We start from the raw sequence: 115,343 nt of genomic DNA, 5'->3' as shown, positions 1-115,343 counted from the left end.
CACATCTTCGTCACCCCGCAACCGCATCCGATCACGGCCGGGGTCGCCCCGTTCCACATCGTCGACGAGACGTACGGGCGGATGTATGTCTCCCCGAAGATCACCCCGCTCTTGACCACCGACAACCCGAACAGCACGAGCGTCGTCGGGTGGGTTGGCCCGGATCCCAAGAACAAGGTCGTGGCGATCCAACTCGGACATGGCCACACGGCCTTCGCCCACCCGTCGTATCGTAGCCTGGTCCACAACGCCATCCTTTGGGCTGCCGGTCGGATCAAGTGACGGACTGCCCGATTTCCAAGCCTGTCCTTCGGTTTTCAGAAAGGAAACGAGATGAAACTCGGTCTTTATAGCATCACGTATCTTGGCCTCTGGTATCGCGGCGAGGCCCTGACCCTGCCGGAGATGATCAAGAAGGCCAAGGAGTACGGCTACGACGGCATCGAGATCGACGGCAAGCGTCCCCACGGCAACCCGCTCGACTGGGATGCGGCCAAGTGCAAGGAGCTCCGTGCCCAGGCCGATGGCGAGGGGATCGACATCTACGCCATCGCCGCGAACAACGACTTCAGCAACCCCGTCCCCGAGGTCCGCGAGGCGCAGATCTGCTACGCTCGCGAGCTGATCAAGATGACCGCCGACTTCGGCGCCCCGACCCTTCGCGTCTTCCTCGCCTGGTGGGGCATCACCCGGCACCCGAAGTTGGCCACCTACGACATTGCCGAAGGCTACTGGCCGATCGTCCATGAGAAGTTCTCGCACGACGAGATCTGGGGTTGGTGCCGCGACTCGCTCGTCGAGTGCGCCAAGTACGCCGGCGACCACGGGGTCACCCTCGCCCTGCAAAACCACAAGCCGCTCATCAACGACCACAACGACGTGATCCGGATGGTCGAGGAAGTCGGCTCGCCGCACGTTCAGATCTGCCTCGACGCCCCGCTCATGCCCGACCGCAGCACCGCCGGTATCCACCAGGGCGCTCAGGCCGTCGGCTCCCGGCAAGTCCTCACGCACTTCGGCGGCGAGTTCGAGGAGAATCCCGACGGGACGATCCACGGCTTCGAGCGGAACGACGGAGTCGTCGGCGAGGACACCAACCAGTACTACCGCGACTTCGTCCGCGCCATGAACGAGATCGACTACAACGGCTACATCGGCTACGAGCTCTGCCACCAGCTCCCCGTCATCGATGGCCAGACCGTCGACATCAGCTACGCACACCACAACGCGAAGCTCGCCGCCCGGTTCATGCGCGACCTGATCGAATCGGAGCAGCCCGTCGCGGCCGGCAGCCGTTCGGGACGCTGAGTTGATGAATAGTCAACAAGCGTAGAGGTTGATCCGCAGATGACGCAGATTTCCGCAGATGATGAACTTTTATTTCTGATCTCATCTGCGTCTATCTGCGACATCTGCGGATAGACGTCCTCCGGGCTTAGGCACAGCCGTCAAGTCACGCCTGGCGAACTCTCTCCGATGTTTCAGGAGGCTTGATATGAGTCGACTTCGTGGAATCCTCATCCTGACCGCCGCGGTCGCCGTCGGGTTGACGGGGCCGGCCTCGGCCCAGGAAAAGAAGCGGAAGCTCTTGGTGATCGGCCAGAGCAAGGGCTATCAGCACGACGCGGTCTCGACCGCGATGGTCACCCTCTACAACCTCGGCAAGAGCTCCGGGAAGTGGGACACCACATTCCGGACCGACTGCACCGCGATCACGAAGAAGCCCCTGAAATACGAGGCGAAGAACCTCGACGCCTTCGACGCCATCGTATTCTTCACCGACGGCAACCTCGACATGGACGACTCCCAGAAAGCCGACTTCCTGTCCTTCATCCGCGACGACGGGAAAGGCTTCATCGGGATCCACAGCGCGACGATCACGTTCATGGGCTGGCCGGAGTACGGCAAGCTCATCGGCGGCTATTTCGACGGTCACCCTTGGGGCCAGTTCAACGCCCCGCTCGTCGTCGAGGACAGTCACTTCCCGGGCTTCGGCCACCTCCCGAGCAACTTCGTCTTACGAGACGAGATCTACCAAATCAAGGATTTCACGTCGGACGACGTCCGGGTCCTCCTCCGCCTCGACCCCGACAAGCTCGACCTCACCAAGAAGGGCGTCCACCGCAAAGACTGGGGCTTCCCCGTCGCCTGGGCCCGCAACTACGGCAAGGGCCGCGTGGCCTACAACGGCCTCGGTCACTGCATGGACGCCTGGGAACGGCCCGAGATGCAGAAGATGTGGCTCGAGATGGTCGAATGGTCCCTCGGCCTCCGCCCTGGCGACGCGGCTCCTGTCCCCGCCAAGAAGCCCGAAAAGACGGCCAACGCCTCGGACTAATCAACGACGCCTGGCTGGGCTCATCCCGGTCGACGTAGTCTGAGTTTCGCCACAAAGTCACGAAGGCACAAAGGAACCCGGGAGAAGGTCCGAGTGAGGGCCAGTCTCTCGGGTTTTTCTGCGCTCCTGAAACCGCGGAACAAGTATTGACCCGGTCATTCTGGTATGACTTATTGAAGGGCCGGACGGCCTAGCCCGCCGACAACTCCTCGACTAAATGGAACCATGGCGTGGATGCCCGACGACCCCAAAATAATACCTTGATACGGTGATCCGCGATGGAATTGATCTTTTCTCTCTTTCAAGCGTATTTCGCGGCAAAAGACGTCGTCCAGGCCTATGGGAACGTCTCGAATTGGGTCGTGGAGATCGTGAACAAATGGAGCACCAAGGCCGCGAATGAAACGATCGAGCTCCAGGTTGAAAAGATCGCGAAGCTGAGCGAAGCCGATATTCGACTGCTTGCGGCCAAGGCCTTGTCGACGAATCCGAAATCGTCGGTTTCCGCACCTCAGCGCGAGGAGTTGATCGGCATCCTCCTCAACCTTTCCCGCAACGTCCGCTATCGGAGCTCCTACGGCACGATGGATGGCAGCGTCCTGAGGAGCGAACGGATCCTGGACATGCTGCTCAAGGATGTCGAGCCGTTGCGGCATCAGGGAGAGCCGGTGGCCCAGGGCTCGCCCTGGATCCTGCGCCGACACCTGGGCATGGGGAGCTTCGGCGAGGTCTGGCTGGCCGTGAATCCCGGCTATCCCATCCCTCGGGCCTACAAGTTCTTCACCAAGGACAGCTCGGGTGAGTGGCTCCGGCGCGAGCAGAAAAGCCTCATCGAGCTCCTGAAACGCCTCAAGAAGCACGACAACATCGTCGACTTCGAGGACGTCCAGACCGACAAGTGCCAATATCCTTATCTTGCCCTGGAATACCTCGGAGGCGGGTCGCTCGAGGAGTGGATCGTCAAGGATGTGAAGCAACGACCCACGCTCGATCCTCACGAGATCATTCGCCAGGTCGTCGCTGGTCTGGCCGCCGCCCACGCCCAAAACATTGCCCACCGGGACATCAAGCCCGCCAACATCCTCCTGACGGAAGGCCCCGAGGTCCGCGTCAAGATCGGCGACTTTGGCCTGGCCAAGGTCGTCAGCGTGAAACGCGACGCCGGTTCCCAACTCGGCTCGCTCGGCGGCATGGTCGGGACCGGCCTTTATCTGCCCCCGGAGGCCCAGCAACGGGGCGTCCGCCGGAGGCCGTTCCAGGATGATGTCTTCGCAGTGGGGGTCGTCTGGTATCAACTCGTCGTCGGCGCCATCGAAAGGCCTCCCTACGACTTCGCCGAAAGACTCCGGTCCAAGCAACTCGACTCCCATACGATCGGCCTGATCGAGCGTTGCCTGGCCCATCCTGGTCGTCGCTTCAACGACGCCCGAGAGCTAGAAGTCGAGCTGACGGACCCGATTCCCCCGATCCGCGAAGCTCCTCCCGGGCTTCCCGACGTCCAGCACCTTGCCCGGGAATATCTCTCGATCCTGTCACGTTGACGTCGCGAACGTTCCTGGATCGAGAGGTCGGATGGATCCCGATCAGGCGTGACATCGAAGAGTTTCCTCGAGCTCGGCCTGGGTCACGAACGGGCTTTGGAGCCTGAGGAGCTCTCCTCCACGCTTCCAGAAAAGATCCCCCCGGCCGAGGAGGTTCTCCGCGTCGGGTGCCCCCAGGATGAGGTCGCTGCTTGCTTTCGAGGCGACCCTCAAGGCGATGCGCCCGGGCAGGTTTTCTCGGAGAAGTGGCGTCACCACGTCTTTATCGGGACGCTGGGTCGAGAGGATGAGGTGGATCCCGGCCGCCCTGGCCATCGCCCCGATCCGTTTCAGGAGGGCCGTGACGACCTTCTTCGATTCCTTATCCTCGAGGAAACTAGCGAACTCGTCGATGATGACGACGATCCTCGGCAGCAGTTCGGGCGGCAACTCGCCGACATTCGAGAGCTTCCGCTCCTCGAGGATTTGGTAGCGCCGATCCATCTCGGCCATGCATGTCTCGATGAGGGGCAGGGCTTCGTCGAGGTCGTAGGCCACGGGGGCTCGAAGATAGGGGCTCGGGCGCTGGAGGTTGAAGGTGACGCGCTTCGGATCGATGAGGAGAAATCGGATCCGATCCGGCGTGAGCCGGGCTGCGAGCAGGGCGATCGCCGCGCGGAGGAACTCGCTCTTACCGCTGCCCGTCGTCCCGGCGACGAGCAGGTGACAATCCGAGGGGTCGGCCAGGTTCAGCCAATGACTCTTACCGGCGACATCTTGACCGACGGGGAACGCCGGCTTCCCCCCCAGACCTTCGGGAGCATCGGCCAGGACATCCCCGAGCGACACGACTGCTCGGTCCGGGCGCTGGATGTCGATGCTGATGCAACCGGCCTGGGACCCGACGATCGGGACGACCTCCAAGCCGAGCGAGATCCTCAGGTCGACGGCCTTGTTGCAAACTCCTTTGAAGTTCGTCTTGCCCACGGGTCGAACTTTCAGCCTTGCAAACGTCGGCCCCACCTCGAATCCATCCGGCTCGACCTCTTGTCCCTGGAGTTGCAGCTTCTTCACTGCCCCCACCAGCTTCTTGTTCGCCCAATCGCTCAGGTCGGGGCGGGGAGATGAGGGGGGGGTGACACGCACGGGTTGCGACGGTCGACTCGTCTCGGGTGGGGTGATTTGGGGGCTAGCGACCTTCGCGGCGGCCGGGACTTCCGGAACAATTGTCTCGATGGTGTCGGAGACCGGTGCGGTGCTGACCCTGCTCAACGATCGTCTCCATTGGCCGAGCATCTTGAACAGGTCGAGGTTATCGATCACACCGGTCTTGATCACAAGGTCGCGGCAGTCCTCGGGTGAGAGGGTGACACCATTGATGACCAATTCGCGGGCACCGGCGCGATCGAGGAGCGATACAAGGCATTCGGTCGCTTGATAGGTGAGCGGGTAGTCCTCGAGCGGCATGAGCCGGAGCTTGCCGGCTTTCTGTCGGGATTCGTAGTCGGAGCGAGTCTTCGCCCCGAGGTCGAGGTCGCGTTTCGGGTGGATGAGCAGGGCCCCGGCGATCGGGTCGGCGGACGCATCGAAGAGTGCCTTGAAATAAAAACCCAGATTTTTTGATGCCTCGATCTTCGTGAGGGCCACGACGACCGTGATCGCTTCCTGGCCGGGCCCGCCGGCCAGGACCACCCAGGCCCCCGGCCGCTTCGCGGGGGCCGTCGCCTTGATGGCACGGTCGCGGAGGTCGACGATCCTAACGCCGCCGAACTCTCGCATCCTCTGGGCCGATTGGGCCAGCTTCAAGGCCTCGAAGATGCCTCGATAGAGTCGATCCTCCTGGAGATTATCCGCCGAGCGCTCAGAAGACTGGCGGAGGAGCTCGATCTCGCGATTCCATTCTTGCAGAAATTGCGCGGTGGGTTCGGGACTGCGCTGGCGTTGGTTGCCGAGGGTGATCTCTGAACCACCCGACGTCTCGTTCCACTCATCCAGGGAACGGGCACAGAGCTGGATCAGCTCGCGAGGGGTGAGCGTCTCATCCTTGACCACCTGGACGACCGACGCGACGTTGAAGGGCCAGGTCGAGGGTTGCCCCGGAGGCCTCTCCGGCCAGGAGCCCATCCGGTTCCCGACCAATTGGATCGCATTTTCCGGTGTCATATCATCAAGTAAAAACTTCGGCTGTCTCACCCTCGACTTGAATGCCGAAAACGCGCTCTTATAGAACTTATCCCACTGATCCTGGAAGCAGCTCAGGACGATCTGAACGGGGACCGACTGGAGAAGATCCATCAAATCCGAGCTTAATTGATTGATCCGATCATCGCTCTTGCCCGCCAGGATCGCCTCGATCTGGTCGCAGCAGATCATCATCGGGCGGAGGTTGCCGAACAGGGGTGGGATGGCTCGCAAGACATCGAGCGGGCTCGGTGCGTCCTCGGGCAGGCCAAGGGCATTGCGTTCCGCATCCGGAATATCCTCGCCCTGGAGCCACCGTTTCGCCGTGGTTTGCCAGGGCGATGGAGTCCAGCCCAGGGACAGGGCGCGGACGATCCCCGCATGACTGGGAAGCACCTGGACGAACGAGTCGGCCAGTTTGAGGAACGGGTTGAGCGACTTGATCTGGCGGACGAGCTCGAGGACCGCGTCCGACGACTCGTCGAGCCTTCGCCCCATCGGTTCATGCCGGGCGGCGAGGGTCGGCGGGAGTTCGGCAAAGTATCGCGCCAGCTCTGGCCGGCAGAGGTCGGCCAGGGCCTTCTCCAACGGGGAATGCCCCCCCTCCGGGGATCGGAAAAGGCTTTCCACGACGTGCCAGACGACGTGCTCCAGGGGCGCCGACCCTTCTTCGAACGCCGGGACGAAGACGAAGAAGACTTCGTGTCCCAAAAGGTGCTCGATCCTGCCGAAGAAATGGGTCTTCCCGTAGCCCGGGGGACCCGTCAACACGGCGATCATCTGCCCTGGATCGGGTTCGGCCCTCCCGCAGAGTCGGCCGATCTCCGTGCCCAACCACTTCGTGATCTCGCGATTCAGGTCCGGGACGTCCCACTCCGGGCGGAAATTCCGACTGCTATTGAGGCGACTCTCGCGGAACGGGTTCTCGAACGACATCGATGATTTCCTAACGTGCCACGATATAGAAGAGTGTCTGATTCATCCCGGGGATCGAGTCGTCGAGTTGATCCTGGGTTGCGTCCTGGCTATTGCTGATGGCGAGCAGTCGGAGTTGGCCATCGGCACGCATCTGCTTGAGGACCGGGTCGAGGTTGGTGTGATCGGCCGCGTGAGCCCCATGGTGCTGGGCTACGATTCGACGAACCTCATAGATGGGGATCAGATCCTTGCCCGCGTATGTGCCGGCCTGCAGCGTGGCGACGTGGCGGCTAATGTCGTCCGGCGAAAGACTCGTGGGAGCAAGAGCAGGGGCAGGGGGCGTGGTCTCGACAGACTCTGCCGGGACATGGGCCGGCGTTTCGGCGCTCGTCCCTGACGATCGTGCCGCCGCGAGGAGCGAATTCAGCGTCTCGCCGCTCATGGTGAAGCTGACACCATCGTGCTGCTTGACACTCGCCAGGGCCTTGGGACCACTATCGGGGTCCAAGCTATAAACGACGGATACCCCGCGCCTCTGTTCGACGAGATTCCCTTTGTCGACGAGCATCGCGAGGTGATAGTCGACGACCGCCGGCGCCGCCTTGACGTCGAATTCAAGTTGGCCGACCGCGGCCCTGGTCTTGAGCTTGCCGTTGAGGTCGGACCGGGTGAGCCTCCCTTCCCTCGCGCGAAAGACCTGGAGCAGGATGAAGGCTTCCTGGGCCTGGAGTTGTTCATCGGCGAAATCCGGCCGAGGTGGCTTGAGCTGGTCCCTGCCTTTGTCGGTGATCCGATACGTGGCGTTGGGACGGGGATGGAGCCCCTCCTTGGCACCCCCCGCGACCGATAAGACCCCGGACTCGAGCATCTCGACGATGGTCCGGTCGGCATCCTGCAAGATCGGATCGACGTCGGCCCCCTTGCCCGACGCGAGCTTCAGCTTCTTCCTGAGCTCTCCGGCTGACAACCGACCGTCACTCTCTTTGCCGAAGTGCCGGAGCCACTGAACCCGCTGGGAATCCGTCGTCGAGGCGGTCATGGGGTGCCCTCACCAGTGTGACGTGGAAGCGTGCGTCCACTCTAACCGAGACGTCCGGCACGATCCAAGTGCTGGCGCAACTCGTGAGATCTCGCCAGAACGAAGGGACGAATCGCGACCATTAAAAGAATTAAACATGTTAAAGATTCGCCGAAAATCACGCGGGCTTCCGCCCGCGGACATCATGAAATTATACAGTAATTTTGATCGATTCGAGCCCGAGGTATGACTTCGCCGAAGTGGCGAATCCGGCCGGTCATCCCGATGAAATCGGCAACCCCTTGCAAGGGTTGCGACCGTGGGGTAAAAGGAGTTCGCCTTCATCGATTCGGTCGGTGGTGGGTCGTGGTCGAAGCGGGAGGACAGGTCTAGCTTGGTGCTCTGCACCGGGGCGGCGTTGCGCCGCCCGAGCGTTTGGCTGGTCATGCTTCACAACGAAGGCTGTTTCAGGCCCGCTGGTCCCCCGGTGACGGGGCTACCTGCTGGCGGGCCTGGTTCAACCCCGCGGGCGTGGTTCCGCCAGCAGGTAGCCCCGTCACCGGGGGGCGGGCCAGAGAGCCTTCGATGTCCCAGGTCTTGTGGTAGACGAATCTCTCGACGATCACGGAGGCGGACTGCCTGGACGCCCGACTTGCAGTCCGCCTCGTTTTTTTTCGAATCGCCCATCGGCAATGGATGGTGAGACGAAGCTCGGAAGCCACTCGGCGGCGTCAGAGGCGACGGTTCTCGTCCGTCGGCTTGAGCGGCGGTTGATGAGGTTTTCCGACGTCCCAGATCGCGAGGCGAGCCGCCAATGTCGACGCATCTCCGCATGGACGATGTCCGCCTCGCCTGGCAGGCACGCGACCCCGAGTTGAGCGAGCTCGTCGTCCAACTCGCCGGCCAGGAGGACGATGACACGTCGACGCCGCCTCCCCGAGAGGGGGCCTTGACGTTCGCGAAGCTCCTGATCGAGATCCGGAGCCGGGATTTTGCTCGCAAGCCGCTTGAGGAACAGGCGATTGTCCGGGTCGAGCGCTTCAAGGCGCTCGAGGCCCCCGGTGCCGAGGTCCCGCCTCCCGAACGGCTCAGGCTCCATGAGGTCGTCCTCGCCTTATGGGAGAACAACGGGCCCTACGCGCGGGCAGCCCTCCTTAAGATCATCGCCGAGGTGCCGCTCTCCTACGGTCCCTGGAAAGCCCTCAAGACGATCTTTAAGGAGGCCGAGGCGCGGGACGATACCGAGGTGTTCGGGGCGTTGGCGGCCCGGATCGACGGCGAAGGGTCGGGCCCCTGGGACGGGGCCGGCGCCCGGACGATCGCCTATCTCAGCCGACGCGCCTGGCGATACCTGAGAAAAGTCGGGCGGGAGCGGCCCGCCTGCTATGCCGATGTCGCCTCGGACGTCCTGGCACGGTATCGCGACGGGACAAATTGGCAGAACACCTGGGTTGCCAATCATATTTTCTACCATGGAACCGGAGCGTACAGCCGAACGCGTTTCCAATACACTGGCCGGCAGATCAACCTGAATGACCGGGCCTTTCCCGACCTCTGGAAGCGCACACCTCGGCCCCTCTTCGGCCTGCTCGAGAGAGCGGAGAGCGACCGAGTCCGGGAGTTCGCCGCCGATTGTTTGAAGGCCGACTTCCGCGCCTCGATCCGCGAGGTCGAGCCGGGGTGGGTGGCCCGGTTGGTCGACACCCGGAGCCGCCCCGTCGACGAGTTCGTGGTCTGGGTTCTGAACAACGTCCCCCGGTTCGAACAGGCCGCGTTCCGCACGCTCGGCCTGCACCAGGCCGTCCTCCGGCTGTTCCGTTCCCCGTCCGACACCGCGAGAGCTTATGCGGCCGAGTACGCCCGGACCCACGCGAGGGACCTCCCCGTCGAGGACCTCGTGGAGCTCGCGGACAACAGCCATGTCGCCGTTCGTCGACTGGCGGCCGACTTGCTCCAGGGGCGGGACGCACGCAAGGACGTCGGGCTCGAGGCCTGGGGAAAGCTGCTCGAGTCGAGGTACGGCCACGAGCTCGCGGCCGCGACGCTTCGCAAGAGCTTCGGGGCGAAGGAGCTGACCCCCGACTGGTTTCGCGAACGATTGTTCACGCGAAACTTCGAGGCGTTCAAGTTTATCTCGACCTTTTTGCTGCAAACCCACCCGGCGAACCTGCTCGGGAGCGGTTACTTCCTGGGCGTCATCGAGGCGGGCGATCATCGGGAAGAGGGCCGGTCGGCCTGGTATTCGCCGTTCGCGATGGAGCAGCTCGCCAAGTTCGATCTGGCCACGGTCGAGCAGTCGGCGCTTCGGCGGCTCATCCTTCGAGGGACGACGCGGGCGTTCACCGCGAGTTGGGTCGAGGAGGGGAGGCTGAAGGCTCAACTCCTCGGGCTCGACTTCCTCAAGAGCCTGGCCTATCACCCCGAGTGGGACGCCGATGCCTGGGTCGCCGAGCTGAAACGAAACGGCCCAACATGGGCCCGATCGCTCGAGTTCAGTGAGGAGCTGTCCGAGCGAGTCCTCGGCTGGCTCCGAGACGTCCGACGATTCACGCCGGGCGAGCTCGGCTTCGAGTGGCTCTTGCGACTCGCCGCCCGCAGCGAGCCTCGCTACCACGACTTCGCGGTCGACACGATGATCAAGGGGTTCAGCCCCGCCGACTTCGCCCCGAAGGGCGGGGTGGCGGAGACAGCCCCGTCCGCCGGGGCAATTTCCGTCGACCTCGGCGGGGCGTCCTTTCTCTTCACGGGCAAGCTCGCGACCATGCAGCGCAAGGATGCCGAGGACAAAGTGCGTGCGGCCGGCGGCTCGGTCGCGTCGAGCGTGTCTCCGAAGCTCCACTATCTGGTCATCGGCGACGAAGGATCTTCGCTCTACGGACACGGGAAGAAAGGGTCGAAGCAGGTCAAGGCCGAGGAGTTGAACGCGGCCGGTGCCAACATCAAGATCATCTCGGAAACGGCCTACCTGCGGATGCTGACCGGACACATCTCGCAGGCGACGGAGGGGGACGCCCTCGTCGGGGCGTCGCGACTCTGGGAGATGGCGTCGGCCCCCGGCGCGTCGGAAGCCCCGCTCGCCCGGTTCGCGATCCGATACATCCGACGCCACCACCCCGACATCGCCCTGGCGGAGACGGACCGCCCCGTCGATCCCGGCGCCGAGATCCCGGCGGAGTTCCTCACGCTCGACCGGGTTCGACCTCTCTTCCTCGAGAGCCGAAAGCCGCTCCGAGACCTGGCGCTCCTCCTGGCACGTTGGGAATTCGCGAGGTGGGCTCCCTCGACCGACGACCTCGTGGCCCTGGCCGAGAACCCCCACGCCGACGTCCGCACGTTCGTGGCCGAAGCCCTACTGGCCGACGATGCCCCCGAGCACCGACGCTATCGGATCGACCCCGAGGCGCTCGGACCGGCGGCGGTCTTCCGGCTCTGCGAGTCGGCCGATGAGTCGACGAGAGCTTTGGGCATCCGGATCATCGGACGTTCGGCGAAATTCCAGCTCCCTGAAGAGCTCTTCCGCCTTACCGAGAGTCCCGACCGTCGGGTCCGAGGATTCGTGGTCCGGACGCTCTGGTCGCTCTACAGGGACCGCGGGATCACCCCTGGTTGGAAACCCTACGTGCCCGCGACGACCACCGTCGGCGCCGCCGCGAAGAAAGCCGCGGTGGCCCAGTCGGAGAGTCGCGGCAACGGCCCGCCGGTGCGACCCGAGAACCTGCCCGCGGCGACCCGCGAGTTGTGGTCGTTCCTCCGCCGGACCCTCTTCGAGATCCCGCCACCCCGGCCCGAGAAGGCAAAAGAGGGGGACGATGCGAGCGATCGGCTGAAGCCGTTGGCCGCCCGGAAGGCGAAGTTGTCCCTGCTGGAAACGCTGCGCGACCTTGCGCTCGAAGACAAGGATTTCGCCCGAGGCGTCTTGCCCTTGATGGACGAGTTCATGGTCTCGCGAGGTCCGAGCGAACGCGCCGCGTGCCTCGTCGCCGCAACGAGGATCCGCCACAGACATCCCGGCCTTCGCGTTGGGGCAGGGGAGGGTGAGTCGTGAGCATCGAAAAACTCCTGACCTATCGTGGCGAGATCAAGGCCGCCGTCGGCGTTGGCAAGAGCCTGATCTTCGTGACCGCCCATCCCGAGGGGCATCCGACCGGACTTTACTTCCTCGACGCCGATGCGTTGAGCCTCGACACCGTGTCCTTGCCCCAGGGGGGAGTCGCCCTCGCCGTCGATGGCGACACACTCTTGGTCTCAGGAACAGACCAACGCCTCTATACCACGAAGATCTCGGGAGGGGCCCCGAAGCCGCTCGGCCCCTCGCTCGAGGCACCCGCGACGGCGATAGCCCCGCTGGCCGAAGCCCGGTTCGCGGTCGTGGTCGAATCGAAAGTCGTGATCCTCGCCCGAAACGACGGCAAACTGCTCCAGACCCTCGAACTGGCAGATCCCGGGAGTGCACTCGCGGTCGACCCCACCGGGAAGTGGCTCGCCGTGGGGACGTCGAAGGGGACCGTCTCCATCTTCGAAGCCGAGGGGAAACCCGAGTTCCTGCTCAGTGCGTCCGAGCGGCTCCACGAAGGCCTCGTCTCCGCCTTGCTTTTTGAACCCGACGAGTTGCGCGTCTTCTCCGCGGGCGGCGACCAAAAGCTCCTCTCCACCCACGCGCGAGGCCGGCTCGAGCCCGAGGACAAGGGGCGAGGCAACAACCACGCCGACCTGGTCACGTCGATGGTCTGGGGGCCGGGCGATCGCCTCTACTCGGGTTCGCGCGACAGCACGATCAAGTCCTGGCCGAGGGTCGGCGCGATCAAGCCGGCGACGACCAAAGACGGGCTCGGCCGCATCGTCGCGCTGGCCATTGTGGTCGTCCACGAGCGACCACGACTCGCGGCCGTCTGCGACGACAACTCGATCCGCATCTTTCCCCTGGACGCCGCCGGCAAGATCGGGGATCGGTCGCACCGCATCGACGACGCCTATTCTCTGGCGAAACAGGAGCTCGGCCAGACCGATCCGACGCGGCGGGAGGTGGCGCTCCGGCAATTGGCCGGCTACGGAGATGCACGTTCCATCGAGTTGATCGCCGAACAAGTCGGCTCGGATCCCGACCACGTCCTCCGACTCCAGGCGGCCGAGTTGCTCGGCGCATCGACGCACAAACGAGCCGTGCCGCTGCTCGGGTCGCATCTGAAGCACAACGACGAGGCCGTGCGCATTTCGGCCTTCCGGGGCTTGCGCAAGCACCAGGGCGAGGCCGACCTCCGGCCGATCGACCTGGCGCTCAAGGCCGAGAGGGCCGACGTGGGTCGACTGGCCGTCCAGGCCCTGGAGACGCTCGCGAAGCGGGACGACCAGGCGCTCGCGCGGCTCTCGGACGCCCTCGACGCCAGGTCTCTCGAGGTCCGGCAGGCCGCCGTCGTCGCCCTCGAGGCGGCCTACGACTCGGGAAGCCCGGAACCAAACCTTCTTGCCCTCGAGTCGAAGCACGCCGACGTCCGACGATTGGGCCTGCTCCGCCTCCACCGACGAGGCTTGCTCGGCGACCCGTCCGTCCAATCGGCCCTCCGACGCCGACTCGAGGACGCCCATCCCGACATCCGGCTCACGGCGTACCTTTTGACGCTCCACACTCGCGAACGTTTGCTCGAAGCGTTGAGCGCCCGCGACACCGAGCTCAAGCGACAACTCGCCGAATTGGAGACCACGCCCTCCGGTGCCGAGGTCGTGGGCAAGCTCGTCAAAAAAGCGGTGTCCAAGGTCGCATCCGCCCTCGGCAAGGGTGAGTTGGGCGAGTCGGACCTGGAACCGTTGCTCCAGGCGAGCGCGAGCCGATCGATCGACACGTGTCTCCGTGGGGCGAGCGGGCTGGCGTTGCTGGGCGACCCCCGGGCGTTCGGGCTCCTGCTCCAACTCGGCCGAGAGGAGGAGAAATGGGCCAGGGCCTGGGTCTGCCGCGCCCTAGCCTGGCTGGGCGACGCGAGGGCCGTCGACCGCATCCGGCTGCTGCTCCACGACGCGGACGGGGAGGTTCGCGATGCCGCGTACACCGCGCTCGAGACGCTCCAAAAGCGAGAGCCCCTCCAGGCCGCGGAGTCGGGCCTGAATGCTTCGCATGAAGATGTCCGCCGTCGTGCCCTCCAAACGCTCACGGGCGAGGTCCGCAAAGACCCGAGTTCGGCCCCCGCCCTGCAACTCCTGACCCGTGCCCTGAACGACGGTGCGACGAGCGTCCGGAACGAGGCCTTCAAGTCGGCGCTCCGCGTCCTCCAACCCACGCCTCTTGGCACGCCCGGGGCGCTCCGGTTCGCGGCCAGGTCGATTCACGCCGACATCCGCCGCGACGTCCTCAACGAAGTTGTGGCCCAGGTCGCCGAGCCTTGGGGATGGGACCTGCTCCTCGAGTTCTTCAACGATCCCGACCCCGCACTCCGAGAGGAGGCCTTCGGCTTCGCGGCGAAGAAGACCAAGGGGCTGGAGATCCTCGACGCCGGACTCGGCTCGCGATATGCCGACCTCCGCAAGCGGTCGGTCGATGGACTCGTCAAGCGGCACAACGCCGCGGCGCAGGCGCTCCTGATTCGGGCGCTCGACGACGAGGATCGGGAGGTCCGGCTCGCCGCGCTCGACTCGCTCATCGACGCCGATGCGAGGCCCGCCCTCGCGTCGGCGATCGACAGCCCCCACGCGGACGTCCGGCTCCGCGCCGCCAAGGCGCTGGCCCGACACGGCGACCCGATGGCGCTGGGCCCCCTCGTCGGCCTGGCGACCGCGACGGAACCGATCGACAAGGAGGAGCGAGCCCGTTGGTTGAAGCTCGCCGAGTCGGCGCTGGACGGCCTCGGTGAGCTCGGCGACTCCGCGGCCCTCCTCGACGTGATCCCGGCGCTCGACAGCCCCCACGCGGCGATCCGCAAGCAGGCCGCACGGGCCTTCGTCTGGGTCGCGCATGCGGATGCAACCGACGCCCTCCGGCAGGCCCTGCAGCACCACGACCCCGAGGTCAAGTACCACGCCGCACTCGGCCTGGCCTTCGCGGGGGACGCTTCGGTCTCGGCGCTCGTTTTTTCCGAGCCCGCGGCCAAGGTCATCGGCGTCGGCGAACGGATCGCGGCGGCCCTGGCCCTCGGGGCATCGGGCGAGGATCGGCTCGTCGTCTTCCTCGACGACACCAACGAGAAGACACGTTCACGCGCCCTGCTCCTGCTCATGATGCGGGAGTGGAAGGAGTCGCAAGGGACGGCGGCCCGCTGCCTGGCCTGCCTCTCGAGCCGGACGCCTCGTTTCCGCTTGATCGCGGCCAGGGCCCTTGAGTCGCTCGCGGACCCGTCAGGGTTCGCGCGTTTCGTCGTCGAGCTGGTGAACGACCGCGGTGACAAACCTGCCTGGACGATCCCCGCGACGACCGTGGATGGCCTGGCGGAAGTCCTTGTCCACGGCCACTCACAGCTCCAGGCCCGCGCAGCCCGGCTGCTCCGGTTGCTCGAGGAAGACGAGCCCGAGCCGTTCCTCCAGGCGTGGTCCGTCTTCGCCGGTCGGTTCGCGTCCGAGCTCGAGGCACTCCGGAAGCAGGCTTCGAAACGGAAGCCCGTCCCCCTCCAATACAACCTCGAGCGGCTCCGCGCGCTGGCGTTCGGAGCCTATGTGGGGCTCGTCCGAGAGCAAGGTAGCTCGGGAAAGTCGAAGGAAGGAGCCTCCGAAAGCGACCTCGCCCGCGTCCGGCAGTCGGCGCTCGGGCGGCTCTTGGGCCTCGCGAGATCCCAACCCACCCTGGCGGCGGCCGCACGCCCAATCTTCGTGCAGGCGATGGGGGATCCGAACCAGGTGGTCCGTCTCCAGGCGTTCGACCAGGCGCAGGCCGTCGGGAAGTCGACGACATCCCTCGCCTCCGAGGCGCTCGCGTCGGGATATACGGACCTGGGGATCAAAGGTCTCGAGTTGCTCACCGCAGGCGGGTCCGAGGCCGAGGGGCGAGCCGTCCTCGAACAGGCGATGCTGTCCCGCAAGGACGGGCTCGCATTAGAAGCGTTCAAGCTGCTGACGAGCCGGAAAGGGGCCGTTGGTTCGGCGACACGGGCCCTCGAGGCCGCGAACGAACGACTCCGGACGCAGGCCGTGTTCTGGCTGGCCGGAGAGGATGCGAAAGATCCAAGTGTTCGCGGGGTCCTCCGCCAGGCACTCGAGTCGCGGTATCGACTCGTCCGAGAGGCGGCCGCGTTCCAACTGGCGGAGAAGAAAGATCCGGCGGCGGCGAAGGCTTTGAAGAGCATCCTCCTCGACGCCGGCCTGCCGTTCCCCCAGCAGCGCGTCGCCCAGGCCTTCCTCGCGATGGGCGATTGGAACGCCAACGACGTCCTGCTCGACCGGATCGAGAACGATCCGGCGGGGACCGCCAACGCGGAGGAACTCCTGCGAGTGGTCGGACAATTCCGGCGACCCGAGATCGTCGACCGACTTCTCAAGCTCTGGGACAAGCAACCCAAGCGTCGCGACCTCATCTTCAAGACCCTCCTGACCATCAGCGGGTACGACCAGCCTATCGAGGACATGGAAGGCGATCGGCCCGATGACCGCTGGGAGGAGTCGCAGTCCCCACGCGACGACGAAGTCCTCGCCCTCCTCATGGAGCGCGTCTCTGCCCCGGCGGACTCGAAGTCTCTCGGTCTCTTGCTGTCGGGGGCGCGTTGGGCGAAGAGTCCCAAAGTCGGGAGTGTCCTCGGTGGCCTGACCAACCATCCCGACGAGAATCTCCGGCGTTTGATCACCGAGGCGGTCGGGTGGCGGCTCCGCAAGCGGGACGGCGACGCCGAGCCACTACGCAAGGCGCTCTCCCATCGGGATACGCTCACGCAATTCCTCGCCGCCGAGGGGCTGGCCAAGTCGGGACGCAAGGACGGCTTGAATGTCCTGCTGGCGAGCATCGACTTCGCGACCGACCTCAACGTCCGGCAGAGGGCCGTCATCGCGCTCGGGGAGCTTGCGGACGAGCGGTGTCTCGACGTGCTCCTGAAGCTGGCGGCCGAGGAAGGCCATGCCCTCCAGGACTCGGCGGCCGAGGCGATCGGCCACATGGGCCGATCCTCGAGGGCCGAGGAAATCTTCGCCATCCTGAAACGCCACGCCAAGAGCGACGGCAGCGTGGCACGCGCCGCACTGATCGGGCTGCGTTGGTTCAATACCCATCCGGGTTGGGACCTCGTCCGCGAACATGCCGCCGAGGTCGGTCGCCCATACCGGGAGACGGCGACCGAGCTCCTCGGTTACGACGACGAGCCCGCGACTCGCGACCTCCTGCTCAGGATGCTCTCGGGGAATTGCGACACCCCGGACCTCGATACCGCGCTCACGAGTGCTCGACGCCTCTGGGGAAAGGACGCCCTCGAGCCCGACTATGCCTTGCTCTCGAACGACGAGCCCGACTCGGTCGACGACCTCGACGCCATCGTGGAACGTGTGCGGACGCGAGGCGAACCCGGTCGCATCTTCGAGATCCTCCCCCGTTGCCAGGAGGAATTCCGAAAGCTCCTCGCCTCGGTGCTCGTGAATCGAAAGGAACTGCCGATCGTCGAGGCGAAGGCGGCGTTAGCAAGCCCCGACCCCACGTCGGCGGGCGTAGCGGCCCGGGTCCTGGGGCGAGCGGGTAAGCGAGTGCCGGAGGTCGCCATTCCGCTCGAGTCCACGCTCGCTGAATGGCGAAGGATCTGGTCGGAGAAGCGGAAGTCGTTGGAGGACGACAGACGTCAGGGCGAAACCCGACTCCAAGAACTGCGGGAATGCCTGAGGAACCTCGTCTGGGCCGCGGGCCGAATCGGAATCGCTACATCAACATTGATTGATATGGCAAAAGACGGATCAAACGACCCGGCGTTCCAACCGATCCGACTCGAAGCCGTGCTCGCCCTGGCCGAAGGCGAGCCGAACGCAGAAGCCCTGAAGGCCCTGGAGGCGGCCGCGACCACGGGCTCACCCGACGTCCGATCCGCCGCCGCGCAGGCGATCGGGCAATGGTATCCGGCGTTGGCCTCGAAGCTCGCCGGTTCGCTCCTCTCCGACCGTACGAGCTTCGAGCGACTCAGCCGGCTCGATCCCGCAGTCGTCACCGACGAGACTCTCCGTAACGCCGTCCGCCAGATCCACTACCAGGGGATCGTCCTTCCCGCCTTGATCAAACGTCGCGACGTGAAGTCGCTGGCCACGGTGGCCGAGGATCGCGGCTCTCCCGAGGCGGTCCGGTTCGGGGCAATCGAAGGGCTCGCGGCGATGGCGACCGACCCGGCCGAAGCGATCCTCAAGAGGGTCGGGACCGCGAAGGACGAGGACGAGGACCTTCGTAAGGTTGCCCTTCGGGGCCTGCGACGATCGAAGCGGCTGAGGCAGAAAGCCGTAACCGCGGCGGCGAAGGCGAAGGCTAACGCGAAGGCCAAGGCCGAGGTGAAGTCATGAGCGGCGCCGACGAGTCTCGAGACCCGGCCGAGTCTCCCCAGGCCAACAGCCCCGAAGCCACCGACGTGACCCTGGCCTACGCCGGCCTCAGCCGGCTGGTCACGACGGACGACAAGGCCGAGCTCGCCCTCGCAGGCAACCTCCGTCGCGAGCCCGTCCAGTTCGACGGCGTGGTCAAAGATCCGCTGCAGTTCCGCGAGGCGATGTCTGCGCTCTATGCCATCGTCGCCAGTGATTTCCGATACGTCCCGAAGGACCGGACGGCCCACCTGGCCTATACTCGGATGCGTCGAGAGTCTTCTCATCTGAATGCCTGGCAGGCGCAGAGGGCGTATTTCTCCTGGCTCCTACGCAACGACCCGCTGGCCTTCGTCGTGCTCGACCCGGTGATCACCGTCCATCCCGACGAGGTCCTGTTCGAAGTCTTCAGCAAGGACGAAGGGGCCTATGCCAAGCTCGGGATCGATCGCGAGGCCTTCGAGGCGATCAGCCCTCCCACCTTCGGCACCACGAACATCGACTTCAGCCAGACCCTGTTCCAGGGGTTGCAGCAGATGCGGAGCTATCGCGAAACCCGGCTGAGCATCGGGCAGGAGGGGGTGACGGTCGCCACTGAAGCGGCAGGCGAAGTCCTCGAGAAGCATATCCGGGTCCCCGACTCGTGGCTCCGGGGGTTCTTGCAGGTCCAGTCTTCGGCCGCGTTGCCGAGCGATCGTTTCTCGCTCGCGCCCTTAGACCTCTACAACGCACTCCGGCACCTTCGGCTGCACGCCGACATCAAAGGCCAGCGCCGGGGTCTGAGGATCGAGCTCGTTCCCGGCGAGGTGCCGCGATTGGTGCTCGAGCCGTGGAACACCGTGATTGCTGCGACGTCGGAACCCTTCAAGGGAAGGGCGGCCCGAGTCGTCCGGGTCTGGGGACGGCGGCGGCTCGCGTTACTCCAACGGTTCTTGCCGTATACCGAAGGGGTCGAGGTCCACGTCCTCGGGAGCGGCCTCCCCAGCTTCTGGGTGCTTCGAGGCCGGGGGATGACCCTGACCTTGGGGCTCACCGGCTTCACGGCCGCGAACTGGTCGCAGGCCCTGAACTTCGACCTCATGCTGCCGCGGAAGACCGAGACGACGAGCCGGCCCCTCGACCTCGTCTTGACGCATCTCTACGAACATTGGTCGGCCGGGGCCGGCGAGCTCGCCAAGGCCACGGGACTGGCCTGGCCGGCTCTCACCGAGGCCCTCCAACTCGGCTGCCAGCAGGGGAAGTTGATGTACGACCTCGCCTGCGACGTCTACCGCTTCCGCCCGCTGACGGACGTGCCGATCGAGCCGGGCCGCCTCGAATTCCGCGACAAACGCGAACGGATCGCGCATGACCTCCTGACGCGTCGAGGGGCGGTCTCCATCGTCTCGGAGAACCGGATCCCGGGCACGGGACTGGAGCTGACCGGCCAGGTCGTCGTCGCGGAGGATCGACGTGAGTACCGCCCGCAGATGCTCCTGGCCGACGAAGGCCAGGTGACGAAGGCCGACTGCACGTGCGCCGCTTTCCGCAAACAAGGGCTGAAGGCCGGACCGTGTATCCACCTCGTGGCCCTGCGATTGGCCTACGCAGAGCAGGAGTCGCGGCGGCTCAAGGGGATCGACTCCAAGCAGGCGATCACCGTCGAGACGCGGACCTACTCGAAGAGAATCGCGGCCGGAGAAGAGATCTACCAGGTCTCGCTCGATCGCCGACGGGTCAAGGTCCGGTGGGGCCGCGACGATCAATCGCGTCGATTGCAGACCCTCACGTTCGACAGCGTCGACGATGCTCGCGGGGCCTACCTCGCGCGTGTCGCCGAGCTGGAAGCCCGGGGCTTCCTCGACGCGACCGCAAGCTGAGCCGACCGTCTCCGCGTGGGACCGGCCCGGATGAGTCAATGGGAGAGGGAAGGGGATGTCTCGACCTCGGCAGTCCGACCCGATCGCCCTCTGGCGTGCCATCGAGCAGGCCGGTGGCGTGCAGGCCTTCGTCAACGCCCAACTCGCCGAACGCGGCTTCGTGGTCCAGCGCCGCGAGACGGACTCGATGTCCGACCGCGAACGCGAGGCCTACAAGAAGTCGCTCAAGGCCGAGGCCGAGGAGCGTCGCAAGCTGAGCCGAGAGGCCTGGGACGCCCACAAGGCGACCCACATCGTCCACCTCGGCGAGGGGGTCTTCTGGTCCGACGCGCAAGGGCCCGACAAGTGGGACCTCCCCAACGCCGAATCTCGCGCCGCCGAGAATGAGCTCCCTCCGATCGACTCCCCCAAGCAGCTCGCCGAGGCCCTGGGGATCACCGTGCCGGAGCTGCGCCACCTCGCCTATCACCGCGACGCGGCCACGAGCCTGAACTACACCCGGTTCACGATCCCCAAGCGCGACGGCTCCTCCCGGGCGATCTGGGCACCCATGCCCAGGCTCAAGGAGGCCCAGCACTGGATCCTCCGCAACATCGTCGAGAAATTGATCGTTCATGGGTCGGTGCATGGCTTCCTCCCCGGCCGGTCGACGCTCTCGAACGCCGCGGCCCACTCCAACCCGCGTCTCGTGGTCAAGGTCGACATCAAAGACTTCTTCCCCACCGTGACCCTGCCGAGGGTCAAGGGTATCTTCCGGAAGGCCGGATATCGCGAAGGCGTCGCGACCCTCCTCGCCTTGATCTGCACCGAGTCACCCCGAGAGATCGTCGAGCTCGAGGGGAAGACGTACTATGTCGCGCTAGGGCCCCGCTGCCTGCCCCAGGGGGCGCCGACGAGTCCGGCCCTGACGAACACGCTCGGTCTGCAGATGGACCGGCGGCTGAATGGGCTGGCCAGGAAGCTCGGCTGGCGCTACACCCGATATGCCGACGACCTGGCCTTCAGCCTGCCGTGCGATCACGAAGGCCCGCCCCACGTCGGGACCCTCCTCGGGTCGATTCGCCGTATCGTCGAAGGCGAAGGGTTCACGATCCACCCCGAGAAGACGACCGTGGGACGCCCCGGCGGTCGCCAGAAGATCACGGGCCTCGTCGTAAACGGAGTGTCCCCGCCTCGCGTCCCTCGAGAGTTCCGGCGCAAACTCCGCGCGGCGATCCACAACCGAAGCCTCGGCAAACCTGCTCCCGAGGGAGAGTCGCTCTCGAACCTCTACGGCATGGCGGCTTATGTCTCGATGACCGACCCCGACCTGGGGCGAGGGTATTTCGAGTCGCTCCAAAAACTCGACGCGGCGACGGTTGCTCCGGGGATTTCGACCTCGGAAGAGGGAGTTCCCCCTGGGTAGAGCGGTTCAAACCGAGGTCGCTGCCTCACCCGGTATCTCAAGAAACTCCACAGAGCCAAAAGCGATAGCAAGTGAATCTATTTTTAATAAATCCAATAAAGTTGCTTGTTAGTTTTTAAAAATTCAACAATAAACCACAATTTATTCATTCGGATCCGATTCGGGCTTATGCCGAAGAGAGGCGTCTCCGACGCGAACCGCTCCGAAGCTGACCGCGAGACGACCAAGCGAAGTCATCACATCGATTTCTCGGGTGAGGAACGATTCAATTCCACCACCGTCTCCGACCAAAGAGTTTCTTCCACGTCACCTGGAAGACATCCATGGTCCGTTCCGGGCCGGCCGCGAAACTGGCCAAGGCGCCGACTCCGGTGATGATCCCTACCCAGTGGAAGGGGATTTCAAGTTCCTGGCCTCTTCGGCCGGTCCTTCCCAAGAGAATGACCCAGAACAGACCCGCCGTGCCGAAGGTGCAGATACCCCCGACGAAGGCGGTGACGAGGCGATCGCCGATCGTCAATTCCGGGTCGTGTCGCGACCGCGATTGGGAAAACTTCGCCACATGACCTCCGTTTCAAGAATCGTCGAGCTCGACGATCAATGGATCCCTGATCTCCAATACCAGACGAACACCCAGACGGCAAGAACGCAAAGGTTCCCGAGCGAGTGGAGGAAGACGGGCGTGAGTATCGTCCCGCTTTTCAGGTAAGCCCAGGCCAGGAGGAACCCCGCGGCGAAGTTGTCGGGGCCAGGGTTGCCGTACAGCACGTGGAGGAAGGCGAAGGCGACGCCGCTGACGGCGATTGTCAGTCCAGGCTTGAGGCTGGGAGACGTCAATGTGCAGAGCACAGAACGATAGATCAACTCCTCGACGAGCGGAGCGACGACGCACATCCGGAACAAGAACTGCGGGACGAGTGGCAGAGGAACGCCAAGGATCGGGATCGCAACACCGGCCGCGACATAAACAGCCCCGACCGTCAGGGATATCAGGCCCACGACGAGACCGATGAGAAGGGTGGCCGTCGCCCAGTAGCGATAACCCTGGACGGGCCTGACGCCGAAGCCGAGGGACGTCAGGTCGCCTCGGACCAGAACCCCGTAAATCGTCAGGGCGACGATCGGCGGGATGAGCCGAGGGCCGGAATAGGAGTGGTCTCCGAGCCAGACCAGGACGAAGTCGGAGATGACGACGAATGCCGCGAGGAAGAGCGCCGCGGCGCGTCGGCGGGGCGTGGACAGCCGGTTCCCGATCGGGGTCTGCACGTCGGCAAGATCTCCGCGAGGATTGCGGTCGATCCGAGAGAGCAAGTTAAGCCGAGGGGGAAAGAAGACCTGGCGAGCCCGACGCTCGGAGAATTCGGCGTCGAGCTCGCGCGATGAAGGGTCGTTTCGCCGCGGGGGGCGGGCGTCAGAAGTTGATCGTGCGACCGTCGACCGCCAGGGCGGCTTCCTTGACGGTCTCGGAAAGGGTCGGGTGGGCGTGGCAAATCCGGGCGATGTCCTCGGCGCTGCCCGAGAATTCCATCGTCGTCACGGCCTCGGCGATCAAGTCGGAGGCGCGAGGGCCGAAGATGTGGACGCCCAGGACTCGGTCGGTCTTGGAGTCGGCGATGATCTTGACGACCCCTTCGGTTTCATCCATCGCCTTGGCGCGACCGTTGGCCATGAACGGGACCTTGCCGACGCGATACTGAAGCTGACGCTCCTTGGCCTGCTCCTCGGTGATCCCGACGCTGGCCAACTCGGGCCAGGTGTAGATCACGTTCGGCACCGTGTTGTAGTCGACATGGCCCGGCTTGCCGGCGAGCATCTCGGCGAACGCCACCCCTTCATCCTCGGCCTTGTGCGCGAGCATCGGGCCGTCGATGAGGTCGCCGATGGCCGAGATGGTGGGGACGTTGGTCCGGAAATGGGCGTCGGTCGAGACCTTGCCCGTCTTCGGGTCGACGTTCACACCGGCTTCGGCCAGTCCGAGTCCTTCGGAATAGGCCCGACGACCGACCGCAACGAGAACGCGGTCGCACGGCAAGCTCAGCGCCGTGCCGTCTTTCGTCTCAGCGCTGACGGTCACGGAGTCGCCGTCGACCTTGGCGCCGGTGACCTTGGTCTCGAGATGGAACTCGAAGCCTTGCTTGACCAGGCTCTTGTAGAGTAGGGCTCCCACCTCGACATCGGCCGACGGGGTGATCCTCGGGAGGAACTCGATGACCGTGACCTTGGCGCCGAGCCGCTTCCAAACGGAGCCGAGCTCGAGGCCGATGACGCCGCCGCCGACCACGACGAGGTGTTCGGGCACCCGGTCGAACTCGAGCGCCTCGGTCGAGCTGACGATCGTCTTGCCGTTGAACGGCATGAACGGGAGGTTGATCGGGGCACTCCCCGTGGCGAGCAGGATATGCGACGCCTCGAGTGTCGTCTCACCGTCGTCGTTCGGGTTGCGGACGATCACGGTGTTGGCCGAGCCGACCCGGGCATTGCCGAACACCGGCTCGACCTTGTTCTTCTTGAAGAGGCCGCGGACGCCCGTGGTCAGGCTCTTCACGACCTCGTCCTTGCGGGCGAGCATCGCCGGGATGTCGAGCGACAGCCCGCCCACCTTGATCCCGTGCTTGCCGAAGCGATGTTGCGCGAGGTGGTAGAGCTCGCTCGAGTCGAGGAGCGCCTTGCTCGGGATGCAGCCGATGTTGAGGCAAGTCCCGCCGAGCGTCGCCCGCTTCTCGATGCAGGCGACCTTCATCCCGAGCTGGGCCGCTCGGATCGCGGCGACGTAGCCGCCGGGGCCCGCCCCGATCACAATCAAATCATACCGATTCGACGCAGAGGACATGAACGGGAATCCTTAGCTTGGGAAGTGCTCACATGAAAGGCACAAAGACACGAGGGAACCGGACGGTCCCTCGTGCCTTTGACCTTGATGTCTGGGTTGGTTCCGCTCAAATCAGACCTCGAGCATCATCCGCTCGGGGTTCTCGATCGACTCCTTGATCTTGACCAGGAAGCTGACGGCCTCGCGGCCGTCGACGATTCGGTGGTCGTAGGAGAGGGCCAGGTACATCATCGGCCGGATCACGATCTGATCGTCGACGACGACCGGGCGCTTCTGGATCGAGTGCATCCCGAGGATGCCGCTCTGGGGCGGGTTCAGGATCGGCGTGGAGAGGAGCGACCCGAAGACGCCTCCATTGGTGATCGTGAACGTCCCCCCCTGGAGGTCGCCGACGGCGATATTGCCGTCGCGGGCCTTGACCGCGTAGCCGCCGATGGTCTTCTCGATGCCGGCGAAGGTCAGGCGATCGGCATCGCGGATGACCGGCACCATGAGCCCACGCTCGGTGCTGACGGCGACCCCGATGTCATAGGAATTGTGGAGGACGATGTCCGACCCGTCGATCCGCCCATTGACGGCGGGGTAGGCCTTGAGGGCCTCGATCGCCGCCTTGACGAAGAAGGACATGAAGCCGAGGGCCACCCCGTGCTTCGTCTTGAACGAGTCCTTGTAGCGGGCACGGAGTTCCATGACCCGCGTCATGTCGGCTTCGTTGAAGGTCGTGAGGATCGCGGCGGTCTGCTGGACTTCGACCAGGCGCTGGGCGATCTTCTGACGAATCCCGCTCATCCTCTGCCGCGTCTCGCGCTGGCGGGCCGGGGCCGGGGCCTCGTTCGCCGTCGTCGGGGCGGCGACCGGAGCCGGTGCCGGCGTGGTTTGCGGGGCAGGCGGGGCCGACTTGGCGTCGAGGTGGGCGACGACGTCGCCCTTGGTGACGCGGCCGCCTCGGCCGGTCCCCTCGACTTTGCTGACATCAACGTTTTCCTCGGCCACGATGCGACGGACCGAGGGTGCCAGGCCCGCGACGGCGACGCCGCCATTCGAGGCGGCGTCGGGGGCGGGGGCGGACGCGGGCTTGGCCGGAGACTTCTCGGCCGGGGGGGCCGCCTTCGCGGGCTCCGGCTTGGCCGATCCCGCAGCGGGCTGCGCATCGGGGTCGATCGTGCCGAGGGAGGAGCCGACCGGAACGGTCGTCCCCTCCGCGACGGCAACCTTCAACACACCCGAGGCGGGCGCGGGGAAGACGTTGCTGGCCTTGTCGGTCTCGAGCTCGAACAGCGGTTCGCCCGACTTCACGGCCGACCCATCGGGCTTGAGCCAACGTGCCAGGATGCCTTCGGAGATCGATTCTCCGACCCCGGGGACGGTGATCGCCACGGCGGGCATGTCAGCTCACTCCTTGCTTCAAGGGCATGGCCACGGCCGGGTGCACCGGGTGGGCGGTGACCAGGTGGGGGATCGCCGAGCCGATCGCGGCTTCGACCAACTCCTCCTGCTCCCGGTCGTGGACGGCGTGCGAGCCGGTCGCCGGGCTGGCGCTGGCGTCGCGGCCGACGTATTGGAACGAGACGTTCATCAGTTCCTGGAGCCTCGGCGCCACGAACGTCCATCCCCCCATATTCTGCGACTCTTCCTGCACCCAGACCCATTCTCGGGCCGAGCGGTAGCGGGAGAAGGCGGCCTTCAGGGCGTCGGCCGGCCAGGGGTAGAACTGTTCGAGGCGGACGATCGCAACCTCGCGAGACTTGCCGACAGCCTCGCGCTTCGCGATCAGGTCGTAATAGATTTTACCCGAGCAGACAACGACCCGTTGGATGTGCTTGGGATCCGCAGGGTCGTCGATGACCTCCTGGAATCGTCCCGAGACAAACTGCTCGACGGGCGAAACCGCCGCCTTGTGGCGGAGGATGCTCTTCGGCGTCATGACGATCAGCGGCTTGCGGAAGTCGCGTCGCACCTGCCGGCGGAGCATGTGGAAGTATTGCGCGGGGGACGAAGGGTAGACGACCTGGATGTTGTCTTCGGCACAGAGCTGGAGGAACCGTTCGAGCCGGGCGCTGGAGTGCTCGGGACCTTGCCCTTCGTAGCCATGCGGCAAGAGCATGACGAGGCCGCTGGCGCGGTCCCACTTCGACTCGGCCGACGCGATGAACTGGTCGATGATCACCTGGGCGCCGTTGGCGAAGTCGCCGAACTGGGCTTCCCAGAGGATCAGCATGTGGGGCTCGTCGAGCGAGTACCCGTAGTCGAACCCGAGCACGGCTGCTTCGGATAGGAAGCTATCGTAGACGCAGATCTCCGCCTGCCCCTCGGCCAGGTGGTTGAGCGGCACGTAGCGTTCACCCGTGCGGCCATCCACGAGCACGGCGTGACGCTGGCTGAACGTCCCGCGCCGGCTGTCCTGGCCGCTGAGTCGGACCGGGGTGTTCTCGAGGAGGAGCGAGCCGAAGGCGAGGGCCTCGCCGAACGCCCAGTCGACCCCACCCTTGGCCTCGACCGTCTTGACCCTCGCGGCGAGGATCCGCTCGATCTTGGGGTTGAGGGCGAAGTTCGAGGGGACGGCCGCCATCAGCTCGGTCATCGACTTGATGGTCTCGTAGGAGACCCCAGTCTCGACCGGCTTGAAGGAGTATTGCGATGTCAGGCCCGTCCAGTGTGCCGAGAAGCCGCGGGGGGCCGGGCGAGGGGCCTCATGACGCTCGTGGACCTCCTTGTAGACCTCTTCCATCTTGTCGCGGAAGGTCTCGGCGATGGTCTCGACTTCGTCGGTCGAGAGGTCGCCGGTCATGACCAGGTGCTCGGTATAGAGCTCGCGGATCGTCATCCGGTCGCGGATCTTGCCGTACATGAGCGGCTGGGTGAACGCCGGCTCGTCGCCTTCGTTGTGGCCGTGTCGCCGGTAGCAGACCATGTCGATGACGACGTCCTGCCCGAACGTCTCGCGGAAGTCGAGCGCGAGCTCGGCGACGTAGACGACGGCCTCGGGATCCTCGCCGTTGACGTGGAAGATCGGCACCTCGATCATCTTCGCGACGTCGGTGCAGTATCGGGTCGACCGCCCGTCGTTGGGGGCGGTCGTGAAGCCGATCTGGTTGTTGACGACGATGTGGATGGTGCCGCCGGTGCGATATCCGGGCAATTGAGAGAGATTCAGGGTCTCGGCCACGAGCCCCTGGCCCGCGAACGCGGCGTCGCCGTGGATCAGGATCGGCAGCCCGAGCTTGCGGTCGCGGTCCTTGAATCGGCGCTGCTTGGCCCGCATTCGCCCTTCGACGACCGGGTTGACGGCCTCGAGGTGGCTCGGGTTGGGGGTCAGCGAGAGGTGGACCGAGTGCTTGTCCGTCGTGACGTGGTCGGCCGAGAACCCGAGGTGATACTTCACGTCGCCGTCGCCGCCGACGGTCTCGGGCATGTTCCCCTCGAACTCGCCGAAGATCATCCCGTACGGCTTGTTGAGGATGTTGGCCAGGACGTTCAGACGGCCGCGGTGGGGCATCCCCATCACGATCTCGCGCACCCCATACTTCGAGGAGCGTTCGATGACCGCGTCGAGCAGGGGGATGAGCATCTCCCCCCCTTCGAGCGAGAAACGCTTCTGGCCGACGTAGTGCGTGTGGAGGAACGTCTCGAAGAGCTCGGCGGCATTGAGCTTGAGGATGATCCGCCGCTTCTGGCGGATGTCGAACCGAGGCCGGTTGCGGTTCGGCTCCATCCGTTCCTGGAGCCAACGCCGGATCTCGGTGTTCCGGATATGCATGTACTCGACGCCGATCTTCCGGCAGTACGTCTCGCGGAGGATCGCGATCAGGGCGCGGAGGGTCGAGTAGGGGGGATCGGTCAGGCGGTTGTAGTATTGCTTGTCGAGGTCGGCCGAGCTGAGGTCGAAAGCCTGGGGCTCGAGCAACTCGTGCGAGTCGCGGGACGGATTGAGCTTCAAGGGGTCGAGGTCGGCCAGGTAATGGCCGATCTCGCGGTAGCCGTCGATCAGGCGAGTGACTGAGGCTTGGGCCCTCGCGCCGTCTTGGTCGACTTCGGCGCCGGCCGTCCCGTTTCCGGAATGGCCGAGCTCATACCCTTCGAAGAAGATCTGCCAGCTCTCCTCGACCGAGGCGGGGTCGACCCGCCATCGCTGGTAGTTCTCCTCGATCAGATCGAGATTCCACCGGTTCGCGACCGTCGAGCGATTCATTGGAAAAGATCCCTAGTTGGGTTGGGCCCTCGCCCTAACCCTTTGCCGAATTGGCAATCCCAGGATGATGGCCGGGCTCGCGACGAGGCGCGAAACCACTCATGATCTCAGCATAACCCAAAAGCAATTCGACCCAAACCCCTATCCGTCCCGCTTTCTCACGCGATAACTCACGTGGAGGCGTCGTTGGAAGGGTTGTTGTCGTCCATACCGAGCGGGGGGCGGGTCGGTGAGGAGTGGACATTCGGGACGTCTCCGCCGTTGGGTCTTGACTATCCATTCGGCGCTTCGGCCGAGAAGGATTGAATAACGCGGGAAAAACCGCTACAAACGCCCGATCCATTCGGGATCCGCAAACTTGGCCGCGACCAGGTCCCGGACCATATCCTCAGGTACATCAACAGGTTCCGTGGATTCCTGGTCCACGTTCCAGGCCCTCTGGACGGCCGCGACGAGCGACGTCCGCGGAAGCCCTAAATTCATCAGAAAGTCATCATGTGATCGATCGGCTCGATACTCGGGCTGTCTCAAAGGTTGGGCCGTGTAACGTGGAATGACGTCGAGGGGAAAGTCGTAGAGGATGGTGGCGTGCACCAGGAAATGGTGTCGCAGTCGCCTCTGTGCACTTCCGGAGAACTTGCGCCGGTCGATGGTCAGGTCGCCATGCCCCAAAACCTCGACGGGAGGCCCGCACGCTCGCAGCGATTCGGCGAACCGCTCGAGGACATACCTCTGGGCGACGTCGACCGCCCAAAGCCCGGGCCCGAAGTCGGAAGGGAGTACGACCGTGACGTTCAAGGTCCCCGGGCCGATGACGACCGTCCCCCCGCCGCTGGATCGTCGAGCGATGGCGAGGCCATCCTGTCGACAACGGTCGACATGCACGTCCTGCGTCAACCGACCGGATGCGCCGAGGACGACGGCAAGATCCTGCGGCTCCCAGATCCTCAAGATCCCACCCGTGCCCCGCTCTTCCGCGGCGAGGAGGAGGGCCTCGTCGAGGGCCAGGTTCCGGTCGATCTCCGGATACGTCAGGTCGAGATAATGCATGAGGACCAAACTCGAAACCGCGGGGCGGGCGGCGACATCGGTTAGAAACTTGCCCCTCTGTTGACTACCATGCGACTCGAGTCAAGCCCGAGCCCCTGATCGGGACTCGGCCGATCCTTCTTCCAGACTTCCCCGGAGCCGGCCTTCATGACGTCAGACCTACCCGAAGTCTACCAGCACGAGCATCTGGTGGCCCAACGGCAACTGTTCAAGCTGGCGGGCGCCGCATTCTGGCTCAAGACACCGGACGGACGGGTCGTCGCCTACTCGAAACAGAAGGCATTCAAGCTCAAGGAGGATATCCGGGTCTTCGCGGATGAGGCGCAGACGGTGGAGTTGCTGTCCATCAAGGCCGACCGGATCGTCGACTTCAGCGCCGCGTACACCGTCGTCGACTCGCAGACGGGTGAAACCATTGGAGCACTCCGACGCAAGGGGCTGACCTCGCTGGTTCGCGACTCCTGGGAACTCTTCGACTCCGACGGGGTTCTCCGAGGCCGGGTGTTCGAGGAGAGTCCGTGGAAAGCCCTGGTTCGTCGCTTCGTCGAAATCGCCGCTCTTCTGCTCCCGCAAACCTTCCTGATTCAGGTCGAGGACGAGACCGTCGCGACGATGCGGCAAAACGCGTGGGGCATTCCTCCTAAGTTTACGGTCGATCTCACCCACGACGCTGGAGGAAAACTCCCGCGACCGATGGCGATTGCCACGGTGGTCCTCCTCCTGGCGGTCGAAGGACGACAGCGTTGACGTGAGCCCGAGGATTCTCCAGCTCGAAGCTGGCCGACCGTTTACAAAGGGAAAGGCCCCTGCGCCCACCCGACGGGGGGACGCTCGGGGCCTTTCTCAAACTCGGCCGACGCCCCGAGGCGTCGGAATAGTCTCCGTGACGAATTATTCGTCGACGCGGAAGACCTTATGGCACTCGGTGCAGCTCTCGTTCACCGGGCTCCAGGCCTTCTTCGCGGCGGCCTGGTCGGTGTCGGCCTTGCCGATGACCGCGGCGAACTTCTCGAGCTCCTTGGTGAAGACGTCGTTGATCTCGACCCACTTCTTCTCGGGGTCCTTCTCGCCCTTGGCCTTCTTGGCCCCGTCCTTGGCGAGGTCCTTGTTCTTCTTCGCGAGCTCGATCAGCTCTTCGGTGATCTTGGCGAGGTCCTTCTGCCCCTTCTTGTAGGCGACCGGGGTCCGGAGCGCCTTCTTGATCGCATTGCTCTTGGGGCCGACCTTCTCCATGAGCTGGTGCAGCTCCGACTCCTCGTCAGCCATCGAAATGCCGACGGCCAGCATGCTGACCGAGACCATCGCCGCGAAAAGGGTCCACCACTTACGCTGCATCTCGGAACTCCTGGATTTCGATCGTTGGGAAATCACACGACGGCGGGGGAGGGATCGACCGACACGGCCATCCGTCCTCTCAGGCGGAAGGTTTCAAAGATAGCCTGCGCTACAGCCTCGATCAAGCTCCGAGGGTTGTGGACCGCGGCGGCCAGGTCGCGTCTTCGAGCACGCGGGACAACCTGGGCGACTGCGGTCGACCCCGGGAGACTTTCCATGATCGTCAACAAACCCCGCCCCACTTGACCAACGATCCCCTCCAGATCGTCGCAGGCGTCCCCACCCGCAGAGCCTGAACACCCGGCCTGATCGCGATGTGCGGACGCGGCAAGGTTCGTGGCCGAGGCGAACCGGGGAGGGAGGGCGTCCGTCGAGGGCCGGCCGATGGTACAATCTCCGGTGCGGAACGCCTGGAGTCGTAAGACCCTCGGTCCGAAGGAGCGAGAGGCTTCGCCTCGCGACGCACCAAACCCAACCGGCTTGACGCCGTCAAGCGACACCCGACCCCGGAAGGCCACGCGGATCTTCTCCCATGTCCGAGCCGATCGATTACAAGTCCGCAGGCGTCGACCTCGACACGTATGAAGAGACGATGGCGCGACTTCCTCCGCTCTTGAAGCGGACCCACCCGCTCTCGCCTCCCAGGGTCATGGAGTGGAAGAACGGCTTCGCCGGCCTCTTCCGGCTCGACGCCAACATCGGCTTGTTGACGAGGACCTATCGCGACCCAGTCCTGGTCGCTTCGACGGACGGCGTGGGGACGAAGCTGAAGCTGGCGTTCGCTTCCGGGAAGCATTCCACGGTCGGCATCGACCTCGTCGCCATGTCCGTCAATGATTGTCTGTGTGCCGGGGCCGAGCCATTGCTCTTCCTCGACTACGTGGCGATGAGTCGCGACGACCCGTCGCTGACCGAGCAGGTTGTCAAAGGGATCAGCGACGGGTGCATCCAGGCCGAGTGCGCCTTGCTCGGCGGCGAGACCGCGATCTTGCCCGAATTCTATCACTCCGGCGAGTACGACCTGGCGGGCTTCAGCCTCGGCGTGGTCGAGCGGAAGCACGTACTGACCGGCAAAGAGGTCCGCGAGGGGGACAAGATCGTCGGGATCGCCAGCTCGGGCCTGCACTCGAACGGGTACAGCCTCGCGCGAAAGATCGCCTTCGACCACGCCGGGCTCTCGCACGACTCGTTCGTCCCCGAACTCGGCAGGACAGTCGCCGACGAGTTCCTCGAGCCGACGCGGATCTATGTCCGGGCGATGAAGACCGTCTATCGACACTACCGGGTCAAGCGAGTCGTCCACGGGATCGCCCACATCACGGGGGGCGGCCTCATCGACAATCCCCCGAGAATCCTACCCGAAGGCTGTGCGATCGAATTCCGCCGTGGCTCCTGGGAGATCCCCAAGGTCTTCCCCTGGCTCCAGTCGCTCGGAAACGTCCCCGACGAGGAGATGTTCCGGGTCTTCAACATGGGGATCGGCCTGATCCTGATCGTCGCCGACTACCACGCCGAAGCCATCGCCCGGTACCTCCAGGATGAGGCCAAGGTTTCCGCCTGGGTCATCGGCGAGGTCGTCGCGGGGGACCAGACGGTCCGGTTCGCCTGAGTTGAACGGCCCATGGCCGACGACACCGGCGGTCGATTCGCGCGATGCAGGCGCGTTCGGTCGCCCGTGATCACCCTGGGCGCCCCAATAGCCTCCACTCGACGAACGCTGGCCGCGTTCCGGCCGCAGGGAAGGGACCACGATTATGCGGATCTTGATGTCGGCATGCGTCATCATTTCGGGGTGCGTCTTGTCCCTGGACTCAAGGGGGGAGGACCCGCAGTCTTTGGCACCCGGCGTCCGCGGCCTCGTCACGCGTACCGCCGGGAAGGTGGCCATCGACGGCCACCTGAAGGAATGGGATGCCGCCTTTTGCACGCCGGTCAACTACGCCCATCCCGACCTCATGAACCGCGCGGCGCAATTCTTCTACATGTGGGATGATGAGGCGTTCTACATCGGCTTGCGCTGCCTCGACGCCAAGCAAGCGAACCCCGCGCCTCTCGCCTCGACGTACGACGGGGACGCGGTCGAGTTCTACCTGGATACCAGGGCGGGCGATGCTCTGAAAGGTAAAGATTGGTCGAAAGGTGCCATTCATTTCTTCTTCTCACCGTTTCAGGGGGAAGCGCTGAAGCCCCGTTGGGTCATCCGCGGCGGCATTGCAACCAGCGACACCATCCTGACCGGGGTCGAAATCGCCGCGACGAACGGGCCCGAAAGCTATGAGGTCGAGCTCAAGCTACCCTGGTCCAACTTTCCGGAGTTCACCCCGAAGCTCGGGGCATTGATGGCCATCGACGCCGAGCTCTGCAGTGGGGACGGGGCGAAGCGGACCGACCGGACCTTCGCCTATGGCTCGCCCCTGTCGGTCCAGCAACCGGCCTCGCTCGGCAAGGTCGAGTTGGTCAAGTCGTTCGACCCCGACTACTTCGACACGATCGGCCCTGCGGCCTTCCCGTTCTGGGTTGCAACCCCCTGGGTCCAGTCCGAGCGAGGCCAGGTCCAAGCGGTGATGGCGATCCCCCCGGAGTTCGTTCAAATCGCTGGTGACGTCGAAATCAGGATTCACGACACCGACGGCAAGATCATCAAGACCCTCCCCGCCACGCTCGAGCCATTTGGCCCCGAGAAGGCAGGCTTCGAACGCGCCGTCGCGCATTGGCCGATCGACGATTTTGCCCCAAACACCTATTTTGTCACCGCAAGGGTTTCGAGTCGTACCGAGAAGACGTTGACGACGGTGGCACCTCGACTCGTCGAAGAGGCGATCATCTCTGGAGGTCGTTGACCCAAGGGCCAGTCGGCCGCGTCCGGCCGGCCCGGAGGTCTCAACGACAAACGTCGAAATCCAGGGTCTCGTTGGCTTTTGGCCGCCCTCGGGACGTATAATAGGCGATGCTCCCCGCGTCACCTCGCGCGCACGTCTTTCGACAGGAGTCGGCTCTATGGCTTCGAGCACGCAGCCTTACGGCAAGATGCTGGACTACGAGCAGTACATCGACCACCAGCTCAGCCGGACGCGGGCACGGATCAAGATGACCGACGTCTTGACCGCGAGCCTGTTGCTCTTGGTCGCCGTCGTCTCGGGTCTCTTCCTCGAAGTCATCCTCGACCACACCATCGGCCTGCCGATCTGGGCCCGTCGCATCATCCTGGTGCTTGGACTCGCGGGCACAGGGGCATTCGGGTTCTTCCGGATCGTGCTGCCGCTACTCGGCCGCGTGAACGGCTTCTACGCGGCCAGGACGATCGAGCAGTCCGACCCCACGATCAAGAATAGCCTGATCAATTACCTCGACCTGCGCCGACGTCGCGGGGAGATGTCGAAGTCCGCCCTCGCGGCGATCGAGGCGAAGGCGGTCAACGACCTGACTCTGGTCGAGATCGACAGCGTCGTGAATCAGCGCCGGCTGATGCAGATCGCCTACACGCTCTCGGGCATCGTGGTCGCCTTTTGCCTCTATGCGGCGATGACGCCGAAGAGCATCCTCGACTCGACCCGCCGGGCGCTGTTGGCCGATGTCGTACGGCCGACCAACACGCGTTTGATGAACATCCAGCCGGGTGACGACGCGTCCAAGAATAAGGTCCCAGGTGGGACCAACGTGCAATTCAAGGTCGACGTCCAGGGGACCCGCCCCGGCAAGGTCGTGCTGCACTTCAGCGCCGACGGCGGCAAATTCTACTCGACCCAGGACTTTGCCCCGGGCGCTAATCGCTACGACCCCTGGGAGACGACCCTCAAGAACGCGCAGCAGAGCCTGGACTACTACCTCACGGGCGGTGACGCCGAGTCGCTGAAGTATCACCTCGAGGTCACTCCCGCCCCGATGGTGACCTCGGTCTCGATCGACTACGACTTCCCCGGTTATCTCAAGCTGGCGCCCAGGCCGGCCGTCGAAGGGGGCAACGTCGAGGCCATCGAGGGGACGATGGTCACGGTCCACGCGACCACGAACGAACCGGCCCGCTCGGCGAACCTCGACTTCGCCAAGGATGGGTCCGTCCCGATGGAGGTTTCCACCTCGAATCCCAAGGACCTCGTCGGACGGTTCAAGGTCGCGAAGTCGGGGACTTACACGATCAAGTTCCGGACGACCGAAGGGCAGATGAACCCCGACCCGGTCGTCTACGACATTTACGCCCACCGCGACGAACCGCCCCGCGCATCCTTCGAGAAGCCGGAGAAGCCCGAGATCGAGGTGGCCAGCAATGCCCGGGTGGCACTTCTCATGAAGGCCGCCGACGATCACGGGGTCAAAGATGTCACCCTCCACGTCCAACAGAAATCGGAGAATCTTCTCTCGAAGAATCTCCTGGAGCAGAGGGAGCCGACCGTCGACTTCCGGGCGACCGAGGTCCTCGACCTGGTGGAGTGGCGGGTCCAGCCCGGATCCGAGATCGAATATTGGCTCACGGTCCGCGACACGAAGGAGCCGCAATCTAACCGCTTCGAGACGACTCGGCAGAAGATCAAGGTCATCGCCCCGCTAGCTCCCAAAGAGAAGCAAGCCGCCGACGAGCAGGTCAAGAAAGAGAAGGAAGACGACGATCGACGAGCGGCCACGGAGCAGGCCGATAACGCCGAGAGCGAAACGCCACCCGCTGCGAAGGAGAAAGAAGAAAAACAAGGAGCCGACCAGGGGCAGGCCGACCGTGATCCTGGTGCCTCTCAGAGCAACGATCAGGCTCAGGGCCGGGACGGGGGGAGCGCCGACAAGCCGGTTGCGAAGAACGGTCAGGGGAATCAGAATCAGGATTCGGACATCTCTCCCCAGGATCTCGACAAGCTGAAGCAACTCGAAAAGGCCCTCTCCCGCAACAACAACCAAGGAGGAGCCAAAGCCGGGGACCAGGCCAACGGCCGTAACACGTCCGCTTCGCAACCGAACAACCGTCGGGCTTCGGACGGCACGAACTCGAATACGGGTTCGTCGAATCATAACGCGAGTACTTCCGAAACCCAGACTTCACAAGGCGGAAGCCCACCGCCGGATTCGGGAAACCCCAACGACAATCGTCCCAACGGCGCATCTCCGTCGGGGAATAACTCCTCCGACGTCTCGAGAGCCGAAAGGAATCCCGACGCGAATCAGGGGAATCCACCGAACCCGGCCGGCAACACCAATCCGACGCCTAACGGCACCCCTCGCAACGACAAAAACTCCACCGGTTCCCAGCCCAATCAACGTCGTCCGAACGGATCACAGCCCTCGCGGGGCGGGCAGGCGAATCCCGGCAGTCCTTCGAACGAACCGCCGTCCGGGTCACCCGAGTCGCAGCCGCCGTCGGATCAGCCCAACCCGGCAAAACCGCAGCCAACCGGGAACTCGAATTCGGCGAACACCCCGAATTCTCGAGGCGGCCAGCCCCAATCGCAACCGAAGGGGGCGGAACGATCGCAAGGATCTTCGACGTCTCCGAACCAGGCCGCGGCGGAACCACAGAAAGCCGGAAACGAGTCCCAAGCTCCCTCCGATGAATCGAGCCAGCAACCGCAGGAGCCGAACTCCCAAAAGCCGACCACGGGTCCAAACCAGAATCCCTCGGCGGGAGGGAACTCGAAGACTCGGGCTCCTCAGAACAATGCTCAGGCTGGTCAGCGGCCGAACGACACTGGGCAAGGATCGAACCAGTCGGGCTCCCAACAGGGTTCCGACCCGCAACCCGGCCAGACTGGCGGGCAGCCTCCCAACAAACCTGCTGGTGATCAACCCGAGGACAAGGGGACGGGGGAATCGCAGCCGAACACCGGCGACCAGAAAGGCTCCAGCGAGAGTGGGGAATCGAAGACGGGTCAAAACGGCGGGAAACCACAATCCGGCCGCCCAGCGACCACGAAAGGGAATCAATCCCGTTCGGGTGAATCGACCAAGCCTTCCGGCCCGGACAAGGGTAGCCGCCAAGGTGACCCGAACAGCCAGTCGGGCGCGATGAATCATGATCCGGGTTCGAACGGCGAAACTCCCAACGCGAAGCCGGGTGAGGGCGCAGGTCAAAGCAACCAGGGTGAGTCGAACGCTTCTCCCGAAGGAACCCAGAAATCGACGAACACTTCGGGTAAGCCCGGCGAGAACGGGTCGACTCCCAACCAAACCCAGCCGCAGACGAAGGGAAACACGCCACAAGGCAATCGCGGGGAGCAAGCCACAGGGAACGGCGAGACGTCGAAGGCAAACCAGAGCGGCACTGACCGCGGGGGCGAGCCGGGAGAGGGCCAGAACGCCGACGCCGACAAGCCTGGAAGCCAAAGCCAGGCGAAAGATGGCCAGGGCCAAGCCGGCAATCAAGCCGGTGGACGACCCTCGCAAACCCCGGCGAATTCCAACAAACCGACGGGCGCGAGTGGAAAGCCCAACCCTCCAGGCCAGGCCTCGAATCCCAAGGACGGCAGCCAAGGCGCCAATCCTTCGGGATCCAAGCCCGGCGCTCCGGGACAAGCGGGACAACCGGGCGCGAACCCGAAGGATCCGAACTCGTCGAGCGGCTCAAACACCGGGAAACCGGAGGATGCCGCGAGCAAGGGCTCGGAGTCGGGGACGCCCAATGCTCCCGGCACCTCGACGAATAAACCGGGTGGTCCGACAAACCAAGGCGCGAATCCCGGGACGCCGAATGCCCCGTCGAACACCGGTACGAAGCCCGATGGTTCTGCACCCAAAGGCTCCAATCCGAACCCGACGAACATGCCGGCGGATCCGAGTGCGAAAACGCAGGACTCCACGGCACCCAAGACGCCTGGGAATCAGTCCGGCCAGACACCGTCGGAGAGTGGGAAACCTACGGGCCCGAATCAGGGATCACCCTCCCAGCGCAACGGCCAGGAGAATCCCCGGACGCAACCGGGGCAACAACCACCAACAACGTCGCGTGATGGTGGGAACCCCGCGAAACCCGGCGAGATACCCGAGGGTGCGAACCCCACCTCCGAACCGAAAAACAACACGAACAGCCCCACGCAGCGGTCCCAGGATTCGGAGCAGCCCAAGGGGGCCCGGAACAACCAAGATCGGGACGCCGCCTCCAAAAACGCAACAAATCCCAATGTAAAGAACAGTCCATCCCAAGGACGGTCGGAGAAGGATCAAAGCACCGAGGGACAACCTCAATCCCCGAAGGATGGAAATCGCGACCAGGACCCGCGGGCCGAGGGTGAACCTAAGTCCGACGCGCAGGGAAATCGACAGTCCCCGAAGCCCGGCGAAGGTGCGAATCGTCGCCCGACGGATCGAACGGATCAGACCTCCCGGGACGGATCGGAAACGCGTGAGGGCTCGAAGCCGACTTCGGAGAAAGCCGGCACGAAGCCTTCCGGCACTCCAGACTCGGACCCTCAGGCGGAGGATTCGCAGACCCCCGCCACGAAGGATCAGGCCAAGGCCAAGGCGAAGGGCCAACCGAAGGCCAAGAACGAGACTAACCGACCCGAAGCAACTCGAGTCACCGACACGAGCAAGAAGGCCGCGCCCAAAGCTGCCGAGAAAGCCAAGGAGGAGGCGGCCGACAAGAAGCTCCAGTACCCGAAACCCGAGAAGAAGAAGGCGGAAGAGCACCCAAAGGCTGAAAAACAGCCGGAGGAGGAGGCTCCTCCCCAGGAACGAGACCAAGCGACTCCGGAAAACTCTCCGTCTCAAACCCCGTCCCAGTCCGGTCAACCCTCCGAGGGACAGCCCGGGCAGGGTGGTGACCCAACGCAGTCGTCCACCTCCAAGCCCCAAGGAAATCAAAACTCCCAGTCCAACAACCGCAATCCTTCGCCTTCACCTGGATCTAGCGCGAACCAAGAGCAGGCCCAGAAGGGGAATGAAGGCCGAGGGCAGGGTCAGGGACAAGGGCAGGGGCAGGGTCAGGGGCAGGGGCAGGGTCAGGGACAAGGCCAAGGTCAGGGACAAGGCCAAGGTCAGGGACAAGGCCAAGGTCAGGGACAAGGCCAAGGTCAGGGACAAGGCCAAGGTCAGGGACAAGGCCAAGGTCAGGGACAAGGCCAAGGTCAGGGACAAGGGCAGGGTCAGGGCCAAGGGCAGGGTCAGGGCCAAGGGCAGAGTCAGGGGCAGGGACAGGGTCAGGGGCAGGGACAGGGTCAGGGGCAGGGACAGGGCCAAGGTATGGGACAAGGACCTGGCCAGGGTAAGGGACAAGGACAAAGGCCAGGGCAAGGACAGCAAAAGGGATCAGGACAGGGCCAAGGTCAAGGACAGGGCCAAGAGAGCGGCAAAGGTGAGGGGCAGGCTGCTCGCGAATCCCAGAATCCTGGTTCATCCGATGGGCGTTCTCCCGGTGCGAATTCCGGTGCGGGGAATCAAGGAAATTCCTCGTCGAAGGGTTCGACGGGAACGCAACCCGGTGCGGGACAACCTTCCAATGACGGGCAGAAGGGCGAAGGAACGCCCGGGCGTGGAGATACGACGGGTGGGAACGGCCCAGAAGGGCAAGGTAAAGGCCAGGGTCAAGGGGAAAACGGCGGGCGGCCGTCGACTGGACGTGAGCCCGGCAGGTCCAGTACCGGCTCCGAAGGAGATCGCCCTGGCAACTCCAACTCGAGCCCTGGCGGCCAGCAGACGCAAGGTGGCGAACCCTCGGGCGAACAGGGGGATGCCCAGACCGACGGGGCCTCCGGACCTCCCGGCAATCAAGGCGGTGGTGGAAATGGTGGCGCCGGTTCTCGCCAAAACGGAGGGGGAATCCGGAGAACCCAAGGCGACCCCGGCCAGCCTTTCGAACCTTCCGAGGAGGACATGAAGAAGACACCTTCTCCGAGGGCGGCCAATCCCCCCGCAAATCCTGGCGATACCGTCGCGCCCGACGTGCCCCAGTCGAATCTCGTGCTGCGGAAACTTGAAGAGATGCTGAAGAACAACGAGGTCACTCCGCAGATCGAGCAAGATACGGGAATGTCTCGCGAGCAGATGGAACAGTTCGTCAAGCGATTCAAAAAGGCCCCTCAGGCCGAGCCGGGGCCTGGCCGCGAGATCAAGATCAAGCCGGGGGAAGAGCGGAAGTTCGACCCGAACCGTAAGCTCCCCGAGCTCGGCCCGAACGCTCCGGTCAGTTCGAGGACGATCCGGGGCGAGGGGAATGCGGCCGGGGACGACCTCCGTGGCAACATCGAAGGGACCCGGCTCCAGGTCCCGCCCGAGCTCAAGGCCGGTCTGGAGGCCTACAAGAGCAGCCTCTCGCGGTCGAAGGTCCTCAATCCCTCCCGAACGGGGAGCGGGCCCAGCAACTAGGAGTTCGCCCACCTCGTCGACGTGGCGTCGAATCCGTCGACCGTGACCCTGCCACGATTTGTGGTAGGGGCACGGTCCCGCCATTCGGAAGGTCCGGATGGTCCGTACCTTCTCCGACACGCGAATCCGAACGTCATGCTGTCTCCGCTCACTCTCCCCCGCCGCTATCTCGTCGGATTCGATCCCAGGGAGCTCCCCCACCACTTCGCCGACGTCCTGATCATCGGCGGAGGCCTGGCGGGGCTCCGAGCGGCCCTCGGGATCGGCGAGCCGCACCGCGTGCTCGTCGTCACCAAGGATGAGGTCCGCGAGAGCAATAGCGCGTACGCGCAAGGGGGAATCGCCGGCGTCCTCGACCCCGAGGACCATTTCGAGGATCACATCGCGGACACGATCGCTGCGGGAAAGGGGCTTTGCGATCCCGACGTCGTCGCGATGGTGATCCACGAGGCCCCGCGCCGGATCGCCGAGCTCATTGCTTGGGGTACGCACTTCGATCAGGTCGACGGGCAGGTCGCCTTGACTCGCGAAGGAGGCCACTCGCATGCCCGGATCGTCCACGCCCTCGGCGACGCCACCGGCCTTGAGGTCATGCGGGCGGTAATCCAGCAAGCCCGCGAGCGTAGGAATGTGCGGATCTGGCAGAACAGCTTCACGGTCGATCTGCTGACGCACGAGGGTCATTGTCGCGGAGCCCTCGTCTGGGATCGGAGGCGAGGTCCCGCGATTGTCTGGGCCCGGGCCGTGCTGCTGGCCACAGGAGGGGCGGGGCAGCTTTATCGCGAGTCGACGAACCCCGCGATCGCGACGGGGGATGGCCACGCTCTGGCCTATCGCGCGGGGGCCGAACTGCGTGATATGGAATTCATGCAGTTCCATCCGACCGTCCTGTACATCGCAGGCTCGGCACGCCATCTCCTGACCGAGGCCCTACGCGGCGAGGGAGCGTACCTCCGCGATCGTAACGGCCATCGCTTCATGCCCGATTACCATCCGCTCGCCGAGCTCGCCCCTCGAGATGATGTCTCGCGGGCCATCGCCGCCCAGATGGCGAAAACCCAGCATCCCAGCGTCTACCTCGACCTCTCGCATCTCGATGCCGGCTACATCCGGCGACGGTTCCCGGGCATCGACCGGCTTTGTCGGGGCTTCGACCTCGACATGACCCGCGACCCGATCCCCGTCCGTCCTGGGGCGCATTACATGATCGGCGGCGTCACCATCGACGACGACGGACGGACGACCTTGCCCGGCCTCTGGGCGGCCGGAGAGGTGACCAGTTCGGGGCTGCACGGGGCGAACCGACTCGCGTCGAACAGCCTGCTCGAGGGGCTCGTCCACGGGGCCCGGGCCGCCGAGGATATCATGCGCCTGCTCGAGGCCGAGGGACCTCGGCCGCTCGAGGTGCCCCCGATCAGCGGCGAGCCCTCCCTCGACGGCAACGAGGCCCTCGACCTCGCCGACATTCGCGACTCGTTGCGTGCCTTGATGTGGCGGTCCGTCGGAATTACTCGCGACGCCTCGAGCCTCGCGGAAGCGGCCGACCAGGTCGACTTCTGGTGCCGCTACGTCCTCGGCCACGTCTTCTCGGATCCGGCGGGCTGGACGATGCAAAACATGTTGATCGTTGCCCGCTTGATGATCGCGGCGGCCTCTGCCCGCGAAGAATCCCGAGGGGTCCACACGCGACGAGACTTCCCCGAGCCCGTCCCCTCCTGGGCCCGTCACCTCTCGCTCCACCGACCCGTGCTCGAACTCGAAGACCCGGCTTCTACCCGCCCAATAGTCCAATCCAAAGGTTCGGCGGGCTGAACCGGGCGGGGTAATTCGAGGGCCAACAACCTTGCCTTCGAGCCCCGCTCAGGAATGCTCGGACAGGGGTCGACAGACTCCATCGACGACGACCGGCGGGTCGAGCCATCGAGTCTTGGGCGTGACCCTCGCGACGTACCCCTCAACCTTGGAAGGGTCGAAGTGCAGGATGTGTTCGAGCTTCTCGGCGATGAGCGGGCTTTGGGAGGCTTCGAGCCTCGCCATGACGTGGGAATCATCGCCGAGGAGATCCTGCTTCGTCAGGGCCCCGCGTCGGAAGCCTTCGCGGAGGGCATCAGCAAACTCGTTGTAGACGTACCCTTCGGTCGAGCTTGCCCACCAGTCGCGATTCATCACCGAATACAGGGCCGTCGCCTCGCTCGCGACCGCAAGGCTCGTGAACACGATCGCCCCGTCGACGACCGAGATATTTTCCAGTAATCGCTCGACGATCTCAGGCGTGGCGACGTGGCAGGCCAGGCCATCGCGCAAGAAGTAGTCGATCCGATCGGCACAGAGCCAGGGCAGGGGGCGTTCCAAGAGCGGGTAGATGGAGTCGTCGAAGAATTCCTCGGGCGCAAACCCCATCGCGGCGAGGGCGCCGACGATGTCGGGGCGCCGGAGGAACTCGGGTTTCAAGCGTTCGTGGTGGTCCTGTTCTTCGGACGAGAATACGAAGTCGACCGCGTGCGAGAACGCGGTGTGAGAGATGTCGTGGAGGAGGCCCGCCACCTGCTCTCGAAGCCCGGCTCCGAGCTTCCGGAGCAAGACATGAACACCCAGGCTGTGTTCGAAGCGAGTGACCGTCTTGAACGGGAACGCATAAGCCGAAGGACCGGCCTGACGGACCCCGCGGAGCCGCTGAAACGTCGGGCACGCGATCAGAGCCACCAGACTGGGATCAACAATCGCGACATCGCCGTAAACCCGATCAACCCAACGCATCGAGACCGCTCCAAGGCCACCGAAAGAGGCGGCCGACCTTGTAAGGCCCCTCATCATCGATGATGGGTCGAGACGGCGAAGTTTTCAAGGGGTGTCGACCAGGAGTCCTATGGAGAAGCGCTCCCGTTCCCATCCAGCGGGCCAGTGATCCCGTCAGACCAGCGACACCGCCCGGGCCTTGGTCAGGTCAGGGCAACGTCGCATAGATCACGATATTACTGGCGATCATCTCGGCACTCTTTTGGTCGTAGCCCTTGCAATCGGGGCCTTGATGCCTCTCGAGGGCGCAACCAAGGTCGTACTTCGAGTAGATGATCGCCCAGTGGCCGTCGATTTTGACCCCCTCGAGTTGCGGGAGCTTCTGCCCGCCCCCCGCTGCGCGGGTGTACCGGACTTTCGAGAGGTCGTAACCGATCTTGTCCGTGTAGAGGTCGTCCTCGGGAGGAATCGGGACGAGCGGATGCTTGGGGAGCATCTCAGCAACCACGCGACGAAACGCGTTGTCGAACGCCGGACTCCCGCAAGCAGCGTCGGCGAAAAGGGTTCCACCCCCGGGCTCGAGGTGTTTTCGGAGCCAGTCGCGGTCCTCCGGCGAGAGCTGGAAATTGGCGCGGCCATGGACATAGATCAAGGGATAACGCGACAGATTGGGGTCGCGCGGCGGGAGTTCCTTGTGGTTGATGACGACGTCGAAACCGAGCCGGTCGCGGAGGCTCGTCGTCAGGTTGGGGATCGCCAGGGGCGCGACGTTCCAGTCGCCAGCGTGCCGGAGCTTGGCGATGTGCATCGCCCCACGCTTGGGGGAGTCCAGCTTGAAATCCTTCACCTCGCGCACGGCAAGCTTATCCGCGGGCAACTCCCGACCCGTTGCGTAGTCGATGACATTCTGCCCGACCCGTAGGGCCTTGATCACCGCCGGGTGCGTCGGGCTCGCTTCCGCCTGATTCCAGTAACAGGAGAGGTCGCTCGGGGCATAGATGACGACGGTCCGACACCCGTGCTCGATCCCCCAGAGCTCGTGGACGTCGGGCGAAAGCTGATGCTTGGCGCGCCAGACGGCATGGTCTTCGGGCAGCGGATGGAGCTTGTATTCGGGCTCGGGGAAAATCTCCTCCATCAGGGCCTGAAAGCCGCTGTGGAATTCGGGTCGCGAGCAGCAGGCCTCGGCGAAGATGAAGCCCCCTTGTTCGACGTAGTCGCGGAGATTCTTCTTCCCCTGAGGCGTGAACTCCGGCGCGGTGTGGCCGTTGAAATAGACGATCGGAGATTGGAGCATATCCTCGACCGTGGCAAAGTCGGGGTTGACGACTTGCCAGGTCAGTAGGGTCTTCCAGTCCCTGGAGACGGTGTTGACGAGGTTGCGGATATCGTCGACATCGTGATTCCAATCGTTCCGAGGCCCGTGGCGGAGCTTGTTCACGAGCACCGGCGAGCGTCCCTTCGCGAGGAAAAGCAGTGAGAAGCTGGTGGTGAGTTGCGGGAAGGCCTTCTCCATCGAGAGGCCGACCCAGGCGCCCGTGACCCGGTTCTGCTCGCGAACCAGGGCCTCGGCCCCTTCCCGATACCAGTCATGCTCGCCGAAGAACCGCTGGCCCGTCAGTCGACCCGCGCGCTCGAGGCCGTAGAGATAATAATACCTCCACTGATTCCCCTGCCCGACGTTCTGGCGGACATCGAAATTCCTCGCCATCCAGCCCACGGCGAGCTCGAGCTCTCGACTCGTGCTCCCCTTCCCGCAATCCACGATCTCGTCGCCGACGAGCCTTTCGTGCCCCTGATATTGGTTAAGGCCGGTGATCACCAGGCTCGAGATCCCCGCCGAGGTCATGCTCGCACTGGAGGGGAGCCCCGGATACGCCCAGCTCCCGTCCGGATGCTGGGCTTTCACCCAGGCCGCCCGCGCGACGGACCAAACCTGGGGAGGTACCTTCACGCCCGCCTCGCTCGCCGCGTGCAGGCCGAGTAGGGCATATTGCGTATTCGATGGGTCTCCCCGATTGAGCGACCTGGAATAGGACCAGGTCCCGGGGCTATTTCGACCCTCGTTTGGTTTGATCTGGGTCGAGATCAGCCAGTCGGCGTCCGCGGAAATCCTGACCAGGTCGCGATCGGAGTTCGCGGCCGCGAGGGCCATGGAGTGCAGCGAGACGGCATATGTGTTGTCGAGCTCGTTCGGCAGGAAGCCTCGGAGATAATCGAGGGCCTTGGAGACGGCCGGCGAGTTCGTAGGCTCGCCGGCCGTGAGGAGGGCCAGGGTGACGAGGCTCGTCGTGCCCGTTTTCGATTGCTGCTCGACTTCGGGCCAGGAACCGTCGTCCTTTTGCAAGGATTTCAGGTAACGGACCCCGTCTCGAATGGCTCGAGACACTTCCTCGGCGGTGACGGCCGCGCGGGCCGTCGTCTCCCCGAGGAGCGGCAGAACCGACGCGCAGAGCCACACGTTGACCAAGGTTCTCAGGCGCGGCACGGCGAGCATTCCTTCCGAGGCCTTGGGACGGAGAGAGCCGGACGGATCCGCCTCCGACATTGGTATTACTTTACGCGCGGACAGGCGGGCCGGGAAGCAGCACCCGTGCCTAGTTAGTTTAGCGGCAAACCCCGCGCCAGGTCTTGAGACTTCCGGGAGAGACGGGAGTCGAGCGAGAGGGAGCCGGCTCGCGGCTCGTAGTCACGGGAGATCGGGTGATGTTGCCCGCGACGAAATTGTTGACACCAACGGTTCCTATCTTCTATAGTTTGAAGTGGATCGACGCGATTGCATGCACCTCTTACTCGCGTCTCCCACGCGTTCCGCGTGTTGCAAGGATGTGCCGCAAGGGGACAACGTTCCCCCCTTCCTGAGAGTATTGTCCGATGCAGGACCCCGAGCCGTATCCTAACCCTAAACCCGCTGAAGCCACCGGCGTCTGGCCGACGCACGGTGGGTCCACGGGCTCAGAATCGGGGAGTCGTAACGACCCTCCGACCGTCCGCTCGAGCAACTCCTCGCGCCCTGTTCGCGTCCCCTCCGACATCATCCCGATCCCGCTCCCCAGGCCCGGCGATCGGATTGAGTCGTTCGAGCTCGAAGAGTCGATCGGCGTCGGCGGCATGGGGGCCGTCTTCCGTGCGCTGGACACCCGCCTCGATCGACAAGTGGCCCTCAAGATCCTCCCCCCGGAGCAGGCGCACGACCCGGAAGTGGTCCAGCGGTTCTACCAGGAGGGGAGGGCGGCGGCCCGGCTCGATCACGAGAATATCGCTCGCGTTTATACGATCGACCACGACACGAAGTATCATTTCATCGCCTTCGAATATATCGAAGGGACGACGATCCGCCAGCGGGTCGAGCGCAACGGCCCGATGTCGGCCGGCGAGGCGATCAACTTCACGCTCCAGATCGCCGGGGCGCTCGTGCACGCCGCGGAACGCGGGGTCGTCCACCGCGACATCAAACCCTCCAACATCATCGTCACCCCGCAAGGACGGGCCAAGCTCGTCGACATGGGGCTGGCACGCCGGTTCGAGCGAGGGGTCGACGACGGGCTGACCCAGAGCGGGATGACCCTGGGGACGTTCGACTACATCAGTCCCGAACAGGCCCGCGACCCCCGCGACGTCGACGTACGCAGCGACCTCTACTCGCTCGGATGCACGCTCTTCCATATGCTCACGGGCCGTCCTCCCTTCCCCGAGGGGACGGTCCTCCAGAAGCTCCTCCAACATCAGGAAGGCGCGCCGCCGGACGTCCGTGCGCTCAACCCCGCGGTGCCGCCCGACCTGGCGAGCATCCTCGTGAAATTGATGGCCAAGGATCGCGACCGGCGATACCAGACCCCCGAACTTCTCGTCCGCGACCTGTTGACGGTCGCCGGTGCGCTCGGACTGCGCTCGGTCAGCCCCGAAGGCCTGGTCTGGATGTCCGCGACCCACCCGCCGGGCTGGGAGCGCCACCTCGTCTGGGGCCTCCCCGCCCTGGCCCTCGCGGCCGTCGTTTTCGGATTAGTTTGGTGGGGCCAAGAAACCGGATCCCCGACGCCCCGGTCTTTCCCGCCCGACCCCTTCGGCGCCCCTGGACCGATCGCGAAGAGCTCCTCTACCTCGCGCACCTCGACCGGTCCGGCAGCCACCGGTGCGATCACGGCCTCGGTGACGGCGAACGGCGTCTCCCGTCCCCCGACCGACGCCCTCCCACGAGACATCTCCGTCGCGTCAGGCGAGGATCTCGCGTCGATCCTGGCATCGGCTCCGCCTCGTTCGATCGTGGTGCTCACCGACGACGGGCCCTACGAATTGAAGGGAAGAGGAGGCGATCATCCGAACGCCCGACTGCAGGACTGCGACCTGACGATCAAGGCCGAGGCGGGGGTCCGGCCGGTCCTCCGGCTCGCCCACGCCTCACCTCAAGAGCGGGGCTCGACCGCTATCCTCGACTTTTCCGGGGGGAAGATCACTCTCGAGGATCTCGCATTCGTGGTCGAACCAGGCCCTCGCGACATCGTTGCGGCCGCGGTCCGTTGCGAGAACACCGAGTTGACGCTCCATCGCTGCGTCTTTCGTTCCACGGGAGTCCCCTCGAGCGATGGACGGGTCGCCGCAGTCCAGATCCTCGAACCTCCCTCGGCCGAACGCCCTCCAGCGGTATTGGTGGACGCCTGCCACTTCGACGGGAAGCAGGCCGGGATCCTGGCCCAAGGGCCGGCCGACCTCAAGCTCCGAGATTGCACGATGGGGGGCGCCGAACCCGCCGTTTGGTTCGAGAACGCCGGCGTGGTCGGGCCCGTGCCGGCCGAGCTTCGGTTGCAGTACGTCAGTCTGATCGCCGGCGATGGGCCGATCCTCCGCTTCGACGGCGTCGCCCCTCGCGTCAGGATCGATGACTCGATCATCGCCCCGGCACGGGACGTCGACGCCACGCTCCTCGCGATCGACAATCCCGAGGGGCTCGACTGGCGAGGACGGAATAACCTTTATTCCCGAATCGGTGTCTTCCTCCAGCCGACGACCTCGAGGCCCGGGCATCATCCCGTCAGGACCTGGGAGTCATGGGTCGAGTCCTCCGGTCGTTCGCGCGAGACCGGCTCGAGTTCCACCCGGACAAAGGTCTGGAACGAGCTAGACCCGATGCAGGCCCTCGCCCAGGATGAGTGGAATCCATCTCGAGCGTTCCGCCTCGCCTCCGACCTGGCCGGCACGACGGTCCTCGGAGCGCGTCAGGGTCCCTTCGGTTTGATCGGCTACAGCAATCCCAGGATCGCCTCGATCACTCCCGAGCCTCGTCGAGACCCGGAAACGGTCAGGTCCGAGTCTGGCACGATCCCGACAGCCTCGCCGAGCGACCCGACCCCGAAGCCGATGATCGTGAGCGACGCGACGGTCGACCCATCGACGATCAAGAGCAAGATGGGTGGCGAGATTCCCGATATGCCGGTCATGCCCCCGATGGGACTGGATCCGGGCCGACAGGTGACTGAACCTCAGAGCCCGACCTCGAACAGCCCCGAAAAGGCGAACGAGACGCCCGATCGACCGGGCACCTCGACTCCCGCGGCAGGCGTGATCCGAACGTCCGATCAATTCCTCGAGGCACTCGACCGCTCCGAGCCCGCTTCGGCCCCCCTCATCATCGCATCCGACGCGGACTGGGACCTTCAAAGTATCCGCATTCGCGAGAATGCCAAGGTTTCGGTCAAGGCACAACCCGGGGCAACGCGACCCCGTATTCGATTCCGCCCCACACCGGCCGACCCCAAGACGCCGACGGCATGGTCGGTCTGGCTCGAGCTCCGTTCAGGGTCGATCGCCCTCCAGGGCATCGATGTCATCCTGGCGCAGACGGACTCACCTCGACAAGGTCGTTGGGCAGGCTTCGGCGTCTGGGCGGGCGCCGAGCTGGGCCTGATCGACTGCACCGTCAGCATCGAGGGAGACCAGCTCCTCTCGGCCGCCATCGTGGTCCCCCCGGGAGAGTCCGAGGGGGCGAAACCCGGAGCCGATGCCGACGCTTCGGCCGCGGTCGTCCACCTCCTGGATTCGCTGCTCCGCTCGGGCGGTGACCTCTTCGAAGTCTCACCGGGCCGGCGGCTCGACCTCGATCTCAGGAACGTCGTCGTCTCGACCGGTGGCAGCCTGGTCCATGCCCATGGACAACCTCGGGGCCAGGTTGCCCAACCTCTCAAGCTCACGCTCAATCAAGTCACGGCAAGGACGGCCGGCGGCCTTGTGCAACTGGAAAGCGCCCAGGATGAGCCCGACCTCCCGGTCGCCGACGTCTCCGCCCACGACTCGATCCTTGCGACCACCTCGCAAGGGGCGCCGCTGTTCCGCGTCGACGGACAGGACACCCTGACCTCTCTCAGCGACCGGATCCGTTGGGAAGGTCACGGCGTCGCCTATCACGAAATCAACGCCTACCGTCGTGATCAATCCGCGCAGCCGGGGACGGTCCCCAAGATCTACGATCAGCCCTCCTGGATGGTGGCGATCGGGACGAAGGAGGCGGCGCCGGTCCATGGGAATCTCAAGTTCCTCAAGGAATGGGAGCCGGGCCGCATGCCATGGACCCTCGGCCGCGACGACGTCCAACTCACCCCCGATAGCCCAGCAGCCCGTGCGGGCGCCGACCTCAAGCGGATTCCCGTCGCTCCCAGCAGACCGGGCTGAGCGTCTCGATCTTCTGGTGGACGAACTTCAAGCCGCGGCAAGGCCAGCGAGATCATGTCAGGCTCGTCCGACAGTCGGCGAATCAACCGACCTCGGGGGAAATCGTCGAGCCAAGATCTCCGACGAGAATCCCTTCCAGCGCCTCGCGAGCGCCAATCGGGTCTCCGGCCTTGAGACGGTGCGAGGCTAACTCGAGGCCGCGAATATGCCGGGGACGGAACGGGATCGCGGCCCCCACTTCGGGAGGATCGGGGATGCAACAGCCGGCAATCGAGCGGATGAGTGTGTCCAGCCCATCCCCTCGTTCCGCAGAAATCTCGAGGATGTCCGGTGCCGGCTGCCAGGCTGCCGGCAGGTCGGCCTTGTTCGCGATGAGCAACGAACCGCTGTGATCGGAGATGAGCCGATGATCATCGCCGGTCAACGGCTGAGATCGGTCAAGGACGACGAGGAGCAGGTCGGCGGACTCGTGCTGGGAACGGGAGAGAGCGATCCCTGATTGCTCGACTGCGTCGTCCGAGTTGCGAAGTCCGGCCGTATCGTCCAATACGATCGGCCAACCCTCGACCGCCGTGCGGACGCTCACCACGTCTCGAGTGGTGCCGGGCGTCGGGTCGACGATCGCCCGGTCGTAGCCGGCCAGGGCATTGAGTAAGCGGCTCTTCCCCACGTTGGGACGGCCGGCCAGCACCACGCGCCATCCTGATATCAGGCGTCTCCCGACTCCCGAAGCTCGGATGAGGCGGTCGACTCCTTGAACGACATCGTCGAGGTCGTTCTCGAGGCCTTCGACCAGGCGTTCGACCAGGCGTTCGAGCTCCGAGACGAGCGCCCCCTGCATCTGGTCGAGCAACACCTCGGCCGAGCGCACGGTCGGGGCTCTCGCCAGGTCGACCTCGGCCTCGGCCGAGATGACGGAGGAAGCGGTTTGCCGGATCCAGGCACTCGGTTGTCGCCGTTCTGCACCAGCGACCGTCAGTGCGTCCATGACCATCGTCACGGGAGCCGGACCGCCATGGCAATGGAACTCGACCTCGGGGTGAGGCCCTTCGACCACGACGGCCACGACCTCGTCTCCAAGTCCTGCACCCACGCGACCGAGCCGCATCCTGCCGGCGGAGGTTCGATCGAGGGACGGTTTCCGGATAGGTCGGAATACGGAGGCTGCGACCACCAACGCTCCAGGCCCCCAGACTCGAACGACGGAGACCGCGCCTCGCCCCTCGGCGGTCAGCATGGAGACTCGGGCCGCGGCCGTCATCGGTAGGGGTCCATAACATTCCGAAGCGTTCGGAGAGTCATTCCTGTCACGTAGGAACACACTTTGGATTCACTCCTCGTCCGCGAGCCGCGGTCTTGGCGAGCCCGACCAGGACGAGGTCCGCGACGACTTCCGACTTATCCCAGGCCAGCGCAGGCGCCAAGCTCGTGGCATCGCCGCCGGTCCAGACGATCCAGGGGGCAGGGGACAGGCCTTGGGATTGCCGGGTGACGAGCTCACGGACCGCCCCCACCGTCCCCCAATAGAGGCCGGCTTCGAGGGCAGGCAACGTCGACTTCCCCCAGGCGGCCGGGGCCATTCCCGGCGAAATGAGCGGGAGCTGGGCCGTAAGCAGGTGGAGGGCACGCGCGGCGAGGCCCAGACCGGGGGCGATCGCCCCCCCTTGCCAGACGCCCGACGGCGCCACCCGCTCGACCGTGATCGCCGTGCCGCAGGAGATGACCACACCCGGCCCTTGGCCTCGCAACGCGATGGCCGCGATGACGGCGAGCGCCCGATCAGCCCCCGCGGTCTCGGCGTGTTCCAGTTCATGCCGCACCGGGACCTGCGCCGCTGAGGTATACCAGGTCCTCTCGGCGATGCCTCGGACTTCGAGGAACTGCCCAAAGACCCGAGCGACCGGGGGATTCACCGACGCGATCGACCAGCACGACGGCTCACCGGCCGGGTTCCAACGCGACCAGGCTCGCGCCCAGGCCTCGGGCTCGTCGAGGGGCAGCGCATCGGTCTCCTCGAGGCGACATGAGGAGTCGAGGCGTCCCCACTTGAGGCGGGAGTTCCCCACGTCGGCGACGATATGCAACACGACGCTAACCCCCGGCGATGGGCGCGGAGGCGACCGGGGAGGCATCGGGAACGGCCGGGAGCGATTCCAGCAATTCGGCGATCCGATGGATGAGGTTGGGTATCCCCTGGCCGGTGACGGCCGAGATCGATAAAACGTCACGTCCCAGACCCTCGACGATCCGAGCCTTCGCCTCGGCGGCGTCGGTCAGATCCATCTTGGTCACCACCAGGAGCTCAGGCCTTTCGGCGAGCGCCGGGCTGTAGTGCTCGAGCTCGCGACGGATCGTCCGGTAGTTGACGATGGGATCCGAGCCGTCCATCGGGTTGCAGTCGATCAAGTGGACGAGGAGCCGGGTCCGTTCGACGTGGCGAAGGAACTCATGGCCGAGCCCTAGGCCTTCGTGGGCCCCTTCGATCAGGCCCGGGATGTCCGCGACGACGAACGCATGATCGCCGGCACGGACGGTCCCGAGATTCGGATATTTGGTGGTGAAGGGGTAATCGGCGATCTCAGGGTGGGCCCTCGAAATCCGCGACAGGACCGTCGATTTGCCGGCGTTCGGCAACCCGACGAGCCCGACGTCGGCGATGACCTTGAGCTCCAGTGTAATCCAGCGCTCCTCACCGGCCACGCCCGGCTCGTGCTGTTTCGGGGCGCGATTCGTGCTCGACTTGAAGTGGGCGTTGCCATACCCACCGCGCCCACCCTGGGCGACGATCACCGAGTCGTCCGCCGCCTGGAGGTCGCGGAGGACGTGACCGCGGTCGCGGTCGCGGATGATCGTCCCCGTCGGGACCTCGATGATCTTGTCGGGGGCACCCCTCCCCGTGCAATCGGAGCCCTGCCCGTGTTCGCCTCGTTCGGCCTTCCAGTGGCGTTGGAAAGAGAGATGCGCAAGGTTCGTGAAGCCGTCGGCCGCACGAACCACGATGCTCCCCCCGCTCCCGCCGTCTCCCCCGTTCGGGCCACCTCGGGGCGCGTATTTCTCGCGCCGGAAACTGAGGCAGCCGTTGCCACCGTCGCCTCCCCGAACGAAGATCGTCACCCTGTCCACGAACATAGTTGCCCCGTTGCACTAGAGGGTGAAGGCGTTGCGAATCAGCCTTCCACCCCGGCTGTCGCGAGCGGGATCACGTTGATCCGCCGACCGTCCCGGTCGAACTTGACCGTCCCCTCGACCAGCGAGAAGATCGTCCAGTCGCGGCCGATCGAGACATTCTTGCCCGCGTGCCACTTCGTCCCGTTCTGCCGGCAAATGATGCTGCCGGGCTTGGCGGCCTGCCCGCCGTACAGCTTGATGCCAAGCATCTTGGGATTCGAGTCGCGACCGTTTCGGCTCGAACCCTGCCCCTTCTTATGAGCCATCGCTCTGCCGTCCTTCGTCTTCGTGTCGGATGGATGTCCGGACAATCGACCGCAAGGGCGACCGCGACATTCTCGGGCCCCCCGGTCCAAACGAGCGATTCTATCGGCAGGGCCGCTCAGTCGACAAGGCCGGTCCTGATGAGGTTCGACCTCGACAACTCGATTTCTCACCCGGACGAGCGTTCGCGACCCTCGAACTCGGGGCAAGAGACGGGGCTTCGTGCGCGTTCCCCTTTCATAGAAGTAAGACCAGCCCACGTATTCACCGGCGTCATTCGATCAACGGTGCAGGAGACCGGGGACTTCGGATTTCAGCCCCAGGAGTCGAGCCACCCCCCGACTCGAACTCCGCACGACCGTCACGATCAAGACGACCGCGTCGGTCGCCATATTCCTGAACTTAAGCAAAAATTCTGTAACGAGTTAGGTCGCAGGCTCATTGTAAAAAACGGCTGTGATGTAGGTTTAACACCCCTCAATCCTGGCGAAAATGCAAGGAAGCCGAGTCGGGGTTGTCATGGCTTTCAAGACAGGGGTGGCTCGCCACGTTCCTAAGTCCCTTGAGTGAGAGAAGTTCGCCACGATTCCGAGGGTTTTCTCCGCGAGTCAAGGCCAATCTGGCACGGTGCTTGCTTTATACTCCCGACGCCACGCCGACAACGCCTCCCCGCTCCCGAGATTATTTCCTCAAGTCGGAACGGCCCAACGATCACCATCTCCACGGTGGGAGATGGTCTCCTCGAGACCAAACCCGAACGCCCCGCGTCGAATGGGGGGCGATTTTGATAGGCACGGAGGCTCGCATGTCCCGACCCAACTGCCGACGATCACTGCGTCTTGAGAGTCTGGAATCACGCGAGCTGCTCTCGAGCGGTGGCCCTACCGACCAGCAGCAGTACATGCTGTATCTGCTCAATCAGTCCCGCCAGAATCCCGCCCAGATGGCGCAGACGGTGACCTCGAACCTCGACGCCAACGTCAGTGCGACGATCGCCTACTATAATGTCGATCTGAATCAGGTGAAGCAGGAAATCGCGTCGGCCCCGGCCAAGCCGCCGCTCGCCTGGAACGACCAGCTCGCCACCGCCGCCCAGGGGCAGAGCCAGTACCAGGCCGATAACGGGGTTCAGTCCCACACAGGCGCCAATGGCTCCTCGCTCGAGCAGCGGCTCGACCAGGCGGGCTATACGAACCGGACGACCGACGGCGAGAATGCTTACGCCTATTCGAGCTCCGTCGACCAGGCCATGGAAGCGTTCCTCATCGATTGGGGCGTCGCCTCGCACGGCCACCGCGATAACATCCTCCAGCCGAACACATCGACCGGGGATGCCTACCGTGACGTCGGCATCGGCATCGTCAATGCGACCAAGTCTCAGGTCGGCCCGATGGTGATCACGCAGGACTTCGGCGCCCAACAAGGGGAGAAGGCCGAGCTCGTCGGCGTCGCGTTCAGCGACCCCAACCACTCCGGGACCTATAACCTAGGCGAGGGCGTGGGCAACGTGACCATCCAGGTCACCAACAAGTCGACCGGCGCGACGACCAGCGTCCAGACCTGGGACGCCGGCGGGTACCAGATGGCCCTCGACCCTGGTAGCTATACGGTCACCGCGATCTCGGGCGGCAAGGTCGTGCGGAGCCAGGATGTCCAGATCGGGACGTCCAACGTCGAGGTCGACTTCAACCTGAGCAACGCCTGGCAAGGGACGCCCGCACCCTCCACGACCACGCCCCCGGCCACAACTGCCGCCGCCATCTCGACCCCCACCCCCACCCCCACCCCCACCGTGACCAAAGCGGCCATGCAGCTCACGCCTCGGGTGATCTCCTCGCCGACCACTCCCAGCGTCACCCCCTCGAACTCGTCCAGCGTGACCAATCAAACGATCACGACGGTCCTCGCGAACAGCATCCCAACCACACCCACTCCCACCCCCACGCCGACGACCACTCCGACTACCCAGACCAACCCGAAGTCGACCTGGACCTCCTGGTTCTCCAAGATGTCCTGATCCATTTCGCGATCCTCACGATGTCCCCGAAGGCCTGGCCACGGTACCCGCCCGTGGCCAGGCCTTCGGCTTTATGGTCGTCGCCAAGGAGCAAAGCGCGCATCCCGAAATGTCCGGCCTCGGTCTCCTCGTCGTCGCGCCCGTTCTCGGGCAAGCGTCGAACTCGTTGGGGGCAGTGCAGTCGGGCAGGTGATCGATCGAAACCGTTCGCGATGACGCGACGGCTTGCATCCGAACGACCTTTTGGGATATTATCTTTCCTTCGGCTATCTCGGACGAGATCGGCCCTGAAGTGGTTGCGGACGCCAAGGCATGGGGCGTGGGTTCCCGGGTAAGGCGTCGGAGGAGTTTGCTGATGTCGATCGATAAGAGCTTGAAAAAGGCCGGCGGCATGAGCCGTTCTCGCAACGTCCTTACCAGGGCCGAGCGACTCGCCTTGCTCCAGGAAGACGAGCGCTGGACGCCGACGAGCGGTGTCTACAACCTGCCGAAGACCAAGTTCCGGCGGCTGGCCCCGGGGCAGTCGGGCCCGAAGCGCCCCGCCGTCTAATTTCTGCGGCCGTCCCCCGCGATGGCCTGAATCTTGAAGTCTCTTCCAACCCCCGGCCTTGTGCGTCGGGGGTTTTTCGTCGCCTCGTGCGACCTCAACGATCGTGCGGCAGGCCGTTGATTTCGGACGCGAACGAAAAGTCGAGAGGGGTCAGCCCGCCGTCCGAATGCGTGGAGAGTTCGAGCCGGACCTGGCGGTAACTCAAGACGATGTCGGGGTGATGGTCGTTCTTCTCGGCCAGGGCAGCCACCTGATTGACAAAGTCCAAGGCGCGGCGGAACGATGGGAAATGCCAGGTGCGGACGAGCATATCGCCGCGGTGTTCCCAATCTCTGGCGGTCGGCATCCTCTCGAGGATTTCCGGTTCGCTCAACTTGGGCATGACGATCCCCTCGCGGGTCGGATCGAGTTGCGGGCGCGGCCCAGGGGGCCGATAGCCTGGCTGCGGCCGACGTGAAGTCTGAACATTATTATTTCCGCGCAAGGCCTTCGGAACAAGGGGCGAGGCTCGGAGCGAGAGGGGTAGGGGCCGCGATGACGCTGACTCTCGCGCTCTTCAGCGCTGCGATCGTCGGGGTGAGCTTGCTCGGCGGGATCCTCCCGCTCGCCACTGTCCTGACGCATACTCGCCTTCAAATTTATTTAAGCTTTTCCGCCGGGGCGATGCTCGGCGCGGTCTTCTTCCACATGCTCCCCGAGGCCGTCCACCTGGGATCGGCCGGGGCGCTGCATTGGACGGCCGGCGGCCTCCTGGCAATGTTCTTCCTCGAGCGGTTCTTCGCCTTCCATCACCACGAGTCCCCCGCGGACCCGTCCGAACCTTGTCCGACGCATCCCCACGAACACGCCCATGGCCGTGGGCATTCGGCGGGGCTGATCGACGTCGAGGCGCCGGGCGGACCCGGCTCGGACGCCAAAGGGACCTCGTTGCACTGGGGGGCGGCGGCCTTCGGACTCGCCGCCCACTCGCTCGCCGGAGGGGTCGCCCTCGCGAGCGCGGCGGCGTCGGAGTGGGGAGAACGTCGAGGCCTAGGCGCGGCCGCGTGGGGCGTCTTCCTCGCGACCTTGGTTCACAAACCCGCCGACGCCCTCACGATTGTGAGCCTGATGCTCCGCGCAGGCATGCCCCGACGGACGGCCCACCTCGTCAACCTCGGCTTCGCCCTGATGATCCCCGTCGGGGTCGTCCTGTTCTTCATCGGGCTCGGCGGCCTCGGGCCCCAGTCGGCGGTGTACGGGACCGCCGCGGCCCTGGCGTTCTCGGCGGGGACGTTCCTCTGCATTGCCTTGAGCGACCTGCTCCCCGAGCTCCAGTTCCACGCCCACGACCGGCTGACCCTCTCAGCCTCACTCCTCGCCGGTTTCTTCCTCATGGCCGTGGCCTCCGCCGGCGAACACGACGAAGCTCCTTCGCCCTCAGCCCCCATTCCCGCAGTCGCCCAACCTCAGTGATCGTCTTGCTGCGAACCGGTGACGAGGAACTCATCCTCGTGATTCCGGGGATCACGCTGAGGATCTTGCCCGGCTCGCATCCCCGGCGATCGGAACCATGCGCCGTCTCGAAAGTCACTTCCCGGGACGGAGTTGCTCCCCACCTTCGGTGATCCCTGTCGGTGTTTTCACGCCCCTCTCGAAATATTCTCGAGGAAATTAGGGTGAGGAAGTCTATGATCATGGAAACGGATTGATTGGACGAAACCCCGGCGATCGCGAACTTTGGCGGCATCGCCCGAGTCTCGTAAAAGCCTCGTAGCGCTGAATAATCCCCCCCAACGATGCCACGATTGCAGATCGTCCCGAATACCTGCTGGAGCTTCTCGATGAATGGATCGGCGTCGACGCATGCCAAACCGATTGCCCTAACCATCCTTACACTCTCGGCCTGGCTCATCGCCATCCCTGGCTCAACCGCGGCCGAGTTGAAAAGCGTTCAAATTCCGAAGCTCGTCGGGACGGACGGCAAAACGGTCGAGGTCTCCGCGCCGAAGGGCGGGGCCACGGCCTTGATCTTCTACTCGTCCGAATGCCCGATTTCGAACGCCTACAGCCCGACGCTCAATCGGCTGGCCGACGAATTCCCGACGAACTCCTTGAAACTGGTAGGCATCTGCGTCGACCCCGACCTCAGCAACGCCGACGTCGCCACGCACGCCAACGACTTCGGCTTCAAGTTCCCCGTCGTCCGCGACCGCCGGGGTAAGGTGGCCGCCCACCTGGGAGCGACGGCGACTCCGGAAGCGTTCCTGATCGACGCGGAAGGACGGATCCGATACCACGGCCGGATCGACGACCAGTTCGCCGACCGCCAGAAGCGGAATGCCAACCCCAAGGGGGCCGAACTCCACGACGCCATCGCGGCCGTCCTGGGCGGGCGCGAGGTCGCCACCGCCTACGTCAAGCCCGTCGGCTGCCCGATCCCGAAGGCGGCCGAAGAAGGTCCTGTGCCGACGTACGCGAAGGAAGTCTCACGGATCCTCCAGAAGAACTGCCAGGAATGTCACCGTCCCGGCCAGGTCGGGCCTTTTCCACTCGAAACCTATGAACAGGCCAGGAAACGAGCCGATGACCTCGCGTCGGTCGTCGAAGATCGGCTGATGCCCCCTTGGAAGGCAGAAGCCGGGATTGGTCCGAAATTCAAGCACGACCGCTCGCTCTCGACGGCTGACATCGCCACCCTCGCCTCCTGGGCCGAAGCGGGTGCCCCCCAGGGCGACCTCGCGCAGCTCCCTCCTCCGATGAAATTCCCCGACGACTGGACCCTCGGCAAGCCGGACCTCGTCATCGAGCTCCCCGGACCCTTTGAAGTCCCCGCCGGGGGAAGCGACGTCTACCGCTGCTTCGTGCTGCCGACCAACCTCCCGAAAGATGTTTACATCTCCGGAATCGAATACCAGCCGGATAATCGCGCGGTCGTCCACCACCTGCTCGGATACGTCGACACGACCGGCGAGGCCCGCAAGAAGGACGCCGCCGACCCCGGCCTCGGGTATGCCTGCTTCTCGGGCCCCGGAATCGAGATCCACGGCGACCTCGGCGGATGGGCCCCGGGTAACCAGGCCAGCTATCTGGTCGACGGCATCGGGCGCGCCCTGCCCAAGGGGGCCGACATCGTCCTCCAGATCCACTACCACCCCAACGGGAAGACCGAGACCGACCGATCCAAAATCGGCCTGTACTTCTCGCGCAAGCCGATTCGGCAGATCCTCCACTGGTCGGCCGCACTCAAGTACGACCTCAAGCTCCCGCCGAACGACTCGAACATTGAAGCCAAGGCGTCCTGGCCCGTCCCCGTCGACCTCGAGGCCTGGGCGGTCACCCCGCACATGCACCTGCTCGGCAAGGACATGAGGATGTCGCTCACTTACCCGGACGGCCACAAGGAAGACCTCATCAATATCCCCGGCTGGGACTTCGGCTGGCAGTACACATACTACTTCGAGAAGCCGCTCACCCTCCCCAAGGGGACCGTGCTCAACGTCGTCGCCCACTACGACAACTCCGACAAGAACCCGCACAACCCCAACCACCCCCCGAAACTGGTCACCTGGGGCGAGGCCACGACCGATGAGATGTGCATCGGCTTCCTGGCCGTCACCAAGAAGGGGCAAGACCTGACCCAACCGGGACAGTCGGACGACCTCCGGACCATCTTCCATAAGCAGCAGGAAGAGTTCCGGAAGAAGTTCCGCGACAGCAAGCACGCCGAGAAGATCGACACGCTCGACTGATCTCAAGCGAGGTTCCGTCGCAAGACTCACGTGAACCTCCTTCACCTCAGGACCATGCTCGACGGGCAGGCTTCGGCCTGCCCGTTTGCATTTCCGGTCCTCATGCTCATTCGCTTCTGCCGTTCAGTCTCCAAAACACGACAATTGGGAACATCAATTTTCCGCGTTCCCACGGTCTCCGTGGCAACGAGAAATAGAGGCATCATAAGTCCCAAGTGATAATTCATCAAAGACTGGGAGAATGAGCTTCTCCTCGGCCGCGTGAGAGAAATCCGCGCCAAGGTGGTCACGTTAGCGAGAATTGTATTGTCGACGCCTCGCAAAGCCCCTGTTAAACTCTTGCTCGACAAGTGTGGGCGAACACGACCCGGACGAAGATCGTCCGAGCGTGGTTTTCGAGGCCGAGGACGTTGCTGATGTGGCGCACGATTCTCCTGGTCTCCGTCGCGACGTTGCTCGTCGGCCCGGTCGTGAACGCCGACTCGACCGGTGAATCGGAAGTGTTCTTCGAAACCAAAATCCGCCCCGTCCTCGCCGAAACGTGCTTCCCATGCCACGGCGGGAAGAAGGTAGGAGGGGGTCTGCGGGTCGACTCCCGCGAAGGACTCCTCAACGGGGGAGATGAAGGGCCGGCAATCGTCCCCGGGCAACCGGGAGAGAGCGTTCTTCTCCAGGCGATCCGTTATCAGCATGAGTCGATCCGCATGCCTCCCGGACGACGCTTGCCGGACGTCGTGGTCGCCGACTTCGAGCGCTGGATCAAGACTGGAGCACCCTGGCCCAAGCCCACGCCCTCGAGCAAGCGATCTTTCGAGGCCCAGCCTCACTGGGCCTTCGAGCCGGTCAAACCCGTGACGGTTCCCGACGATCCAAACGACTCGACTCACCATCCCATCGACCGGTTTATCTCCGCAAGCCGGACGGCCCATGGTCTCACCCGCGTCGAGCCCGCCGAGAAACGAACACTTCTGAGGCGGCTTAGCTTCGACCTCATCGGGCTTCCGCCAACTCCGGAAGAGCTCGACAGCTTCCTCTGGGACGGATCACCCAATGCCTATGAACGAGTCGTCGATCGACTCCTTGCTTCACCCCATTACGGTGAGCGTTGGGGACGCCATTGGATGGACGTCGTCCGGTACGCCGACACGGCCGGTGACAACGCCGACTACCCCGTCCCGGAGGCGAGACTCTACCGCGACTACATCATCGACGCATTCAACGCGGACAAGCCCTACGACGAATTCGTCCGAGAGCAACTCGCCGGTGACATCCTCGCCGTCCAAGGCCCCCGCGGACGCTATGCGGAGCAGGTGATCGCGACGGGCTTCCTCGCGCTCTCCCGTCGATACGGCACCGCACCCGAAGAACTCTGGCATCTCACCCTCGAAGACACGATCGAGACCACCGGTCGCGCCTTCCTCGGCCTGACCCTCCGTTGCGCCCGCTGTCACGACCATAAGTTCGACCCAGTCACGAACACGGATTACTATGCCCTCTACGGGATCTTCGCGAGCACGAAGTTCCCGTACGCCGGCTCCGAAGAGTTCCAGTCCAAGAAGTTCCCGAGGGCCAATTTCGCGCCTCTCACACCCCCGAATGAAGCGGCGGCCCATTGGACAACGTACCGCGAGACCCTCGCGAAGAGTCCCGCCGACGAGAACATCGACCGGGAAAAACAACGTCTCGAGGAACGTACCCTCGAGTGGGATCGGGCGATCCAGTCGCTGTCCAAGTCCATCACCGCGCTCGAAGCGAGCGGGCAAGCGACGGCGACGCTCAAGGACCAAATGGCCCAGCTCGAGCGGAACAAGCAGGTTGCAAGAGCCGCCTTCGACGCGAAGGCTCGACTCGAGCGCCAGAAGGACGCGGACCGCAAATGGGGTCTCCCGGCCGATTTGCCGGGCGCCTACGCGGTCCACGAGTCGACGCCCATCGCTGAGGCCGTCCACCTGCATGGCGAGCCGTCGACGCGCGGCGCCGTCGTCGCGAGGAATGTCCCGGCGTTCCTGGCCGGCACGAACCCGCCTCGGATGCCTGATGGGTCGAGCGGTCGACTGGAACTCGCGACCTGGCTCACAGCCCCGGAGAATCCGCTCACCGCAAGGGTCATGGTCAACCGAGTCTGGCACCACCACTTCGGCCGAGGGATCGTGGGGTCGCCTTCCAATTTCGGCATCCGAGGCGACGAGCCGACCCATCCGGAATTACTCGACTGGCTCACATCCCAATTCGTTTCGAACGGCTGGTCGATCAAGGCCCTCCACCGCCTGATCGTGACTTCGAAGACATACCAGTTGGCGAGCGGACCGGCCTCGGACGCGTCGGCGAAAGATCCCGAGAACCGTTGGTACTGGCGGTTCGATCGCCGTCGCCTCGACGCCGAAGCGATCCGGGATGCGATGCTCTCGGCTTCCGGAACGCTCGACCTCCGCGTCGCGGGTGAACATCCCTTTCCCCCCATCTCCGAGTGGCGCTGGACCCAGCATTCGCCGTTCAAGGCGGTCTACACGACCGATCGCCGCAGCGTCTATCTGATGACTCAGCGCCTCCAACGTCACCCCTATCTCGCCCTGTTCGACGGCCCCGACACGAATCACTCGACCGACCGCCGCACGAGTGCCAACGTCCCGCTCCAGGCGCTCTTCCTGATGAACAACCCGTTCGTCCAGGACCAGGCACGAGCCCTTGCGAACCGTTTGATCGCCGAGGCGCCCGATGTCACCCATCGGCTCAACCTCGCGACGACCCTCGCCTGGGGCCGCCCTCTCGTTCCTGGGGAGGTTGAGACGTTCCGTGACTATCTCCGCACGTTCGCCCGAGAGTCGGAAGCGTCGGGGCGTCCTGTCCCCGACGCCGATCTCGACGCATGGGTCAGCCTCGCCAAGGTCATTCTCACCGCGAACGAGTTCCTCTATCTCGATTGAGAGTCTGTCGCGTCACGCAGCGTGGTCGCACGGCCTGGCCCGAGGCAGATTCCTCCGGAGAGCGACTCTCATGTTTGATAGATCAATCGACCGGCGGGAATTCCTCCGACGTTCCTCGTTGGGGGCGGCATCTCTGGGTGCGTCGAACCTCCACAATACGCTCGCCCGAGCGGCCGCGATGGGCGATGGCCAGGTCCTCGGCCCGAAGCGGGCGCATTTCGCGCCGAAGGCCGAGCAGTTGATCGTCCTGTTCCTGACGGGAGGGGTGTCGCACGTCGACACCTTCGACGAGAAGCCGAAGCTTCGCAAGGATCAAGGGAAGTCGGTCTCGGCGGTCTCGCTCCGGGAGACGAGCACGCAACCGCTGCTCGGATCTCCGTTTGAGTTCCGGTCGTGCGGCGAGTCGGGCCTGAGGATCAGCGAGCTCTTTCCCCATCTCGGAGGCCTGGCCGACGAGCTTTGCGTCATCCGCACGATGCACACCGACATCGTCGAGCACTTCCAGGCCGTGCTCGCGATGCATACCGGCTCGGCCACCGTACCAATGCCCAGCCTAGGTTCATGGCTGAGCTACGGGTTGGGGACCTATAACCCGAACCTTCCCTCGTACGTCGTCCTCGCCGAGCATCTCCCTTATGCCGGGTCGCAGGTCTGGGACAGCAACTTTCTTCCGCCTTCCCATCAAGGCGTGCGTATCATCCCCGGCGACGAGCCGATCCCCGATCTGCGTCCCTCCGCGCGTTCCGCGACGCTCGGGGAGCTCGAACGGATCATGCTCCGAGACGTCAATGAGCGGCACGCCCGAGACAGGACCGACGATCTCGACCTCCGCGCCCGGATCACCAGCGCCGACGTCGCCCACGGCATGATGCGCGAGGCCCCCGAGGTCTTCGACCTTTCCCAAGAGTCCGACGCGACCCTCGAACGATACGGGATCACGCGAGGCGACCGAAAGTCGTTCGCCTACCAGTGCCTGATCGCCCGCCGCCTGATCGAGAGGGGCGTTCGCGTGGTCGAGTTGATCGACAACGGCTCGAGCGACAACTGGGACGCCCACGGCGACATGAAGGACCACCGCCCCAAGGCCTTGCGCGTCGACCGTGCCGTCGCCGCCTTGATCGCCGACCTCAAGGCCCGTGGCCTCCTCGACCGGACCCTGATCGCCGGCTGCACCGAGTTCGGTCGCACCCCCTGGACCGACACCCCGACCTCCAAGGGCCGCAACCACTACGCCGACGCCTTCTCGTCATTCCTCGTCGGGGCCGGCGTCAAAGGTGGGATGAGCTACGGCGAGACCGACGAGCATGGAATCCACATCGTCGCCGACCCGGTCCACGTCCACGATTACCACGCGACGATCCTCCACCTCATGGGCTTCGACCACACGAAACTCACCTACCGCTACGCCGGCCGCGACTTCCGTCTTACCGACGTTTCGGGGGAAGTCCTCCGCAAGATCCTCGCCTAACCCACCGTGTCGGAGGAACGATTTCGCGATCTTGACTCACCAGGATCCATCACTCGATTCGAGGTCGTCGTTCCTGATCAAGATTCAGCTGAATCGCAGTGCTCATGGCGCAAGGAGAAGGCGGTGTGTCATCCTGATAAGAGGATGCCGCACCGCCTTTGAGATCACGTTAAATCAGTTCGAGACTCAGTAAGAATCCGCGCTGATGACTTCGCCACCGTTCCGGGTCGATAGGGCCTGATAAACGGGGAAGGGAGGCGCACCGGCATTGACGGTGCAAGGGCCATAGGGGTTCTGCAAGCAGGTAATCGGGGCGGGGTTCGACCCAGTCGGGGTCGACCACGAGCTCACCGTGTCCTTGATGAATCGGACCGAGCCATCGGCGAGGCCGAAATTCGCCCCACCGGGGTGAAAGCTGCCCGCCGACGCCGGGAAGACGGAACCGTCGTCACCGCCCGGCAGCTTGGGATTGATCGGATACCTGGTGGTGAACAACGTGTCGGCGAAATTCGCCGCGGTCCACCAGTGATAGCAGATGAGATCGACCGGGCTCATCTTACCGTAAGCGAACTCGCCGGTCATGATCGTGTTGCTGGTGCCGTCGGTGATCGAGGCGATCGTCACGTTCTGGAACTTGATGATGACGCCGTTTTGTCCTGGGGCCCGGGTCTGAACGGTCCCGTCGGTGAGGCTCTGGTCGTTACGAAAATTGAACCAGGTCCCGGCGTTACCACCATATGACGTGAATCGCATGATCACGTGCTGGCCCGGGCACCAGCCGCCGAAGTCGCCCTGGCTGAAGGTGTCCAAGGAAGCCGAAACCTTCCCGTCGCTGGGGCACCACATCCAGGAAGTGCCGACGCCGTGGATCGTCGAATTCGCGCAAGCATTCACATGGATGCTTGAGTTCAAGGCGTTGTAGAGCGAACCACCTTCCACGTATTGAAGCATTGCGATAAGATAACTGTGGCTCGAGTGCAACCCCTGCGTCACGCCCTGGACGCCGTCGGCGGCCGGATTGATCATGATGGCGGTCGCACCGGGGGGATAGCAGCCGCTGCCGCTTTCGTAGTTCATCGCGGCGAGGCCGATCTGCTTCAGATTATTGACGCAAGAGGCGCGACGGGCGGCCTCACGCGCGGCTTGAACGGCGGGCAGGAGCAACGCAATCAGGACGGCGATGATCGCGATGACAACCAACAGCTCGATCAGGGTAAAACCGCGACGTTTGGCCCGCTCGACGGACAGAATCGACATTGACCAAGCCTCCTGGATCACGAGTAAAGAAGCATGAAGACCTTGATTCAACAAAGGCCCCGAGGGATCTCGAGGAGAAACGCGGAGGCTTTGGAGCACCGGAAGGTCGAGAACGAGAAATCGTGGGTGATGGAAGGAAGTCGTGAGGTAGAACCGAAGGCCGGAGGAAGGTGATTTCGTCAAGTAATGACGGGCCCTTCCCGAGCGTTATGGTCGAAGACGGTGGCTCGACCGAAAGTCGCACATCAATTGGTCTTTCGTTTCGACTTCCCTTTGACCGGCCGGCTCTCGGCTTCGAGTTCTCGTTTCGACTTTCCAAACTTGGGTACGGACGCTTCCTCAGAAGTGTTACACCCGTGGATTGCGCCCACCCCAAGAATAAAGCCGAGTCTAATCGCGTGACGGCGGGACACCAGAAAACATTTGCGATCGATCATGGACTAAGCCATCCTGAAGGAAGTCTGCACCGACTAGCGTATAGATGATCACTTCAAACAAACAATTCCAATGCAAGACATGGTGCAGTGAAATTCGAGCCGTTCGTTGAAGGGGTCCCGCAGCGTATTCGCGCACCTCTTGATCGTGAGACGTGTGACATGAAATCGCTATCCTCGATCTCGGCTCCCAAATCCAATTCACAGTAAATCGCACTTCCATCCCTCGGCGTGCGCAGCCAACTGATCACAAGCTTTTAAAATTCTAAGACTTACGGCCACGAGCACCGGTATTCACCTTCGCGCAACCTATGGTCTGAGCGAATGCGTGACATCGAAACGGATTAAAGATAGCTCAGCCAGGGATCGCGTCTCCGTTGCTTGAGCGCCGCGAACCATCGACAGGGAAAATAGAGCAGGACGACGGCCAGGGCCCACATCCCATAGACGATGGGAAGGCCGAAGCCATAGCCAGGAGGGGATTGAAACGGGGCGTCTTTGAAGAGCCAGGCCGTCGGGTCTCCCCGCAGGATAGCGAAGACGACCGCAAGTGCATGGATGATGTACCACTGGAGCAGGTAATAGAACAGAGGAACACGTCCCAGAATGATCAATTGCCGTCCGACGACACCGGCCGGCCGATCGAACCACGCGAGCAGCATCAGGGCAGGGCCGAGGGTCATCAAGAGATAGTCGAGGGAGGGAGGGTATTTCTGGCAGTTGAGGAAAGACGCCACACTCATGGACCAATGCGGCTGGGGCACCCAAGGTCTCGGGTCCCCGTAATGGTTGAATCCACGGACCAGCACGAAACCGATCGTCAGGACAGCCCCCAAAACAAGGACGGTTCGCCGACGCACCCGGTGTTTGAGGAGCATTAGCGAACCGAAGCCATAACCGCACGCCATCACCCCGGTCCAGGGAATCAGAGAGTAGGCGACGAGGATATTGACTCCCTCGGCCGGTTGGAATCCGGTCGGACGAAGCAGTGCCCCGAGAACGCCGGAAGGGGGAGCGCCATCCCATAGGTTGTGTCCGACCACGATGGCGAGGCCGACGGCAGCGACCATTGGGACCGGCAGGAAGACGAGGGCCGAAAGCACGACCATCGCACCCCCGATCGCCCAGAGGACCGTGAGGAGCACGAATGAGTAGTCGAGCCGGAAATACCAGCCCAACTTGACCGCCGTGAGCTCCAGGACGATCAGCCAAAGCCCTCGGGTCAGAAGAAAGAGAGAAAGTTGACCTCGTGACTTGCCCCTCGCGCCGGCGAGGAAGGCTCCCGTCCCCGCGAGGAAGACGAACACCGGGGCGCAGTAATGCGTGACCCATCGCGTGAAAAACAAGGGGAGCGTCGTTTTCGACAGGTCGGTCGGGTCGATCTGGGAATTCATGAAGAAATCCCGAGTGTGGTCGAGCACCATAACCACCATCACCAACCCGCGAAGATGGTCCACCGCGCTCAGCCGCAGATGACTGCCGACGAGAGGAGTTCCGGGGAGGTTGCCCCTGCCGATCGAAGGGCTCACGGCATCGTCCACGCTCATCGCCTCGGCGCTCCTGGATGGTCCCAAACCAAGCTCCCCGCCACGTTCACGATGAAGAACTCGCCGTGGTTCATGGGGCGAAATCGGTGCTCCCAATTGCGGGATGGGACATTCGCGGCGATCCGCTCGCTTTCCGTAGGATGGGCGCTGCCCACCGAGCCTTCCGGAATGCCGGTGGACAGCGCCCACCCTCCACGGATCTCAGCACCGACTTCGCTCCATAAGCCAACAAACATCAAATGGGACAACGACTCAGAAGGCGTCGGCGCTGATGACTTCGCCACCGTTCCGGGTCGATAGGGCCTGATAGACGCCCATGGTGGTTCCGGGGTTCAGAGTATAAACCCCATACGTAAATCCGTCACCCGGCGAGAACGGGTTTGCGAGCGTCAGATTCGCGGGCATGAACTGCCCGGACTGGTTGATCGGCCACGAGTTGATCGTGTTCTTGATGAACTTGACCGACCCGTCGCACATGGCGAAGTTGCAGCCGCCCGGATGGAAGCTCGAGGCGGAGAGCAAGTAGGGGCTCGCGTTGCCGTTCAGGAGGGCGCCTGAGACGGTTGGGCTCGGGTAATCCCACGAAGTCGGCGGGTTGGGTGCATACATGCAGTTTTGGAGCGTATCCCCGTAACTGCCGGCCATCCACCAATGCCAGCACACTTGATCGGATGAGGAGAGGCCGCCGTAGCTCCCTTCGCCGAACATGAAAGTGTTGCTCGTCCCGTCGGTGATCTCGTTGATCGTGGTCTTGCTGAACATGTAGAAGACCCCGAGGGCGTTGCCGACGAGGGCCGACCAGTTCGGGTTCGTGGTCAGGCCCGTGCTCCAGTTGGAGCCGCGCGGGGGGTTGTCCCAGGGGCCACAGACCCCTCGATACGAGTTGTGGCCGACGTCGAAGCCATAGGTGGTCGCCGGGGGGAGTTTCTGGGAGACCTTACCGTCGCTCGGGCACCAGAGCGCGGAGATTTGGGCCCCGAGGATCGTCCGATTCTGGTCGGTCGTGTAGCGGAGGTTGGTGTTGTAGGCGGCGTAGAGCGGGGCTTGCTCGATGAAGGGGAGCACCCCGACGAGGCAGCCGCGTTCCCAGGCCGCCCCGGCGAAGACGCCGGTCGCCGCATTCGCGTCATAGCCCCCCATGGTGAAGGAGCCGTTGGCGGAGTGATAGTTGTGCTCGCCGAGCGCGAGCTGCTTCAGGTTGTTCGTGCATTGGATGCGACGGGCCGCCTCGCGGGCCGCCTGCACGGCCGGCAACAACAATGCGATCAGGACCGCGATGATCGCGATGACAACGAGCAGCTCGATCAGGGTGAAAGCCCGCGTCGGGCGAGTGTCATGGGTCTTCCTCGGCATGGTTCACTCTCGCGATTGAGGGGGATGGGGCTCGAAATCCGACGCCAATAGATCGCGGACTTGCAAGGATGCCTTCCAACCAGCAACGACCGGACGAATTCCTGGCAGGCCGAGACTCGGCCGCGATCACCGTCGATTCTTGATTCCTTTCTTGATGCGTTTGGCAGGCTCGGGGTTGAGGTCCTGGAATTTGGCTCGTTTGTTCAGCGGTGCCGGGTTGGGGGCCGTCGAGGGGTTCTCACCGCAACCGAAGTGGAACAGCGACACCACCACTCCCGCGAGGACCCCTGATCTCAACGGCCTCGCCCTGGGGAACTCCGTTCGCGTCATCAGGCGAGGACTCCTTGTGCGTGATAAGGTACGAGCCCCGATCGTCCCGGACGCGCCGAAGTAACCTTCGATCGCTCTCGTCAATGTCGCGCCACGATGAAGCGTCCGGCGGGGAGACAATCGGTTCCACACCATTCCATCACGGACCTATCCAAGTCAAGGACCTTAATCGATTCTAGAGAAATCCTGACAATCGCATCCGACGCGTATTTTGGAACTATCAAAGAATGAATTCGCCCTCGAGGGTTCGGAATCCCGTGCGCAAACCGTCCTGCTTGACAGCCTTACGACCCGACCGATAATGGTGGGACGTAAGTTGGCGATCGTGACAGCAGCGGATTCGCCAATCCCAATCTCGCTCCGCCTCGAGGATTCATCTCGGTTTGGTGTCGTCGTATGATGGCCCCGAACACAACGACGTTCCTGGTTTTGGCACGACAAGGCGGGCGTTTGTGTTGTGTCGGGATCCTGGGCCCGTAGGCATCTCGCCGCAAGGGGACGTTGCCGGGGGATGCAGTCGGCCCCACCCGCATCGAACCGCGAGGGTCGCCGTCGGGGCGATCGTCGCCTATCCGACGATGCCCTTGTTCAGACGCTCGTGAGGAGATCTCGGACGCATGGCCGCGGAGCATCCGTCGAACGGAACGATGGGCCGGATTGTGGGAGGGGCCGTCGCCATCCTCGTCGTGGGCGTCGTCGGCGTCCTGGTGATTCGACTTGGGCGGTCACCCGACTTGCTCGCCGAGGCCCGCGCGGCCTATCAACGCAAGGACTGGGAGGACGCCGCGAGATTGGCGCGGGCCCGGATGAAGGTCGACAAGGAGGATCGAGAGGCCGTCAGGATCCTGGCAAGATCCTCCGTCCGACTCGAACGGGACGAGAGTGCGATGACACTCTACAACAATCGGCTCAGCTCGACTCCGATGGAGGTCGAGGACCTCTATCTGCGGGGCCTCGTGCTCGGCCGGTTGGGGAGCGGCCAGATGGCCCTCGACGTCTGGTCGGGGGCTTCGAAGCGCTCGCCGGAGCATCCGGAGATGCTTCACGCACTCACGCGGCTACTGACGGACCGACAGCGGCTCGACGAGGCGGCGTCCTTCGCGCTCCGAGTTTCGAAGCAGCCGGGGTGGGAGGCACGGGGCCTGCTCCAACTCGGCAACATCCGCTCCTTGATGGACGATCCGGCTGCGGCCGTCGAGGCCCTCGAACGTGGGCTCACGCTCGACCCCAAGGCGAAAGGGGCCCAGCACGCTCCGGACCACTACGCCAGACTCCTGGCCCGCTCGCTCTTGCAAGTCGGCGAGCCCTCGAGGGCGAAGCGCTATCTCGCCCCCTTGCTCAAAGCGTCGGGAGCCGGCGAGGTTGATCGTGAGGCGTACTGGCTCGAGTCCCGGGCCGATCTCCAGGAAGGGAAGCCCAAGGAGGCGCTCAGTGCCTTGGACAAGGCAGGGACGTGGCGGGCCGAGCATCCCTTGATCCCGGAGCCGAGCCCATTCGTGAGCGCGAAGCGCTGCGACCCGTGCCACTCGTCGATCGGCCACGCCTACGACCAGTCGCGACACGCGCGGACGTTCTACCGCGGCGACGAACTACTCAAGCTCCCACTCCCGGATCGTCCGTTGGTCGACCCTGACGACCCGAAGGTGACGCATCGACTCGAGCGCGTCGGGGACACGCTCCACCTCTCGACCAAGGTCAAGGACACGACCTACAAGCTTCTCGTCGACTATGCGTTCGGCACTCCCGAACGTTACTTCTCGATGGTGGGGCGTGACGACGAGGGGAACTACCGGGCTCTTCGGCTCTCCCACTACCACGACGACAAGGGCTCGGGGTGGGATCGGACGGCGGGCGACGGCGGGAACGCCGACCCGCTCGCCAACGTGCGAGGCCAGGAGGTCCCGACCCGCGATGGTGTTGTCCGATGCGTCTACTGCCACGTCACGAATCCGAACGACTTCCGCAACCCGGCCCTTGGGACCGTCCACCAGAGCCCCGCGGCGGCCGATCGCGGGATCGGCTGCGAGCGTTGCCACGGGCCAGGGGCGAATCACCTGGCCTCGGCCTCGGCAGGCATGGCCGACCGGGCGATCGTCAACGTCGGCTCCTCGCACGGCGAGACCATCAACGCCCAATGCACCCAGTGCCACATCGTCGGCGATCCGTCGGCCATCCGGGCGACCCCCGAAGATCCGAAGTGGGTCCGGTCGTCTGGCCTGACGTTCACCTTCAGTCGATGCTATACGGACAGCGGCGGGGCTTTGAGCTGCGTGACCTGCCACGACCCCCATCGAGACTCGCCACGCTCAGCCGTTTTCTACGAAGCCAAGTGCCTCGAGTGCCACTCCTCGACCAAAGAACCTCGGCCGTCTCAAGCGACGGCGACCACTCCGATGCTCGACAAAGAGCCGTCGACAACCTCAAACTCGGGGACGGCCGAGCCAACCGTTTGCAAGGTCAACCCGACCAAGGATTGCCTCGGTTGCCACATGCCGAAGGTCCCGGTGCCCGTCCTCCATACCTCATTGACCGACCATTACATTCGGATCCATGAGCGCAACGCGGCTGGCGGGCCCGAGACGAGAATCCAGGATCCCAAGCCCGCGCCTTGATTGGATCGCGTTGACGAGACTTGGATTGTCCGACCAATCCCCGGCTCCCTCATCAAAGCCGGGGAATGAGAGATCGCGCGATCCGTAACCAGGTCGAATCAGCGAATCACCGGCCCCGGGATATCAAGGACGCGGCCGACGGCCAGGCTATTGCCGAACGTCTTGAAGTCTTTGAATGTCCAGACGACTTTTTTGTCGCGGGTGATTTCAAAGAGCTGGGGATTGTCCGGGCCGGCGTGGCAGTTGCCGACGATGAGGTTGCCGTTGGGGAGGAGTTGGAGGGTGGTCACCCAGGCGAGCCGGATGCCGGGCAGTTCGTCGTGCTCGACGCTCCAGACCACCTTGCCCGCCGGGGTGACTTCGATGACCCGATTGCCGTTCCCGGCGGCGATCATCGTGTTGCCGTTGGGGAGTCGGATGGCTCCGAAGACGTCGGTCCCATGCCCTTCGTGGCCATGCCCGGGCGTACGGGGGCGTCCCGCGAGGTCGAGGGCGTAGCTCCAGACGACCGCGCCGGAACCGTCATACTCGCGGACGACGCCATCCCCTTCCTGGCAAACCAGGTAGTGGCCGTTTTCGAGCTTGCGTACCATCCGAGTATCGCGATGGGAGTCGGGGTGGTCGACCTTCAGCGCGATCTCTCGGACGATTCGTCCACCCTTGTCGACCTCGACGATTCGGCGGTTACCACTCTCCGCGATCACGGTCGAGCCGTCGGCGAGTCGTTGAAAGGCATGGACCTCGACGGCCCCCCGGTAGCCTTCCTTGGGCCGGGACACGTAGCTCCAGACCACCTCTTTCTGGGGCGTCATCTCGACGATCGTCGTGCTGTCCTTCGGGTAGAGAATGTTGCCGTTCGGCAAGAGCGCGAGGTCGTGGGCGCTCCCCTGGCAGGGCACCTCCCACTCGACCTCACCCCCGGGGCCGACGATGGCGACGCGGTCGCGGTCGGACGCGAGGAGCCGGTATGCGTGCTCGGCCGACCCGCTCGGTTTCTCGTCGGCTCGGGCCGTCGTCGACGCCGCCGCCACGCCTGCCAAAGTCGCGACCGCAATGGCTCTGAGAATGCTCATGAAAATATGTCCTTGTTCAGTATCGGGACCGGGAGACGCGAGGCACGTTCGGCCGCGAGACGATGCGCCTCTCCCAGTGACTCCCAACGGTTTGGTGAACTCGCAACGTTGAGGCCTCGCCAACCCAAGGGTGTAGACGAGCGGGACGCCCGGGTCAACGCCCCTCGTTGGTCGTCGAGGGCCATTGGCCAGGGCGTCCGATCGATCTTCACTCGGCCCTCGGCAGAGGGATCGTTTCAGCGGGCTCAGATGATCTGGCTGATGGGCTCGGCCCCTTCGACACCGACGAGCTTCTGGTCGAGGCCGTTGTAGAAGTACGAGAGGTGGTTCGGGTCGAGGCCCATCTGGTTGAGGACCGTGGCGTGGAGGTTCTTGACGTGGAATCGGTCGGTGACGGCGAAGGCGCCGAGCTCGTCGGTCTCGCCGACGCTCGTGCCCCCTTTGACTCCGCCTCCGGCCATCCACATGGTGAAGCCGTAGGCGTTGTGGTCGCGGCCGGTGCCGTTGGCGTACTCGGCAGTCGGCTGGCGACCGAACTCGCCGCCCCAGATCACCAGGGTCTCGTCAAGCATGCCGCGGCGCTTCAGGTCCTTGAGCAGGGCCGCGATCGGCTTGTCGGTCCGGCCGGCATGATAGTTGTGGTTCTGCTCGAGGTCGCCGTGGGCATCCCAGTTGCTATCGTTGTGGGCGCCTCCGGCGTAGAGCTGGACGAACCGGACGCCGCGCTCGACCAGTCGTCGGGCCAGGAGGCAACGCTTGCCGAAGTCGCGGGTTTTCTCCTCGTCCAGCCCGTAAAGCTCCTTGGTCTCGTCGGGCTCCTGCGCGAGTTCCACGGCCTCGGGGGCGTGCTGCTGCATCGAGAACGCCATCTCGTAGCTGGCGATCCGGGCCGCGAGATTGCTGTTGTCGGCGCGGGGGGCGAGGTGGTCGCTGTTATATCCGTGGAGGGTGTCGAGCAACTGGCGTTGGGCCGATTCGGTCATCTCCCCGCCTCGCTTGAGGTCGAGGACCGGGACCCCGGCCGACCGAAGGATCGTCCCCTGATACGAGGCGGGCATGTAGCCGCTCGACCAATTCTTGGCGCCACTGATCGGGCCGCCCGTCGGGTCGAGCATCACGACGAAGCCGGGGAGGTTTTCGTTGACGCTCCCCAACCCATAGTTGACCCACGAACCGAGACACGGGCTGCCCGAGAGGATCTTGCCCGTGTTCATCTGAAGCATTGCCGAGCCGTGGATCGGCGAGTCGGCGGTCATCGAGTGGAGGAATGCGATGTCGTCGACGCAGGTTGCGAGGTGCGGGAAGAGCTGGCTGACCCACTTGCCGGACTGGCCGTACTGGCGGAACGACCACTTCGGGCCGACGACGCGGCCTTCGTTCTTCTTGCCCCCTCGGCCGAACGTCTTTACGGGGATGGTCTTGCCGTCGAGCCCGTAGAGCGTGGGCTTGTAGTCGAACGTGTCGACCTGACTCGGGCCGCCGTACATGAACAGGAAGATGACGCTCTTGGCCTTCGCGGGGAAGTGCGCCGGCTTGGGGGCGAGCGGGTTCGCCAGCCGCGAGGCCGCCTCGGCCGCACGGGCCCTCTTCCCGAAGAAGCCGTCGCCGGTGAGCAAGCCCGAGAGCGCCAGGCCGGTGAAGCCACCCCCGGCTTCCCAGAGGAATTCGCGACGGGTCCGCTGGCAGAACGTCGAGGCGGGCTTCGAGTCGGACGTCGGTCGGTTCATATCAAGACTCCGTCGTCGGTTGGGTTTCAGAGTATCTATCGAAACCCGTTATTTTCTTAAATAACGGGTTTCTGACGCCCGCAACGTCGACGACCCCTCCTGGGTTACCGACGTCTCCTCCGCTCAGAAACCCGTTTTAAAAAAAACAGGTTGCGAGCCGAGGTTTCAATCGACGTAGATCATTTCGTTGAGGTTCAACACCACGAGGCAGAAGGTCTGCAACGCCGAGTCGTCGGTAGCCCCTTCGCGGGCCTTGAGCGACTCGACGAGGGCCACGCCTCGTGCCACCTCAGCGTCCGAGGGGGGGCGAGTGGTGGCGAGCCGGAGGGCCCGATCGACCCTCGAGGGCAGCGTCTTGCCCCCCTCTCGACGAACCCGGCGAGCGAGGATTTCCGCCTGACGATTGAGGAACGAACCGTTGAGCATCGCGAGAGCCTGGGTCGGCTGGGTCGTGGCGAAGCGGACCGGCGTCGAGCGGTCGGTTTCGGCGACGTCGAACCCTTCCAGGATCGGGGTCAGCAGCGACCGCTTGACGTGGATATAGACGCTCCGGCGGGCCTGCTCCTCGGGGGTCGACTTGCCCCATCCCGAGCCGGGGACCGACTGTCCGGCCATGACCTCGGCGGGGATCTCGGGATAGACTCCGGGGCCGTACATCTTCGGGTTCAACGTCCCGCTGACGCTGAGGATCGTGTCGCGGATTTCCTCGGCACTCAACCGACGCATGTCGAACCGCCAGAACGTGTCGTTGGTCGGGTCCTTCGCCAGCGCGGTTTCCTGGGCCTGGGACGACATCCGGTAGGCATTCGAGAGCATGATCATGCGATGGAGTGGCTTGAGCTTCCAGCCCCCGCGCACGAGCTCCGACGCGAGCCAGTCGAGGAGTTCCGGATGGGTCGGCTTGTCCCCTTGCACGCCGAAGTTGTTCGGCGAACGCACGATCCCTCGGCCGAAGTGGTACTGCCAGATCCGGTTCGCCATGACCCGCGCGGTGAGGGGATTCTCGGTTGATGCGATCCAGTCGGCGAGCACGAGCCGGCGCCCGCTGGTATGGGCCGTCGGGGGAGGGGTGGGGATCACCGGCCTCGGCGCCCCGATCACCTCGAGGAACGCGGGCTCGACCTGGTCGCCCTGGACGTGGGGATTGCCCCGCAAGAGCACGAAAGTCGGGGGAGCCGAGGGCCCGGCTTCGGTGACGCAGAGCGCATTATCGTCGGGCTTGATCTCGCGGGGCAGGGCCTTGAGCTCGGCCCGGAGTCGCTCGTAGCGGGCCGCACGCTCGACTCCCAGGAGGCGAGGGCCATCGGCCTTGAACGCTCGGGCGAACTCGGCCTGGGCGGCGCCGCGTTTTCGGTCATGAGCCGAGAGAGATCGCTTCACGAAGTCGGGACCCGACCAGGCGACGGACAGGCCGAACCCTCCGGTGTTCTGGAAGTACTCGAGACGGATCGGGACCCGGCCTTTCGGCAGTTCAACCTCGCCTTGACGCCCCGCGGCTCCGAGGGGGTGGATCCCGTCATATTCGACGACCACGTTTCCCGCGACCGTCAGCCGGGCACCATCGTCGGAGTCGAGGTGGAACGTGTAACGGCCGTCTTTGGGGACGATGAGCACGCCGTCGAAGACGAAGCCGAAGGCGTCGTTTCGGGTGCGAGGGCCGAGGTCGAAGAGGGACCGAGGAAGCGTCCCCGTGTCCTCGGGCTTGAGCGAGGCGAAGTCGGGGAGCTTTTCCCAGGTGTCGCGGTAGAACCGATAGTGCAGGTCGTCGAGGTCGGCCTGCGATTGGGCCCCGTCCGAGTCCTGGCCGGCAAGGCGGAACGCCTCTTCAATCGCGGTGATCTCGGCCTGGAGGCCATCCCGTTTCTTGCGGAACGCCTCGACTTCGAGCTCGAACGACCGTCGGGCTGCGTCGTCCCGGAAGATCGGGGCCTCGTCGGTCGGGCCACCGTTTCTGTAGTTGTTGATATTTTGAAAGAATGAGACGAGCCGGTAGTAATCTTTCTGGGCGATCGGATCGAGCTTGTGGTCGTGGCAACGTGCGCAGTCGACCGTCAGCCCGAGGAAGACCTGGCCCGTGGTGGCGACGATGTCATCGAGGCCGTCGTATCGCGCCTGCTCGCGGTCGGTCGGCTCGTCATCCCAGATCCCCAGGCGATAGAAGCCGGTGGCGACGACGGCGTCGGCGCTGGAGTCGGGCAGCTCGTCGCCTGCGAGTTGCTCGCGGACGAAACGATCGAAGGGCTTGTCGTCGTTGAACGAGCGGATCACGTAGTCTCGGTATCGCCAGGCGTTGGGCTTGGGGTTGTCGCGCTCGTAGCTGTTTGTTTCCGCGTAGCGGACGAGGTCGAGCCAGTGTCGGCCCCACTTCTCGCCGTATCGGGGCGAATCCAGGAGCCGATCGATCATCAAGGCATACGCGTCCGGAGAAGCATCTTTCAGGAAGTCCTCGACCTCTTCGAGCGTGGGGGGGAGCCCCGTCAAGTCGTATGAAGCCCGCCGGATCAACTGCCGCTTCTCGGCGGGCGGGTTGGGATGGAGCCCCTTCGACTCGAGCTTGGAGAGGATGAAAGCATCGACGGGATTCGAAACCCACGACGAGTCATTGACCGAGGGGATGAGTGGAGGACGAATCGGCTGGAAGGCCCAGTGTGACCGGTCTTTCTCGGAGATCGTGAATGCCCCTCGGCGAGTCGCCGAGGGGGCCGCGGCGTCGTCACTTCCCGGCCAGGGGGCTCCCATCTTGACCCACTGGGTCAGGTCGTCGATCTGCTTTGCAGGAAGCTTCTTCGAGGGGGGCATCTTCGGGCCGTCTTCGCCATGCTGGATCGCGCTGACCAGCAGGCTTTCCTCGGTGTTCCCCGGAACCACGGCCGGTCCCGAGTCGCCGCCGGCCAGCAAGGCCCCGCGCGAGTCGACCCGGAGCCCGGCCTTCTGCTTCTCAGCCCCGTGGCACTTCGCGCAATGGTCGGTCAACGTCGGCCGGACCCGCGACTCGAAGAACTGGATCTGTTCCGGACTCGGAGGCTGGTCTTTGGCCTGGGCAGGACGAACATGGGGCCAGAGGCTGTTCAAGAGAAACCCGAAAACCAACGAGAGTCTCAATCGCGGCATCGCGGCACCGTGGATTTGGGGGATGTCGGAGGGCAATCGGCGGGTCGCGGTGGGAGAAAACGCGGGGCCTGACGCTTCAACTCTCAATGCATGCGCCGTGCCATCCCGCCGAGAAGACGCGACTCGTCCTGACTGTCGACGAAACTCGTTCGGCCGCCTGTTGTTCAAGCGAAGAAACAGGCACCCCTTTATCATGACGTTGACGGACGTCGGTGACCAGATGGCACCGTGTTGTTACCTGGTGTCACTTTTTTGTAACCTGAGTCCCGTTGGCCAAGGTATCCAGTTCACAGCGTCGGTGAGCCATGTCCGAACGTCTGAAGCGGTTTCGATCGGAACGGATCGGCGAGAGTGGGCGTCCGGACTCGCCGATCCTCGGAGTCGTCGCCGACACGGGGCAGGTCGCGCGGTTGGCCGCGGAGCTTCATGTCGATTTCCTCCTGGGCCTCAGCGCAGGAGTTTATCGGAACCAGGGAATCTCGGCCCTGGCGACCTGCCTACCGTTCCAGAATAGTAACGACGTGATGGAGGGTTTGGTTCGCGATCGGATTCTGCCGGCCTCGGGAACGACTCCCGTGGTGGCGGGCGTATTGGCCGGCGACCCGACCTGTCCGGCAGACGAGCGGCTGGCTCGACTTCGATCTTGGGGGGTGGCGGGCGTCATCAACTACCCCTCGCTGACACTGCTCGACGGGAACATCCGACAGATCTTCGAGGCCGAGGGGTGCACCGTCGAGGCCGAGACCCGACTACTGGACGACGCGCGGAAGTTTGGACTCGCCACCATCGGCTTCGTCGGCGCCGAGGTCGAGGCCGTGTCTCAGTTCGTCGAGTCAGGCATTGACATGTTGATTCTGACCGCCGGCCTGACTCGAGTCCTCGACGACATCCCCGAGCGTCGGGATCGCCTTCAGCAGGACATCCGTCGGCTCAACAAGGCGCTCGACGTCGCAAGACGGATCAACCCTCGGCTCCTTTGTCTCGTCTTCGGGGGGCCGATCACCTTGCCGGAAGACCTCGAGCAGGTTTATCGCCAGAGTACGTTCGATGGATTCGTGGGAGGCTCGGTCTTCGGTCGGTTCCCGATCGAGGGCGCGGTGACCACCGCGATCCGGCGTTTCCAGGCCGTGGCCATCCACCCCGAGGGCGAACGACAAACGGGACTCGGCCCGATGATCGGCACCACGCCCGCCATGCGTGAGCTCTTCCGCCTGATCCCCAGGGCCGCGGCCTGCGACCTCAACGTCTGCGTCGAGGGAGAGTCGGGGGTCGGGAAAGAACTCGTCGCGACCCACATCCACCGCCTGAGCGGCCGCCTGCAAGGAGCGCTGGTGACCGTGAACTGCGGCGCCATCGCCGACTCGCTCCTCGAGAGCGAGCTCTTCGGCCACGAACGCGGTTCGTTCACGGGGGCCGATCGCCGGAGGCTCGGGAAGTTCGAGCTCGCCCACAACGGGACCTTGTTCCTCGACGAGGTCGGCGACCTCAGCCCGCACGGCCAGGTCGCCCTTCTGCGGGCGATCCAGCAGCGCGAGATCACCAGGGTCGGCGGCAACGCCTCGATCCCCGTCAATTTTCGAATCGTCTCGGCCTCGAATCAACCGCTCGCCCTACTCGTCGAGCGTGGCCGATTCCGGGCGGATCTCTACTACCGACTCAACAACCTGACGCTCAAGGTCCCCCCTTTGCGCGATCGACTCGACGACATCCCGCTCCTCGTCGACCCCATCCTCGAGACCCTTGAAGTGCAGATGGATCGCGAGCTGGTGGGATTGACCCCGATCTTCCACCAGAAACTCAGGGAGCATGCCTGGCCCGGCAACCTGCGAGAGCTCCAGCATGTCCTCGCGCAAGCCGCCTTGTTGGAAGACGGACCGATCCTTACCGGCCGTCATTTCCTCACGATCCCCGCGCGAGGAGGTCACGCCGATCGAGAGTCCGGACCGACCGCAGCCGAGCTCGCCGGTCCCTCCGAGGCCGAGATCAGCGAGGCCAGGCGAGTGAAGATCCAGCAGGCACTCCGCGACGCGTTGGGCAACAAGAGCCGGGCCGCGGCGAACCTGGGAGTGAGCCGAAAAACCCTCTATGCCTGGATCAAGGCGATCGAAAACCCCGGCGGGAACGTCCCCCACTAGGAGCGATCCGCACCGGGATGAATTTGCGTGATTTCCCGATTCTCATCATGCGAGCAATTCTTTGACGACGCGTCCGGCGACGTCCGTGAGCCGGAAGTCGCGTCCCTGGAATCGATAAGTCAACCTCGTATGGTCGAACCCGAGGAGGTGGAGGATCGTCGCGTGCAGGTCGTTCACGTGGACGCGATCCTTCACGGCCTGGAAGCCGAATTCGTCGCTCTCGCCCAGGGTGAGGCCCGGCTTGATCCCGCCGCCTGCGAGCCACATGCTGAAAGCGTTGGGGTGGTGGTCACGCCCGTCGCTGCCCCCTTGGACCATCGGAGTGCGGCCGAACTCGCCGCCCCAGACGACCAGGGTGTCGTCCAGCAGCCCGCGCTGCTTGAGGTCCTTGATCAGCGCGGCGGAGGCCCGGTCGGTGTCCTTGCAGTTCTTCTTGAGCCCGTTGACGAGGTCGCTGTGCTGGTCCCAGGCCTCGTGGAAAAGCTCGACGAACCGGACCCCGCGCTCGACGAGGCGACGGGCGAGGAGGCAGTTGTTGGCGAAGGACGGCTTGCCCGGCTCGGCGCCGTACATCTCGAGGACCTGCTTCGGCTCGCGCGACAGATCCATCGCTTCCGGGGCGCTGGCCTGCATGCGGAATGCCATCTCGTAGGAGCTGATCCTCGTGGCGATCTCGGGGTCGCCGACGGCGTCGAATCGCATCTGGTTGAGCCGGCGCACGGTATTCAGGGAGTCGCGCTGGACGTCAGAATCGACGCCCCGAGGGTTGGAGAGGTAAAGGACGGGATCGCCGCTGCTGCGGAACATGACCCCCTGGTGGACCGTCGGGAGGAAGCCGTTCCCCCAGTTGGAATTCCCCCCGCTCGGTCCCTTGCTCCCGGAGCTGAAGACGATGAAGCCGGGCAGGTCGCGAGACTCGCTGCCGAGCCCGTAGGTGGCCCACGACCCGAGGCTCGGCCTGCCGAATTGCTGCGACCCGGTGCTCATCTGGATCTGGCCGGGCGCGTGGTTGAACGCATCGGTCACCATGGATTTAACGATGGCGATGTCGTCCGCCACTTCGGCGAGATTCGGCAAGAGCTCCGAGAGCTCGGCGCCGGATTGGCCATGCTTGGCGAACTTGAACTTCGGGCCGAGCAGGGTGGAGTTCGGGTTGATGAACGCCGCACGATACCCCTTGATCAACTCGGCCGGGGGCAGTGTCCCGTCGAACTTCGTGAGCTGCGGCTTGTTGTCGAAGAGCTCGAGGTGGCTCGGGGCACCCGCCATGAACAGGAAGATGACCCGTTTCGCCCTGGGAGCGAAGTGGGGAGCCTTGGCGGCGAGCGGGTCGGCGTCCGGTGTCGAAGCCGGGGCGGCATACCCGCCGCTTCGAAGCAGATCGCCTAGGGCGAGGGCTCCGAGGCCGACTCCGCACTGCTGGAAGAACCAGCGACGGGCCACCTGCCTCGGATCGGCGCCGCGATGGAGATGATCCTGGCAGTTCATGGCGACCCTTCTCATTCCTTCGTGATGGTTTCGTCGAGGTTCAGGAGCACTCGGGCGATGACCGTCCAGGCCGCGACCTGGCCCGGCGTTTTCGAGCCTTCTCCGGCCAGGGCCTTGGCGTCGAGGCTCCCGTCGGCGACGCGCGTCATCTGTCGCTTCAAGAGGTCGCGGAGCTCGGCCGACTCGGCTTCGGTCGGGTTCCTCGCCAGGCATTGGCGAAAGGCAAATGCCAGCTTATGCTCATCCGAATCTCCGCCTTCCCGCATGGTCCGGTCGGCGAGCGCCTTCGCACATTCGACGAACAGGGGTTCGTTGAGGGTGGTCAAGGCCTGGAGGGGAGTATTCGAGCGACTCCGGCGGACGCACGAGAAATCGCCGTTCGGGGAGTCGAAGGTCTGGAGGGTGGGGTAGGGGACCGAGCGATAGCGGAAGGTGTAAAGGGCTCGGCGAAAGCGTTCGTCGCCTTTCCCTTCGATCCAGACCTTGGGTCCGTAGCTCGCGGGGCGCTGGAAGAGGAACTCGGGGGCGGGTGGGAACGCACTCGGGCCGCCGACCCTCGGGCTCAGGAGGCCCCCGGCGGCGAGGGCGATGTCGCGGACAACCTCGGCGTCGACGCGGAATCTCGGCCCTCGCGCGAGAAGCCGATTATAGGGATCCTTGGCGACCAGATCCGGCGTTACGCGAGAGCTTTGCCGGTACGTGGCCGAGCAGACGAGCAGTCGGTGGAAATCCTTGATCTTCCACCCTCGATCCATGAAGTCGACCGCGAGCCAGTCGAGGAGTTCGGGGTGTGACGGGGCCTCGCTCTGAGAGCCGAGGTCTTCGCTGGTGCTGACCAGCCCGGTCCCGAAGTAGGCCTGCCAAACCCGGTTCACAAAAGCTCGGGCCGTCGTCGGCGAGCCGCGGTCGGCCAGCCACCGGGCAAAGCTCAAGCGATTCGGTGCCGAAGCCGCCGAGGCAGGAAGCCGGTGGAGGAACGACGGGACGCCGGGCTTCACCAGCGCCTCAGGCTTCAAGAAATCACCGCGATGGAGCCGGTGGGTCTCGCGGAGCATGTCCCGCTCCTGGAGGACCAACTGGGTCGTTCCCTTCGGGTCGTGGGACCAGAGGTCCTGGACCCGAGCGTTCTCAGCGACCCATTCGGGCACCGTCGTCCGCCAGTAGCTGAAGACCTCGGCGACCTGCTCGGGTGATCGCGATTCGCGAGGGATGCCGAGGATCGCTCGCACATGCTGCGGGAGCGGGTCGGCCTGCGCGTTCGGAGAGGTCGTGATCGAGATCCGGAACCGGCCCAGGTTGTTGTTCTGGTTGTCGTCGCTGTTCCAGCCGCCGTGATCTTGGCGGAGGTGGAACGTCAGGACCGACCCTCCCTCCTGTGTGATCGGTGCCTCGGCTTGGAATACCGCCTTCCTTGGTTGGTTGCGACGCCCGGTGCCTCCCCCCGTCTCCCAGGCCGTCTCGTGATTGCCGTCGACCGCGAAGCCGATCGGCCCCGTCACTCGAGTCTTGCCGCTCTTGTCGTCGAAGATCGGTTCGAGGGGCGTCACGGGCGGGTTCACATCCGCGGTCGCCTCGCGAATCTTGATCGGGCGGACCTTTTCCGGGGAGCCAGGAGACGACACCTCGACCTCGAATTCGGTCAAAGCACCGGTCCCCTTGTAAGATCGTCCGGGGCCATTCCGCGGCAGGTTTGGGTCGTTGAGCAACTCGAGTCGGAACGCCGTGATCCCCCTGAGGGACGTCTCGACGGTTAGCTTGGGACGATGCTTGGTCGGGGCATAGCCCTGGGCGAGCAAGGAGCCGTCGGGGAGGGCAAGGTACCGCTGTCCGTCATTGGAAATCGCCTCGACGGAGGGATGGACCACAACCCACTCCGGCTGGTCATTTTTCGCCTTTTCCTCCCAGGCCGCCATCCGTGCGGCCCAGTCCGGGTATCGGCGCTTCAGGTCCGCTTCAATTTCACCCATCTGTCGACGGAGCCCGGAGCGCTCCGCCTGCTCGGTTGGCGAGTAAACCGCAATGTCCGACTCGTGCGTGTTGTTCAGGAAGGCGAAGAGCCCGTAATACTCGTCCTGGGTGAGCGGGTCGAATTTGTGGCTATGGCACTGGGCGCACTGAATCGTCAACCCGAGGATCCCCTTGCCGATCGCGTCCATGCGGTCGAACATGGCCTCCATCCGGAACTGTTCGGGATCGACGCCCCCTTCTTCATTGATCATCGAATTGCGCAAGAATCCGGTCGCCACGACCTGATCTTGTGTGGCCGAGGGGAGTAAGTCGCCCGCGATCTGCTCGACGATGAACCGGTCGTAGGGAAGGTCACGATTGATCGCGTTGATGACCCAGTCTCGATAGAACCAGACCTGTCGCGACTTGTCCTTCTCGTATCCGTCCGAGTCGGCATAACGCGCGGCGTCGAGCCAGACTCGTGCCCAACGCTCGCCGTAATGCGGCGAAGCGAGGAGCCGTTCCACCTCGGTCTCGTAGGCGTCGCTGGCCTGATTCGAGACGAACCGATCAATCTCCGCGATGCCCGGCGGCAACCCGATCAGGTCGAGGCTCAGCCTCCGGAGCAGGGTGACCTTGTCGGCCTCGGACGACGGATGCAACCCTTCCTTCTCGAGTCGGTCGAGGATGAAGTCGTCGATCCCATTCCGTCGCCAGGTCCCGTCCCCCGCCCGAGGGGCCTCCGGCTTCACGGGAGGAACGAAGGCCCAGTGCTTCCCGTAAGGAGCGCCTTGAGTGATCCAGGCCTTGAAGAGACCGACCTCCTGCGAAGTGAGGGGCTTCCCATCCTTGGTCGGGGGCATCCGTTCGTCATCGTCGTCCGAGGTGATCCTCCGGAAGATCTCGCTCTCGTCGAGCTTCCCCGGGACGACGGCCCGGTTGCCCGATTTCGCGGGTTGAAACGTTCCCTCGGAGGTATCGAGTCGCAGCCCCGCCTTGCGCCTGGGCTGATCGGGGCCGTGGCACGTGAAGCACTTCCCCGAGAGGATCGGGCGGATGTCGCGGTTGAAATCAACCACATCGGCGGCAAAGACCCGGACCTGGGCCAGCCCGAGGATCAGAACGGTGGTCCCGAGCTGCGACCAAAGCAAAGCGCCACGATGGCCAGGACGGTCCGAGCCTTTAGGACGGTCGACCATAGGTCCCTCTTCCTCGGTGCGGGGCGGCTTCTGGCGTCAATACCCGGGCAGGCGTCGGTCTCGACGCCAAGCCATAGGGAAATTGTGTCGACAACGAAACGGACCAGACCCGGCCCGTGGACCTCCACCATATCGAGCCCCATCAGAGGAAGGCAACCACCTTGGTCTTACTCGCCGAGTCCTTATTCATTCGAGGGAGTCCAGCCCATTTCCGCGTCGAGCCCTCGGTTCGAAGCCCAACGCCTCCATCATCGTCGAAAGTGTCCGAGCTCGAGGGGAAATCGCCTAGGGGATGAGACGGCGAGGTCATTCGACGCAAACTGTCGGTAACCGAAGGGCCTGGCGTGCACCATAGGGGTTGCGGGCCAGTGACGACGTCCGATCAGACGGGGCCGAATCGGCACGGCGTTGCTCACGCTCGCGAGGTGGTTGGCATCGCCCTCATAGCTGGCCGTGAAACCGCCTCGGCCCGGGATCCGGGGCTTGCGGACGAGGAGCGTCGCCGTCGTCCCGGAGATCGCTCCGGTTCCAAGGATCTTCGTCCCCTCGTAAAATGTCACGGATCCGACTGCCCCGTTCATCACGTTGGCAACCAGCAAACTCTCTCGGCCACGCAGGCCGATCGGTCCTGTTGAGGTGAGTTGGATCGTGCTCGGAACGGCTAAAATGTTAGCCCGAGCCGTTGCGACGAAGTCGAGAATATAGTCGGCGGCGTTCAACCCGCTCAGACTTGCTCCGATCAATGTCACGGTCTTCCCCGCACCCGCACCCGCGTCGACGAAGCTCGCCGTCCCCCCGACCAGCTTGACTCCACCCAGGCTTCCCTCGAGCGACTGTGTCAGCACGCTCGCGACAGTCGTACCGTCATACGACTTGTCGTTCGCCGTGAACGTTCCTCGGATGTGTAAAGGCGAGACCGTGAGATCGCTGTTCACGTAGCGGATCGAATAATTGCTCAAGCCCTTGCCCTGGGCGCCCGAAGCGATGATGGCGTATGACTCGCCAGTCGTACCTCTGATCGAAGTGACGCTTGCGGTTGCCGCAGTTCCCGGGCTCACCAACGCCACCCTGGTCACGACGTCCGAATTCACGAGCCCTGTCGCGAAGAACTCCGTTCCCAGGAACTTCAGCGACTCGCCGTAGGTCTTAACCCTAGGGGCCGCGTAGATCACGAGTGACCGGGATCCTACTGTCAACGTCGTGCTCGCGTCGCTCACCACGTTGTAGAGCGGGAATCCTGTAAACGTGTACGTCACCGGGTATGGTGTCGCCGAGTGCGGAATACTCGACGAGTCAAACTCGACCCGAAAATCACCGTGCTCATCAACCTTGCCGGAGGAAGACTTCCCGTTGATCGTGACGATCACGGTTCCGCTCGCTGGGATCTTCGTTCCCGCAGCGAGATGCCCCTTTAAGGTCGTCGAGGACGTACCGTAGAGGATTTCGGCCGAGTCAAGGCCGCTGAAACCGGGGTTGAGCTTGAGATTGGTCAAGTGAAACCGAGCAGAGACGTCCAACCCAGCCACGGTGGCGGTGACCTCGTAACTTCCCGCAACAGCGTTAGCAATGAGCTCGGGAGCAACGGCCCGGCCGTCGGAATCGGTCATCACCGATACGGTCGAGGAACCATCGGCAAACATCCCCGACGCGCCTGTGGAAGGGACATTAAATGTAACGATTGCCCTTTGGACAGGCTGGCCTGCCGCATTGGTGGCGAGGACCGTCAACTCGGAGGTATACTTCGAGCCGTAGAGTACCGATTGGTCATCGCCCGACGCGGCGGCGAGTGAAACCGGTCTGTCGTCGTCGATGATGGTCCCCGTCGCGATCGCCCTATCGATCGATGACTTCGAATTCGGGGGTTGCAACGACACCCCCAACTTGCCGGCAGATGTCTCCGCGAGCGCAAGATCCGGCCACCCGTCGACGTTCAGATCGGCGACCGCCACCGCGCTAGGCCTGTATGTAACGTCATAGTACTGGGGTGTGCTAAAAATCGCCTTGGTCGATCCTGGCGTCGTCGAGTTTTGGATGACCTCGACGTAGAGGTCATCCCTACCCACAATTGTCAGGTCGGGCATCCCATCGCCATTAATGTCTTGGATCTCAATCGAAGATGGAAACGACGTGCCGTTGAGGGTCGTCTCGCGGGTGAAGGACGGCTTCGACGCTCCTGCAATCGTGGTATTCAACAGCACATTCGCCGACCAGTCGGTAGAGTTAGCAATCGCCAGGTCGGGCTTGCCGTCCGAATTCAGATCACCGATCGCGACCGCGTAGGGCCCGGTATCCTTGGGAAAGGTGAGGTCGGTTCCGGGAGCAAAACTAAGTATGTTCCCTTGTATCGTCGTATTCATCAGCAACGAAACGACATCAGAATCGGGTATCGTCACGGCCAGGTCGGGGAGATCGTCGCCATTCAGGTCGCCGATCGCGATGGACCTCGGGCGACCAGGGATGGCGATGTCGAACTTGGCCGCGAATTCAGGTACGGTTGCCCCTTGAGTCGTGATATTCCGGAGCACCGAGACTTGACCCGAAATCGCATTCGTCAAGGCGATGTCTGGCAAACCGTCGGCGTCCAGGTCGCCGACCGCCGCCGACTCCACGCTTGCCCCGGCTGTGAACTCAAAATAGGGGGCAAACGTTGGAGTGGTTGCTCCGGCAGCCGAGGTATTCACTAAAACCGAGACGGTACCGGCCGACTGGTTGGTCGCAACAAGGTCGAGCCTTCCGTCGCCGTTCATGTCGGCGATCACCACCGAGGTGACACCTCTCCCGGAACTCGCGACAAAATCCTCTTTGGGGGCGAACGCGGGCGTCGTCCCGCCCGCGACCGTGGTGTTCGTCAGCACGGTGAGGATATCCGAGTCCGAACTTCCCGAAACCAAGTCAGGCTTCCCGTCGCCGTTCAAATCCCCAGCGGCGATAGCATCGGGCAGCGGATTGCTTTCGAAATGACTGGAATGTAAAAATGTGAATGGATCGATGTCTAGCCATGGTCGTAGCTTTACCGTGATTGTCCGGTCGCCGTCAATCAGTCGGTTAGTGTTGATTGGCAGCGACATGGTCGTGGTCGCCGAACCCAACGGAAACACCACCTGACTGAGGTTAAAGCCGTAGTCTTCCGTATACTGTCTCCCGTCCAAAAACTCGTAGGAAACATTGACCAACGAGTCCAGGTCGCCCGTCCGAGTCACCGTGAAGTCCAGATAGGTCGTGCCAGAATCTCCCTCCACGACACGCGCATCGCTGATCGAGACCACACTCGAGAGGTTGACGCGCCGTTCGAGATCGTGAACCGTCGGGCAAAACGTCTGGCGATTGCGCACGAGATGCGAGGTTCGAAGTACGGCGGGGGGGGGGAAGGAACCCAAGGTACTATTCCTGTGTCAAGGAACTGGGAAAAGGCGACAACGGCGGCTGTTGGCGGCCGAGGATCGCCCATTTCATGATCCCTTCGAATCTACCCGGCAGGACCTCGGTAGGGAACCCATCAATCGCGTTTTCGGCAATCGCCCCACCAGCGTCGAGACTGTTCCCACGACCGGCTTCGACCACCTATTCCCCGAGTCTGAGCGGCCACGAGTGCGTGGTTGCCGCGAGGCGATCGAAGGCTTGGGTCCGGAGATGAATCGTCGCGAGTCGCGACGCATCCTGTACCCAATGTACTATCAAGAGGCCCTAAACTGTCTGGATGCCGGAGCAACTCCAGAGGAGTTACGGGCCGAGATGAATGACTTGACCGCGGGCCTAGATGAATTCGATGCGTCGATCGCCCACGAGTCAAATTAGTATGTATTGGCGTGACGCCCGCCGCGGCTGCCCGACGAGCAGAGAGCTTGACCGTCGAACTCGGCCTCTCGAGCAGGAGCACGAAAGTCCACGAACCGGGACATCCGACGTGGTGCAGGCGGGTCTGACAAGAGCAGGGAAAGGCAGGACCGTTGAGATCGGTCCCGCCCTGGGTTTATCCTTGGAAATCCTTGGGCGGGCTATCTCGGCCTCGTTAGCGGACGTGCCGATCCAGCGTGAGCCGATGGACAGGCCGGGCAACGACGTGCGAAATCCGGCTCCCCAGAAACCCGTGATGCATCAAGCCCAACGCGGGGCGGAGACGACGGGTGAACGATGTGATCGAAGTCCGCAAGGGAGTGCTCACGCTGCCAAGGTGGTTGGTATCACCACCATAGCTCGCCACAAGACTATGCCCTCCCGCCATCCGCGGCTTTCGCATCAGCAGGGTAGCCGTCGATCCGGAGATCACTCCCGTACCGAGGATACTGTTGCCGTCCGAGAAGATCACAACACCGGTGGCCCCGCCAGTCACGGACGCGACCAGGGTCATCGTCCGACCGCGGCCGCCGGGAGAATCGGAGGTCGTCAGGGTGGTCGTCGTAGTGGCCTGGTTCACGATCTCGGAGAACGTCGCGCTGCGGCTCGCCGCGTGGTTGGCGTCGCCGCTGTAACTCGCGACGATGAAGTGCTCCCCGACAGCTAGATCCGCAGTGGAGAACATCGTCGGGGTCGATCCTGAGACCGGGACCGTCCCAAGCGGCGAGTCGCCGTCGAGGAAGGTCACCGTCCCCGATCCCCCGCCATCGACGTTGGCGACGAAGGTGACCGCCTGGCCGTACGTGCTGTCCGTCGAAGTGCCCGTGAGTTGTACGGTGCTCGAGGCCGCCCAGATATCCGCCCTCGCGGGAGAAACCGAGTCGAGGATGTAGTCGGCCGCGTTCGCTCCGCTCAGCGTCGCACCCAACAAAGCCACGACCTTCCCCGTGCCGACACCCGCGTCACCGAAGTTCGCCGTACCACCCACCAGAGACACCCCGCCCCGATCACCTTCCGTCGACTCCGTCAGCACGGTCGCATCGGTCGTCCCGTCGTATGACTTCGCACTCGCCGTGAAGACCCCGCGGATATGCATCGGAAGGACCGTCAAACCACTGCTCACATAGCTGATCGTATAGTTGCTCAGGCCCGTCCCCTCGGCATCCGAGATAACGATCACATAGGGCGGCCCGGCGACGGTCCCAGTCGAGCTCACGTCCGCCGTGGCCGAGGTACCCGCGCTGATGAGCTTCACACTGTTGATAACATCCGAGTTGACGAGCCCCGCCGCGAGGAACTCCGTGCCCGAGAAGGTTACCGCGTCCCCGTAGGTCTTGACCCTCGGGTTCGCGTAGATCACAAGCGGGCGAGACTCTACCGTCACTGTCGTGCTCGAATCGCTCGCCGCTTTGTATGCCACAGTCTCTCCGAACGCGTAGGTCACCGAGTACGGAGTCGCCGAATAGGGGATCTTCGACGTGTCGAACTCAACCTGAAAAGCGCCGTCGGCATCGATGCTGGCGTTTGCCTGCACCGAGTCGATCGTTACCGTCACCGTGCTACCCGCCGGGATGTTCGTTCCGGCGGCGAGGTGTCCACTCAACGTCGTCGTGGCCGTCCCATAAACGATGCCGGCGGGGTTGAGGCCGCTAAAGACCGGGCTGAATTTGGTGTTGGTCAAGCTGAAGATGACGGGCGTTTGGGCCTCAGGGCACGTGACCGTGAGCTTATAGCTCCCGGCGACATCGTTCGCCGTGAAGGCCGAGGCCGTGGCGACCCCGTCGACGTCGGTGAGGACTGTGACGCTGGCAACTCCGCCCGCGAACGTTCCGGAAGCCCCTGAGGAGGGTGCGGTGAAGGTGACGGAGGCCCCCTGAATTGGGTGGCCCGCGGAGTTGATCATGGAGACCTTGAAAGTGGTGTCGAAAGCCGAGTTGACCGGCGCCGATTGGCCATCGGGCGAGACAATCGAGAAATAAGCCGGAGCGTCGTCGTCCAAGATCGTCCCCGTCGCCGAGGCGCCGGAGATTGTCGCGATAGGGGCCGGGTTTTGAAGAAGCACTTGGGCCGCGTTGGAATAAAAACTCGCCACGGCGAAATCGGGCAGGCCGTCGTCGTTCAAGTCGCCAACGGCCAACGATTGAGGAGTCGATCCGGTTTGGAAGTCGACCTTGGCACCGAAGCTCGGCGACGTCGCACCGAGAGTCATCAGGTTCTGGAAGATCGACACGGAGTGATCGTTGCCGTTGACGAGGGACAAGTCGGGCTTACCGTCACCATCCAGGTCGCTGATGACGACCGACGTTGGATGAGAACCCGTCACGTAGTCGACTTTCGGCGCGAACGTCGGCGTCGACCCTTCGTCGGACGTGGTGTTCAACAAAACCGACACGGTACCGGCGGTGACGTTGGCGATGACAAGGTCCGGCCTACCGTCCGCGTTCAGGTCGCCGATCGCGACGGAGTCGGGACCGGCCTGGGCGGGGCTGGCGAGGTCGATCCTGGGGGCAAAGGTGGGCGTGGTCGCTCCCGGATCCATGGTATTCAAAAGGATCGAGACGTAATCGTTATTGGGCATCGCCACGGCGAGGTCGGGCTTGCCGTCACCGTTCAAGTCACCGATCGCGACCGAGTAGGGAGCACCCCCCATTGAGAAGTCGATCTTGGGGGCGAAGGTCGGCGTCAATGAGCCGGTTGCCGTGGTATTCAGCAGCACGGAAACCCGGGTGGAGCCGACGTTGGCCACGACAAGGTCGGGCTTGCCGTCCGCGTTGAGGTCGCCGATCACCACCGCGGTCGGACCCGCCCCGGTCGCAAATTCGGTATAGGGGGTGAAGGTCGGCGTCATCGAGCCCGGAGTGGTGGTGTTCAGCAACACCGCCGCGGTGCCGGCCCGATCGTTGGCCACGGCGAGATCCGGCTTGCCGTCCCCGTTCAAGTCTTCGATGGCGACGGAGAACGCATTTTGGCCCGAGCCCGCGGCGAAGTCGACCTTCGGGGCAAAGGTCGGTGTCGTCGCACCCGGCGCCGTGGTGTTCATCAGCACCGAAACTCGGTCGTAGACCGTGGTCGCGACGGCGAGGTCGGGCTTGCCGTCGCCGTTCAGGTCTCCGATCGCGACACTCAGGGGGAGATTGCTCGTCGCGAAGTCGACCTTGTCGGAGAACGTCGCAGGGGTCACGCCCACGACCGAGGTCAAGTTAACCGTGAACGTCCGATCGCTCTGCAAAAACTGGTTCCCGAGGACCGGCACCGAGATCGTCGCGGTCGCCGAGCCCGCGGGAATGATCACCGTCCCGGACGTCGGGTTGTAGTCGGTACCGGACTTTGCGGTCCCGTCCGACGTCTCGTAGGCGACCTCGACAAGTGGTCCGAGGTCGCCGGTGCGCGTGACCGTGAAGTTCATCAGTGTGGAGCCGGAATCCCCCTCTGCGACGCTGGCGTCGCTGATCGAGATCACGCTCGAGAGATTGAGCCGTCGTTCGAGCTCAACGAGACTCGGTCGACAGGCTGGGCGGAGTCGACCAATGATTGATGATCGGCGACGACGATGGAGAGTGGGATGGCTCAAGGTGTGATTTCCGTGATAATGAATCGTAGCGGAGCAACAAACGATGATTATTCCAAGAGCAACCAACGATGTTTATTCCGCTGACAATTGACCGTCTCCGAAATTGTTAACGCAGCTTGCCCAGGATAAGACCCCGTGATCGCATTAATCAATAGATCACGTCTCGAATCGGCAAAAGGGATGAAAGCCTCGCACGAACAAGCCAGTTCGAAAAATCGCAACCCATTTATTCCCTTCGAGTTACGATCGTCACTCGAATATGAGAACGAGGCCGGCACGTTGCATTCCTGATGAGGCAAGGGAAAATGCGCCGACTAAACTTGGTTGCTGGGAGGGGACTTGATTGTGTTGGTGCGGCAGCTTTCACTTTCATGTGACGCGTCCGGTCGCGGGGAATGTCGTTCCAACTGTCGGCGACGAACCACGCATGCGGGACGAAAAAGCTCGTGATATCCTGTCATCCGATCATAATTGCATTAACACAAACTAAACGTCAACTTGACCAAGGCCCTTGCGGCCGGCCGAAGGCGCGTTCCAATAGAGACTCAGGAAGAGGCACTCCCATCCGCTTCCCTGTCGATCTCGGAGGTGTCGCATGCTTAGGCCTTTGCGCACGATCGTGGTAATGTCATTCGTTCTCGCGACGATGCATTCATCCGCTTCGGCCGATGATCCCACGCTGGGCCTCGCTTGGTCGAAGAATATGCTGAAGATCCAGGGCCCCCAGATCCCGGGGGGCACCGTGCAGGTCTGGTACATCGAGGCCTTTTGCCGGCCGGGATCGACCGATCGCGACTGGAAAGAGACGGTAATCCCCCACTCGACCGAGTTGGTCGAGGCCAGTCCCGACGGCCAGAGGATCCGGCTCCGGAGCACGCTCGACGACGGGGTCGTCGTCGATCACGACATTCGGGCAGCGCGGGACGTCGTCGATTTTCAGGTTGTCGCCAGGAACCCGACGAAGAAGAACTCGGAGGCCCATTGGGCCCAGCCCTGTATTCGGGTCGACGGATTCACGGGAACGAAGTCCGAGCGGTCCTCCGAGCTGTACCTTCCGCAATGCTTCGTATTCGTCGACGGCCGGCGGGCGGAGCTTCCCACGCGACCCTGGTCGACGCAGGCTCGGTACACCCCGGGCCAGGTCTACTGCCCGGCGCACGTCGATCGGAACGACGTCAACCCTCGGCCTCTGAGTACGATCGTCCCCTCAAACGGCCTCATCGGGTGCGTCTCTTCCGACGGCAAAAAGCTCCTGGCCACGGCTTGGGAGCCGTATCAGGAGCTTTTTCAGGGGATCATCGTCTGTCTCCACTCCGACTTTCGTATCGGAGGGCTCGCCCCAGGAGAGTCGAAGTCGATCCGAGGCAAGATTTACGTGGTGGACAACGACACCGAAGCCCTATTGAGGCGATATGTTGCCGATTTCCCCGAACACCACGTTCGTGAGGGCGGTCCGGGGAACCACTCGAAGTAGTGCCTCACCACGGCGAGGTTATCGACTGTTCGACGAGGCCATTTCGGAAACCCGTTCGGAGTCGATCACGGGCGGGGTCCACGTCGGGAGGTCACAAAGGCCGCCACCGCAGAACAGGTGGTGCCAGAGCTGGCTGGTCACGACGCAGGTCAGGCCCACATCCATGACGAATCGACGCGCGGTGATTCGAGGTAAAATATTCTGGAAGGCCCGCTCGCGGGCGACCGCCTTGGCGTCGAAGTAGCCGCTCGCCTGGAGCGACTCGGGGCTGAGGAGTTGGTCGACCCAGTGCGGGCGGTCGGGTCCCAGAAAGGTCTTCGAGAGGCTTGCACGGAACATCGTCTTGGGACGGTTGGCGATCTGCGTCGGTAGGGTCTTCGCGGCGACTTGTCGGAGGATCCACTTCTCGGTGCGGCCGTGGAGCTTGTAGTCGGGCGAGATTTGCGAGCAGAACTGGATCACGTCGTCGTCGAGGAACGGGTAACGCGTCTCGACCGACGAGTGCATCGCGATCCGGTCCCCCTTGGAGATCATGAGGAGGCCGGCGAGCATGACCTTGTAGCCGACATACAACGACTGATTCAGGGGATGCCAGTCCTTGATCCGGTCGTTGGTGATGTTGAGGTCGGCGTAGGGGTCGTGGCCCGCGAGCCGATTCCACATCCCGTCGGTATAGAGGGACGAGCGGGCCTGGCCGATGAGCTCGTACATATCTTGCTGGGCGGTCCGGACGCCGCCGATGGCGAGCTCCGGGGGTCGATGCGCGGAGCCTCCGCCGATCGCGGCGAGCAAAAACCGGCGCGTCCCTCGGAGGAGGGGGACTCCCATCGGGAGCCTGGCGATCGACTCGCGGATCTTCTGCGACTTGAACCAGACATAGCCCGCGAGCGCCTCGTCGGCCCCCTCTCCGGTCAGTGCGACCTTGTAGCCTTGCTCGTGGACCACCTCGGCCAGTCGCATGAGCGCGGCGCACGAGGTGTCCATGATCGGGCCTTCGGCGGCGATCGTCAGCTCGGGGAAGGCCGAGGCGATCCGGCCCTTGTCCATCGTGACCATCGTGAGCTTCGAGCCGAGGACCTCGGCGGCCTCGGTGGCCTGGCTTCGCTCGTCGGGGCCCGCCTTGTCGAGGCCGATGGTGAACGACGGGACCGCTTGCCCACGTTGGCGGCTGCTCAGGCCGAGCACGACGGTCGAGTCGAGGCCGCCGCTGATGTAACTCACGACGGGGACGTCCCCGCGCAGCCGACGCTCGACCGACTGGCGGAGCAAGGCTTCGAACTCGTCGACGAGGGGGCGAGGGTCGTCCATCCGACGTTCGTGACCCGCGTCGGGGAAGTCGAGGTCCCAGTATTTCCGGACCTCGATCCGACCGTCTCGGATCCGCAGGTAATGGCCGGGAGCGAGCGACTTGACGCCCTCGAAATGGGTCCGCGTCGTCCCCGAGCAGAAGAACGAGAAGAGGTGGTCGATCCCCTTGGGATCCGGCTTCGCGTCGACCAGGCCGGAGGAGAGGAGCGCCTTGACTTCAGAGCCCCAGAGGAGCCAGCCGTCGCGCTCGGCGTAGTAGAGGGGGCAGATGCCGACGCGGTCCCGTCCCAGGATCAGGGTCCGGTTCGCGCGGTCCCAGAGCGAGACAGCGAATTGCCCCCGCGCCTTCTCGAACATCCCTTCGCCGAGGTCCTCGTAGAGGTGGACCCAGGCCTCGGTGTCGCAACGTGTCGAAAGGGAATGACCCCGAGAGAGGAGCTCTTGCCGGAGCTCGGGATATTCGAAGAGTTCGCCGTTGAAGGCGACCCAGATATCACCGCGTTCATTCGGGATCGGCTGCCGACCACCGGCGAGGTCGACGATCGAGAGGCGGCGGGCTCCGAGGACGACCCCCGGTTCGGCGTGGAACTGCTCGTCGTCAGGGCCCCGGTGCGCGATGGCGCCGGTCATGGCCAGGAGCCGCCGGACGGGAAACTCGCGCTGACCGGTTAAATCCAAGGCTCCGGCGATTCCGCACATCGTCGATCCCTCTGCCCAGGTCCATTCTCATCGGAATCTGTCGCCGAGACGCCTGGTCCGCCAGGGCAAGCGAACGCCCCGGGGGTTCCCGAGGGGCTCGTTCAATTCGACAACGGCGGGAGAATCGCAATTCCACCCCGCCCTGTCTGCGCCAAAAGTTGAAGGGCCGTCGCTCCGCGACAGCCCGTCCACCACGTCGAAGTGGTCCGTCCCGCGTCCCGCGGGGAAGTCGAATCACCCAGATCTCGGGCGAGCGTCAGTCGGAGAATGGTATGGGCTCGAGGTCCGGCAAGTCAAAGGCGAGCGTGAGGGGAAGCGCGACGAGAGATCGGCGACGGCTGGCCCGCCAATAGACGACTCCCCCGAAAACCGTGATCAGGAGCGTGCCGATCTGAAAGCAGATGCCGCGAAGGCCGAGCGGGACGTAGAACGGCATGGTTTCGATCCTCTCTGAGAATGGACCGTCAGTGATGAGATCAGGACTTCCTCCTCGACCCCCGCGCGGGCGGCCACGCCGTGGAGCCCGTCGCAGAGGCTGCTCATGCCGGCGAACCGGTCGGCGATCCGGGTGTTGAGGACCGGGATCGTCGTCTGGGTCGTGCCGCATTGATTCGCGAAGATCACCGGGATGTCGAGATCCACGGCCACCTTACCCGGGATCTCGGCCGACATCGGGCCGACGTGGCCGAACAACCAGTGCTTCCGCCCGGTGTGTCGGCACGCAAAGTCGGGCCACGCTGCGCAGACGATCGCCAGGTCGATCCGGTCCCGATAATCGTGCCAGACTTTGCGGTAGATCATGTCGGCGCAGACGGCGAAGCCGATCCGCCCCCAAGGGGTCGTGACCACCAAGGGCTTCTGGCCCGGCTTGAAGCGAAAACGTTCCCAGAAGACGAGGTTGCGCTTCCGGTAGATATGGGTCTGCCCGTCAGGCTGGACGAAGGCTACGGAATCATAAAGGTGTCGCCCTTCGCGCTCGACGAAGCCGGCGGCAATCCCCATCTTCCACTGTCGGCTACGTATGCGGAGATGTTCGAGCGTCGGCCCCTCGATCCCCTCGGCGTACGGGGCGTAATCGGGGCAGAGCGCATAACCCGTATTGAACAATTCGGGCAGCACCGCCAATTCGGCGCCTCGACTCCGCGCGTGATGCAACAGCGCGTCAGCCCGGCCGATGTTGGCCGCCACGTCGAGGACTTCGGACGACATCTGTATCGCGGCAGCGTTGATCTTCACGGCAGTTCACCCCCACGTCCTTGAGGATGGCGAACACAGCGGTACAGACGACCCCTCACGAGGTTATCGCCCATACACCATGTTGGAACGGTCTCGAGTCTTCACTGTTATCGGCGGGAAGGAGCCCCAATCTGGGAACGAAATCCGAGACCGATCGAGGAGGGAAGGGGGCGCGGAGCGACGACGCGGAATCCCTCCTAGACATCGGTGCGTCTCATCCCTGAGCTGCGATTTACCGGTCGGGGCAACCTACCTTTAACCCAATTACCGAGGCCCGAACAGGTCAAATTGAAAAAACGAGCAGAGCCGGCCGTTCGTCGGGAAATTCAACCGGATCGGCGATTCCGCGACTCGTCTCGTGCCTTGAATTCGCTCGCAAAACTGGAGTATCCTTTCTGTAGAAACTGTTCGGCCAGACATTCCGGAAATTCCCGTGACACTCACTCCCGCTGCGCAGAAGTTCGTGCTCCACTGGGGCGAGATGGGGCAGGCCTGGGGGATCAACCGGACGATGGCCCAGGTCCACGCGCTCCTCTTCGCCTCGCCCGAAGCGCTCGACGCCGAGGAGATTAGCCGGCTCCTGGACGTGAGCCGATCCAATGTCTCGACGAGTCTCCGCGAGCTCATCACCTGGGGCGTCGTCCGTCGAGTCCACATCATCGGCGACCGTCGGGATCGATTCGAAGCGCTCAAGGATGTGATGGAAACCTTCCGGGTCATCATGGCCGAACGCAAGCGCCGGGAGATGGACCCGACGATCGCGCTGCTCGAGCATTGCGTGCGCGAAGCCAAGGCGGGCGGAGACGCCGAGGTTTATACCCGGGAACAGCTCGAGAAAATGCTCGAGTTCACGAGCATGGTCACGACCTGGTACAGCCAGATCGACCGCCTCTCGACCCCAGCCCTCCAGCGGCTATTCCGTGGGGGCGCGAAGCTCGCGAACCTATTCGGCATGTCCGCCATCGCGGAAGAGAAGGAGCCCAATGCGGGCGCCGGGGCGCCGAAATAATCGGCGAAGAACGCAGAACGAGCCCGGGGACGCCTGGTCCTTCGGGCCCGTAATCCGTTGTCGGGGAGAAGTCGTCCGCGATCTCCTTCCCGTTTCTCCGGCGTCAACGGTCCGAGAAATCTTCGAGTCCTTGTCGGCACCCTCTAAGTCAAGTGCAAAGACTCAAGGAACCGGTTGAAAATTGAACACGTCGGTCGCATCTGAAGATTTTTGCTTCGATGGGACTTCGTTACGAGCCTTGGGATCTCAGCGTGGAGGGCGTACGTCGTTCGAAGGGGGTTCCACTTCACCGAGTGGCCTTGCGACCTGAGGGTCGGCCAGCGAGTTCGGTCCCCCCCGAGCCGGGAGGGTATCCTGCCGGGTCCGTGGGTCCGGGCCGAGTCGATCACCCTCCGGGACGACGGTCTCTCCGCTCTTGAAGCCGTCCTCGGAGGCGTTGTCCGGGTCAGCCGAAGGCGCAACGCTCCCGTTAAGCACATGATCGTAGAGCGCCTGGGCACGTGCGCTCGTCGCGTCCTGGACCTTGAACGGATCAGACGAGGCGCGAGAGAGTCCTTTCTCGAGCGCGTCGAGTCTCTGTTCGACCCGGGCGAGTCGCCCCTCGATCAGCGACAGACGATCCGATCCCAGTGCCGGAGCAGCCGTCGCCGGGTCTGGGTGTGATCGGCCCACGGCAGCCGTCGCCGGTAAAGCGGCCGAGCTGCTCCGTTCCTGGTTTCGTTTTGCCTCACGGGAGGCGGCCCGGACATCCGTGGCCTTCGTCGTCCCTTCCAGGGCCCTCAAAATCCGGTCGAGCTTGGATTCAAGGCCTTTGAGGCGGTCGGCTTCCTGGGGGGACGACTCTCCGGCGGTGGCGAGCCTCGCCGGCTTCGAAGACTCTCCGACCTCTTTGGATGGCAGGGCATCACCACCGAATTGGGCATGGACGGCCGATCCGATGCCGATGGTCGCGATCGAAACGACGGCGACCGATTTCCACTTGGCCAGGAGCATGGTGCGAAGGACTCCTTCGGTGAGGGTGACGGCGGCTGCGGACAACGCGCCGGTCGTCAAGTCAGTCCTTGCCGCGAACGCAGTCGCGGCCCGGACGGTGGTTTCGAGGAGCTGGGGATGAATGAAGGTCGCATGCGCCCGGGACGACAATTCCGAAGCCGCGAGCGACAGCGCAGGGGCCAGGCCGCGTTGCAACAACCGGCGCTGGAGACGCTCGCGGGCCCGGGCGAGGCGACTCTTCACCGTGCCGACGGGACAACGTAGTTGGGCGGCGGCCTCGTCGTAGGTGCGCCCTTCGAGGTAGCAGAGGACGACCGGCGTCCGGTATTTCTCCGGCAGCCGTGCGACCTCTTGATGGAGGACCGAGTCAGAATCGTCGTGTTCTTCGAGGACTGGGGTCGAGGCCGGGGAGGCCCCGTCCCGCTCGTGCCTCCGGCGTCGAATCGCCGAGGCCCGAGCTCGAGACGCCACCCGGAGGGCAACGCCGTGGAGCCAACTGCCGGCCGATTCCGACCGCCGGATGCTCTTCGCCTTCTTCACGAGGACGAGGAATGTGGCCTGGAAGGCATCCTCGACGTCATGTGGCTCGATCAAGACCTGACGGCAGACCCGCAGGACCATCGGACCATGGCGCTCGACCAGGGCGGTGAAGGCGAGTTCAGAGACCTCTCCGCGACGGTTCAGGAACCGATCGAGCAATTGCCCATCGGTTAGCCCCGCCACACTCCCCAGGCCGAGAAGCGTGCGGAGTCCCTTCAGGACAGCGACATGCTGGTCAATCGCCACGGCACCGGCCCTCTCGACGAACTTGCCGACTCGAAGGTGTAGTGTCCCATGACGGTGCCGATGTTCCGCCTTTTTCGAGAATTCCGAAGGACGCGAGGGTCCTACTGCATTGGAAGAGTAGACGGGGGAGGATTCACCACGAAGGCACAAAGGGAAATCAAATAAATCTAACAATTCCTTTCTTGTTATTCTTAGTGTCCTATGTGCCTTCGAGGTGAATCCTCCCCGCCTTGAAGAAAACGCCGAGTCTCGCGAGGTGCTAATCGAAGAGAGTCGTTCTGGGCCGGACGGGAGGGGTGGGGTCGGCGAGACCGAGACGGGAGCGAAGGTCGCGGGCGGTGGCGGGCGCGTAGCCTGCGTAGTGGTTGTTCGTGAAGACGGCCACGGGGACTCGAGTCGCCAGCGCCTCGATCAGTCGGGCCGATTCGTCGAGCTCGGCTGACTTGTCCACGATGACCTTGTCCCAGGTCGTTGCGATCTTCTCCATGCTCTCGCGGTCACCGATCAGCCGCACGAACGAGAACGGGCCGGTGACGGGATCGATGCGATCGGCGACCTCGGTCGGCTTTGGCATCCACGTCTGCTCCGTCAGGGTGAGCGCGGCACCGTGCTTGCGAAGCACAACGGCCAGCTCGGGCCCAATCCAGCGAGGGTTTCGCACCTCGACGGCCAGGGGGACCTGTCGGATCGGCCAGGCCGTTAGAAACCGATCGAGCACCGGCAGGAAGTCTTCGAGCGAGCCGAAGACGCGTCGGTTGAAATAGCCCATCTGGAGGAGCGCGCAGTAAAGCTTCTTGCCGAGCGGCTCGAGCGAGGCGACGAAGCGCTCGACCTCGGCCTCGCAGTCGACGAGTTGCTTCTCGTGGGTGATGACCTTCGGCACCTTCGGGGCGAATCGGAATTCGTCGGGAGTCCGATCACGCCAACCTCGGACCATGTTCGGCGGCGGAATCCGGTAGAAGGAGCTATCGACCTCGACGATTGGGAAGCGGTCGGCGTACCACTCGAGGTATTCGACAGCGGGCATCCCGACCCGATAAAACGGGCCTTCCCAGTCGGGGTAGCTCCAGCCACTGCAGCCGATCAAGATAGGGTGTGCGTGTTCAGGCATACCCCAATCGTAGTGAAAAGACGTCGGCGTGTAAACGCGCAAGCCTTTGTCGAGCCGGGGATGATGACCCCGGTGGTCTGGTCATCCGGCGAGCTCGCGGAGCCTTCGGATGACGTCGAGGGCGCGTTCGGGTGAAAGCCCCACGATGTCGAGCTGGCGGAGCTCGTCGAGCAGGGGGTCGGGGAGGGCGGAAAAGAGGCTGTTTTGCAGCGCTCGTCCGGTCTTGACCTTCTTGATCGGTCCCGCGGACGGCCCGGGGTCGGGTCCGTGCTGCTTCTCGAGGAAGGCGAGGATCTCCCGAGCCCGGACCAGGACAGGGGAGGGGACTCCGGCGAGTCGGGCGACGTGGATACCGTAGCTCTGGTCGGCCCCGCCCGGCACGATCCGGTGGAGGAAGACGATCTCACCTTCGCTCTCGCGCACGGCGACGTTCGCGTTGCGGAGGTTCGGCTTCGTCTTCTCGAGCTCGACGAGCTCGTGGTAGTGGGTCGCAAAGAGGGTGCGGCAACCAACCGCGTCGTGCAGGTGTTCGGTGATCGCCCAGGCCAGCGAGATCCCATCGAACGTGCTCGTCCCCCGGCCGATTTCGTCGAGGATGACGAGACTTCGGGGGGTCGCGTTGTTGAGGATGTTGGCCGTCTCGGTCATCTCGACCATGAACGTGCTCTGACCACGGCCGAGCTCGTCCGTCGCGCCGACGCGGGCGAAGAGGCGGTCGACGATACCGATCCGGGCGGATTTGGCCGGGACGAAGCTCCCCACCTGGGCGAGGATGGCCGTCAGCGCGACCTGCCGGATGTACGTGCTCTTGCCCGCCATGTTTGGCCCGGTGATCACGACGATCGTCCCGGACTCAGGCCCGAGGTGGATCTCGTTGGGGACGAAGTGGCCGGCGGGCATCAATACGTCGAGGACCGGGTGTCGCCCCCCTTCGATCTCCAAGACTGGGTCGGCGACGATCTCAGGTCGGCAATACCCTTGCTTCGCGGCGAGTTCGGCGAGCGCCGAGAGCACATCGACCTGGGCGAGCACCGCCCCTGCCTGGATCAGGCGGGGTGACTCGGCGGCCACGCGATCGCGAAGGCTCGTGAAGAGCTCGTACTCGAGATCATTCGCCCGGTCCTCGGCGCGGAGGACCTTGTCCTCATATTCCTTGAGCTCGGGTGTGATATACCGCTCGGCGTTCTTGACGGTCTGCTTCCGGATGAAGTCCGACGGGACCTTCGCCCCCTGCGCGTGGGTAATCTCGATGTAGTAGCCGAAGACCTTGTTGAAGCCGACTTTGAGGTTCGGGATCCCGGTCCTGCGGATCTGCTCGGCCTGGAACTTGGCGATCCAGGACTTGCCGCCGCGAGCAATTTCGCGGAGCTCGTCAAGGTCGGGATGATATCCCTCCCGGATCAAGCCCCCCTCCTTGAGCGCAAGCGGGGGCTCGTCCACGAGGGCCGCTTCGATCGCCGTGCGGACTTCCGGGCAAAGTTCGAGGGCGGATTCGAGGTCGTTGAGCCGCTTCGAGGCTCGGGCCGTGAGACGGGCCCGAAGCTTCGGCAGGAGCGCGAGCGTCCTGGCCAACGCCCCGAGGTCGCGAGGGGTTGCGCGGCCGGTACCGACCCTCGCGGCGAGCCGCTCGAGGTCGTAGGCCTGGGCGAGCGTGCCGCAGAGATCCGAGCGAAGTGACGTATCTCGGAGGAGCTCGGCCACCGCGTCGAGTCGCTCGACGATCGGCTCGGGATTGGTCAGCGGCGAGGTGAGCCAGTCGGAAAGCAGCCGGGCTCCCATCGGCGTGCATGTGCGGTCGATGACCTGAAGCAGCGAACCGTCGCGCTTTCCATCCCGGAGGGTCTTCGTCAGCTCGAGACTTCGACGAGTCATCTCATCGAGCGCGAGGACATCGCCGCGACGATAGGGCGTCAACCGAGTCAGGTGGCCGATCGTGGTCTTCTGGGTCTCGCGCAGGTAGGCGATGAGGGCGCCTGCCGCTTGAACTTCGGCAGCATTGTCGTCGACGCCGAAGCCGGAGAGTGTGGTCGTGCCGAAGTGCTGGAACAGCGTCGATCGGGCCTGTTCGGCGACGAAGTCCCAGGACGGCCGCGAGGTGATCGCCGCGAGGGACTGGCCCCGCAAGGCACGGACCCAGGGCGAGTCGAGCGCGGTCTCCGAGACGAGGACCTCGGCGGGGTTGAGCCGAGCCATCTCGTCGGCGAGCTCCATGCGGGAGACGCCCGTGAGAGAGAATCGCCCGGTCGAGAGCTCAACCCAGGCGAGGCCGAGCTTGCCCCCCACTTCGACGATGGCAGTGAGGTAGTTTGCGCTCTTCGGGTCCAGGAGCTCTTCGTCAGTCAAGGTCCCCGGCGTGACGACTCGGACGACTTCGCGGCGGACCAGCCCCTTGGCCAGCCTCGCGTCCTCGACCTGCTCGCAGACCGCCGCACGCTGGCCGGCCTGGACGAGCTTGGCAAGGTAGGTCTCGAGCGCCGGGTGCGGGAATCCCGCCATCGGTACCGCGTTCGGCCCTTTGTCTCGCGCGGTGAGGGCGAGTCCCAGGAGGGCGGAGGCGCGCTCGGCGTCCTCGCCGAACATCTCGTAGAAGTCGCCCATCCGGAAGAGCAGCAGGGCCTCGGGGTCGCGGGCCTTGAGCTCGCGGTACTGCTGCATCATCGGCGTCAGGCCGGCATCACTCATCTTGATCGACGCCAAGAGGGACGGGACGGGAAGGGTCGCAAAGGCCGGAAGGACGAACGGCCGGGACGACCGCCGCCTCCCTGAGGGAGAACGGCGAACGTCCCGGCCGCTCGGGCCTTGCGCAACGAGACGATCGAGGAAGACAACAAGGCACGCGGGCGGGCCTCAGAACTTGTCGAGGGCCGCCTGCTCCTCGGTGTAGATCTCGAAAACCTGATCAAGACGAGTAATACGGAAAACCTCGAGCAGGTCGGGGTGGATGCAGCAGAGTTTCAGCTTTCCTTTGACCGCACCCACCTTCTTCTTGAGGTTAATCAGCTTGCCGAGCGCGGCGCTCGAGAGATACTGGACGTTCCCGAAGTTCAGGAGGAGCTGCTTGTGTCCCTCGTCTTCCACGAGGCTATAGAGCTGATCACCGACCTCTTGAATGTTTTCTTCAGTGACGATTTTGGTATCCACGAAGCTGACGACCGTGACCCCGTCGATGGTTTCCAGTCGAAGATGGCGACGAGAGGCTTGCGACATCGGGCAGACTCCTGTCCAGCAACGGAACCGAACCAACACCGGCCGGAATTTTGGGATGGTATTCTTGGCCGGTCCCGCAGGCGGGAGTGCCGGGCGTCGGTCCGAATTACGACGGACCACCCGGCCGAGGCAGGACCGAAGCATCTCTTAGACTTACCACAATATCGTCGGGAATCAAGGGCCCACCAAAACTAAGCCGGTCGAGGACCGCGGTCGCCACGAGCCTCGATGGCTCTCGCGACTCGGATCATCCTCACGATCCTCCCCTTCGGGTACGGACGTGAGCGGGTCGACGCCGAGTGTGAGACGTGGACTCGTTCATGTTCGAAAATCGGCGACGAATGCGGATCCGCGACATCGCGAGCCTGGGGGCGGGTTTCCGGAGGGGGTCGCATGCTAAGATAGGGTCGAGATTCGGGGACCATTGTCGAGAATTACGCCTCGGATCATCCTCGAGCCCGCCCCGAGAGCTGGAGATTCGGCACGATGCGCAGGTTTGGCTTCCCGCTCCTCGTCGCGGGCTGTCTGCTGGCAATGTTGCTCAGTTGCTTCGGCGATGCCCTGTTCCGCAACAAGCAATTCGCTTACCGCGACGCGGCCCACTTCTACTACCCCCTCTACGAGCTGGTGGAAAGAGAGTGGAACGAAGGCCGATGGCCTCTTTGGGAAGTGGAAGAAAACGGCGGGATGCCGCTCCTCGGCAATCCGACGGCCGCCGTCCTCTATCCGGGAAAGCTGATCTACCGCGCCTTCCGCAGCAGCTACGCATGGGGGGCCCGCCTCTACGTCGTCGCGCACGTCGTGCTCGCGTTTGCGGGGATGCTCGCGCTCTTGAGGTCCTGGGGGACGAGTTGGACGGGGTCTGCCCTCGGGGCCCTGGGCTACGCGTTCGGGGCGCCCATCCTTTTTCAATACTGCAACATCATCTTCCTGGTTGGGGCCGCCTGGACCCCGCTCGGCTTGCGCGCGATCGACCGCTGGCTTCGGCTCGGCCGGAGGGTCGCGCTCCTCGAGCTCGCCGCGGTTCTTGCGATGCAGACGCTCGGAGGTGATCCGGAGTCGGCGTATATCACGGGAGTCTGCGCCGGGGGATATGCGTTTGGTCTCTCCTGGCAACGAGCCCGGCAGGGTCGTGTGGTCCGCCGAAGCCCCTGGCCGATCGTCTTGGCGGGCTCGGGAATCATCGCCGTCTGGACGGTGGCCACCCTGGCGCTTGCGACCATCGTGCCTTCCTTCCGTCCCCGGTCGAACGTGCCGGTCGCGCTTCCGTGGATGCCCTGGGTACCGACGCTGGTGTTGGGGGCGTGGACATCGGTCGGGGCATACCTGGGTCTACGCTGGTTTAAAGGCGGGCGTAAGTCGCCTCTCGTCCCCATGCTGTTCGGCCTCGCGAGCGCGGCGGCGCTCGCCGGAGCGCTGACGGCCGTCCAGTTGCTGCCGGTCATGGAGTTTACCGGCCAGAGCGGCCGGGCCGTCGGGGGAGGGCCGCACGACATTTATCCCTTCAGCCTCGAGCCGCTCCGACTCGTCGAATTCGTCTGGCCCAACCTCTTCGGGACGAACTTCGAAGGGAATCGCTCGTGGCTTGCCGCCGTCCCCCCCGAGAATAGCCACCCGAAGATTTGGGTCCCCTCGCTCTATCTCGGCGGTCTCGTGTTTCTCCTGGCGTTCGGGACCCTCGGCAAAGGCGTGGGGACACCTTGGCGGGCCTGGTTGACCGGGATCGCGGTGATCAGCCTGCTCGTGAGCTTCGGCGAGTTCACGAGCCCAATCTGGTGGGCGCGATGGATCCCCGAGGACTGGGCTCCTTCGTTCCTGGAAGATCTGGGACCCCACGACAGCCCGACCGACCCCGCGCTTCGGCAGGACGGAAAACTCCGCGATGGCGACGGCGGCCTCTACTGGTTCCTTGCGATGACCTTGCCGGGATTCCGGCAGTTCCGCTTCCCCAGCAAGCTGCTGAGTTTCACGATCCTCGCACTCGCCGGCCTCGCCGGTCTCGGTTGGGATCGCTTGATGGAGGGCAAGCGGAAGGGGGTCGCGACCCTGTCGGCGACCGCCATCGTCGTCAGCCTCCTCGCCCTCGTCGGGTCGTTCGTCTTTCGTTCCTCGATACTAGCCGGGTTCGAGTCGAGTGCGGGGAGGCTCGCGTCCGGCTTCGGGCCGCTGGACGTGCCCGGATCCTTCGCCGAACTCCAACGATCGCTGCTCCAGGCCGCCGTCGTGATGGCGGTCGTCCTGGGCTTGGCACTCAAAGGCTCGAGGCGTCCCGCCCTCGCGGGCGCGATCGCCCTGGTACTCACCACCGCCGACCTCGCGTTGGCGAACGCTCGTTATGTGTTCACCGTCCCCCAGAACGTGATGGATGCGACCCCGAAGGCCATGGATATCATCCGGGAGGCCGAACGAAAGGATCCGTCACCGGGACCTTACCGTGTCCACCGGATGCCGATCTGGAACCCTCTGTCGTGGACGAGTGAAGCGTCGAGTGATCGTGTCAAGGACTTCGTCGTCTGGGAGCGGGACACGATCCAGCCGAAATACGGGCTCAAGTACGGGGTCCAATACACCTGGACACTGGGAGTCGCGGAACTATGGGACTTCGACTGGTTCTTCGGTGGATTTCTCAGGCAGGTCGATGAGGAGCTGGCCTCACGCTTCAACGTGAGGCCCGGCGTGAAGATCGTGTATTATCCGAGGCGTGCCTTCGACCTCTGGAACACTCGATACTTCATCACGCCGGCATTCCCGGCCGGCTGGACCGACGAACATCGAGGATACGCGACCTTCCGAATCGACTCCGAGCGAATCTACCCCGGTCCCAATGCCTTCGACGGGCCCGACTCCACCGCCAAGCAGAAGGACTGGCTCGAGCACGAGGACCTCCAGGTCTGGCGGAACAAGAAGGTCTACCCCCGTGCCTGGGTCGTCCACAGCGCCCGGTACCTCAAGCCGATCACCAGCCTGGATCGCACCGATCGCGAGGCCCCCATCGAGGAGATGCTCTTTCAGGATGATCAACTCTGGCACGATTCGTCGAAGCCCGTCTATGACCCGTTGCAGCTTGCTTGGATCGACAGCGACAAGCAGCGTGAGCTTGCCCCCTATTTGATTCGAGGTGTCTCGTCAGGCAACGAGAAAGTCGACGTGATCAGCTATAGCCCCCAACGCGTCGAGCTCGAAACCACCTTGGATCGTCCGGGCTTCGTCGTCCTTGCCGACGTCTACTATCCCGGGTGGCGACTGACCATCGACGGCAAAGACGCACCCGTCTATCGGGCCAATCGGATGATGCGCGGGGCTGCCGTGAAGGAGGGCAAATCCCGGTTGGTCTACACCTTCGATCCCCCCACGTTCCGCTACGGAAGCCGGATCACCCTCGCGGGCCTCGCAACCTTCCTGGTGCTCGGGGCGGCTTTCATGCGATATCCGGGTGGGTCGCGCTAAAGGAAGGGCAGGAGAGGTGTTCACCACAAAGGCACAAAGAAGAGAGAAACCGGGATAGGCCAACGAAGCCAAAACGAATACTTCTATTCATTGCATCGCATTTACCAAATAAAATAATGCCAAATCGTTCAAAAATGTCGTGTTTTCCCCTTCGTGTCCTCGTGCCTTTGCGGTGAACACCTCCCCATCCCCGCCCGGAGTTTCGCGATGAGACGAGCTCTCCTGATCAGTCTCTGCATAACAGCATCGACGGTGCAGGCCCAATCCCCGGCCCAGCCGAAGGTGGCCCCGGGGCCGAGCGAGCCCGATTGGGTCGTCGTCCTGGACAAGTATTATGGGCTCGCGATGTTCGGGGACCTGCTCAACCCGGTCAAGTCGACGGCCGAGGCGACCCCTGGGTTGTTCAAGAAGGCGGGGCCTGGTCCGGTTACTTTCACTCCCGTCATCGCGCTCGGGTTGGAGACGACCAATCGTGGGGGGTGGTATACCGAGGGGCCCGAGGCGCGATCGCCGAAGAAGCGGGACTTGTGGTCGTACACGGCCAGGAATACGGCGAGCGACCTCGAGACGGGGAAGAACCTGCCGCCCGCCCTCGCCACGGGCTCGACGACGAGTTTCGACCCAGGCGAGGCGCCCTTCGGCCTCTGGATCTCGAACGACGGTCTCAAGGACGGGGGCGTCTTCAGCCAACCTCGTCTCGTCGCTGTCATGAACGCGAGACTGGCCAAACAGCCCTATAAGGCGATGATTTACCCGAACCGCGACAAGACGACCGGCAAGCTGATCCCGCACAGCCTGTTGATCGGCTGGGAGTATTCGACTAACGACGACTTTCAGGACGTGGTTTGCCGCGTCGACAACGTCGAACTCGTCCTTGTGCCCGATAAGACGACGACGGCTCGTTGAGAGGAACCATGAAGCGCCGACTGAAACACCCCTTCGAAGCGAAGCCGGCGGGCCGAGACGTGTTTCGTCTCGGCCCGCCGGCTTTTTTATGTAAGATTATCGCGATAGCGACCGATGCTCCCGATTGCAGACGGATCTAAGCTCGACGCGATCGTCAGGGCTTCGGGGTCGCATCGCTGGGAGCAGGCGTGGCCTCGGGCTTCTTCTCTTCGGGCTTCTCGACGGGAGGAGCCGGGTCGGGTTTCTTCTCCTCCGCTTTCTTCTCTTCGGGCTTCTCGGCCGGAGGCGTGGGCTCGGGTTTCTTTTCCTCGGCCTTCTTCTCCTCGGCTTTCTCCGGAGCGGGTGCAGGTTCCGGCTTCTTCTCTTCGGGCTTCGTCTCCTCGGTCTTCTTCGCTTCGGGCTTCTCCGCGGGCGGGGTCGGGTCGGGTTTCTTTTCCTCCGCCTTCTCGGCGGGTTCGGACGAAACATCGCTTGGCGAAACCGTCAAGGGGGGCTCTTCGGTCGCGGCCTCCGGCTTGGGGGGGACGGTTTGGCCGAGCTTTTCAAGATAGTACGCGGCAATGAGACGGGTCGGGAGCTCGGGCGCAAGCTTCAAGGCCTGTGCGAAGGACTCAGCGGCCTTGGTCGGTTCGCCCGATTCGAGCCGGCAGGAGGCCAGGTCGAACTCCCAGGTCGCCTGCGTGGCGATCTTGGTCGGGATCGACTCGAGCACCGACGTTGAAGACTTCGCGTCGCCACGAATCATGGCCCGACCGGCGTTCAGCGTGCTCAGGGTTCGCTCGAAGCTGATCCTCTGGATCGCATTGGTCTGCCAGAGCGTCGCGGCGTACTCGTAGTTTCCGAGCAGGAAGTAAACCCGGCCCTGGCGGAGGGCGGAGGTGCCGGGCTCCGAACCGAAGTTCGGGTCGTCGACGTTGCTGCTCTTGGCCAACAAGTCGAGCGCCTTCTCGGGTTGGCCCGTGTCGCAATACAGATCGAGAAGCCTCGGAGTCACGATCGTCGGATTGACGTTGATCTGGAGGGCGTCGTCGAGCTCCTTGATCGCGATCCGGAGAGCTCCCTGACTGAGGGCAAACTCGGCCCTCTGGAGCGGCCCGATCTGCTGCTCGTCGACCATCTCGTCCATCCGCTCCTGGATCTGAGCGAGTTGCTCGTCCATCCGACCCAATTCTTGAGTCAACTGAGAGCGGAAGTCCTCGGGCAGGTCGCCCGGTTTGGTCACGGCGAGCATCGACTCGAGCCGGTCGCGGGCGAGGTCGAGGTAACCGGCGCCCAGGTAGAGCTGATACAACTCGTAGGTCAACTGGAACAGATCGACCCGAGCGACCTGGACCTGGGGAGGCGGAGTCGTCTGGATCGCATAGTTCAAGGAAGTCACGCGCTGACGCAGCCGGTTCATGAGCAGGTTGGCACGAGGTTGACTCTGCCTCGGCCGGTTCGGGTCGCTAGAATCGGGCGATTGCCCGGCCAGGATCCCATTCTCCTGGATCATGAGGCTGCGATACGCCGAGCTCAGGAGTCGGTAGGCCTGGGTATCGTCAGGCTTGCGTGAGAGGGCGATTCGAGCTTCCTGAATGGCCTTGTAGCAGCGAGCAGGGCTGGGGAGCGTCGCCGTGTTGGGGTCGAAGTCGAGCCCTTGCAACCAGCGGCGGGCCGACTCCGTGTGCGGCTGGGGGCTGTCGAGGAATCGGTTCCAGTAGATGTTGTCCAGCTTCGACGGCGGCGTGGGGTAGCCATCGCCCGGAGGCACGGGCTTCGTCTGGCGATAGGCCAGGGCTTCGGGGTCGAGACGGTTCTTCTTGAAGTGCGCCACGTCGGTTGCGGCGGCATCGGACCGGCCGAACATCACGACGTTGCCGTCGTCGTAGAACGGGATCCAGTTCAGGCTCTGCATCAAACGCCGATAGGTCTTGGGTGCGGTCTGGGGGTGAATCATCACCGCACTGATCTCATACTTGTCGAGGTGGCCCTTCCATCGGGCAACGTCGTCCTCGCTCAAGGCACGGCGGACCTCCTGGAGGTCTTGCTGGATTTCCGGCGGGAAGAGGTTGTGGCGGCTGTCGACGTAGGTCTTCCGCTTGGGATAGCCCTTCCAGATGATCGAGTCGCCTTGCTGGAGGCTGGTATTGAGGACGTTACCGGCGATATCCGCCGAGCGGAGGTATTCGGCGGCCTCGAACGAGAACGCATCGCGGTTATATCCGAAGCCGAACTGGCTATCGCCGAAGCTGCGGCCGTAACCCGTGAGGCACTGGGCGACGAAGGCGAAGACCAGGAGGATGGTCAAGAAGCGGCCACCGGTCGACCACAGAGCCCAGCCGTTCCCGAGGCGGCCCTTGGTCCCGAAGCGGTCGTGATACCACTCCTGCCCGTTGAGCGCAAGGGTCGCCGCCAGGAGGATGGCGAACTCCGAGTTATAGCGGACCAGGACCCCCCAGAGCACAGCCACGACCGCGAACGCCGCGAACCGGCCCGGGGAGAAGTGGCGGCGATTCAAGGCGAAGGACGCCAAACCGAGTCCCACCGCCAGCACATAATAGGCTTGGAGCGCCGTCTGGAGCGCCTTGGAGCCCACGAGCTCGCGAATGCCCTTCCCGAAGTAGGAGAGTTGCTCCATCGTCAACGTCCCGAGGTCGGCCTGGAACAGTTGGGTGATCGGAGCCAGGGCCGCGGGATAAACCCGATAGAATGAGGGGTTGACCAGGGCGATCGCAACGCACCCACCGAGGATCGCGAAGCCTCGCTTGGTGGGCAGGGGGTCGACATCCGCCTTCGATGCCGAGGCGAGCCTACCGACGAGCGTGGCGGCGAAAACGATGAGCCCGATGAGGAAGGACTCGTCGACGTTGGCCCAAATCAGGAAGAGGGGGATGAGGCCCCAGGCGACCTGCCGCTGCCCAAGATTGATGGTCTTGTGCAGCAACAAGAGCTCCACGGCCAGCAGGAGTTGGCCCCAGGTCGACGGGTCGACCTTGGCTGGGCCCGCGATCCCGCCGAACATCACACCCATCGGGCTATAGGAAGAAGCCAGGGCGATCGTCACGCAGAGCGACGACCACCATAGCCCTGGACCTGGGCGTCGAATTCGCAGGAGGACGAGGACCGTTGCCACTCGTATCAGTGCGGTCAGGGCTACCAGCACCTGGGCGCCCAGTTGCTCGCCCCGCTGCGCCGAGGTCATCGGGTCGGCTGGGTCGATCGAGATGAGCTGGGCCGCCCCTCGGAATAGCACGGCGTGGCCGACTTCGAACAACCAGGGGATATTGACCCAGGTATGTCCGGCTTCGGTAAAGGAGAATTGGTCGGTGACCACCGGGGCCGACTTCGCGACGATCTCTTCGCCCGTCTTCAAGTAGGTCCAGATGGTCGAGTGACTGATTTTGTTCGCCGAGGTGACGAACGCGAGGAGCAGCACTCCCAGGACCACGTAGAGGTCGTAATAGGCATTCCATTCCGCGACCCGTTCGGCCGTCCAGGGGACGGGCTTCGGCTCAGGTTCGGCCTCGACGTTAGGCGTGTCGCCTCCCGTGGCTGAGGCCGGCGTTTCCTCGGACAGCGAATCGGGGGATTCAGGTTCGGTCATTACTGAGTCGCGGATAGATGGATGAGGGAAGTTGGCGCACGCGCCGTAAAAGGAGGAACGTCCCTATGCTAGAAGCCGTTCGGGGAGGCGGTCAAGGGGGCCCCGACCGGGTTGTCGTCGTGCTCGTTGACTTCCGAATGGCCCCAACTAGAATGCGAAGGTCCAATAATTGCGAGGAGAAAGTCCGGTAAATCCGACACCCGAGGCCGTGCCTCATCATGCGACTGCTCACCGCCATCCCGGTCCATAACGAAGAGGCGCACCTCGAGGCCGTGCTGACCGAGGTCCTCCACCATGCGGGGGATGTCCTCGTCATCGACGACGGCTCGAAGGACCGAACGCCTGAGCTGCTCCGGTCGTTCCCCACGGTCCAGGTGATCCGACACCCGACCAACCTCGGGTATGGCGCGGGGCTCCGGAGCGCCTTCCGATGGACGCTCGAGAAGGGGTATGACGGCCTCGTGACGCTCGACTGCGACGGCCAGCACGAACCTTCGATGATCCCCGAAGTCGGCGCCCACCTCGCCGAGGCCGACATCGTCTCGGGAAGCCGGTATCTCCAGATCTTCGATCCGTCGCAGGTCCCCCCCGAGGAGCGCCGTCGGATCAACGTCGAAGTGACCCGATGGATCAACGAGTGCCTCGGCCTGTCGATCACCGATGCCTTCTGCGGCTTCAAGGCCTATCGATCGACGGCCTTGGCAAAGTTCGACATTACCGACAACGGCTACGCGATGCCCTTGCAGGTCTGGGTGCAGGCCGTCGAACATGGGATGTCGATCGTCGAGGTGCCCGTTCCCCTCATCTATCTCGATGAGTCGAGGGCGTTCGGCGGCTCGCTCGACGATGCCCAGTATCGGCTCAATCACTATCGGGGCGTCTTCCAGTCGGCGCTGGAGCGGTCGAAGCTGGAAGTGGCCGGAGGCTGCTGTTGATGAAAGCCCACCGCCTGCGGGCCCCTTCCGAAGATGGCGCCTTGCTGGCGGAGCCCCCCTTGGCAACGGCCGGTTCCGTCCTGGCCGCCAACGCGGATCTGCTCGCCCGCTGGGATCATGACTTTCAAGGGAGGCGGGCCATCCATCTCCGCGACCTCGCCCGTCGGCAGGTCATCGAGAAGGCCCGCGCCCATCACGCCCGCTTCGACCTCGCGTTGCCCGATCGCCTGGACGAGACCCTCCCCCTCATTGCGACGGGCCACCAGCCTGAACTTTTTCACCCGGGCGTCTGGGTCAAGAACTTCGCCACGGCCTCCCTGGCCCGGCAGAATCACGGCCTCGGACTCAATCTAATCGTCGACAACGACATCCCAAAAGGGGCGAACCTCCGGGTGCCGTTTTCGGGCCCTGCCGGGCTTTCCGTTCGGCGTCTCGAATACGACGATTGGGCCGGCGAAATTCCTTTCGAGGATCTCCCTGCTCGGGATGAGGACAAATTCGCCTCGTTCCCCGACCGCGTCCGCGAAACGTTCGGCGGCCTGGTGTCCGACCCCGTGATCGACCGATACTGGCCGATCGCCGTCGCCCAACGCGAAAAGACCTCGCGTCTCGGTCTCCGTTTCGCCGTGGCACGCCGCAAGCTCGAAGAGTCGTGGGGTGTGCGCAACCTCGAAGTGCCGCTGAGCGACCTCTGCGAGACCGAGGCGTTTCTCTGGTTCGTCACGCACATCCTCGCGCAACTTCCGCGATTCCAGTCGGTTCACAACACAACGCTCGCCCAATACCGGGCCCTCTATGGAATCCGGAGCAAACATCACCCCGTCCCCGCCCTCGGGGGCAAGGACGGCTGGCTTGAGGCTCCGTTCTGGGTCTGGCGGGCCGAAGAGCCGAGGCGGCGTCCCCTCCTGGCACGGCAACTCTCGAAGACGATGGAGTTGCGGATCGAAGGGGAAGACCGCCCCTTGCTCGAACTCCCGCTGGCACCCGATCGTGAAGGGTGTTGCGCCGTCGAGCAACTCCTCACGCTCCCGGGACGGAACGTCCGGCTCCGTACCCGAGCCCTGACGACGACGATGTTCTCCCGGCTGCTCCTCGGCGACGTATTCATCCACGGGATCGGCGGGGCCAAGTACGACGAGCTCGGCGATGAGCTGATCCGCGGGTTTTTCGGGATCATGCCGCCGAATTACTTGACGCTCACGATGACCTTGTGGCTTGGCCTGGCCGACGATCCGGCCAACCTCGGTCGACTCCACGACATCGAACGCACGTTGCGGGACCTCAGGTACAATCCTGACCGCCACCTGGAGTCGGCCGGTCTCGATAGCCGATCTTGGATTGAGGCGAAGCGAGCCGCGATTCTCGCCCCCCAGGAGACTCGTCGCGATCGCCTGGAACGGTTCCAGGAGATCCGCCGGTGCAATGAGGCATTGCAGCCCCTGGTCCAGGACGAGCGAGAACATTGGGTCGCGGAGCGGTCGAGCACGACCGCAGGCTTGCGTCAGAATGTCGTCGCCCACAATCGCGAGTATTCGTTCGTGCTCCACTCCGAGTCCCATCTTCGCGACGCGATGGCCCAGGTCGACGCCGAGGCGGCTGCGACCGGCGGCCTTTGAAAAAAAACGACCGATTCCCGCTCTTGTTTGCGGCGAGGCGTTCTCTTTCGCCTTAGAATGAATGTGAGAGGATGACGTGAGGTCGCGGCCCCGGTCGAACGGTCCCGTTGTCCGCCAAACCTCGTATCGCGAGCGGCACGTCGCCGAGGTGATCGTCCCGATGAAAGTTCCCGCGCCGGTCATCCGGCTCCCGTACCGTCGCGGTTCGGTCGAATTCTGCCTCGGCACGGAGGCGGACCATGAGGCCGTCTATCAGACGCTGCTGCACGTCTTCCACGGGCCCGACCGTGAATCGTTCCTCGGGGCCCTGAACGACCCTTGCTATCGACCCGAGCAACGGCTCCTGGTCAAGGTCGACGGCCGGGTGGTCAGCCACGTCCACCTGACCGAGCGCCGAGTCCGCTTCGGGACGGTCGAGATCCCGCTCAACGGCGTGATGTGGGTGGGCACACTCCCCGAATATCGCGGCCTCGGGTTCGCCCAGAACCTGATGCGGCTCGCGGACGACCGCGCCCGAGAAACCGGGGTCGGTCTCCAGGCGCTCACGACGGGGATGCCGCAATTCTACCGTCCTCTCGGGTGGGGAATCTGCGGGCGGCAGACGTTCGGCCAGACGTTGAGTCGGAATCTCCCCCAGGTCAGCGACGGCGTCATCGAGGGGAGGAGCGGGTTCTGGCACGTCCGACCCTGGCGGCAAGTCGAGCTCAACGACCTGATGGCGCTCTACGAGCTCCAGTACGCCGAGACCACGGGGACGATCGTCCGTTCCGAGGACTACTGGCGATGGATGATCGGGCGTAAGTATGCCCACGTCATCTGGGTCGCTTGCCAGGGGGAGACGGTCCGGGGCTACGCGTTCGTCAAGGATCACAAGATCCTCGAGCTCGCGTTCCATCCGGCGCACCCGCAGGCGCTCAAAGCCTTGCTCGGTCGAGTCCGGGCCGAGGCGTTGGAACGCGCCTATCCCGAGGTGATCGTCCACGCACCGTCCGGCCATCCGGTACTCGACGCTTTCAGATCGGCCTCGGGAAAGATCGTCGATCTCGACGAGTACGACGGTACTGCCTCGATGTACCACATCCCCAACGTCGGAGCATTCCTCCAGTCGATCCTGCCCGAGCTTTCTCGGCGAGCCTCCGAGGCGGGCGTCCCGCTCCCGGTCGAGCTCGGCCTCACGGTCGGCGATCGGCGATGGTTACTCCACATCGAAGGCGCGAAGTCGCGTATCGAGCCCGACAAGCTCAGTCGCCGTCACCTGACCCTCAGCTCGGCGACGCTCGTGCGTCTGCTCACGGGGCACGTGGACATCGATGCCGCGGCGGCGGAGGAAGGCTTCGAGACCTCGACCGGCACCGCCCTCGACGCCGCTCGCGTCTTGTTCCCCGCCCGGCCGATCTGGAGAAGTCCCCTCGACAGTGCGACCGCGTAATCCGCCGGAAGACGCGGTCAGTTCGACTTCGTTGACGACGGGTTTGCCGCGGACTCGACCTGGTTGAGCTTACCTTTCTCCGATCCCAGGCTCG

At 64.0% G+C, this 115,343-nt stretch carries 65 protein-coding genes (2 of these 65 cut by a window edge); 29 read left to right on the top strand and 36 right to left on the bottom strand.

All coding sequences use genetic code 11. The features are described from left to right. From ACYOEI_RS03840 to ACYOEI_RS03825, 4 genes are all read left to right on the top strand, one after another. Positions 1-282, top strand: partial view of a ThuA domain-containing protein gene (locus ACYOEI_RS03840; RefSeq protein ID WP_462847979.1) — the end only. Its footprint begins 1,149 nt before the window's first position; only the last 282 of its 1,431 coding nucleotides appear in the window; the start codon falls outside the window, past its left edge; it ends in the stop codon at positions 280-282. A 51-nt stretch (positions 283-333) separates the two neighbouring features. Continuing rightward, positions 334-1,308, top strand: a complete 975-nt coding sequence (locus ACYOEI_RS03835) for a sugar phosphate isomerase/epimerase family protein (RefSeq protein ID WP_462847977.1) — start codon at positions 334-336, stop codon at positions 1,306-1,308. 187 nt (positions 1,309-1,495) lie between these two features. Next, positions 1,496-2,338 (top strand): ThuA domain-containing protein, encoded by an 843-nt coding sequence (locus ACYOEI_RS03830; protein ID WP_462847976.1) that lies wholly within the window; start codon positions 1,496-1,498, stop codon positions 2,336-2,338. A 278-nt stretch (positions 2,339-2,616) separates the two neighbouring features. Then, a complete protein-coding gene (locus tag ACYOEI_RS03825; protein WP_462847975.1) occupies positions 2,617-3,879 on the top strand; it encodes a serine/threonine protein kinase in 1,263 nt (420 codons plus the stop codon). A gap of 42 nt (positions 3,880-3,921) precedes the next feature. Here the strand turns inward: ACYOEI_RS03825 and ACYOEI_RS03820 are convergent, their stop codons facing one another. From ACYOEI_RS03820 to ACYOEI_RS03810, 3 genes are all read right to left on the bottom strand, one after another. Beyond that, positions 3,922-6,975 (bottom strand): FtsK/SpoIIIE domain-containing protein, encoded by a 3,054-nt coding sequence (locus ACYOEI_RS03820; RefSeq protein ID WP_462847974.1) that lies wholly within the window; start codon positions 6,973-6,975, stop codon positions 3,922-3,924. A gap of 10 nt (positions 6,976-6,985) precedes the next feature. Then, positions 6,986-7,996, bottom strand: coding sequence for a helix-turn-helix domain-containing protein (locus tag ACYOEI_RS03815; RefSeq protein ID WP_462847973.1), 1,011 nt, complete (start codon positions 7,994-7,996; stop codon positions 6,986-6,988). A gap of 446 nt (positions 7,997-8,442) precedes the next feature. After that, positions 8,443-8,601, bottom strand: coding sequence for a hypothetical protein (locus ACYOEI_RS03810; RefSeq protein WP_462847972.1), 159 nt, complete (start codon positions 8,599-8,601; stop codon positions 8,443-8,445). A 188-nt stretch (positions 8,602-8,789) separates the two neighbouring features. Here ACYOEI_RS03810 and ACYOEI_RS03805 point away from each other — a divergent pair, with 188 nt between their 5' ends. The 4 genes from ACYOEI_RS03805 to ACYOEI_RS03790 are packed head-to-tail and all read left to right on the top strand — an operon-like array spanning position 8,790 to position 21,691. Continuing rightward, positions 8,790-12,020, top strand: coding sequence for a BRCT domain-containing protein (locus ACYOEI_RS03805; RefSeq protein ID WP_462847971.1), 3,231 nt, complete (start codon positions 8,790-8,792; stop codon positions 12,018-12,020). Further along, positions 12,017-18,409 carry a HEAT repeat domain-containing protein gene (locus ACYOEI_RS03800; RefSeq protein WP_462847970.1) on the top strand — a complete coding sequence of 2,131 codons (6,393 nt, stop codon included), beginning with the start codon at positions 12,017-12,019 and terminating at the stop codon, positions 18,407-18,409. Before ACYOEI_RS03805 ends, ACYOEI_RS03800 begins: the two co-directional genes overlap by 4 nt. Beyond that, on the top strand, positions 18,406-20,286 hold the full coding sequence (locus ACYOEI_RS03795; RefSeq protein WP_462847969.1) for an SWIM zinc finger family protein: 1,881 nt from the start codon (positions 18,406-18,408) through the stop codon (positions 20,284-20,286). Before ACYOEI_RS03800 ends, ACYOEI_RS03795 begins: the two co-directional genes overlap by 4 nt. A gap of 55 nt (positions 20,287-20,341) precedes the next feature. Continuing rightward, on the top strand, positions 20,342-21,691 hold the full coding sequence (locus ACYOEI_RS03790) for a reverse transcriptase family protein (RefSeq protein WP_462847967.1): 1,350 nt from the start codon (positions 20,342-20,344) through the stop codon (positions 21,689-21,691). A 265-nt stretch (positions 21,692-21,956) separates the two neighbouring features. Here the strand turns inward: ACYOEI_RS03790 and ACYOEI_RS03785 are convergent, their stop codons facing one another. From ACYOEI_RS03785 to ACYOEI_RS03760, 6 genes are all read right to left on the bottom strand, one after another. After that, complete coding sequence (locus ACYOEI_RS03785; RefSeq protein WP_462847966.1) at positions 21,957-22,253, bottom strand: hypothetical protein; 297 nt, start codon at positions 22,251-22,253, stop codon at positions 21,957-21,959. A 35-nt stretch (positions 22,254-22,288) separates the two neighbouring features. Then, positions 22,289-22,957 (bottom strand): CPBP family intramembrane glutamic endopeptidase, encoded by a 669-nt coding sequence (locus tag ACYOEI_RS03780; RefSeq protein ID WP_462847965.1) that lies wholly within the window; start codon positions 22,955-22,957, stop codon positions 22,289-22,291. A gap of 145 nt (positions 22,958-23,102) precedes the next feature. After that, entirely contained in the window at positions 23,103-24,521 is a 1,419-nt protein-coding gene (gene lpdA, locus ACYOEI_RS03775; protein WP_462847964.1) for a dihydrolipoyl dehydrogenase, read from the bottom strand. Positions 24,522-24,632: 111 nt separating this feature from the next. Beyond that, a complete protein-coding gene (gene odhB / locus ACYOEI_RS03770) occupies positions 24,633-25,907 on the bottom strand; it encodes a 2-oxoglutarate dehydrogenase complex dihydrolipoyllysine-residue succinyltransferase (RefSeq protein WP_462847963.1) in 1,275 nt (424 codons plus the stop codon). Position 25,908: 1 nt separating this feature from the next. Further along, complete coding sequence (locus ACYOEI_RS03765) at positions 25,909-28,710, bottom strand: 2-oxoglutarate dehydrogenase E1 component (protein WP_462847962.1); 2,802 nt, start codon at positions 28,708-28,710, stop codon at positions 25,909-25,911. A gap of 324 nt (positions 28,711-29,034) precedes the next feature. Beyond that, complete coding sequence (locus ACYOEI_RS03760) at positions 29,035-29,760, bottom strand: lipoate--protein ligase family protein (RefSeq protein ID WP_462847961.1); 726 nt, start codon at positions 29,758-29,760, stop codon at positions 29,035-29,037. A 147-nt stretch (positions 29,761-29,907) separates the two neighbouring features. Between ACYOEI_RS03760 and ACYOEI_RS03755 the strand changes: the two genes are divergently transcribed. Beyond that, positions 29,908-30,507, top strand: a complete 600-nt coding sequence (locus tag ACYOEI_RS03755) for an LURP-one-related family protein (RefSeq protein WP_462847960.1) — start codon at positions 29,908-29,910, stop codon at positions 30,505-30,507. 144 nt (positions 30,508-30,651) lie between these two features. On the opposite strand, the gene ACYOEI_RS03750 is transcribed toward ACYOEI_RS03755, so the two are convergent. Further along, on the bottom strand, positions 30,652-31,095 hold the full coding sequence (locus ACYOEI_RS03750) for a cytochrome c (RefSeq protein ID WP_462847959.1): 444 nt from the start codon (positions 31,093-31,095) through the stop codon (positions 30,652-30,654). A 532-nt stretch (positions 31,096-31,627) separates the two neighbouring features. On the opposite strand from ACYOEI_RS03750, the gene purM reads away from it, so the two are divergent. From purM to nadB, 4 genes are all read left to right on the top strand, one after another. Further along, positions 31,628-32,704, top strand: a complete 1,077-nt coding sequence (gene purM, locus ACYOEI_RS03745; protein WP_462847958.1) for a phosphoribosylformylglycinamidine cyclo-ligase — start codon at positions 31,628-31,630, stop codon at positions 32,702-32,704. A 226-nt stretch (positions 32,705-32,930) separates the two neighbouring features. After that, the gene (locus ACYOEI_RS03740) at positions 32,931-33,935 is read left to right on the top strand and encodes a sugar-binding protein (RefSeq protein WP_462847957.1); all 1,005 of its coding nucleotides are present in this window, start codon (positions 32,931-32,933) and stop codon (positions 33,933-33,935) included. 157 nt (positions 33,936-34,092) lie between these two features. Next, a complete protein-coding gene (locus ACYOEI_RS03735) occupies positions 34,093-40,374 on the top strand; it encodes a proline-rich domain-containing protein (RefSeq protein ID WP_462847956.1) in 6,282 nt (2,093 codons plus the stop codon). 135 nt (positions 40,375-40,509) lie between these two features. Next, positions 40,510-42,186, top strand: coding sequence for an L-aspartate oxidase (nadB, locus tag ACYOEI_RS03730; protein ID WP_462847955.1), 1,677 nt, complete (start codon positions 40,510-40,512; stop codon positions 42,184-42,186). Positions 42,187-42,234: 48 nt separating this feature from the next. On the opposite strand, the gene ACYOEI_RS03725 is transcribed toward nadB, so the two are convergent. After that, entirely contained in the window at positions 42,235-43,131 is an 897-nt protein-coding gene (locus ACYOEI_RS03725) for an HD domain-containing protein (protein WP_462847954.1), read from the bottom strand. A gap of 187 nt (positions 43,132-43,318) precedes the next feature. Beyond that, a complete protein-coding gene (locus ACYOEI_RS03720; protein ID WP_462847953.1) occupies positions 43,319-45,598 on the bottom strand; it encodes a DUF4159 domain-containing protein in 2,280 nt (759 codons plus the stop codon). 386 nt (positions 45,599-45,984) lie between these two features. On the opposite strand from ACYOEI_RS03720, the gene ACYOEI_RS03715 reads away from it, so the two are divergent. Further along, a complete protein-coding gene (locus ACYOEI_RS03715) occupies positions 45,985-49,773 on the top strand; it encodes a serine/threonine-protein kinase (RefSeq protein ID WP_462847952.1) in 3,789 nt (1,262 codons plus the stop codon). A gap of 82 nt (positions 49,774-49,855) precedes the next feature. Here the strand turns inward: ACYOEI_RS03715 and ACYOEI_RS03710 are convergent, their stop codons facing one another. From ACYOEI_RS03710 to rpmA, 4 genes are read right to left on the bottom strand one after another with little or no spacing between them, the layout of a single operon-like run. Next, positions 49,856-51,034 (bottom strand): GTPase, encoded by a 1,179-nt coding sequence (locus ACYOEI_RS03710; protein ID WP_462847951.1) that lies wholly within the window; start codon positions 51,032-51,034, stop codon positions 49,856-49,858. Between the two features lie 46 nt (positions 51,035-51,080). After that, positions 51,081-51,860: a type III pantothenate kinase gene (locus ACYOEI_RS03705; RefSeq protein WP_462847950.1), complete on the bottom strand. Its 780-nt coding sequence runs from the start codon at positions 51,858-51,860 to the stop codon at positions 51,081-51,083. Between the two features lie 4 nt (positions 51,861-51,864). Further along, a complete protein-coding gene (gene obgE, locus ACYOEI_RS03700; protein ID WP_462847949.1) occupies positions 51,865-52,902 on the bottom strand; it encodes a GTPase ObgE in 1,038 nt (345 codons plus the stop codon). 38 nt (positions 52,903-52,940) lie between these two features. Further along, positions 52,941-53,207, bottom strand: a complete 267-nt coding sequence (rpmA, locus tag ACYOEI_RS03695) for a 50S ribosomal protein L27 (protein WP_462847948.1) — start codon at positions 53,205-53,207, stop codon at positions 52,941-52,943. Positions 53,208-54,010: 803 nt separating this feature from the next. Here rpmA and ACYOEI_RS03690 point away from each other — a divergent pair. Next, complete coding sequence (locus ACYOEI_RS03690) at positions 54,011-55,222, top strand: CAP domain-containing protein (protein ID WP_462847947.1); 1,212 nt, start codon at positions 54,011-54,013, stop codon at positions 55,220-55,222. Positions 55,223-55,577: 355 nt separating this feature from the next. Beyond that, positions 55,578-55,772 carry a small basic protein gene (locus ACYOEI_RS03685; protein WP_462847946.1) on the top strand — a complete coding sequence of 65 codons (195 nt, stop codon included), beginning with the start codon at positions 55,578-55,580 and terminating at the stop codon, positions 55,770-55,772. A 94-nt stretch (positions 55,773-55,866) separates the two neighbouring features. Here ACYOEI_RS03685 and ACYOEI_RS03680 read toward each other — a convergent pair whose 3' ends face one another. After that, entirely contained in the window at positions 55,867-56,154 is a 288-nt protein-coding gene (locus ACYOEI_RS03680) for a 4a-hydroxytetrahydrobiopterin dehydratase (protein WP_462847945.1), read from the bottom strand. A 152-nt stretch (positions 56,155-56,306) separates the two neighbouring features. Here ACYOEI_RS03680 and ACYOEI_RS03675 point away from each other — a divergent pair, with 152 nt between their 5' ends. The 4 genes from ACYOEI_RS03675 to ACYOEI_RS03660 all read left to right on the top strand — a co-directional run bounded on the left by ACYOEI_RS03675 (position 56,307) and on the right by ACYOEI_RS03660 (position 63,892). Beyond that, the gene (locus tag ACYOEI_RS03675; protein ID WP_462847944.1) at positions 56,307-57,224 is read left to right on the top strand and encodes a ZIP family metal transporter; all 918 of its coding nucleotides are present in this window, start codon (positions 56,307-56,309) and stop codon (positions 57,222-57,224) included. Between the two features lie 368 nt (positions 57,225-57,592). Beyond that, on the top strand, positions 57,593-59,500 hold the full coding sequence (locus ACYOEI_RS03670; RefSeq protein WP_462847943.1) for a redoxin domain-containing protein: 1,908 nt from the start codon (positions 57,593-57,595) through the stop codon (positions 59,498-59,500). A gap of 416 nt (positions 59,501-59,916) precedes the next feature. Beyond that, positions 59,917-62,424: a PSD1 and planctomycete cytochrome C domain-containing protein gene (locus tag ACYOEI_RS03665; protein WP_462847942.1), complete on the top strand. Its 2,508-nt coding sequence runs from the start codon at positions 59,917-59,919 to the stop codon at positions 62,422-62,424. Between the two features lie 70 nt (positions 62,425-62,494). Next, positions 62,495-63,892, top strand: coding sequence for a DUF1501 domain-containing protein (locus ACYOEI_RS03660; protein ID WP_462847941.1), 1,398 nt, complete (start codon positions 62,495-62,497; stop codon positions 63,890-63,892). Positions 63,893-64,078: 186 nt separating this feature from the next. Here ACYOEI_RS03660 and ACYOEI_RS03655 read toward each other — a convergent pair whose 3' ends face one another. The 4 genes from ACYOEI_RS03655 to ACYOEI_RS03640 form a co-directional block, all read right to left on the bottom strand. Then, complete coding sequence (locus ACYOEI_RS03655) at positions 64,079-65,149, bottom strand: DUF1559 family PulG-like putative transporter (RefSeq protein ID WP_462847940.1); 1,071 nt, start codon at positions 65,147-65,149, stop codon at positions 64,079-64,081. A 778-nt stretch (positions 65,150-65,927) separates the two neighbouring features. Continuing rightward, entirely contained in the window at positions 65,928-67,130 is a 1,203-nt protein-coding gene (locus ACYOEI_RS03650; protein ID WP_462847939.1) for an acetyltransferase domain-containing protein, read from the bottom strand. Between the two features lie 252 nt (positions 67,131-67,382). Then, entirely contained in the window at positions 67,383-68,483 is a 1,101-nt protein-coding gene (locus ACYOEI_RS03645; RefSeq protein WP_462847938.1) for a DUF1559 family PulG-like putative transporter, read from the bottom strand. A gap of 126 nt (positions 68,484-68,609) precedes the next feature. Then, a complete protein-coding gene (locus ACYOEI_RS03640; RefSeq protein ID WP_462847937.1) occupies positions 68,610-68,813 on the bottom strand; it encodes a hypothetical protein in 204 nt (67 codons plus the stop codon). Between the two features lie 617 nt (positions 68,814-69,430). Between ACYOEI_RS03640 and ACYOEI_RS03635 the strand changes: the two genes are divergently transcribed. Next, positions 69,431-71,425: a tetratricopeptide repeat protein gene (locus ACYOEI_RS03635; RefSeq protein ID WP_462847936.1), complete on the top strand. Its 1,995-nt coding sequence runs from the start codon at positions 69,431-69,433 to the stop codon at positions 71,423-71,425. Between the two features lie 98 nt (positions 71,426-71,523). On the opposite strand, the gene ACYOEI_RS03630 is transcribed toward ACYOEI_RS03635, so the two are convergent. The 3 genes from ACYOEI_RS03630 to ACYOEI_RS03620 all read right to left on the bottom strand — a co-directional run bounded on the left by ACYOEI_RS03630 (position 71,524) and on the right by ACYOEI_RS03620 (position 77,336). Beyond that, complete coding sequence (locus tag ACYOEI_RS03630; protein WP_462847935.1) at positions 71,524-72,498, bottom strand: outer membrane protein assembly factor BamB family protein; 975 nt, start codon at positions 72,496-72,498, stop codon at positions 71,524-71,526. A 245-nt stretch (positions 72,499-72,743) separates the two neighbouring features. Further along, complete coding sequence (locus ACYOEI_RS03625; RefSeq protein ID WP_462847934.1) at positions 72,744-74,225, bottom strand: DUF1501 domain-containing protein; 1,482 nt, start codon at positions 74,223-74,225, stop codon at positions 72,744-72,746. Positions 74,226-74,390: 165 nt separating this feature from the next. After that, a complete protein-coding gene (locus ACYOEI_RS03620) occupies positions 74,391-77,336 on the bottom strand; it encodes a DUF1553 domain-containing protein (protein ID WP_462847933.1) in 2,946 nt (981 codons plus the stop codon). A 305-nt stretch (positions 77,337-77,641) separates the two neighbouring features. Here ACYOEI_RS03620 and ACYOEI_RS03615 point away from each other — a divergent pair, with 305 nt between their 5' ends. After that, a complete protein-coding gene (locus ACYOEI_RS03615) occupies positions 77,642-79,471 on the top strand; it encodes a phosphoenolpyruvate hydrolase family protein (RefSeq protein ID WP_462847931.1) in 1,830 nt (609 codons plus the stop codon). Positions 79,472-79,516: 45 nt separating this feature from the next. On the opposite strand, the gene ACYOEI_RS03610 is transcribed toward ACYOEI_RS03615, so the two are convergent. The 4 genes from ACYOEI_RS03610 to ACYOEI_RS03595 all read right to left on the bottom strand — a co-directional run bounded on the left by ACYOEI_RS03610 (position 79,517) and on the right by ACYOEI_RS03595 (position 91,399). After that, positions 79,517-80,959 (bottom strand): DUF1501 domain-containing protein, encoded by a 1,443-nt coding sequence (locus ACYOEI_RS03610; RefSeq protein WP_462847930.1) that lies wholly within the window; start codon positions 80,957-80,959, stop codon positions 79,517-79,519. An 11-nt stretch (positions 80,960-80,970) separates the two neighbouring features. Then, positions 80,971-84,105, bottom strand: a complete 3,135-nt coding sequence (locus ACYOEI_RS03605; protein WP_462847929.1) for a PSD1 and planctomycete cytochrome C domain-containing protein — start codon at positions 84,103-84,105, stop codon at positions 80,971-80,973. Between the two features lie 248 nt (positions 84,106-84,353). Then, positions 84,354-87,437, bottom strand: coding sequence for an FG-GAP-like repeat-containing protein (locus ACYOEI_RS03600; protein ID WP_462847928.1), 3,084 nt, complete (start codon positions 87,435-87,437; stop codon positions 84,354-84,356). A 677-nt stretch (positions 87,438-88,114) separates the two neighbouring features. Beyond that, the gene (locus tag ACYOEI_RS03595) at positions 88,115-91,399 is read right to left on the bottom strand and encodes an FG-GAP-like repeat-containing protein (RefSeq protein WP_462847927.1); all 3,285 of its coding nucleotides are present in this window, start codon (positions 91,397-91,399) and stop codon (positions 88,115-88,117) included. A gap of 736 nt (positions 91,400-92,135) precedes the next feature. Here ACYOEI_RS03595 and ACYOEI_RS03590 point away from each other — a divergent pair. Further along, on the top strand, positions 92,136-92,984 hold the full coding sequence (locus tag ACYOEI_RS03590; RefSeq protein WP_462847926.1) for a hypothetical protein: 849 nt from the start codon (positions 92,136-92,138) through the stop codon (positions 92,982-92,984). Positions 92,985-93,002: 18 nt separating this feature from the next. On the opposite strand, the gene asnB is transcribed toward ACYOEI_RS03590, so the two are convergent. Next, positions 93,003-94,991, bottom strand: a complete 1,989-nt coding sequence (gene asnB, locus ACYOEI_RS03585; protein WP_462847925.1) for an asparagine synthase (glutamine-hydrolyzing) — start codon at positions 94,989-94,991, stop codon at positions 93,003-93,005. 375 nt (positions 94,992-95,366) lie between these two features. Further along, positions 95,367-96,227 (bottom strand): carbon-nitrogen hydrolase family protein, encoded by an 861-nt coding sequence (locus ACYOEI_RS03580; protein ID WP_462847924.1) that lies wholly within the window; start codon positions 96,225-96,227, stop codon positions 95,367-95,369. Between the two features lie 433 nt (positions 96,228-96,660). Here ACYOEI_RS03580 and ACYOEI_RS03575 point away from each other — a divergent pair, with 433 nt between their 5' ends. Next, complete coding sequence (locus tag ACYOEI_RS03575) at positions 96,661-97,236, top strand: GbsR/MarR family transcriptional regulator (RefSeq protein ID WP_462847923.1); 576 nt, start codon at positions 96,661-96,663, stop codon at positions 97,234-97,236. 246 nt (positions 97,237-97,482) lie between these two features. Here ACYOEI_RS03575 and ACYOEI_RS03570 read toward each other — a convergent pair whose 3' ends face one another. The 4 genes from ACYOEI_RS03570 to ACYOEI_RS03555 form a co-directional block, all read right to left on the bottom strand. After that, positions 97,483-99,015, bottom strand: a complete 1,533-nt coding sequence (locus ACYOEI_RS03570) for an RNA polymerase sigma factor (RefSeq protein WP_462847922.1) — start codon at positions 99,013-99,015, stop codon at positions 97,483-97,485. A 259-nt stretch (positions 99,016-99,274) separates the two neighbouring features. Then, complete coding sequence (locus tag ACYOEI_RS03565) at positions 99,275-100,126, bottom strand: DUF72 domain-containing protein (protein ID WP_462847921.1); 852 nt, start codon at positions 100,124-100,126, stop codon at positions 99,275-99,277. An 81-nt stretch (positions 100,127-100,207) separates the two neighbouring features. Continuing rightward, positions 100,208-102,808: a DNA mismatch repair protein MutS gene (gene mutS, locus ACYOEI_RS03560; RefSeq protein ID WP_462847920.1), complete on the bottom strand. Its 2,601-nt coding sequence runs from the start codon at positions 102,806-102,808 to the stop codon at positions 100,208-100,210. Between the two features lie 165 nt (positions 102,809-102,973). Further along, the gene (locus ACYOEI_RS03555; protein WP_462847919.1) at positions 102,974-103,333 is read right to left on the bottom strand and encodes an STAS domain-containing protein; all 360 of its coding nucleotides are present in this window, start codon (positions 103,331-103,333) and stop codon (positions 102,974-102,976) included. 486 nt (positions 103,334-103,819) lie between these two features. On the opposite strand from ACYOEI_RS03555, the gene ACYOEI_RS03550 reads away from it, so the two are divergent. Both ACYOEI_RS03550 and ACYOEI_RS03545 read left to right on the top strand, forming a co-directional pair. Continuing rightward, a complete protein-coding gene (locus ACYOEI_RS03550; RefSeq protein ID WP_462847918.1) occupies positions 103,820-106,780 on the top strand; it encodes a YfhO family protein in 2,961 nt (986 codons plus the stop codon). A 207-nt stretch (positions 106,781-106,987) separates the two neighbouring features. Continuing rightward, complete coding sequence (locus ACYOEI_RS03545) at positions 106,988-107,686, top strand: hypothetical protein (RefSeq protein WP_462847917.1); 699 nt, start codon at positions 106,988-106,990, stop codon at positions 107,684-107,686. A 154-nt stretch (positions 107,687-107,840) separates the two neighbouring features. On the opposite strand, the gene ACYOEI_RS03540 is transcribed toward ACYOEI_RS03545, so the two are convergent. Next, positions 107,841-111,269 (bottom strand): tetratricopeptide repeat protein, encoded by a 3,429-nt coding sequence (locus ACYOEI_RS03540; RefSeq protein ID WP_462847916.1) that lies wholly within the window; start codon positions 111,267-111,269, stop codon positions 107,841-107,843. 218 nt (positions 111,270-111,487) lie between these two features. Between ACYOEI_RS03540 and ACYOEI_RS03535 the strand changes: the two genes are divergently transcribed. The 3 genes from ACYOEI_RS03535 (at position 111,488) to ACYOEI_RS03525 (ending at position 115,249) form a co-directional block, all read left to right on the top strand. After that, complete coding sequence (locus ACYOEI_RS03535) at positions 111,488-112,204, top strand: glycosyltransferase family 2 protein (RefSeq protein ID WP_462847915.1); 717 nt, start codon at positions 111,488-111,490, stop codon at positions 112,202-112,204. Next, positions 112,204-113,820 (top strand): hypothetical protein, encoded by a 1,617-nt coding sequence (locus tag ACYOEI_RS03530; RefSeq protein ID WP_462847914.1) that lies wholly within the window; start codon positions 112,204-112,206, stop codon positions 113,818-113,820. The genes ACYOEI_RS03535 and ACYOEI_RS03530 overlap by 1 nt, the downstream gene beginning before the upstream one ends. A 160-nt stretch (positions 113,821-113,980) precedes the next feature. Continuing rightward, positions 113,981-115,249 (top strand): GNAT family N-acetyltransferase, encoded by a 1,269-nt coding sequence (locus ACYOEI_RS03525; protein ID WP_462847913.1) that lies wholly within the window; start codon positions 113,981-113,983, stop codon positions 115,247-115,249. 17 nt (positions 115,250-115,266) lie between these two features. Here the strand turns inward: ACYOEI_RS03525 and ACYOEI_RS03520 are convergent, their stop codons facing one another. Next, on the bottom strand, positions 115,267-115,343 hold the 3' end of the coding sequence (locus ACYOEI_RS03520) for an HlyD family secretion protein (RefSeq protein ID WP_462847911.1). It continues 754 nt past the right edge of the window; the window shows 77 of its 831 coding nt (coding positions 755-831); its start codon lies off the right edge, out of view; its stop codon occupies positions 115,267-115,269.

Source organism: Singulisphaera rosea (genome assembly GCF_054877945.1).
Note: the sequence above shows the minus strand (reverse complement) of the source record. Positions and strands in the feature narration are given on the sequence as shown.

What these genes read in the sequence shown, in the direction of transcription:
- ACYOEI_RS03835 (WP_462847977.1), top strand. Translation starts at nt 334, where the DNA reads ATGAAACTCGGTCTTTATAGCATCACGTATCTTGGCCTCTGGTATCGC.
- ACYOEI_RS03830 (WP_462847976.1), top strand. Translation starts at nt 1,496, where the DNA reads ATGAGTCGACTTCGTGGAATCCTCATCCTGACCGCCGCGGTCGCCGTC.
- ACYOEI_RS03825 (WP_462847975.1), top strand. Translation starts at nt 2,617, where the DNA reads ATGGAATTGATCTTTTCTCTCTTTCAAGCGTATTTCGCGGCAAAAGAC.
- ACYOEI_RS03820 (WP_462847974.1), bottom strand. Translation starts at nt 6,975, where the DNA reads ATGTCGTTCGAGAACCCGTTCCGCGAGAGTCGCCTCAATAGCAGTCGG.
- ACYOEI_RS03815 (WP_462847973.1), bottom strand. Translation starts at nt 7,996, where the DNA reads ATGACCGCCTCGACGACGGATTCCCAGCGGGTTCAGTGGCTCCGGCAC.
- ACYOEI_RS03805 (WP_462847971.1), top strand. Translation starts at nt 8,790, where the DNA reads ATGTCGACGCATCTCCGCATGGACGATGTCCGCCTCGCCTGGCAGGCA.
- ACYOEI_RS03795 (WP_462847969.1), top strand. Translation starts at nt 18,406, where the DNA reads ATGAGCGGCGCCGACGAGTCTCGAGACCCGGCCGAGTCTCCCCAGGCC.
- ACYOEI_RS03790 (WP_462847967.1), top strand. Translation starts at nt 20,342, where the DNA reads ATGTCTCGACCTCGGCAGTCCGACCCGATCGCCCTCTGGCGTGCCATC.
- lpdA (WP_462847964.1), bottom strand. Translation starts at nt 24,521, where the DNA reads ATGTCCTCTGCGTCGAATCGGTATGATTTGATTGTGATCGGGGCGGGC.
- odhB (WP_462847963.1), bottom strand. Translation starts at nt 25,907, where the DNA reads ATGCCCGCCGTGGCGATCACCGTCCCCGGGGTCGGAGAATCGATCTCC.
- ACYOEI_RS03765 (WP_462847962.1), bottom strand. Translation starts at nt 28,710, where the DNA reads ATGAATCGCTCGACGGTCGCGAACCGGTGGAATCTCGATCTGATCGAG.
- ACYOEI_RS03760 (WP_462847961.1), bottom strand. Translation starts at nt 29,760, where the DNA reads ATGCATTATCTCGACCTGACGTATCCGGAGATCGACCGGAACCTGGCC.
- ACYOEI_RS03755 (WP_462847960.1), top strand. Translation starts at nt 29,908, where the DNA reads ATGACGTCAGACCTACCCGAAGTCTACCAGCACGAGCATCTGGTGGCC.
- ACYOEI_RS03750 (WP_462847959.1), bottom strand. Translation starts at nt 31,095, where the DNA reads ATGCAGCGTAAGTGGTGGACCCTTTTCGCGGCGATGGTCTCGGTCAGC.
- purM (WP_462847958.1), top strand. Translation starts at nt 31,628, where the DNA reads ATGTCCGAGCCGATCGATTACAAGTCCGCAGGCGTCGACCTCGACACG.
- ACYOEI_RS03735 (WP_462847956.1), top strand. Translation starts at nt 34,093, where the DNA reads ATGGCTTCGAGCACGCAGCCTTACGGCAAGATGCTGGACTACGAGCAG.
- nadB (WP_462847955.1), top strand. Translation starts at nt 40,510, where the DNA reads ATGCTGTCTCCGCTCACTCTCCCCCGCCGCTATCTCGTCGGATTCGAT.
- ACYOEI_RS03725 (WP_462847954.1), bottom strand. Translation starts at nt 43,131, where the DNA reads ATGCGTTGGGTTGATCGGGTTTACGGCGATGTCGCGATTGTTGATCCC.
- ACYOEI_RS03715 (WP_462847952.1), top strand. Translation starts at nt 45,985, where the DNA reads ATGCAGGACCCCGAGCCGTATCCTAACCCTAAACCCGCTGAAGCCACC.
- ACYOEI_RS03710 (WP_462847951.1), bottom strand. Translation starts at nt 51,034, where the DNA reads ATGACGGCCGCGGCCCGAGTCTCCATGCTGACCGCCGAGGGGCGAGGC.
- obgE (WP_462847949.1), bottom strand. Translation starts at nt 52,902, where the DNA reads ATGTTCGTGGACAGGGTGACGATCTTCGTTCGGGGAGGCGACGGTGGC.
- rpmA (WP_462847948.1), bottom strand. Translation starts at nt 53,207, where the DNA reads ATGGCTCATAAGAAGGGGCAGGGTTCGAGCCGAAACGGTCGCGACTCG.
- ACYOEI_RS03690 (WP_462847947.1), top strand. Translation starts at nt 54,011, where the DNA reads ATGTCCCGACCCAACTGCCGACGATCACTGCGTCTTGAGAGTCTGGAA.
- ACYOEI_RS03685 (WP_462847946.1), top strand. Translation starts at nt 55,578, where the DNA reads ATGTCGATCGATAAGAGCTTGAAAAAGGCCGGCGGCATGAGCCGTTCT.
- ACYOEI_RS03680 (WP_462847945.1), bottom strand. Translation starts at nt 56,154, where the DNA reads ATGCCCAAGTTGAGCGAACCGGAAATCCTCGAGAGGATGCCGACCGCC.
- ACYOEI_RS03675 (WP_462847944.1), top strand. Translation starts at nt 56,307, where the DNA reads ATGACGCTGACTCTCGCGCTCTTCAGCGCTGCGATCGTCGGGGTGAGC.
- ACYOEI_RS03670 (WP_462847943.1), top strand. Translation starts at nt 57,593, where the DNA reads ATGAATGGATCGGCGTCGACGCATGCCAAACCGATTGCCCTAACCATC.
- ACYOEI_RS03665 (WP_462847942.1), top strand. Translation starts at nt 59,917, where the DNA reads ATGTGGCGCACGATTCTCCTGGTCTCCGTCGCGACGTTGCTCGTCGGC.
- ACYOEI_RS03660 (WP_462847941.1), top strand. Translation starts at nt 62,495, where the DNA reads ATGTTTGATAGATCAATCGACCGGCGGGAATTCCTCCGACGTTCCTCG.
- ACYOEI_RS03655 (WP_462847940.1), bottom strand. Translation starts at nt 65,149, where the DNA reads ATGTCGATTCTGTCCGTCGAGCGGGCCAAACGTCGCGGTTTTACCCTG.
- ACYOEI_RS03650 (WP_462847939.1), bottom strand. Translation starts at nt 67,130, where the DNA reads ATGAGCGTGGACGATGCCGTGAGCCCTTCGATCGGCAGGGGCAACCTC.
- ACYOEI_RS03645 (WP_462847938.1), bottom strand. Translation starts at nt 68,483, where the DNA reads ATGCCGAGGAAGACCCATGACACTCGCCCGACGCGGGCTTTCACCCTG.
- ACYOEI_RS03640 (WP_462847937.1), bottom strand. Translation starts at nt 68,813, where the DNA reads ATGACGCGAACGGAGTTCCCCAGGGCGAGGCCGTTGAGATCAGGGGTC.
- ACYOEI_RS03635 (WP_462847936.1), top strand. Translation starts at nt 69,431, where the DNA reads ATGGCCGCGGAGCATCCGTCGAACGGAACGATGGGCCGGATTGTGGGA.
- ACYOEI_RS03630 (WP_462847935.1), bottom strand. Translation starts at nt 72,498, where the DNA reads ATGAGCATTCTCAGAGCCATTGCGGTCGCGACTTTGGCAGGCGTGGCG.
- ACYOEI_RS03625 (WP_462847934.1), bottom strand. Translation starts at nt 74,225, where the DNA reads ATGAACCGACCGACGTCCGACTCGAAGCCCGCCTCGACGTTCTGCCAG.
- ACYOEI_RS03620 (WP_462847933.1), bottom strand. Translation starts at nt 77,336, where the DNA reads ATGCCGCGATTGAGACTCTCGTTGGTTTTCGGGTTTCTCTTGAACAGC.
- ACYOEI_RS03615 (WP_462847931.1), top strand. Translation starts at nt 77,642, where the DNA reads ATGTCCGAACGTCTGAAGCGGTTTCGATCGGAACGGATCGGCGAGAGT.
- ACYOEI_RS03610 (WP_462847930.1), bottom strand. Translation starts at nt 80,959, where the DNA reads ATGAACTGCCAGGATCATCTCCATCGCGGCGCCGATCCGAGGCAGGTG.
- ACYOEI_RS03605 (WP_462847929.1), bottom strand. Translation starts at nt 84,105, where the DNA reads ATGGTCGACCGTCCTAAAGGCTCGGACCGTCCTGGCCATCGTGGCGCT.
- ACYOEI_RS03590 (WP_462847926.1), top strand. Translation starts at nt 92,136, where the DNA reads ATGTCATTCGTTCTCGCGACGATGCATTCATCCGCTTCGGCCGATGAT.
- asnB (WP_462847925.1), bottom strand. Translation starts at nt 94,991, where the DNA reads ATGTGCGGAATCGCCGGAGCCTTGGATTTAACCGGTCAGCGCGAGTTT.
- ACYOEI_RS03565 (WP_462847921.1), bottom strand. Translation starts at nt 100,126, where the DNA reads ATGCCTGAACACGCACACCCTATCTTGATCGGCTGCAGTGGCTGGAGC.
- mutS (WP_462847920.1), bottom strand. Translation starts at nt 102,808, where the DNA reads ATGAGTGATGCCGGCCTGACGCCGATGATGCAGCAGTACCGCGAGCTC.
- ACYOEI_RS03555 (WP_462847919.1), bottom strand. Translation starts at nt 103,333, where the DNA reads ATGTCGCAAGCCTCTCGTCGCCATCTTCGACTGGAAACCATCGACGGG.
- ACYOEI_RS03550 (WP_462847918.1), top strand. Translation starts at nt 103,820, where the DNA reads ATGCGCAGGTTTGGCTTCCCGCTCCTCGTCGCGGGCTGTCTGCTGGCA.
- ACYOEI_RS03545 (WP_462847917.1), top strand. Translation starts at nt 106,988, where the DNA reads ATGAGACGAGCTCTCCTGATCAGTCTCTGCATAACAGCATCGACGGTG.
- ACYOEI_RS03540 (WP_462847916.1), bottom strand. Translation starts at nt 111,269, where the DNA reads ATGACCGAACCTGAATCCCCCGATTCGCTGTCCGAGGAAACGCCGGCC.
- ACYOEI_RS03535 (WP_462847915.1), top strand. Translation starts at nt 111,488, where the DNA reads ATGCGACTGCTCACCGCCATCCCGGTCCATAACGAAGAGGCGCACCTC.
- ACYOEI_RS03530 (WP_462847914.1), top strand. Translation starts at nt 112,204, where the DNA reads ATGAAAGCCCACCGCCTGCGGGCCCCTTCCGAAGATGGCGCCTTGCTG.
- ACYOEI_RS03525 (WP_462847913.1), top strand. Translation starts at nt 113,981, where the DNA reads ATGAAAGTTCCCGCGCCGGTCATCCGGCTCCCGTACCGTCGCGGTTCG.